The organism is Pseudomonas vancouverensis (assembly GCF_004348895.1).
Lineage (GTDB): Bacteria > Pseudomonadota > Gammaproteobacteria > Pseudomonadales > Pseudomonadaceae > Aquipseudomonas > Aquipseudomonas vancouverensis.
Genome location: NZ_RRZK01000032.1, coordinates 344,916 through 458,922, shown reverse-complemented (window position 1 = coordinate 458,922; position 114,007 = coordinate 344,916). Strand labels below are relative to the sequence as shown.

Genomic DNA, 114,007 nt, shown 5'->3' with positions numbered 1-114,007 from the left:
GAACAACCCGCGTGCGGGTGGCATCTCGCGTCGTATCGAAGGCGAAGAGCGCAACGAACTGCGTGAAGCCCTGAACGGCCTGGTAGCCCCAGCCGACATGGGCCTGATCGTGCGCACTGCCGGCCTGGGCCGCAGCAGCGAAGAAATGCAGTGGGACCTCGACTACCTGCTGCAACTGTGGACCGCCATCAAGGAAGCCTCGCTGGATCGCGCCGCGCCATTCCTGATCTACCAGGAAAGCAACGTGATCATCCGCGCTATCCGCGATTACCTGCGCCAGGACATCGGCGAAGTGCTGATCGACAGCGTTGAAGCCCAGGACGAAGCCCTGACCTTCATCCGCCAGGTGATGCCGCAGTACGCCAGCAAGATCAAGCTGTACGAAGACAGCGTTCCGCTGTTCAACCGTTTCCAGATCGAAAGCCAGATCGAAACCGCTTTCCAGCGCGTCGTCGAACTGCCTTCCGGCGGCTCCATCGTGATCGACCCGACCGAAGCCCTGGTGTCCATCGACATCAACTCGGCGCGTGCGACCAAAGGCAGCGACATCGAAGAAACCGCGCTGCAGACCAACCTTGAAGCGGCCGAAGAGATCGCCCGTCAGTTGCGCCTGCGCGACATCGGCGGCCTGATCGTCATCGACTTCATCGACATGACCCCTGCCAAGAACCAGCGCGCCGTGGAAGAAAAAGTCCGCGAATGCCTGGAAGCCGACCGCGCCCGTGTGCAAGTCGGTCGCATCTCGCGCTTCGGCCTGCTGGAAATGTCCCGTCAGCGCCTGCGCCCGTCCCTGGGCGAAAGCAGCGGCATCGTCTGCCCGCGTTGCAACGGCACCGGCATCATCCGTGACGTTGAATCGCTGTCCCTGGCGATCCTGCGCCTGATCGAAGAAGAAGCCCTGAAAGACCGCACCGCCGAAGTTCGTGCACAAGTGCCGATCCCGGTCGCTGCGTTCCTGCTCAACGAAAAACGCAACTCGATCACCAAGATCGAACTGCGCACCCGCGCCCGCATCGTCATCCTGCCGAACGATCACCTCGAAACCCCACACTTCGAAGTGCAGCGTCTGCGTGACGACAGCCCGGAAGCGGCCACCAACCAGTCCAGCTACGAAATCGCCGCTGCCGCTGCCGAAGTGGAAGAAGTCCAGCCAGCCGCTGCGACCCGCACCCTGGTTCGCCAGGAAGCTGCGGTCAAGACTGCACCTGCTCGCGCCAACGCTCCGGTTCCGACCGAAGTCGCCGCTCCGGTTGCCGCACCGGCCGCCGCGCCAGAGCCAAGCCTGTTCAAGGGCCTGGTGAAGTCGCTGGTCAGCCTGTTCGCCAGCAAGGAAGAGCCTGTTGCACCGGTTGTGGTTGAAAAGCCTGCCACCACCGAGCGTCCAGCGCGCAACGAAGAGCGCCGCAACGGTCGTCAGCAGAGCCGCAACCGTAACGGTCGCCGCGATGAAGAGCGCAAGCCACGTGAAGAGCGTGCACCGCGTGAGGAACGCGCACCACGCGAGCCGCGTGAAGAGCGTCAGCCACGTGAAGTCCGCGAGCCTCGCGAGACCCGCGAAGAAACCCCAGCAGTCGCCCGCGAAGAACGTGCACCACGCGCACCGCGTGAAGAACGTGCCCCGCGCGCCCCGCGTGAAGACCGCAAGCCTCGTGGCGAGCGTGAAGAACGCGTGCGTGAACTGCGTGAGCCTCTGGATGCCGCTCCGGTAGCCGCCGCTGCCGCTGCTGCCGCAACCACTGAAGAGCGTCCAGCTCGCCAGCCACGCGAAGAGCGCGCGCCGCGCCCACCGCGTGAAGAGCGTCAGCCACGTGCCGAACAAGCCGCTGCTGCAGCGGCTGAAGAAGAACTGACCAGCAACGAAGAGCAACTGCAGGAAGAAGGTCAGGAAGGCGCCGAAGGCGACCGCCCACGCCGCCGTTCCCGTGGTCAGCGTCGTCGCAGCAACCGTCGTGAGCGTCAGCGTGACGCCAACGGCAACGTGATCGAAGGTTCGGAAGAGTCCGAGTCTGGCGAAAACGCTGAAGCACCGACCACCGCCGAACTGGCTGCTGGCCTGGCTGTGACTGCTGCCGTTGCCAGCACTGTAATCAGCGCACCGGCTGAAGCCCAGGCCAATGAGCAAGCCGAACGTGCCACTGCGGCACTGGAAGCTGCTCCGGTTGAAGCGCCAGTGGTCGAATCGACCACTCCAGTGGAAGTAGTTGCTGCACCGGAAGTCGAAATCGCCCCGGCACCTCAGGCACAAACTGTGGCTGAAGCGGTGGTCGAGCCAGCGCCAGTGGTTGAAGCACCTGCTGCGGCAGAAGCCGTGGTTGAGTCCGTGACTGAAACCGTTCGTGAGGTTCGCGAAGAGCAAACCGCGTTCAACTGGGTTGCCGAGCCAGCCGTTGCTGAAACTCCAGCGCCGGTCGTTGAAGCGCCAGTGGCTGAAGCCATGGTCTCCGAGCCAGTGGTTGCAGCGGCTGAACCTGCTCCGACGCCTGTCGTTGAAGCGCCAGTGGTTGAAGCACCGGTTGCTGCACCGGCACCTGCGCCTGCTGCACCGGTGGTTGAAGCGGCGCCTGTCAGCGCCCTGACGCCAAGCGGTCGCGCCCCTAACGACCCACGTGAAGTGCGTCGTCGCAAGCGTGAAGAAGAGCGCCTGCAGAAGGAAGCCGAACTGGCTGCCGCTGCGGCTTCGGTTGAAACGGTTGTAGCTGCCGAACCTGCTCCTGCAGCTGAAGTGGTTGTTGAATCGGTTATCGAAGAAGCACCACGCTCCGTTCAGGAAGCGGTACAGCAACACGAGCAAGCCCTGGAAAAAGAACACGAGCCTAAACCTCTCGTCTGATTCCATCGGCCACTAAAAAGCCCCGCCTGGTGATCCAGGCGGGGCTTTTTTTATACCTGTGAATCCACGCCGATCCCACAAGAGATCAGACCTGCTCAGAGCAGTCAGACGATACTGAAACTCAATGCCTGCGGCACATCCACATCCCACAACACGCCTGGATCCTCCACGGCGACTTCAACCACCCGCCCCTGCGAAAACAACGGCTTCGCCCCACGATCTCCCGATAAAGCCTTCAACCCTGTTGCAAAGTTGCGGCCAAACCCGACCGGATGACCAAAATCACCGTTCTGCACAGGTACGCTGATGCAATCCTCAGTAATGCCTGCCACCACCTGTTCAATACTGGACGGCGAAATAAACGGCATATCACCCAGCACCATCAGCCAGCCATCAAGCTGCGCACAGGCCGTGACACCGGCGCAGATGCTGTCGCCCATTCCGGTCGATTCAATCAGCACAATCTCGCAACCATACGCTTGGGCCAGACGAATGACCTGCAGACGGTCAGCGGTCGTCACCAGCACGCGCTGGTCCAGGGCGGCCGGCAGATTGGCCAGTGTATGTTCGATGACCGATCGAACGGTCCCATCGCGGCCAGTACAGTCAGCCAGTAACTTGTCCTTGTCGTCGCCCGCAACCTCACGAAAACGACTGCCCCGCCCCGCCGCCAATACAACGACGCCGATGGACTCCTTCATGCCTGCTCCTTCGAGGGTTTCTTCTGCTTCAACTCGACACCATTCTTGATAGCGACGATCTCGGCCATCAACGACAAGGCAATTTCTGCGGGATTATGACTACCGATATGCAATCCGATAGGCCCATGCAAACGATCAATCGCCTGCTGTGACAAACCCAGCAGGGCCAGATTCTCCCGACGCTTGCGGCTGTTGACCCGCGAACCCAGCGCGCCGACGTAAAACGCTCTGGAGTCCAGTGCCGTGAGCAATGCCATGTCGTCCAGGCGCGGGTCATGGGTCAGGGCGACGATGGCCGTACGCTCATCGGTCTGAATGCTCAACACGGCTTCATCGGGCATCCCCGACACAAAACGTCCGTGCTGCTCTTCCCAGCCGTAGACGAACTCAGTTCGCGGATCGCAGATCAGCACTTCAAAATCCAGCAGGCGGGCCATTTCCGCCACATAGCGCGACAGCTGCCCGGCTCCGATCAACAGCAATCGCCAGCGCGGACCGTAAATGGCCCGCAACGTCTGCCCATCGAATGTCAGCACATCGGCCTTTGTGGCGCTGCGCAGAATCACCTCGCCGGTTGCGAGGTTTAACTCACGGGCGATAATTTCATGCGCTTCGCAGCGCGACAGCAGATCAGCGACCCACGCCGCATCGTCTACGCGCTCCTCGGTCAACCGCAGGGTTCCGCCACAAGGCAGGCCGAAACGCGCGGCCTCATCGCGGGTCACGCCATAAGTGATCAACTGCACGGGCGGCCCATCAGGCGGAATGCGGCCATCGTGCAGGCGCGCAATCAAGTCATCCTCCACGCAGCCGCCCGAGACGGAACCAATCACCACGCCGTCTTCGCGCAAGGCCAGCATGGCCCCGGGCGCGCGAGGCGCGGTGCCCCAGGTTTCGACCACGCTGTACAGCATCACCCGCTGCCCCGCGAGACGCCATTGCAGGACGCTGCGCAGGACGTTGAGGTCCGCGCTGTCCATCAGGCGCTCGCCTTCTGCCAGCCGGACAACTGATAACGCACCGGCAGACTGCGGATGCGCTGGCCAGTTGCCGCAAAAATGGCATTGCACAACGCCGGCGCAATCGGCGGCACACCCGGTTCACCGACACCGCCCAAGGGCACATTGCCCGGTGGCGTTACCAGGTGCACGGCGACCTCTTTCGGTGCCAGCGACATGCGCGCCACCTCGTACATGTGGAAGTTGTCCTGCTGGACCTTGCCGTCCTTGAAGCTGATTTCACCCCATACCGCGTTGCCCAGGCCCATGACGCAGGCACCTTCGAACTGTGCGCGAATCCGCTCGGGGTTGATCTGCGGCCCGCAGTCGACGGCTATATCCGCCTTGTGCACGATCAGCGTACCGTCGTCCTTGACCTCCACTTCGATCACCGCCGCCACGTAAGTCACGAAGCTGTAGTGCACCGCCAGGCCTAGGCCGCGGCCCTTGGGCAGCTCGCGCCCCCATCCGGCGGCTTTGGCGGCGGTCTCCAGCACCGTACGCAAGCGTGCCGTATCGATGGGATAGCGCTCGGGGGATTCGCCGTAGTTCCACTCTTCACTCAAGGTGCGCGGATCGATCTGGCGGTCCGGGCCGAGCAGTTTGATCTGATACTTGAGCGGGTCGACTCCAGCCTTGTGGGCCAGCTCATCGACAAAGCTCTGGATCGCGAAACCATGGGGGATGTTCGACACCGAACGATACCAACCGACCCGCGTGTGCACCGTGGCTTCGGGGTTTTCCAGGCGAATGTTGGGTATCGCATAGGCCATGTTGGTGAAGCCCATGCCCAGCTCGAAGGCGGCTTCGTGGTTCATGCCCGGCGCGAACAGTGCGGTGATGCTCGGCGCCACCGTGCGGTGCAACCAGCCGGACGGCAAGCCATCCTTGTTCAGGCCGGCCTTGAGGTATTCCGCCGACACGGTATGGAAGTAGGAACAGTGGATGTCGTCTTCACGGGTCCATTGCACCCGCACCGCTTTGCCGGGGAATTCCTTGGCGAGAATGGCCGACTCGATAATGAAGTCGGGCTTGGACTTGCGGCCGAAACCGCCGCCCAGCAGGGTAACGTTGAAGGTCACGTTGTCGAACGGCAGGCCGAGACGTTCAGCGATCCGTTCACGGGTGACCTGAGGCGCCTGACTCGGTCCCCAGGCTTCACAGACACCATCCTTGAAACGGGCGATGGCGACCATCGGCTCCATCGGCGACTGGGACAAGTGCGGCAAGTAATAGGACGCCTCCAGTGTGCTGTCGGCGCTGCCCATGGCTTCGTCAATGTTGCCGGTGTTGCGCACGACCTTGCCGGGTTTGAGCGAGGCGGCTTCCAGTTCCTTGCGATAGGCAATCGAATCGTAACTGGCGTTGGGACCGTCATCCCATTCGATTTTCAGGGCCTCGCGCCCCTTGATCGCCGCCCAGGTATTGCTCGCCACCACGGCAATCCCGCCCAAAGGCTGAAACTCCGAAGGCAACGGACGGCTTTCGATCTGCACGACCTTGACCACCCCCGGGACTTTCATGGCCGCACTGGCATCAAAGCTTTTCACCGTGCCACCGTACACGGTCGGCCGCGCGATGGTGGCGTACAGCATGCCATCCAGATGCACATCAGCACCGTACACGGCGCGGCCGTTGACGATGTCGTCACCGTCGATGGCCCGGGTACCTTCCTTGCCGATGTAACGGAATTCCGACGGTTGCTTAAGCCTGAGGCTGTCCCGTGCCGGTACCGCCAGCGCGCTGGCAGCCGCGGCAAGCGCTCCGTAGCCCAGTTCCCTGCCCGAGGGTTTGTGCACGACTTTATGCAGTTGCGCATGGCACTCGCCTACCGAGACTTTCCACTGGTCAGCCGCGGCCTGTTCCAGCATGGCCCGCGCTGCCGCTCCACAGCGGCGCATCGGTTCGTACCATTGGCGCATGCTGCGCGATCCGTCGGTGTCCTGATTGCCAAAGCGCACTTCGTCGCCCGGCGCCTGGCGCACTTTGACCATCGCCCAGTCGGCTTCCAGTTCATCAGCCACCACCATGGTCAGACTGGTACGCACGCCCTGGCCCATTTCCGAGCGGTTGCAGATCACCGTCACCGTGCCATCGGCAGCAATGCTGACGTACACCTTGGGATCATCGACCCAGCCATTGGGCATGCCATCGGCGCCGAATTTTTTCTCCTTTTCTTCGGCAAATGCATCTTGCCAGCCCCAACTCGCCGCCAGCACCAAGGCACCCGTGGCGCCAACACCCTTCAGGAAACCTCTACGACTGAGGTTGCTCAGGGCGAAATCATTCGGTAACGAGCTCATGCCTTGGCCTCCTTCAGGTGAGTGGAGGCTTGATGGATGGCGTTCTTGATGCGGTTGTAAGTGCCGCAACGGCAGATATTGCCAACCATGGCTTCTTCGATCTGCTCGTCACTCGGTTCGGGATGGATCTTGAGCAGCGCGGTCGCCGACATGATCTGCCCGCCCTGACAGAAGCCGCACTGGGCCACCGCCGTGTCGAGCCAGGCCTGTTGCACGACCTTGCCGACGGGGTCTGCCTGCAGGTTATCGATGGTGCTGACGTTCTGGCCGATGACCGAACCTATGGGCGTAATGCAACTGCGCGCCGGAGCGCCTTCGATATGAATGGTGCACGCCCCGCACAGGCCCATGCCGCAGCCGAATTTGGTGCCGTTGTAACCGGCCACGTCGCGAATTGCCCAGAGCAGCGGCATGTCCTCGCTGACGTCGAGTTGATGGTCTTGACCATTGAGTTTCAGGGTAATCATGGGCACGCCCGCACAGTGGATCGTTATCGGGTCGAGCAATCTGGCAGCGGATCACGGTGGGTCACGTGCAGATCGACTCAGGCTAGTGGGCTCTCTTGTACAGACGCAGAGGTCTGCACCGGGCCTTTGATGATGTAAGTGTATGCATCGTTAGCTGGCTAAGTTAACCGGGTATTAACAAAAAAGCCCTGCACAATTGATCTTGTGCAGGGCTTTTTGATCAGTCCTGAAAGCTTAGCTCAATACCGATTGGGCTCCATTTCCAGATCGACATTGAATCGCGCTGAAATGTCTTTCTGGATGCGTTGTGCAAGATCAAATAATTGCAGGCCCGTGGCGCTACCGTAATTGACCAGCACCAGCGCCTGCAGCTTGTGCACACCGGCATCGGCCTCGCGGAAACCTTTCCAGCCAGCGCGCTCGATCAACCAACCCGCCGCCAGCTTCACCTGGCCATCCGCTTGTGCATAGGCCACCAGATCCGGGTACTCGCCCTTGAGCCGTGCGGCCAGCGCAGCCGACACCAGCGGGTTCTTGAAGAAGCTGCCGGCATTGCCGAGGACCGCGGGGTCGGGCAGCTTTTCGCTGCGGATGCTGCAAATCGCCTGGCTCACATCGGTCGCCGTCGGATGATCGATGCCCTGCTCGGTCAGACGCTGGCGCACCGGGCCATACTCCAGATGCAAATGCTCGATTCGATCGAGGACAAAACGCACCCGCAGGATCACCCAGCGTCCCGGCTCCTGCTTGAACAGGCTGTCCCGGTAAGCGAAGTTGCACTCTTGCAGGTTGAAGTCGCGTGTCTCACCGCTGTACCGATCAAGCGCAGTCAGGCCGGCGAACACATCCTTGATCTCGACCCCGTACGCGCCGATGTTCTGCATCGGTGCCGCACCGACAGTACCGGGAATCAGGCTGAGATTTTCCAGACCCGACAAGCCCTGAGCCAGGGTGTGCTGCACGAACGGATGCCACGGCTCCCCCGCCTCGGCCTCGACCACCACTTTGCTGCCATCATCGCTGAGCACACGAATGCCGCGAGTGGCCATGCGCAGCACCAGCGAATCGATATCTGCCGTCAGCAACAGGTTGCTGCCGCCGCCGATGACCAGCACCGGCACCTGCTGCGCTGCGCCATAGGCCAGCGCTTCGCGCACGTCGGAGTCGCTGTGGGCCTCGGCAAACAGTCGGGCCTGGACATCCACGCCAAAGCTGTTGAATGGCTTGAGCGAAACCTGTGACTGCACCTGCAAACTCATAAGCGTCCTTTCAATTCGATCAGCAGCCTGTCGCTGGCCTGTTCGATCAGGTCCAGCACCTGCTCGAAACCTTGTTCACCGTCGTAGTACGGGTCCGGCACTTCATCGACCGGCGACTGGTAACGGCGCAGGAACAGGTCCAGCTCGGCCTTGCCCTTGGCCGGTTGCAGGGCCTTGAGATTGCGCAGGTTGCTGTTGTCCATCGCCAGGATCAGGTCGTAGGTGGCGAAATCGGCGCGGCTGACTTGCTGCGCACGCTGGGCCGACAAATCGTAACCGCGCGACCTGGCCGCCGCCTGGCTGCGTTTGTCTGGCGCTTTGCCGACGTGCCAGTCACCGGTACCGGCGGAGGCGACTTCGACCTGATCGGCCAGCCCCGCTTCTCGCAATTTGTGCCGCAGCACACCTTCGGCCGTTGGCGAACGGCAGATGTTGCCCAGGCACACGAACAGAACCCGCATCACGCCTCCAGCAGGCGACGAACGCGCTCAAGGTCTTCTGCGGTATCGACGCCGGTTGGCGGCGCGATCAGCGCATCGGCTACGTGGATGCGCACGCCGTGCCACAGGGCACGCAACTGCTCCAGGCTCTCGGTGTTTTCCAGCCAGCACGGCCCCCAACTGACGAAGTCCTGAAGGAAACCGGCTCGGTAGGCGTAGATGCCGATGTGGCGACGGTACGGCACGCCTTCGGGCAACTGGTCGCGGCTCTTGGCGAATGCATCCCGTGCCCACGGCAAGGTGGCACGACTGAAGGTCAGCGCCAGGCCATTGAGGTCGCTGACGACCTTGACCACGTTCGGGTTGAACAGGGTGTCCACGTCTTCGATCGGCTCGGCCAAGGTGGCCATGCGCGCTTCAGTATGGGCAGCCAGGTTGGCGGCCACCTGATCGATCACGCTCGGCGGGATCAACGGCTCGTCACCCTGGACGTTGACCACGATGGCGTCGGGAGCCAGGCCCAGCTTGGTCGCGACCTCGGCCAGGCGATCGGTGCCGGAATTGTGATCTTCACGAGTCATGACCACTTCAGCGCCAAAGCCTTTGCAGGCTTCGACGATGCGCGCGTCATCGGTGGCAACCACCACCCGCTCGGCGCTGCTTTTACTCGCCTGTTCCCAGACATGCTGGATCATCGGCTTGCCGGCAATCAGCAGCAGCGGTTTGCCCGGCAGGCGCGTCGAGGCGTAACGCGAGGGAATGACAACGGTAAAGGCTGCGGTCATTTATCCAGACGCTCGTCGGTGGTCAGGGTGCGCGCTTCGGACTCGAGCATGACCGGGATGCCATCGCGAATCGGGTAGGCCAGGCCGGCACCCTTGCTGATCAGCTCGGTCTTGTCGGCGCTGAGCTTGAGCGGGCCTTTGCAGACCGGGCAAGCGAGGATGTCGAGCAATTTGGTGTCCATGAGTATTCCCTGGATAAAAACGGATTTATGGCAACAGTCGAGCGGGTAACAGGCGCATCAATTGCGTATCGAACCAGGCCACGAAGGCCGGCGACGGCGCAGCATCGACCGCCAGGTACCACCAGTCGGCGGCGGCGAAGGCACGGCACTTCACCGCATCTTTTTCGGTCATCACCAACGGCAATGACGGCGTGAAACTCAAGGCCTCCACGCTGTATTCGGCATGGTCGGCAAATGCATGCGGAACCGGCTGCCAGTGTAGCGTTTCGAGGGTCTTGAAGAAACGCTGCGGATTGCCGATGCCGGCAACCGCATGCATGGCCTGTCCATGCGGGAAGTGGTCGAGCGGGCGGCGTTCGCCGCTGCGCAGATTGACCAGTTCCGTGGGTTGCAACCGGAAGGCAAAGCCACCGTCGCGATCATCCTCGGCGCCGTTGTACAGCACCGCATCGACGCTTTGCAGACGCTCGACCGGTTCACGCAATGGCCCGGCCGGCAGGCAGCGCCGGTTGCCCAGACCACGGGCGGCGTCGATCAGCACCAGCTCCAGATCCCGGGCCAGACGGTAATGCTGCATGCCGTCGTCGGACAGAATCAGGTCCAGCGGTTCACTGGCCAGCAGGGCTTTGACGGCATTGCTGCGATTGGGATCGATCATCAAGGGGACGCCAGTGCGCTGGACGATCAGCAGGGGTTCATCACCGGCGATAGCGGCGCTCTGCCCCACTTCCACGCGCCAGGGCAGTTGTGGCGGTTTGGCACCGTAACCGCGGCTGACTACGCCAACTCGCAGGCCGGCACGCCGGCAATGCTCGATCATCCAAAGGATCAGTGGTGTCTTGCCGGTGCCACCGACGGTGATGTTGCCGACCACGATCAGCGGCACGGGCGGCTGGTAGATATCACCCTCGCCCGCCAGAAAGCGCTTGCGCTTGTTCATGACCACGCGCCGGTACAACCATTCCAGCGGCTGCAACAGCTTCAGGGCCGGATGACCGGCATACCACGCGGCGAGCAATCGATCAGACATGGCCATCAGGGTGCGGGCGGCGCCGCTTCGATGGTGGTCATGCGCAAGTGACTGAAGCCCAGCTTGCCCGCTGCGTCCATGGCGGTTACCACGGACTGGTGCTGCGTCTTGCCGTCGGCGCTGATGGACAGCGGCCGGTTGGTGTCACCGTTGGATGCCTTTTGCAGGGCATCCATCAGTGACGCCAGATCGCTTTTCGGCAGGATCTGGTTGTTCACCGAAAACACGCCATCAGCGCTGATGGCGATGTCCAGTGCCTTGGTTTGATCTTCGGCAGGCGAGCCGCTGACCGCTTCCGGCAGATCGACACGCAACTGAGTCTCACGGGTGAAGGTGGTGGTCACGACGAAAAACAGCAGCAGGATGAACACCACGTCGATCAGCGACGCGAGGTTGATGTCGACTGTTTCCCGCGGTTTGCGGCGGAATTTCACGCTTTGCTCCCGGCCAGGTCAACGTCACGGTCACCTTGTACCACTTCAACCAATTTGATCGCTTCCTGCTCCATGCCCACCACCAGCTCATCGATACGACGTTGCAGGAAGCGGTGGAAGAACACCGAAGGAATACCGACCATCAAGCCGGCAGCGGTGGTGATCAGTGCCTTGGAAATACCCCCGGCCAATACCGAGGCATTGGTGGTCATGCCCGAGCCGGTAAACGCACTGAAAATGTCGATCATGCCCAATACGGTACCGAGCAGGCCGAGCAACGGTGCCATGGCAGCGATGGTGCCGAGTGCGTTGACGTAGCGTTCCAACTCGTGGATGACCCGTGCAGCGGCCTCTTCGATGCATTCCTTCATGATCTCGCGACCATGTTTGGAATTGGCCAGGCCCGCGGCGAGGATTTCACCCAACGGCGAGTTGGCGCGCAATTCCTTGAGCTTGTCCTTGTTGAGTTGCTTGTCCTTGATCCATACCCAGACCTGTCCAAGCAAGTGCTCCGGGGTCACGCGGCTGGCGCGCAAGGTCCACAGGCGTTCGGCGACAATCGCCATGGCGGCGATGGAACTCAGAATGATCGGCAGCATCATCCAGCCGCCGGATTTGACCAATTCCCACACAGTGACAGTCCCCTCGAAAAAGTGCGCCACTCTAACATAGGGGGTGGGCGCACCGAAGACCGTGATGTCGCATCCGGTCGGGCTTTAATAACCATGGGTTATGGATTTGGCGGCGGCGGATCGCGCCAGAAACGCCGTTCCTGACGCATCGTCCAAGGCGGCTCGAAGCGTCCCAGATGCAGACGAATGGCACCCTGTTCAGCGCTATCGTAAATTGCCATCCCCTGTTTTCGATAGCGGGCCAGCACCGTTGGATGCGGATGGCCGAACGAGTTGCCCAGGCCACGGGAAATCAGCACGCCTTTTGGCTGCAAGCCGTTGAGCAAGGCCATGGACGATGAACTGCGACTGCCGTGATGCGGCGCCGCCAGCCAATCGGTCGGCACCGCCAGGGAACTGTCGAGCAGCGCGCGCTCGGCCTTGGCGTCGATGTCGCCGGTCAACAGAATGCGTTCACCTTGAGCCTCGATCTGCAACACGCAGGAGCGCTGGTTGAGGTCGCCGGCGAAAGACCACTGCCACAAGCGAAACTGCACACCATCCCAAGTCCATTGCCGACCGCTTTCACAGGCCTGGGCATCAAGCTGCGGCGGCATCTCCAGAGGATGCCCGCTGATCACCTGTTTGACCGCAAATGCCCTGGCCACAGCGCCAGCCCCACCGGCATGATCCGCATGGGCATGACTGATCAGCATCAGGTCCAGTCCATCGATGTTCAACTTGCGTAACGTCGGTACGACCACCCGTTCACCGAGATCCAGTTCTCGCAGGCGTGGGCCCGCGTCATACAACAAGGTGTGATGGCGAGTACGGACCACTATGGCCAGCCCTTGTCCGACGTCCAGTTGCCAAATTTCGGCAATACCTTCGGGCAACTTCGACTGAGGTGGGAATGCCAGCAACAACAACATCGGCCACCCCAGTGGCCGAATTGGCATCCCCTTGGGCAACAACAGCACAAACGCACCCAATGCACCGATGCCCCACAGCCAGAGTGGAATCGCCGCCGGCACCCAGGCAGGCACCTTGCCAGCCAGCATCGCCAGCGCGCGGAACAGCCCGTCAATCAAACCGCCGGCCAACCACAACAAGCCTTCCCCCACATAGGGCAGCGGCAGCAGGAAAGTCCCCAGCAAGGCCGGCGGCAAGACCACCAGACTGATCCATGGCACCGCCAGCAGATTGGCCAGCGGGCCGCTGAGACTGATGGGCAAGCCGAGGACCAGCAATATCGGACACAGGCCGATTGCAATCAGCCATTGCGCGCGCGTCCAGGTCTGCCACCAGCGCCAGGCGCCCAGGCGTGCGCCAAAGGTGAAAAGCAACACGGCCACCGCGGCAAAAGACAGCCAGAAGCCCGGTCGCAAGCTCGCCAGCGGATCGAGCAGCAAGACCCCATTGAGCGCCAGCAACAGCGGCCACCATGCGCCGAGATGACGAAAGCGCAGACGCCATAACAGCACCAGGCCGATCATCAGGCAGGCCCGTCGTACCGGCACCTCGAACCCGGCCAGCATCCCGTAGCCGAGTGCGGCACTGAATGCCAGACCGCAGGCCCAAGGCAGCCACGGCAAGCGACTGGGCCAACACCCGTAGCGCGCCAGCCCGGCAATCAGCAGATACACAACCCCCGCGAGCAAACCGACGTGCTGCCCGGAAATCACCAGCAGGTGTACGGTGCCGGTGTTCTGCAGCACCTGCCAGTCATCACGACTCAGGCCCGAACCATCACCCAGCACCAGCGCAGTCAGTGCACCGCTCCTGCTTTGGGCATCCACCGCCTGCAAACGCTGACGAATAGCATCGCGCCAGGCGCCGCGAGCCGGTGCGAGCCGCTCCCCCGCCGTCACTGTCCCCGTTGCGCCAATGCGTTGCGCCAGCAGCCAGGCCTGGTAATCGAAGGCGTGAGGGTTGAGCAGCCCGACCGGACGCTTCAACTTGACCGCCAGCCGCCAGCGTTCGCCGCTCTTGACCGGAGGCCCGTTGTACCAGGCCAGTCGCATATGTTCGGGCAACCGGGCGCGCCGGGACTGACCGTCGCTCAATTGAAAACGCACCACGCCTTCGCCCTGATGCGGCAAACCGGTCACTCGCCCCTCGATCCAGCGCGTTTCACCATCCAGCTCCGGCGCCAGCCGATCATCCAGCGCCCACTGGGCGTTGGCGCCTGCCCAGCTCAAGCCAAACAGGTAAAACGCCACCGGGTAGCTACGAAACGGCAGGCACATCAAACCCAGTACCGGCAGCAACAACCACAACCAGACCGGTGGTAGCACCGGCAGAAAACGCAGGGTCAACAGACCCAACGCCAGCGCCATCATCCCTGTGCGCATAGTCCCGTCCTTGAGAGTCCCCCTCAAGGCTTAGTCCGCTCGTCGCAGGGCCGTCGTTAATAATTGTCACAAAGTCTGAATGGGCAGCTCATAGAATCCAGACATACTTGCCGCCTTAACCGACCGAGAAGCCTTATGCCCCGGCGCTTATTCAAACGTTACATGCCAGACCCGGCGAGCATCAGGGAACACAAGTCCTTACGCTTCCTCGGCACCCTGCTGCATGACCCGAACCTCTGGCACCTCAATCGCCACTCCGTTGCTCGCGCCATGGCCGTGGGTTTGTTCGCGGCGTTCCTGCCCATTCCCTTTCAGATGCTGCTGGCTGCCGCACTCGCCATCATCGTGCGCGGCAACATGCCGATCGCTGTCAGCCTGGTCTGGTTGACCAATCCCATTACCATGCCGGCGGTGTTCTTCTGCACTTATCAGGCCGGCGCCTGGCTGATGAACGTTCCCGCCCGGCAATTGCCGGACGAACTGACCTGGGAATGGATCAGTGGTGAAATATCCACGTTGTGGCAGCCGTTCCTGTTGGGATCGGTGGTCACCGGGGTCGTACTCGGGGCGTTGGCGTATTGCCTGGTGATGATGTACTGGCGCTGGTGGGTCGCCCGGCAATGGAAGCGCCGCAAGCAAAGCCGGATGTAAGAATGCAAAACGGCCTCCACTGTGGGAGGCCGTTTTTTTATGCTTTGCCTATCTCAGGTTCGCATCCCGCGCCCGCTCACCAGCAGCCGCGCACAACCGAAGTACAACACCACGGTGGCCACCAGCATGAAGGTAATCGCAATGCTGATGCGGATGTCCGACACACCGAGAATGCCATAACGGAAGGCGTTGACCATGTGCAGCACCGGGTTGGCCAGGGACACGGTCTGCCAGAACGGTGGCAGCAAGGTGATCGAGTAGAACACCCCACCCAGGTAGGTCAACGGCGTCAGTACGAAGGTCGGGATGATCGAGATGTCGTCGAAGTTGCGCGCAAACACGGCGTTGATGAAGCCCAGCAGCGAGAAGATCGTTGCCGTCAGCACCACCACCAGCAGGGTCACACCCAGGTGATGCACCTGCAAATGGGTGAAGAACAGCGACAGCAAGGTCACGATGATCCCCACCATCAGGCCACGCAGCACGCCGCCCAGGGTGTAGCCGATCAGAATGGTGTGCGGCGACAGCGGCGACACCATCAGTTCCTCGATGGAGCGCTGGAACTTGCTGCCGAAGAAGCTCGACACCACGTTGCCGTAGGAGTTGGTGATCACCGACATCATGATCAGTCCCGGCACGATGTACTCCATGTAGGTGAAGCCACCCATGTCGCCGATCTGCCGGCCGATCAGGTTACCGAAGATCACGAAGTACAGGACCATGGTGATTGCCGGCGGCAGCAGGGTCTGCGGCCAGATCCGGGTGAAGCGCCGGACCTCACGGTAAACGATGGTGTTCAGGGCGACGAGATTGGGGCGCAGCTCGGAACTCATACCGCCACCTTCGACAGATTTTTCTCCACCAGGGACACGAACAACTCCTCGAGGCGATTGGTTTTGTTACGCAGGCTCAGCACTTCAATGTTTTGCTGCGCCAGCTGGGTGAACAGCGCGGTGATGCCCATGGACTTGTCCACCTGCACTTCCAGCGTATGACCATCGAGCAGGCGCGACGGATAACCGAGCAATTGCGGCGCCACGGCCAAATCACCCTTCAGGTCCAGCAGGAACGTTTCAACGTGCAGTTGGCTGAGCAACTGACGCATGCTGGTGTTCTCGACGATGGTGCCGTGATCGATGATGCCGATGTTGCGGCACAACTGCTCGGCCTCTTCCAGATAGTGCGTCGTGAGGATGATGGTGATGCCCTTTTGGTTCAGCTCGGTGAGAAAGCTCCACATCGAACGGCGCAGCTCGATGTCCACCCCGGCCGTTGGCTCGTCGAGGATCAACAGGCGCGGTTGATGGACCAGGGCGCGGGCGATCATCAGGCGACGCTTCATGCCCCCGGACAGCGAACGCGACGGCACGTCTTTCTTGTCCCACAGGCCGAGCTGCGTCAGGTACTGCTCGGCGCGCTCCTTGGCGATTTTCGGCGGAATGCCGTAATAACCGGCCTGAGTCACAACGATATCGAAGGTCTTCTCGAACTGGTTGAAGTTGAACTCCTGCGGCACCACGCCAATGGAGCGCTTGAGCTGGGCAGGATTTTTATCCAGATCGTGACCGAAGATATTCACCGTGCCACTGGTCTTGTTCACCAGGGTCGAGAGAATGCCGATCGTTGTGGATTTGCCGGCACCGTTGGGGCCAAGCAAGGCGAAAAAGTCACCTTCGGCGACATCCAGATCGATACCACTCAGGGCCTGGAAACCGTTGCCGTAGGTTTTGGTTAGCTGCCGGATGGACAGAGCGGAACTCATATCGGATTTACGCACCAAGAAGGAAGGAAAGGGCTAAGTAAGGGCTTGCGGCGACCATTGCAACCACCTCGCATGGACGCAATGGTGCTTGTCGCCGCCGCACAAGTACAGTCAAGTGTGTCGATAGTGAGTATTAAGTCAACGCGGTCATGACTGCTTTCTGATAGGCCGGGCGCTGCTTCAAGCGCGCGTACCAGGCCTGCAGATGAGGTTGCGATTGCCGTTCGATCGGCATCTCGAACCAGGCATAAATAAAACTGCCCAACGGAATGTCGCCCATGCCGATCTGGTCGCCGGACAGGTACGGTTTAGTGGCCAATGCCTGGTCAGCCATGGCCAGCAGCGTTTCGCATTCCTTGATCGCCGCCTTGATGGCAGGCCAGTCCTGTTGCTCGGCCGGCGTGCGCAATACACCCCAGAACACCGTGCGGAATGGCCCGGCAAAGCTCGAGGTGGTCCAGTCCATCCACTTGTCTGCAGTGGCGCGATCCTGGAGATCGGCTGGATACCAGGCCGTGTCGTTGGCGTGTTTGGCCATCAGATAACGCACGATGGCGTTGGATTCCCACAACACGAAGCCGTCGTCTTCAATCACCGGCACGCGACCATTCGGGTTCATGGCGCGGTACTTCGGTGTATCGACGACGCCAAAGGCGCCACCGGCATCGATGGCTTCATAGGCCAGCCCCAACTCTTCGGCGGCCCACAACGGCTTTCTGACATTCGACGAGTTTTTCCGACCCCAGATCTTCAGCATGACCGCCTCTTTTTCGCTAAGTGGGCAGGCAGCATACGCCGGATCAGGCGCGACTCAAATCGCTCTGCATGTCGCCCAGCAGCGGTTGGAGTTGCTCACCAAACAGATGCGGGTAGCACTTTTGCAGGTGTTCGAAAAAGAATGCCTCAGGGACATCGGTGAACTGCCCGTGATCGGCGACGTACTCCATCAATTTCGCGCCGTCGCGATTGTAGGGGTGAAAAACGCTGTCGTTGACCCCGTCGAACTCCAGCGGCGCCACGTTGAACAGTTCGCACAGTTGCTGATTGAACGCCGGGGTCGCCTTGACCCAACGATCCTGCAAATAAAGCTCGGTGTAGCCATGCATGGCAAATACGTCACTGCGCAGGATCTCCAGCAACCGCGGGGTCGACAGGTGATTGCGCACATCCGCCAGGCCAATTCGCGCCGGAATGCCGCAATGCCGCGCGCACCCTGCCAGCAAAGTCGCCTTGGGCACGCAATAACTTTCCCCGGTGGCCAGTGCATGACTGCCGCGCAAGGTTTGCGGGTCGAGGCTGAAGGTGTAGGGGTTGTAGCGCACGGCTTCACGCACGGCGTAATAGAGGCTGATGGCCTGCTCGCGCGGGTCACGACTGGCGCCACGGTGTTTTTCGGCGAACTCCACCACGGACGGGTGGTCACTATCGATGAAGCGGCCGGGGCTCAGATACTCGTGCATGAGGACAATCTCCTGGGTAAGTCCCGAGTCTAGCGAGAGGTTCAGCACAGAGATAACGACGTTTCGGCCAAACATGGGCGCTTTGCCGCTCCCTCAACGAACGATTTCCCACGCTTATGGCCAATCGGGCCTGCAAAAACATCCTGGGTTTCCCACGATTTCTGTCGCAGTCCGCGACCGCCCGACTTTTCGGATGCCGTCTAAGCTCTGTGGGTTGGTTCGCCCTGGTTTCACGGAGGATTAAATATGCTGCTGTTGTGGATACTGGTTCTGGTTGTCGGGATCGCTTATCTGGCGCACCGTCGAGTCGCCCCGCTGCCTGCCTTGGGCATCGTCGCTGTCTATGTCGTGGCCATGGGGGCATTCAGCCGCGCCCCAGGGTGGCTGTTGCTGATTTTCTGGGTGCTGATCTTTGCGGTCGCCCTGCCCTTGCTGTTACCTGACCTGCGCCGCAAATTCTTCAGTGCGCCACTGTTCAACTGGTTCCAGAAAACCCTGCCGCCGATGTCGCAAACCGAACGCGACGCCATCGAAGCCGGCACGGTGTGGTGGGACGGCGAGCTGTTCAGCGGCCGCCCGGACTGGAACAAATTGCTGTCCTATCCCAAGGTGCAATTGAGCGAAGAGGAACAAGCCTTCATTGATGGGCCGACGGAAGTACTCTGCGGCATGGTCGATGAGTGGGAACTCGGTCAGGCCATGGACCTGACACCTGAAGTCTGGACCTATATCAAGGACAACGGCTTTTTTGCCCTGATCATTCCCAAGGAATTCGGCGGCAAGGGCTTCTCCGCCTACGCCCACTCGCAAGTGGCGATGAAACTGGCCAGCCACAGCGGCGACCTCGCGTCCACCGTCATGGTCCCCAACTCCCTCGGTCCCGCCGAACTGCTGCTGCACTACGGCACCGACGAACAACGCAACCACTATTTGCCACGCCTGGCCCGCGGCGACGAGATTCCCTGCTTTGCCCTGACCGGCCCGCTGGCCGGTTCCGACGCCGGCGGCATGCCGGATTCCGGGGTGATCTGCAAAGGTGAATGGGAAGGCCAGGAAGTCCTTGGCCTGCGCCTGAACTGGGAAAAGCGCTACATCACCCTGGGTCCGGTGGCCACCCTGCTCGGACTGGCATTCAAGGCCTACGATCCGGACCATCTGCTGGGTGACAAGGAAGATCTGGGCATCAGCCTGGCGCTGATCCCCACCGATACCGCCGGCGTCGAGATCGGCCGTCGGCATCTGCCCTTGGGCGCGGCATTCATGAACGGCCCCAACTCGGGCAAGGATGTCTTCGTGCCGCTGGAATTCCTCATAGGTGGCCAGGAAATGCTCGGCAAAGGCTGGATGATGCTGATGAACTGCCTGTCAGTCGGGCGTTCGATTTCCTTGCCGGCGGTGGGTACCGGCATGGCCAAGTTCTCCAGCCTGGTGACGGGGCAATACGCGCAGATTCGCGAACAGTTCAACGTACCGATCGCGGCGTTCGAAGGTATTCAGGAGGCCATGGCGCGTATCGGTGGCAACGCCTGGATGATGGACGCAGCACGCATGTTGACCGCCAATGCGGTGGACCTTGGGGAAAAACCGTCGGTGCTCTCGGCGATTCTCAAGTACCACCTTACGGAGCGCGCGCGCGATTGCATCAGCGACGCTATGGATGTCCACGGCGGCAAGGCGATCATCGAGGGCCCGAACAACTACCTCGCGCGCAAATGGAAAGGCGCGCCGATCTTCATCACCGTGGAAGGCGCCAACATTCTTTCGCGCAACCTGATGATCTTCGGCCAGGGTGCGATTCGTTGCCATCCCTTCGTACTCAAGGAAATGGCTCTCGCCGGCCGCGAAGACAAGGATCAGGCGCTCAACGAGTTCGATGGCCTGTTGCTCAAGCACATCGGTTTTGCCGTGAGCAACGCCGCCAGCACCCTGGTCCTGAACCTCGGTTTCGGCCATCTGGAACCGGCACCGGGCAACAAGCTGAGCCAAGGCTATTTCCGTGCACTGAACCGTCAGGCCGCAGCGTTTGCGATGCTCGCCGACCTCAGCATGATGCTGCTCGGTGGCGAACTGAAACGACGCGAACGCCTGTCCGCGCGCCTCGGCGATATCCTCAGCAATCTGTATCTGGCGTCCGCCGCGCTCAAGCGCTACCACGATCTGGATTCAGCGGAACACATGACAACGCTGGTGACCTGGGCTCTGGAAGAAAGCCTGGGTCAGGCTGAGCGGGCCATGGATGAATTGCTGCACAACTTCCCCAACAGAATTGTCGGTTGCCTGTTGCGCGTCATCGTCTTCCCGCTCGGCCGTCGTCACAAAGGTCCGTCGGACAGGCTCGGCGCTGAAGTCGCCGCACTGATTGGTCGTGCCAAGGGTGATCCGGCGCTGGAAGAACTGCTGCAGGGTTGCTATCGCCCGCAATCGGCCGACGATCAGGTCGGAGTCCTGCAACACACCTGCGATATGTTGAGTGCGGCGCAACCCTTGCAGAAAAAACTGCATGTGGCGCTCAAAAGCGGTCAGGTCAAACCCGTTGCGGGCGAACATGTGATCGATGCAGCATTGGAGGCCGGCGTGCTGCAAGCCGCCGAGGCGCAAACCCTGCGTGAAGCCGAAGCGGCCCGGCGCAAGGTGATCGATGTCAATGACTTCGACAAAGAGGAGCTGGCCCTGGCCAGCGGAAAGGTTCGCTGATCCGGTTTGACCTGATCAGCCGTGAAAAAACGGCGCGGGGGCTTTATACTCCCGCGCCCGTTTTGCTCTTGAGGACTTATCTCGTGTCCAACATCGTTGCCGATCATCTTGTGTTACTCGACCACCTGCGCAGCATCCTGGTCGCCGTAGGTGAGGCCGAGCAGGTTCCCGACGAAAGTCACGCCTTGTTCCTGGAGCGTTTCGACGAACTGCTTGCGCTGCTGCCGGTCGACCCGATCGAAAGCCAATACCTGGGTCAGGACATTCTGTGCCAGGTCATTACCCGCTACCCGCAAATCGCCCATCTGGTCCCGCGCGACCTGCTCTGGTACTTCGCCGGTGACTGCCTGCACTACATGCCCGATGACGAAATCGACATGTACCAGGCATTGGAAGAGCGTCGCTTCGAGGCCGAACAGAACGACGAACCGTTCGACTGGAACCAGGAAAAACAGCTGATGGCCCTGTCGAACCAGGACAGCAAACACTGATCCACGCTTCGCAATGCAAAAGGCCCCCATGGTTGACCATGGGGGCCTTTTTTATCGTCAGAACAAGCCGTCACTTTCGGGTAATTCGTACTCCGAAACGGCCGTGATCGGGCCATCGGACTGACTCGGCTTGTTCAGGGTCGGCTCCTTCGCAAGGCACTCCACCAGGTAGTCAATCAGCACCCGCAGCTTCGGCGGCAAGTAGCGTGTCGGCGAATGCAGCAACCAGGCGCCACCGTGGTAGGAGGCGAGAAAGGTCCAGTCCGGCAGCACCTGCACCATCAAGCCCTTCTCCAGGGCACGGCGCGCCGTGAAGTACGGCAGGCTGCCAATGCCGATATGCTGCAACACCGCGCCAAAACGTACGCCCGTGTGGTTGGCGGCATATCGCCCACGCACGCCGACGGTCACGGTTTTGCTGCCCTTCCTGAATTTCCAGCGCGCATCGCTCGGGGTTTCGCCCAGGTAAATGCAACTGTGGTTGAGCAGGTCATGGGGATGAGTCGGTGTGCCATGTTCCGCCAGATATTGCGGTGTCGCGCAAAGCATATGGTCGATGCTCAGCAACTGGCGCCCGACCAATCCTGCGGGCGGCCGATCGGTGATGCGGATGGCCAGGTCGACGTGATCATCAATCAGGTCGACTTGACGGTCTTCCAGCAGCAATTCCACATCCACTTTCGGATAGCGCCGCAGAAACTCCGGCATGTGCGGATGAATCACGATCCGACCCACCGCTTTCGGCACGCTCAGACGCACCAGCCCCTCGGGCTCGTCGGTAAACTGCCCGCTGATTTCCATTACTGAGCGGGCGGCGTTGACCATTTCCTGGCAGCGCTTGAATACTTCTTCGCCGCCGTCGCTCAGGCGCAACTTGCGCGTGGTGCGTTGCAGCAGACGCGTGGCGAGCGCCTTCTCCAGCCGGGAAATACTGCGACTGACCGCAGAGGGCGACGTACCCAGTTGGCGTGCCGCTTCGGAGAAGCTGCCGGTCTCGACAACCTTGACGAAAATCGCCATTTCACCGAGCAGCGGCAGTGGAAGATTTATGCTCACAGCGCAACAGTCCTTTGATGTTTGACCGGATTATCACGCATTTGCGAGCTTTCTATAATGAAAAATAGAAAGTTGAATACGAGTTTGGGTAATGACGCTTCGCCTGTTTTTCCATAGTGATGATCTGAAGGCCAATGTTGAGGCGCTGGAATGCACGCCCCAGGAAAATGAATTTGCCGTGGTGCTGCGCGCGACCCTGTTTCACCCTCAGGGCGGCGGGCAGCCTTTCGATACTGGCTGGATTGGCGAAAGCCAGGTACTGCGCGTGGTGCAGGAGCCCGAGCGGATTGTTCACTTCGTCGATCACCCGGTCAGGCTCGGCATGACCCAGATCCGCATCGACGAGCCTCGTCGCCAGTTCAACACCCGCATGCATTCGGCCGGACACCTGATCGGCCATTTCGTCCAGGCCAAAGGCTGGATGCCAGTCAAGGCACATCACTGGCCAGGTGAAGGTCGAGTACAGTTCAAGCCGCTGACTTCGGCTGAGGACATTGATGACCAGATGATTCAGAACGGCATCGAGCAGTGGATCACCAACGACCTGCCACGCCTGACTTCGTTACGCGAAGGTGCGCGGGAAATCGGTTTCGGTGATCTGCCCGCTTATGGATGCGGCGGCACCCACGTACGCAGCCTGAAGGATATAGGCGCCGTCGTCATCAGTAGCGTTTCGCAGAAAAAGGGCACACTGTCCGTTCACTACCATGTGAACTGAACCCAGGGCGATGCCGCCGCTGTCATCGCCGCGCTGCCCCGAACAAGCAAAAGGCCCGCCCAGTCTGACTGGCGGGCCTTTTTTATGGGCGCCTGCGACAAATCGCACGCAAACAAAAACGCCGCTCAATGAGCGGCGTTTTTGTGAAATTGGAGCGGGAAACGAGACTCGAACTCGCGACCCCGACCTTGGCAAGGTCGTGCTCTACCAACTGAGCTATTCCCGCAAATGGCGTCCCCTAGGGGACTCGAACCCCTGTTACCGCCGTGAAAGGGCGGTGTCCTAGGCCACTAGACGAAGGGGACACGCTGCCCGGAACACATGGTGTGTGTTTCGGTGCCCAGATCCGCATCCGAAGACTTGGTTCTGGTTTCACTCAGCCCTGCCCGAAAGCAACGCTGTTTAAAATTGGAGCGGGAAACGAGACTCGAACTCGCGACCCCGACCTTGGCAAGGTCGTGCTCTACCAACTGAGCTATTCCCGCATTGGCGTCCCCTAGGGGACTCGAACCCCTGTTACCGCCGTGAAAGGGCGGTGTCCTAGGCCACTAGACGAAGGGGACACACTACAACATTCACTCCCTGCCGCGTTTCGCTGTGTGCTTTACGCTGCAAGTGGCGCGCATTCTATGGATGGATTGAGAGGTCGTCAACCCCCTGTATTAAATTTTTTTAAATCAATGACTTGGACCTGCTTTTGACCGCCATGGCAGTTATTCGACCGTCCGTTGATTGGCGCCTATATTCTGACACCCGCCAAGGCGCTATAGTCCACCCAGTGATGGCATTCCCTGAGTGGAGTGCCATCATTTATAGAAGAAGGCCTACGGCCGATACAGCCACAAGCATGTCCGATTCATCCCGTCGTGCCAGTCTAGGCGCTCATATGCCCAGCCACTAAACTCGCACGCGAACCCTATAAAGAGGTCTTACCGGTGACACCACTCATGATCACCCTGCTCGTCGTAGCCGGGATCGCTTTGTTGATCGCCATTGGCTACATGAACCATGTGGTGGAAAACAATAAGCTGGAAAAGGCCCGCACCAAGGTTGAGCTCAACGATCGCCTGCGTCGCTGTGGCGAGATCACCGAGACCTTTCCCGGCCAATTGATGACGCCGGCACTCAAGCTGCTGTTGGCACGCCTGGAACTGAACGTCTGCCAGCGCTTGCTCAACCTGGAAAAATCCAGTGCCAACCTCAAGGCCCGGATTACCGAGCTGGAAGCCCTGATTGCTCAGGGTGAATCGATCCCGGTCAATAATCCGCCGGCACCGATCCAGACCGAAGCCAAGGCCAAGGACGTTCGTTTCCTGCTCGAAGCCCTGCACGGCCAGATCACCCGTGCCGCACACGACGGCTTTCTGCAAGCCAACGAAGCCAAGCGCTGGGTGCGCGAGGTCCGCCATATCCTGGTGCTGCTGCACATCGAGTTCTTCAATAACCTCGGTCAGCATTCCCTGCAACAGAACCAGCCGGGGCAAGCGCGCCTGGCCTTCGAACGCGGCGTGCAGTATTTGCGCAAGCAACAGGAACCGCAGATCTACGCCGAGCAACTGGAGTACCTGGAAAAACTTCTGGCCCGCGCCAACGATCAGGTCATGGATCGGATTGCCCCGGTAGAAGGCGAAGTCAACCAGTTGACCGAAGGCCTCAAGGATGTCGAGGCCGATGCGGACTGGAAGAAGAAAGTCATCTACGACTGATCGGCAAAAACACAAAAGCCACCGCGAGGTGGCTTTTTTTTGCGTTGAAGGTATCGCTCTTCAGAGCCTGAAGTGCCCGACCATCCCCTTCAACTCAACGCCCAGCTGCGCCAGCTGAATACTTGAAGCCGCATTGCCCTGCATGGCCAACGAGGACTGATCGGCACTGGCGCGAATACTGGTGACGCTACGATTGATCTCCTCCGCCACCGAGCTTTGCTCTTCGGCCGCTGCGGCAATCTGCTGATTCATCTGCTGGATCAACGACACCGCCGTCGCAATACTCCCCAGGGCACTCTCGGTTTGCAATGCATCGCTGACCGCCAGTTTCACCAATTCGCCACTGTTCTGTATCTGCTGCACCGACGATTGGGCCGCCGAGCGTAATGCACTGACCAGACGCTCGATTTCTTCGGTCGATTGCTGGGTGCGTTTGGCCAGCGCCCGGACTTCATCGGCCACAACGGCAAAGCCCCTGCCCTGCTCGCCTGCCCGTGCCGCTTCAATCGCTGCGTTCAACGCCAGCAGGTTGGTCTGTTCGGCAACACTTTTGATCACACTCAACACGGTGCCAATGTTCTGGATTTCCGCACTCAGGCTTTCGATGCTCGAGCTGGCGCTCGTCGCCGAATCAGCCAATTGCTCGATCCGCGCCATGCTCTGGCGCACCACCTGCTGACCATTTTCGACCTTGCCGTCGGCGGTTTGCGCGGCCTGGGCGGCCTCTTCGGCGTTTCGAGCGACATCATGCACAGTGGCCGTCATCTGGTTCATCGCCGTGGCGACCTGCTCGGTTTCTTCCTTCTGGCTGCTGACTTCGAGATTGGTTTGCTCGGTCACCGCTGAAAGCGATTGTGCGGAACTCGCCAGTTGTTCGATGCCCGACTGCAAGCCGCTGACAATTTGGCTCAGTCCCGCGCCCATTTGCTGCATGGCCTGCATCAGTTGACCGATTTCGTCGCGGCGAGTGACCTCGACAGTCGCACTCAAATCCCCCGAAGCGATCCGTTGCGCCACATGGATCACGCTACGCAGGGGTGCCACGATCAACCGGGTAATCAGCCACGCGGCGATCAGTCCGACCACCAATGCCAGCGCGGAAGACGCGATGATCAGCAGCGAATTCTTATCCAGTTCGGCCTGCATCGACTGGTCTTCGGCGGCATAAGCCTGATCCACCCGTTCAACCACTTGCGCAGCACGCTGATGCAATTGCTGATAGACGGTTTTTTCCTGTGCCAGCAGACCGGTGTACTCGGTCAGTTTGTCGCTGAAACTGGCAATGTGACCCGTCACCTCGTTGAGTACGGTCTGGTAGCCCTCGTCCTTCACCGTGGTTTTCAGCTGTTCGGCCTGGGTCAGCGCCTGGCTGGCCTGCTCGATCCTGCCCTGGCTCGCACTGTCGTCACCCTTGCGGCTCTGATCCAGGCGCACACGCGCTTCGTTCATCGCTTGCAGCATCAACCGCGACACCTGGTTGACCTGACTGGCTTGCTCGATGAACTGAGCGCCGTCCTTGCCTTCGGAAGTCTTCAACGTGTAAGCGCCATCATCGGCCAACCCGGCCTGCAGCACATCGAGATTGTTGGCCACGCTGGACACTGACCAACTGGCCATTTCCAGCGCCAGATCCTTGGCCTGACTGAGGGAGACGAACTCATCAAAGGCTTTGCGATAAGCACCCAGGGACTGCTCGACGTCGGTCATCACCGGTACGTTGGCTGCGGACGCTGCCTTGAGCTCGTTGGCCAGTTTGATAAGGCCGTCAACGCCTTCATGCAATGCATCAACCGTTTTCGGATTGCCGTGCAGCGCGTACTCCTGCTCCAGCAAACGCACTTTGAGCAAACCGCTGTTCAACGATGACATCTGCTTGAGCCCATCAAAGCGCTGGCTGATGGTTTGCAGAGACCAGACGCCGATGGCCGCCACCAACGCCGTCAACAACAGCACCAGGACAAACCCGATACCCAGTTTTTTCGCCATACCGAGGTTGGCAAAACGTCCTTGCATGGCCGAAATCATTGCACTTAGTCCCCTGCCAAAGTCTGTCAACGCAGATTCGCAACGGGCCTTTGGCAACACAAGACGTTGGCGCCGGAATAATGGCAAAAAGCTACGCAGGCGTCGTTTTCAGAACGTTCAAGGTCGATTCGGAGCTGAAATGCTCTGGCGCAAAAAAAGCCCGCACAAGTGCGGGCTTTCTGAACAACAAAGCACATCAGAACGCGGTAACGCCCCCATCCACGGCCAGCGAGTGCCCGGTGGTGAATGCTGCGCCATCGCTGCACAGGTACAGCACGGCGCTGGCAATTTCCTCGACCTTGCCGATGCGACCAACCGGGTGCATGGCGTTGGCGAACTCGCCTTTTTTCGGGTCGGCCTCGTAAGCACGACGGAACATATCGGTGTCGATCACGGCCGGGCACACCGCGTTGACGCGGATTTTCTTCTTCGCATATTCAATGGCGGCGGATTTGGTCAGCCCGATCACCGCGTGCTTGGAGGCCGCGTAGATGCTCATTTTCGGCGCCGCGCCGAGGCCGGCCACCGATGCGGTGTTGACGATCGCACCACCGCCTTGGGCCAGCAGCAATGGCAACTGATACTTCATGCACAGCCAGACGCCCTTGACGTTGACGCCCATGATCGCGTCGAACTCATCGGCCGTGCCCTCGGCCAGCCTGCCCTTCTCGATTTCAATGCCGGCGTTGTTGAAGGCATAGTCGAGGCGACCGTAGGTATTGATCACTTCGTCCATCAGGTTTTTTACGTCGCTTTCCTCGGTCACGTTGCAACGTACGAAGGTCGCTTCGCCACCGGCCGTACGAATCAGCGCCACCGTACCCTCACCGCCCGCCGCGTCCATGTCGGCCACCACCACTTTCAGACCTTCGGCAGCGAACGCCTGGGCGGTCGCGCGACCGATACCGGCCGCTGCGCCTGTCACCACTGCCACTTGGCCGGAAAACGTCATGCTCATTGTTATGTCCTCGAAGAGATGTATGCGGGGGATTGCGTACGTCCAGTCTAGCCACAGCCACCTTGAGCACGGCAGCACTATCAGAAGGCCGGTTGAGTGCCCATGAGTGTCAGTGATGAAACCACCCGGATGATCATCATTACACTGGATCAGTGTGCATTCGCCACATCAGCCGGGCTTGCGCCATCGACGCCGAGGGGCTATCAACAAAGCTCCATCCATTCTGAGTGCCAGCCATGACCAACCAGACCAACCGCCAATTCCTGCTCGCCAAACGTCCGGTAGGCCCGGCGACCCGTGAGACCTTCACTTATCAGGAAGTACCGGTCGGCGAGCCGGCGGCGAATCAGATTCTGGTCAAGAACGAATACCTGTCCCTGGACCCGGCCATGCGTGGCTGGATGAACGAGGGCAAGTCCTACATTCCTCCGGTAGGTCTGGGCGAAGTCATGCGTGCATTGGGTGTAGGCAAAGTCATCGCCTCGAACCATCCGGGCTTTGCCGTCGGCGATTACGTCAATGGTGCCTTGGGCGTACAGGACTACTTCCTCGGCGAGCCTCGGGGTTTCTACAAGGTCGACCCGAAACTGGCCCCCCTGCCGGTTTACTTGTCCGCGTTGGGCATGACCGGTATGACCGCGTACTTCGCCCTGCTCGACGTGGGCGCGCCGAAGGCCGGTGAAACCGTGGTGTTGTCGGGTGCGGCGGGGGCCGTGGGCAGCATCGCCGGGCAAATTGCCAAGCTCAAGGGCTGCCGGGTCGTCGGTATCGCCGGCGGTGCCGACAAATGCAAGTTTCTGATCGACGAGCTGGGTTTCGATGGTGCCATCGACTACAAGAACGAAGACGTCATCGCCGGTCTCAAACGCGAGTGCCCGAAAGGCGTCGACGTGTATTTCGATAACGTCGGCGGCGACATTCTCGACGCCGTGTTGAGCCGTCTGAACATGAAGGCACGCGTGGTCATCTGCGGGGCCATCAGCCAGTACAACAACAAGGAAGCGGTCAAGGGCCCGGCCAATTACCTGGCGCTGCTGGTCAACCGCGCACGCATGGAAGGTTTTGTGGTGATGGACTACGCCGCGCAGTTCGCCGCGGCCGGGCAGGAAATGGCCGGCTGGATGATGAAAGGCCAACTCAAGAGCAAGGAAGACATCGTCGAAGGACTGGAAACCTTCCCGGAGACGCTGATGAAATTGTTCAGCGGGGAGAACTTCGGGAAATTGGTGTTGAAGGTTTAACCCGATACTTGAGTAAAACAACCATTCTCTGTGGGAGCGAGCTTGCTCGCTCCCACAGGTTCCGTGGTGTTTAGGCCAGTTCTGCAACCACCGCCGCCAACGCTTTTGCCGGCTCAGCCGCCTGGCTGATCGGTCGGCCGATCACCAGGTAATCGGAACCGGCATCCAGCGCCTGGCGCGGCGTCAGGATGCGGCGCTGATCGTCCTGGGCGCTACCGGCCGGGCGAATCCCCGGGGTCACCAGTTGCAGCGACGGGTGCGCAGACTTCAGGGCCTGGGCTTCCAGCGCGGAGCACACCAAACCATCCATCCCGGCTTTTTCTGCCAGAGCCGCCAGACGCAATACCTGCTCCTGTGGCTCGATGTCCAGACCGATACCGGCGAGGTCTTCGCGCTCCATGCTGGTCAGCACGGTCACACCAATCAGCAGCGGCTTCGGCCCGGAGCGCTGATCAAGCACTTCACGGCACGCGGCCATCATGCGCAGGCCACCGGAGCAATGCACGTTGACCATCCACACGCCCATTTCCGCAGCGGCCTTGACGGCCATGGCGGTGGTGTTGGGGATGTCGTGGAACTTGAGATCCAGGAACACTTCGAAACCCTTGTCGCGCAGGGTGCCGACGATTTCCGAAGCGCAGCTGGTGAACAGTTCTTTCCCGACTTTGACCCGGCACAGTTTCGGGTCCAGTTGATCGGCCAGCTTCAGTGCGGCGTCACGGGTAGGGAAATCCAGGGCGACGATGATAGGAGTCTGGCAGGCGGACATGAGTGGGCTCTCAGGCAAGTCGAAATCGGCGCGCATTGTAGCGGAACCAGCGCCGCTGCGGGACCCGATGATCGGTAAATCGTCGAGTTGGCTCAGGCAATACTAGCCTTCTGGGCTATTGTGTCGAGTTCGATACATACCCGACACGCCCACAACACCCTCGACCGCTACCCTCGAAAGCCGCAACACGTCCTTACACAGCACTTCCCGCCTCAGGGCCGGACGCCTATGCTGGAACCACAACCTCGCAGCCCATCTTTGTGGTTGGCAGCCTACCTGGCAGATGAATGCACGTATGCAGAACAATCAAACTCCCGTGAACGACGATCAAAAAGTGCCTGGCGACGACAAGCGCTGGAGCATCCGCGCGCTGATCGTTGACGATGACGTGCCGATTCGCGAGTTGATGATCGATTACCTGGCCCGGTTCAACATTCACGCCAGCGGTGTCACCGATGGCGCCGCCATGCGCCAGGCCATGCAAGCGGAACATTTCGACGTGGTGGTGCTCGACCTGATGCTGCCCGGCGAAGACGGTCTGTCGTTATGCCGTTGGCTGCGCGCCGAGTCGGACATTCCGATCCTGATGCTCACCGCCCGTTGCGAACCCACCGACCGCATCATCGGTCTGGAGCTGGGTGCTGATGACTACATGGCCAAGCCGTTCGAACCACGAGAGCTGGTCGCCCGGATTCAGACAATCCTGCGCCGGGTCCGCGATGACCGCACCGAACAACGGGCGAACATTCGTTTCGACAACTGGCGCCTGAACAGCGTGTTGCGCCAATTGATCGCCGACGATGGCCTGGTGGTGCCGCTGTCCAACGCCGAGTTCCGCCTGCTCTGGGTATTCATCGAACGCCCGCGCCGAGTGCTCAGCCGTGAACAACTGCTGGACGCCGCTCGAGGCCGTTCGATCGAGGCCTTTGATCGCAGCATCGACCTGCTGGTGTCGCGTTTGCGCCAGAAGCTCGGCGACGATCCCAAGGCTCCCCAGTTGATCAAGACCGTGCGCGGTGAAGGTTACCTGTTTGATGCCCGAGACATCGGCTGATGCGCGGGCGCTTCGATACGCTGTTCGGCCGCCTGTTTGGCGTGTTGTTACTGGCGATTGTCCTGGCGCATCTGCTGGCCTTTGCCTGGTTTCACCATTACGGCCCACCTCCTCCGCCACCACCGCCGGCCTTTTCCGAAGACATGAACGGCGTCCGCCCGCCGATGGAGCCGCGCTTCGAAAAGCGGCCACGGCCATGGTTTGGCGGCCCGCTGGTGCCGCTGACCTTTCAATTGATCTCATTGATCATTGCCGCCTGGTACGGCGCAAAACTGCTCAGTCGGCCGATTCAGCGCCTGAGTGACGCCGCCGAGCGCCTGAGCGAAAACCTCGACAGTCCTCCCCTGGAAGAAACCGGACCTCGGGAAGCGCGGCAAGCGGCGCACACCTTCAACAAGATGCAGCAGCGCATTGTCGAGCAGGTGAAGCAGCGTTCGCGCATGCTCGGTGCGGTGTCCCATGACCTGCGCACACCACTGTCGCGGCTCAAACTGCGCCTGGAAAAAATCGACGACGAGAAACTGCAGGGCCAGATGCGCCAGGATCTGGATGACATGATCAGTATGCTCGATGCCACCCTTACCTACCTGCACGAACAACGCACCAGTGAAGCCCTGCAGTTGATGGATGTGCAGGCCCTGGTCGAGTCCCTGATCGAGAACGCCCAGGATCAGGGCGCCAACGTAGAGGCCAGCGGTCACTGCGCGCCGCTGCCGGTACAGCCAATGGCCTTGCGTTCCTGCCTCAACAACCTGATGGACAATGCCCTGCGTTATGCCGGACAGGCGCTGATTACCCTCGAGGACCATCGTGAACGCCTGATCATCCGGGTGATCGATCGCGGGCCAGGTATCGCCGCGGATCAGCGCGAAGCGGTGTTCGAACCCTTCTTTCGCCTTGAAGGCTCACGCAACCGCAACTCCGGCGGCGTCGGCCTGGGCATGACCATCGCCCGAGAAGCCGCGCAACGCATGGGCGGGCAACTGACCCTGGAAGAAACCCCTGGAGGCGGACTGACGGCGGTTATCTGCTTCCCCCGTTCCTGAAAAGACATCAAGGACGCCAACAGCGGGGAGACTTGCGCTTCCCCGCCCTCTCATTCACGGCCGTCGTTCTTCGACCCGCGCCTGAGTCTTGCTCCAGTCGGTCAGCAAGCTGTAAGCCACCGCCAGCAAGGTCGGACCGATGAACAGGCCGATGAAGCCGAAAGCGATCAAGCCACCGAACACCCCGAGCAACACGATCACCAACGGCAGGTTGCCGCCGCGACTGATGAGGTAAGGTTTGAGCACGTTATCGACGCCGCTGATGATGAACGTGCCCCAGACGCCGAGGAAAATCGCCATGCCATAATCGCCTTTCCACGCCAGCCAGGCCGTGGCGGGAATCCATACCAAGGGTGGGCCCATGGGAATCAGGCTGAGCAGGAAGGTCACGATACCGAGCACCAGCGCCCCGGGGATTCCGGCGATCAGGAAGCCGATCAGCGCCAGGATTGCCTGAGCCGCTGCGGTACCGATCACGCCGTTCACCACCCGCTGTACCGTACCCGCCACCAGCTCGATGTAATAACCGGCGCGGTGACCGATCAGGCGTTCGAGCAAGGCATGGACGAAGGCCGCCAGGCGTGGCCCGTCACGATAGAAAAAGAACACGAAGACGATACTCAGCGTCAGCTCGAGAATGCCACCGCCGATCTGCGCGCTGCGCGCCAGCAGCCAGTTGCCGACCTGCCCGAAATAGGGTTTGGCCGCCAGCATCAAGGCCGCGCCTTGTTGGTCGATGCTGTTCCAGATCCCGACCAGGCGTTCGCCGACCAGGGGAATGGTGCCCAGCCAGGCCGGCGCTTCCGGCAAGCCGTCGACCTGCACATCCTTGATGAAGGCCGTGGCGTCGCGTACATGATCGGCCAGGTTCAACCCCAGCCACACCAATGGCGCGGCAACCAGCACCATCCAGCCCATGGTCAGCAAGGCTGCCGCCAGGGATTCACGACCGTTGAGCCAGCGTGTCAGCAGGCGCATCAGCGGCCAACTGGCGAAAGCCAGTACCGCTCCCCAGAACAATGCCGACCAGAACGGCGCCATCACCCAAAGGCTCGCGCCGAACAGCACCACGAGCAGAATCTGCACCAATAGGCGATCGTTGTTGATCATCTGCAATCTCGAAAAGGTTCTTCAGCAAAAGAGTAGGCGAACGTGTCAGGCACGTTCACCCGGTACAGCCTACCGCAATAGCTCGATGTGCAGGCCAGAGCCTTCCACGCTGCCGGTTTCCATCCGCGCGGCACGTACGCCCTGATCGATCAAGGCCTGGCGCCAGGCCTCGGCATGGGTCCCGGAAACACTGACCCGCAGGGTCGCGTCCAGGTTCAGCCCACGGGAAATCAGGCGCAACCAGGTTTCATCCGGTGCGCTGGTCAATGCGGGGAAGTTGAGTTCGCCGGTGCTTTTCAGTTCACGCAGCAAGGTGGCGGAGGTCGGCTGCAGATCACCCAGGGGGGCTGCGGCGTTGAACTGTTCGACATGCAGGTAGGCTTTGCGGTTGCCGCGGGTGATGCTGTACAGCGCCACCAGCGTGTTGTCTTGCGGAGGGGCCAGGCGCAACAGCAGGTAGGCTTGTTGATCGTCGGCGCCATACAGCTTGGCGTTGCCGAAGACCTCATTGGCCCAGAGGCTGCTCTCGCCGCAATCGCGGGCCTGACACCAGAACAGCAGGCCGGCGCCCTGCTTTTGCAGAGCCTCGCGGGCAGCGGTAAAGGCTTCGGTGGAGGAATGTTCCGGTGGCAACTCATAGGTCACCGACGTCACGTTACCGCGTGCGCTGACCTGACCGTCGAAGCGCAGCTGCCCGCTGATCTTGCGGATGGAGCCCATTGGATAGATTCGTTCCAGCTCGACCGAAGGGCGATAGTCGACGATCTGGGCGTCGGTCATGCGCGGCACGATGGGCAGGTCCTGACTGCCGGGAAGATCGGCAGCGAACACCAAGGGACTGAAACTGCACAGTGCCAGCAGACGGATTGAATGTTTGGGCAGGCTCATCGGATACACAGAGCCTGAATGATCTTGGTGAAGCCAACCGGCTTCGATTCCTTTTGTTGCAAACCCAAGGCAGGCAGGCCGGGTTCTTCGAGCTCGATAGAGACCTTGTGGCCATTCGGGGTCGCGGCAGTGTTCAGATCCATCATGGTTGTCTCCCATTTCAACCCGCCCAGCCTCGACAGTTGACCGGCGCAAGTCAAGGAATGGCGAAGAACCGATTGAAACAGTCTGCGACAAGATCCGCACCGGACTCGTCATTCAGGTGCAAATGATGACCGCCTGGCAGCTGTTCATGGCTGAAGGGTAGACGCTCCAGCAGCTCCGGGTGTTTGGCGAGCATGCCTTCGGCAGCGACCACCAGCTTTGCCGGACACTTGAGTCGCAGGGCGAACGCCATGGCTTGCTCGGTGGTCAGGCGCAGGGGCGATGGCAGCGTGAGGCGATTGTCGGTGCGCCAGGTGTAGCCGCCCGGCACCGGCATCAGACCGCGCTGGGCCAGCAGTTGCGCAGCTTCGCGACTGACCGCCACCAGGCCTTTCATGCGCGCCTCGACGGCGCGCTCGAGGGTCTCGTAAACCGGTTTGCGCTTCTCACGCAGGTCCAGTTGCGCCTGCAGGGCCATGCCCATGCGCTCGGCGGCGTTTTCGCCTTTGTCGGTCGGCGGTATGACGCCATCGATCAAGGCCAGGTGGGTCACGCGCTCAGGCATGGAGCCGGCAATGATCATCGACGCAATCGCGCCCATCGAGTGGCCCAGCAGGGCAAATCGCTTCAGCCCGAGCTGCTCGGCCACTTGCAGCACGTCGTGGGCGTAGTCCCACATGGCATAGCCGGCACCCGCCGGGCGGTGGCCGGAATGACCGTGCCCGGCCATGTCCAGGGCAATGATGCGCAAGCCTTTGAGCTTCGGCGCCAGCCGCGCGAAGCTGTTGGCGTTGTCCAGCCAACCGTGCAAGGCAATCACCGGCAGACCGTCTTCAGGCCCGAACAGATGGGCCGCCAGTTCGATGTGCGGCAGGCTCAGGCGAACTTCTTCGACGACATGATTCATGCACAATCCTGTTGCTGTTGACCGCTCCAGCGACTGAACACGGCCTTGAGCAAGGTGGCGGTATCCAGCGGCCGCTCGAGAGGGAACATATGACCGCCGGGCATGCTCAGCGCTTCGCCGAATGGCAGGCGATCGACCGAACTGGCGTGGTGACGCATGACCACCCGACTCTTTTGCCCGCGCACCACCGCCAACGGCACTTTCAACTGCCGTGTGCTGGCCGGGCTGGTGTGGGGCACGCCACGGTAGATGCTGATTTCCGTGGCCGGATCGAAGCGCAGACGCAACTTGTCGCCGACCTGCTGCAAGCCATGTTGCAGGTAAGCGTCGAAACATTCCGGGTCAAAGCCGCGGAACAGCGTCTTGCCAGCGAAATAGCGGCGGGCACTGTCGAGGTCGGCAAACTCTTCGCGACGCCCGAGGGTACGGCCTGCCGGGGTCAGGCGGTCGATGAAACCGAAACGCTTGGCCGCGCGGATCACCCATTGATCGGCCCGGGTCAGCACCGGCGAGTCAAGCATCACCACGCCGCGATACAACTCAGGGCAACGCAAGGCGGCGTGCAAGTGCAGCACGCCACCGAAGGAATGCCCGACACCCCACACCGGTTCCGCTTGTTGCTGCAGGTGATGGATCAGTTCATCGACCAGGTTGTACCAGTTGTCGTCCGCCGGGAAGCGCGGGTCATGGGCGTGCTGCTCCAGATGCGTCACCTGATATTCAGGTGCCAGCGCCGTAAACAACTTGCCATAGGTGCCCGAAGGAAACCCGTTGGCGTGGGCGAAGAAGATCTGTTGCGACATAACCTGCAAGTCCATGAGCGAGAAACAGGTGTTGATTGTCCTGTAAGACAATGTTTCTCAGCAATGACCGTAACTGACAGGAATGATGACAGTCCGGTCAAAACCATGATGGGTCATCAACGGGCCGGAGGATTTTCACCCAGAGGCACCACGGCCATGGTCAGGCGCGACACACAACTGGCTTTGCCTTCATCGCTGGTCAGGCGAATGTCCCACACATGGGTGGTGCGGCCAATGTGGATCGGCTTGGCCACGGCTGTCACTCGACCGCTGCGTAAGCCGCGCAGGTGGTTGGCGTTGATCTCCAGGCCCACGCAATAGAACTTGCTGGCGTCGATGCACAGGTAACTGGCCATGGAACCGACCGACTCGGCCAGCACTACAGACGCGCCGCCATGCAGCAAGCCATAGGGCTGATGGGTGCGATGATCGATGACCATACTCGCGGTCAGCGATTCTTCGTCGAAGGACTCGAAGCGGATATCCAGTACTTCGCCGATGGTATTTTTCTGGATCGCGTTCAACTGCTCGATGTTCGGGGTCGTGCGCCACAGGCTCATCGCAGGTTTCCTTGTTGGAGTTGTTCGTTCTTCAATCCTGCCACAGCACGGCTTCGCTGCGCTCGCTCCATTCTTCAAAGCGCGTGCCGTAGGCCGCTTCGATCACGTTGCGCTTGATCTTCAGGGTTGGCGTGAGGAAGCCGTTTTCCACCGCCCAGTTGTCCTTGACCACCACCAGGCGTCGCAGGCGCTCATGCTTGTCGAGGGCGCCGTTGACCTCCTCCAGGAGTTTTTCCAGGCTCGAATGCAGACCGGCCCGTGCCGTGCCTTGCGCATCCTGTTGGCCGGCCACGGACAACACGCACAGGCCAAGCGGCGCACTCAATCCATCACCAACGACACAGACCTGCTCAATCCGCGAATGCACCGCCAGACGGTTTTCAATCGGTGCCGGCGCGACGTATTTGCCTTTGCTGGTCTTGAAGATCTCCTTCAGGCGCCCGGTCAGGCGCAGGTTACCTTCGGCATCTTCTTCGCCCTTGTCGCCGGTGCGCAGGAAACCGTCCTCGGTAATGGTCTCGGCGGTTTTTTCCGGTTCCTTGAAATAGCCGAGCATGGTCGCGCCGCTGCGTACCAGGACTTCCCCTGTCTCGGCGATGCGCACTTCGACTTCCGGACACGGCTTGCCAATCCAGCCCTGCTTGTTCTGGCCTGGCATACAGATGTGCGAATAACCGCAGCTTTCGGTCATGCCGTAGACCTCCAGCACATCCAGCCCGAGCTTGCGGTACCACAGCAGCAAGGTCTGCGGCACAGGCGCGGCGCCCGACAGCGCAATGCGCAAGGCATCCAGGCCGAGGCCGACCAACACCTTGTGTCCGACCCGCTTGCCGATGATCGGCAGCCCGAGGAGGAAATCCAGGCGTTTTGCCGGAATCTTGCTGTACACGCCCATCTGGAACTTGGTCCAGATGCGCGGCACGCCAAACATCGCGGTCGGACGGGCGCGCTGCAGATCGGTCAGGAAGGTATCGAGGCTCTCTGCAAAAAACACCGTCTGGCCGGTATAGATCGACGCCAGTTCGACGAACATCCGCTCAGCAACGTGACACAGGGGCAAGTAGGACAACAAGCGATCCGACTCGTTGAGGCCGAACAACGACGTACCGCGGGTGGTGGCGAAACCCAGATTGCCGAAGCTGTGCATCACGCCTTTGGGCATGCCGGTGGTGCCGGAGGTATAGATGATGGTGGCCAACTGATCGGCGGCGGGTTTCGGATCATCCTGGATGGGCGAGCTGCGTTGCAGATCGGCCCAGCTGAAAGCAAAGTCACCCGGTGGATGCAGCGGCAGGCTGATGGTCGGTAAATCGCGACTGACGCCACGGGACATGCCTGGCCAATCGTCGAGTTTGCCAATGAACGCCAGGGCCGCCTCGGAATGTTCGAGCACCTGGGCAACCGACTCGGCGGTGAGATTGGGGTATAGCGGCACCGAAACATGCCCGGCCATCCAAATCGCCAGGTCGGCAATGATCCAGTGCGCGCAGTTTTTCGAGATCAGGGCGATGTGGCTGCCTGACGGCAGTTCCCGCGCGCGCAACCAATGGGCGGCACAACGGGCTTGATGACCGACGTCTGCCCAGGTCAGGGTTTCGACCTGGCCACCTCCGACCGGCTGGACCATGAAGCGCTGGCGGGGATGACGGGCCTCACGCTCGTAGAAAACGTCCAGCGGCAAACGAAAAGCAGCAGACATGCGACTCGCTCCTGTGTTTTTGGTCTGGAGCAAGCGTAGCCAACCAAGCAAGTGCTTGGTTGAATTTTTCTTACAGAATTTTTCTACATCGGTGGGATGTGAGTCAGCTCGCGATGTGGGCTGACATTCAAATTGGATGTCGCCTGGAAAATCGCTATCGCGAGCAAGCTCGCTCCCACAAGGATCGATGCAGAACGTCAGGGATGCTTGATGCTGTCGAGGGTCATCGAGCCGACCATCAGTTCATCACCCTTGATCTCGGCCAGGCCCGCGGTGCTGACCTTTTCCGGCGGGTAGCCGGCACCGTGTTGCAGATAGCTCAGCAGATTGCCCACCAGCGGGTTATGGCTGACCAGCAGCACATCGCTCACCGACACCAGTTGCTCGGCGACCTTGTCCGGATCGGTATCCGGCTTCAGCCAATCAACGGTACGGATCTCCGGCTCGAAACCCAGCGCTTCACGCACCACTTGTGCGGTTTGCTGCGCCCGCAGGTAGGGACTTGCGTAGATCGCCGTCAATGGCTGGCCCATCAGGCGCGCGGCGCTACTGAGCACTTCCTTGCGACCGTGGTCAGTCAAGGCCCGCTCGGAGTCCGGGCGCGAGCCATAGGGCTCGGCCTCGCCATGTCGCAATACCCAGAGTTTCATAGCTTGGGTTCCTCATCTCGAGCCGGATGGGGTGCCGGCGCCACGGCATGCGGCGCTTCACCTTCCGGTGTGCGGGGCGTCGGCCAGTCAGCGAACGGCCAGGGTTTCTGGTCGCTGTGAAAGGTGCCGAACCGGCCGATCTGAGCCAGGAACTGACTCAGGCTGTCGCCAAAGTTCATCAGGCTGGCGCTCGGCGCGCCATAGATCAAACGATAGATCAACTGCACCAGCACGACAGCGCCGAGGATGAACTGCGCCACCTGCCAGACCACGACAAAGATCAGCATCCACAACACGCGCAGCAGGATGGATTCGTATTTGGCTTCCACTTTCGGTTCGTTCATGTGCAACTCCCTGCCCTTGCAAGTGTGGTCAGTTGAAACCACTGGTAGAAATAAAGTCGACGTCGGTTTTCGGCTCACCACGCATTAACAGACCGATGACCTGCTCCAAGGTGCGCCCTTCGAACAGGATCGCGTGCAGCCCGGCGACCAGCGGCATGTACACACCCACTTCCTGCGCCTTGGCCTTGAGCACCTTCAGGGTATTGACCCCTTCAGCGACTTCGCCCAGGCGCGTGACCGCGTCCTCCAGGCTCAAGCCCTGGCCGAGGGCGAACCCCACCTGATAGTTGCGGCTTTTGGGCGAGGAGCAGGTCACGATCAGGTCACCGACACCGGCCAGGCCGAGGAATGTCATCGGGTTGGCGCCCTGGTTCACCGCAAAGCGGGTCATTTCCGCCAACGCCCGGGTGATCAGCATGCTTTTGGTGTTTTCGCCCATGCCCAGCGCCACCGCCATGCCGGCGATGATCGCGTAGACGTTTTTCAGCGCGCCACCCAGCTCCACACCGAAACGGTCGGCACTGGCGTAGACACGGAAAGTCCGGCCGTGCAGCGCTGCCTGGACGTGCTGGCACAGCGCTTCGTCTTCGCTGGCCACCACCGTGGCAGTCAAGGCGTGTTCCGCGATTTCACGGGCCAGGTTCGGCCCGGATATAACGCCGATTCGTGCTTGCGGAGCGATTTCCTCGAGGATTTCGCTCATCAGCTTGAAGGTCTGCGCCTCGATGCCTTTGGTCAGGCTCACCAGCATCTTGCCGCTCAGCCGTTCGGCATGGGGCATCAGCACCGAACGCAGGGCGCTGGACGGCAGCGCAACGAAGCACAGGTCGCAGGCATCCAGCGTCGCTTGCAGATCGGTCACGGCGGTCACGGCGGGCAGGATCTTGATGCCCTTGAGGTAGCGCGGGTTTTCGCGATTAACCCGAATAGCCTCGGCCTGCTCCGGGTCGCGCATCCACTGCAACACCTGATGCCCGTTTTCTGCCAATAAGTTAGCCACGGCGGTACCAAAACTTCCGCCTCCCAGGACCGCAATTGGGCGCTGTTCAGTCATATGCAATCCGTTAATCCATACCAGTGGCGATGTTGGCATTATACGGGGCAGTCCATTGACGACCAGCCCCGGCATCAATTAGCGACACCTGTCGCAAGTAGCCGCATAAAGACCGGGAAAATGCTGGCATCGTGACTGGAAAAGTCATCCGCCTCGGTTAACATGCGCGACATCGAACGTTGACAAGGACGCGTTGTGTCTCCGGGCTCTGCTTCTCCACGCTCGCCACTGGTATTGGCGCTGATGATCAGTTCGCCGCTGTTGGCCGACGACCTGTTCCTCGACACTGAGCCCTTGCCCCAGGTGCTGACGGCCACGCGCCTGAAACAATCACCCGCCGCCGTACCGGGCAGCATGACCGTGCTCGACAACACCTTGATCAACGCCACAGGCGCACGGGACATCAGCGAGCTGCTACGACTGGTGCCCGGCATGATGGTCGGCCACATCAACGGCAATCAGGCGGCGGTCAACTATCACGGCACCAACGCGACCGGAGCGCGGCGCATGCAAGTGCTGATCGACGGCCGCTCGGTGTATCGCGCGGGCCTGGCCACGGTGGACTGGAGTGATATTCCGGTGGCCATCGAAGACATCGAGCGCATTGAAGTGTTTCGTGGCCCAAACACCGTCAGTTACGGCGCGAATGCGTTGATGGCGGTCATCAATATCATCACCCGGCGCCCGGCCGACAGCCAGGGCACCCGCTTGAAGGTCACCCACGGCGAGCGTGGCATCAATGATTTCTATGCCAGTCAGGGCGTAGGCTGGGACAACGGTGAACTGCGCCTGTCCCTGTCCGGTCAGCAGGACGATGGCTTTGATATCGATCGCAACGGTGCAGACTACCGTGACAGCCGCCGCCTGAACCGCTTCAACCTCGCCGTCAGCCACAGCCTCGATGAGCGGCAAAGCCTCGACTGGCAACTGGACGCCAAGGACGGCACCAATCAGCGCCCCTACACCTACCAACCGGTGTTCTCCGGGATCACCGGCGCAGGCAACAACTCCGACGTCACCGCCAAGGATTACGCCGGCTCTTTGCGCTGGACCCTGGACATCGATCCCGACCACAGCTTCTATGTCCAGGGCTCGGCGCAGCACTGGGATCGCCAGCAAACCTGGCGCGCCTGCGATGCCGAGCTGTCGTTCAGCCCTCAACTGACCGAACTCTGGCAACTGAACCCCAACTACACCGAGCGACTGGCCCGCAACATCACCCGTTTCACCGGCACCGGTGCCCCACCGGGGACTGCCGCCGAACAGGCACTGGCCAATCAGGCGCTGACGCAATGGCGCAGCGGCGCCAGCCGGACTGTCTGCGGCGACATCGACCAGAGCGCCCGCGAATCACGCTACGACCTCGAACTGCAGGACACCCTGAGCCTGTCCGACAGCCTGCGCCTGGTCAGCGGCATGAACTACCGTTACGACCGGGCAGACTCCCAGACCTACTTCAATGGCACCCTCGACGACACCACGTGGCGGGCGTTCGGACAATTGGAATGGCGCGCCAGCGAACACTGGTTGCTGCAGGGCGGCGCCAGTTTCGAAGACACGCAACTGATTGGCAGCTCACTGACGCCGCGGGTGGCGGTCAATTACCTGATCAATCCGCGCCACGGATTGCGTGCGGTGTACTCCGAGGCGATCCGTTCGCCGGACATGTTCGAAAACAACGTCAACTGGAGCTACCAGGTGAGCAATCTCAAGCCTGGAGCTTTCGGTCAGAGCCGCGCCCGATACTTCGTCAGGACCCGCGGACCGGGTGATCTTGATCAGGAGCACATGCGCTCCCGGGAACTCGGCTACAACGGTTACTTTGCCGGCCAGGGACTGGCGCTCGACGTCAAGCTGTTCCATGACGACATCAGCGACATGATCAGTGAGCCGCTGCGCAACAATCAGTACATCGCCAGCAATTCGAATTCGGCACGGTTCTCCGGGGCCGAAACTCAACTCGACTGGCGGGTTAGCAGCCTCGATCGACTGCGCCTCACCTACGCCTACGTCGACGCCGAGGCGAGTAATCCACTGGACGCCAGGCAGACTGCCCGCAACAGCGGCTCCGCGGGATGGTTGCGAGACTGGGGCCAGGACTTGAACAGTGCCCTCTTCTACTATGGGGACGACGCGCTCAACGGCTACCGCTTTGAAAGGGTCGATGCCCGTCTGGCCAAACGCATCCGCCTGGGCAAGGCCAGTGTCGAACTGGCCGGTGTGCTCCAACAACGCCTGGACAATCAACCGAGCACCTTTGCCGACAACCATTACGACAGCCGCCAACTGATGTACTTCAGCGCGGAGTTCGAGCTTTAACATGTGCCACCGCCTGCCTTGGCGCACGCCAGCCTTTGCCCGGCTGCTGGCCGTCCTGTGCCTGGTGTCCGCCAGCGCGCTGTATTGTTCGATGGGGTTCGCGGCCCATATCCTGCTGACTGCCAGCGATGACAGCCCCGGCGTGCAGGCCTTCACCCAGGCGCTCAAGGCATTGAGGCCGAACGACAGTGTAAGTTTCCAGCCGCTGTCCAGCCTGCCACGGCCAGCCAAACTGCCCGAAGACACCCGCTTGATTCTGCTCGACCTGCCCAGCCTCGACTGGCGCCTGCAAGACAGCCAAGGCCCGGCAACCCTGGTCCTGCGCATCAGTCGCCTGCAAGCCCGGCAGCACTTGAACAAAAGTCAGCCCTCGCACCTGAGCCTGCTATGGAGCGATCCCCCACCGGACCGGCAGTTGCGCCTGACCCGAATCCTGCTGCCGCAGGCCAAACGTGTCGGCGTGCTCTATGACAACCACAGCGAATTCCTCCTCGACGAGTTGCGCCAGGCCGCACGCCCTCTAGGCCTGGAAGTCATCGCTCAACGCTGGGACAACACCCGCGACAGTCGACCGCTACAGACGCTGCTGAAAAACTGTGATGTGCTGCTGGGCCTCGACGACCCCGACCTGTACAACTCGCAAACCGCGAAAAACCTGTTGCTGAGCAGCTACACGCGGCAAGTGGCGCTGATCGGCCCGAACATCGGCTTCGTCAAGGCCGGCAGCCTGGCCACGACTTACAGTGATCAAAACGATTGGCTGGCCGTGCTCGACGACCTGCTCGACCGGCCACCCGCTGCCTGGCCACGCGCGTACTACCCGCATCGCTTCAAAGTCTCGAGCAATCCGCAGGTCGCTCGCTCGCTGGGCATTGAGCGAGTCAACGAAGCAACGGTCGCGACACTGTTGGCCGAAGGAGAACGCCGCCCATGAATTTGCGCCGCCGATGGGACATCAACACGCGCACACAGCTCATCAGCCTCGGCCCCGCGCTGCTGCTGACCCTGTTGTTGATCAGCTTCTTCACCTTCGTGCGCATTCAGGATCTGCGCCAGGAAATCACCCACACCGGCCAGTTGATCGCCAACCAACTGGCACCGGCCACCGAATACGGCGTGATTTCAGGCAATAGCGAAGTGCTCGAAACCCTGCTCAAGGCGACCCTGGCCACGCCCAACGTGCGTTTCCTGGAGATCCAGGACAGCGCCAACCGGGTTCTGGTGTATGTCGAACAGCCGACCGAGAATCATGACCATCCACAACAGGTCGAAGTCTTCCAGGCGCCGGTGCGGATGCAGCGGATAGCGCTGCACAATGACTTTTTCCAGAACAACAAAACGGCATCCGCGCCGACCGAGGATTACCTGGGGCGGGTGATTGTCGGGTTGTCGAATGACGCCTTCAGTCGGCGGCAACAGGAAATCGTCCTCAAGGCGGCCATTCTGGCGCTGTTTGCCCTGCTGTTTACCTTCCTGCTGGCCAGACGCCTGGCCGGCAGCCTGTCGCAGCCGATCCGCGACATCGGCAATGCGGTCAAGGCGATTCAGGAAGGTGACTACAAAACGCCGCTGCCCATCGTCGACGACACCGAACTGGGCGCACTGTCGCAGCACATCAACAACCTCGCCAGCGGTCTCGAGCAAGCCAGCCGCGAACAGCACCAGGCCATGGCGCAGTTGATCCAGACACGCGAAGAGGCGGAAAAGGCCAACAACGCCAAGTCCGACTTCCTCGCCATGATGAGCCACGAGTTGCGCACGCCGATGAATGGCGTGCTGGGCATGCTGCAACTGCTGGAAACCACCGAGATGACCGACGAGCAAGTCGAGTACGCCGCGTTGGCCTCGGAGTCGACCGAGCACCTGCTCAAGGTCATCAACGACATCCTGGATTTCTCGCGTATCGAACGCTCGGAACTGGAGCTGGAACACATTCCGTTCAATCTCGCCGACCTGATCGGCAGTTGCGCGCAGTCGTTCCAGCACAGTGCCGCGCAACGCAAGCTCGAACTGCAAGTGAAGATCCCCGAAGACATGCGGGCGCTGCAGGTCAAGGGTGACCCGACGCGCATCCGGCAGATTCTGGTCAACCTGCTGGGCAACGCATTGAAATTCACCGAACAGGGCCGCGTGACCATCGAGGCGCAATGGCAATCGCTGGATCACGAACTGTTGTGGTTCACCTGCAGCGTTCGCGACAGCGGCATCGGCATTCCGGCGCCGAGCCTGGAACTGATGTTCAACGCGTTCCAGCAGGCCGACAGCTCCATTTCACGACGTTACGGCGGCACCGGGCTGGGCTTGCCGATTGCCCGCACCCTGGCCGAACGCATGGGCGGGACGCTGCGCGCGCAAAGTGAAGAAGGACGCGGCTCGGTCTTCACCCTGGAAATCCCCTTGGCGGTCGAACAACAGGTGGTACCGGTGGCGCCTGCACGTGCGCCATCCAGCCAGAGTGGCGGAGAAGGTCGCAATGTCTTGCTGGTCGAGGACAACCCGGTCAATCAGACCGTGATCGAGGCCATGCTGCGCAGCCTCGGCTTCAAGGTCAGCGTTGCCGCCGACGGCGCGCAAGCGGTACGCAGTGCCGAGAGCCTGATTTTCGAAGCGATCCTGATGGATTGCCGCCTCCCCGTTCTCGATGGCTATGAAGCCACCCGGCAGATCCGCCAACTGCCTGGTTGCTCGGACTTGCCGATCATCGCGCTGACCGCCAATGCCTTGCAGGGCGACCGCGAGGCCTGTCTGTCGGCGGGCATGAACGATTACCTGGCCAAGCCTTTCAAACGTCATGATCTGCAGCAAATCCTGCAACGATGGGTGCAGTAGTGCAGGCCTTTCGAGCATCTGCGACTGGCGTCAAAGACGAAAGTGCGGCAGTCTTAGGCACCTCGACAGGCCCGAAAAGGGGCTTGAATAATAATTTCAGTGCACAAGTGTACATTCATGTCCTTGGTGCTGTGACTTTCACCACAACGCAATAGTCTATGAGTAGGCTGCCGGTTCGAGGCATGAACGCTTCGATCGGCCGGGAAGATTTGCCCCACCTGCCGCATGGGACTATTGAGGAGCTCGCATGACCAAACAAAACGCCTTTACTCGGGAAGATCTGCTGCGCTGCAGTCGCGGTGAGCTGTTCGGCCCAGGTAACGCGCAACTGCCCGCCCCGAACATGCTGATGGTTGATCGCATCACCCTGATCAGCGAAGAAGGCGGCAAGTACGGCAAAGGTGAATTGGTCGCCGAGCTGGATATCAATCCGGACCTGTGGTTCTTCGCCTGCCATTTCGAAGGCGACCCGGTGATGCCAGGCTGCCTGGGCCTCGACGCCATGTGGCAACTGGTCGGCTTCTTCCTCGGCTGGCAAGGCCTGCCGGGCCGTGGCCGTGCGCTGGGTTCGGGCGAAGTGAAGTTCTTCGGCCAGGTCCTGCCGACCGCCAAGAAAGTCACCTACAACATCCATATCAAACGCGTCCTCAAGGGCAAGCTGAACCTGGCCATTGCCGACGGTTCGGTGACTGTCGACGGTCGCGAAATCTACACCGCCGAAGGCCTCCGGGTCGGCGTGTTCACCTCCACTGACAACTTCTAAGGGTTATTCGCATGCGCCGCGTCGTTATCACTGGTCTGGGCATTGTTTCGTGCCTGGGCAATGACAAAGAGACCGTCTCCGCTAACCTGCGTGCAAGCCGCCCTGGCATCCGGTTCAACCCGGAATATGCTGAAATGGGTCTGCGTAGCCAGGTTTCCGGCTCCATTGACCTCAACCTTGAAGAACTGATCGATCGCAAGATCTATCGCTTCGTCGGCCACGCGGCAGCTTATGCCTACCTGGCCATGAAAGACGCCATCGCTGACTCCGGCCTGACCGAAGAGCAAGTGTCGAACCCGCGTACCGGCCTGATCGCCGGCTCCGGTGGCGCGTCCACGCTGAACCAGATGGAAGCGCTGGACATCCTGCGCGAGAAAGGCGTCAAGCGCGTCGGCCCATACCGTGTTACGCGGACCATGAGCAGCACCGTTTCGGCTTGCCTGGCGACACCGTTCAAGATCAAGGGCCTGAACTACTCCATCGCGTCTGCCTGCGCCACCAGTGCTCACTGCATCGGTACGGCCATGGAACAGATCCAGATGGGCAAGCAGGACATCGTCTTCGCCGGTGGCGGTGAAGAAGAGCACTGGAGCCAATCGTTCCTGTTCGACGCCATGGGCGCTCTGTCCAGCAAGCGTAACGACACCCCGGAACAAGCTTCCCGCGCCTACGACGCCGACCGTGACGGTTTCGTCATCGCTGGCGGTGGCGGCATGGTCGTGGTTGAAGAGCTGGAACACGCTCTGGCCCGCGGCGCGAAGATCTACGCCGAAATCGTTGGCTACGGCGCAACGTCCGACGGCTACGACATGGTTGCCCCGAGTGGCGAAGGCGCGATCCGCTGCATGCAGCAGGCGCTGTCGACCGTCGACACCCCGATCGACTACCTGAACACCCACGGCACTTCGACCCCGGTCGGCGACGTCGCGGAAATGAAAGGTGTGCGTGAAGTGTTCGGCGACAAGGCCCCGGCCATCAGCTCCACCAAGAGCCTGTCGGGTCACTCCCTGGGCGCCGCCGGCGTTCACGAAGCGATCTACTGCATGCTGATGATGGAAGGCAACTTCATCGCCGGTTCCGCCAACATCGACGAGCTGGACCCTGAAGTGGCCGATCTGCCGGTGCTGACCAAGACCCGCGAAAACGCCACCATCAACACCGTGATGAGCAACAGCTTCGGTTTCGGCGGCACCAACGCCACGCTGGTACTGAAGCGCTGGGAAGGCAAGTAATTCCCCGCTGCTGAGCCACACATGAAAACGCCCCGACTGGTTCGGGGCGTTTTTTTTGCGCCCGACAATCACCGCCAGCGCTCACAGGGTTCTCGGTTGACCGGGAAGATGAAACGTTTGTCATGAAACTTACCGCCCTGCGACCGAATGTCGCGTGCCAGGCGGGCTGCAGGACTTTATTCAATTTTGCAAAAGACTGTTGCCAAATCGAGGAGTTTACTTAGCAAGCTAACAAATTCTATAACAGAGTCCTGCACACGCCTTGCTGCAGACAACAGAGATTTGGAGCTAGCAGATGACTGTAAAAGTAACTGAACGCGACGATTCACATAAATCCCACGAAGGCGTAGCCGCCGGCATCCGGATCTGGGACGTGCACCAACAAGACCTGCTGGTCGGGATGTTCCACAACGAAACCGACGCTCACAACTACAAGGCCGAACTGGAACTGCTTGAACGGCAACGTGAAACGCAGACAGCCTGAATCAACCACAGCATTGAAAACGACAAACCCCGCCATGAGCGGGGTTTGTCGTTCTGGGTGTTTCAGGACCGTTTCGCGGCCCGGAGGCAACTCAGTCCATCGCTTACCACATCAGATCATCCGGGATCACGTAGGCCGCGTACGGATCGTCCTCGGCAGTGACCTCTTCGACCTTCTCGTTGAGCTGCACGATGCGCTGCGGGTCGCGCTCCTGGATCTTCAGCGCCGCTTCACGGGGGATCACTTCGTAGCCGCCGGCATGGTGCACGATGGCCAGCGAACCGCTGCTGAGCTTGTTGCGCATCAGCGTGTTGACGGAGATGCGTTTGACCTTCTTGTCGTCGACGAAGTTGTAGTAGTCCTCGGTCGTCAATTTCGGCAGGCGCGAGACTTCGATCAGTTGCTTGACCTGCGCAGCACGAGCCTTGGCCTCGGCCTTCTCCTGCTGCTGGCGGTTGAGCTCCTGGTCACGCTTGACCTTCTCGGCCATGGCTTCCTGGGCCGCACGCTGCTGCGAGTCATCCAGCTCGATCTGGCCTTTGTGGGCCAGGCGTTGCTGCTTCTGTTTGTCTTTGCTGACCTGCTTGGCCTGCTTCTGGTTGACCAGCCCTGCTTTGAGCAACTGGTCGCGAAGGGAAATGCTCATGGTGCTTATTACTCACTTAGGCAACTGCTCAACCGCAGCTGGGCACATTCTTTTCCTGACGTTTGGCTTCACCCCACAGGGCGTCCAACTCTTCGAGGGTGCAATCTTCCATGGGACGACGGGTGTCGCGCAATGCCTGTTCGATAAAACGGAAGCGTCTTTCGAACTTGCCATTGGCGCCACGCAACGCGGTTTCCGGGTCGACCTTGAGGTGGCGCGCCAGATTGACCACGGTAAACAGCAGATCGCCGATTTCGTCAGCCACGGCTTCCGAGTCATTTTCGGACATGGCTTCGAGCACTTCATCAAGCTCCTCACGGACCTTGTCGAATACCGGCAAGGCGTCCGGCCAGTCGAAACCGACCTGCCCTGCCCGCTTCTGCAATTTTGCCGAGCGAGACAGTGCGGGCAAGGCTGCCGGTACATCATCGAGCAGTGACAGTTGCTGCGGCTCGGCGGACTTTTCGGCACGCTCCTCGGCCTTGATTTCTTCCCAACGCTGCTTGACCTGCTCTTCGCTCAGGCGCGGGACATCCAGCGGCGCGTACAGGTCACCGGTAGGAAACACGTGGGGATGCCGGCGAATCAATTTGCGGGTGATGCTGTCGACCACGCCGTCGAACTCGAAGCGCCCCTCCTCCCGGGCCAGCTGGCTGTAATACACCACCTGGAACAGCAGATCGCCCAACTCACCCTGCAAGTGGTCGAAGTCGCCGCGTTCGATGGCGTCGGCCACTTCGTAGGCTTCTTCAAGGGTGTGCGGGACGATGGTGGCGTAGGTTTGCTTGAGGTCCCACGGGCAACCGTATTGCGGGTCGCGCAGGCGGCTCATGAGGTGCAGCAGGTCTTCAAGTGAATACATTTATCGAACTCTGCAAGAACCTGTGGGAGCGAGCTTGCTCGCGATTGCGGGCTGACAGGCAACGTAGATGTTGAATGTTAGATCGTCATCGCGAGCAAGCTCGCTCCCACATTAATTACCATCAAGGCGTACGGTTTCGCCGGGTTTCGATGATGTTCGGCAACTGGGAAATCCGTCCCAGCAACCGCCCCAGTGCATCCAGCCCCGGAATCTCGATAGTCAGGGACATCAGCGCAGTGTTGTCCTCCTTGTTCGAGCGGGTGTTCACCGCCAGCACGTTGATCCGCTCGTTGAGCAGCACCTGCGAAACGTCACGCAGCAGGCCGGAACGGTCGTAGGCGCGAATGACGATGTCCACCGGGTAGGTGAGCACCGGCACCGGTCCCCAGCTGACCTGGATGATCCGCTCCGGCTCACGACCGGACAATTGCAGCACCGAGGCACAGTCCTGGCGGTGAATACTCACGCCACGGCCCTGGGTGATGTAACCGACAATCGCATCCCCCGGCAGCGGCTGGCAGCAGCCGGCCATCTGGGTCATCAGGTTGCCGACGCCCTGGATCTGGATGTCGCCACGCTTGCCCGGTTTGTAACCGGTGGCTTTGCGCGGAATCAGTTCAAGTTGTTCGTTGCCACGCTCCGGCTCGACCAGTTGCTGCGCCAGGTTGACCAGTTGCGCCAGGCGCAGATCGCCAGCACCGAGGGCGGCGAACATGTCCTCGGCGGTTTTCATGTTGGCCTTGTCGGCCAGCTTGTCGAAATCCACCGCCGGCAGACCGAGGCGAATGAGCTCGCGCTCAAGCAGAGTCTTGCCGGCCGCGACGTTCTGGTCACGCGCCTGCAACTTGAACCAGTGGACAATCTTCGCCCGCGCCCGGGACGTGGTGACGTAGCCCAGGTTCGGGTTCAGCCAGTCGCGGCTCGGGGTGCCGTGCTTGCTGGTAATGATCTCGACCTGCTCACCGGTCTGCAGGCTGTAGTTCAGCGGTACGATGCGCCCGTTGATCTTGGCGCCGCGGCAGTTGTGACCGATTTCGGTGTGCACGCGATAGGCGAAGTCCAGCGGCGTCGCCCCCTTGGGCAAGTCGATGGCGTGCCCGTCCGGGGTGAAGATGTAGACCCGGTCAGGCTCGATATCGACCCGCAGCTGTTCGGCCAGGCCACCGATGTCGCCCAGCTCTTCGTGCCACTCCAGCACCTGACGCAGCCAGGAAATTTTCTCTTCGTAGTGGTTGGAGCCAGACTTGACGTCGGTGCCCTTGTAGCGCCAGTGCGCGCAAACCCCCAGCTCGGCTTCTTCGTGCATCGAGTGGGTACGGATCTGCACTTCCAGCACCTTGCCCTCAGGCCCGATCACCGCCGTGTGCAACGAGCGGTAGCCGTTCTCTTTCGGGTTGGCGATGTAGTCGTCGAACTCTTTGGGGATGTGCCGCCACAGGGTGTGGACGATACCGAGCGCGGTGTAGCAATCGCGCATTTCCGGCACCAGCACGCGAACGGCGCGCACGTCATAGATCTGGCTGAACGCCAGACCCTTGCGCTGCATTTTGCGCCAGATCGAATAGATGTGTTTGGCCCGACCGCTGATGTCGGCATCAACGCCCGTGGCTTGCAGTTCGTTTTTCAGCTGGCTCATCACGTCACTGATGAAGCGCTCGCGATCCAGCCGTCGCTCATGCAACAGCTTGGCGATCTGCTTGTACTGGTCCGGCTCCAGGTAACGGAAGGACAGGTCCTCCAGCTCCCACTTGATATGACCGATCCCCAGGCGATGGGCCAGCGGCGCGTAGATGTCGAAGACTTCCCGGGCGACGCGGTTGCGTTTTTCATCGTCGGCGGTTTTCACCGCGCGGATCGCGCAGGTGCGCTCGGCCAGCTTGATCAGGGCGACGCGAACGTCGTCGACCATGGCCACCAGCATCTTGCGCAGGTTTTCCACCTGGCCCTGGGTGCCCAGCACCATCGACTTGCGCGGGCTGAGGCTGTCGCTGATCGCGGCCATGCGCTGCACGCCGTCGATGAGTTTGGCGACGACCGAGCCAAAGCGCTGGCTGACCGCGGGTAACGGGATCTGGCCTTCACGCACGCCGCGATAGAGGATGGCGGCGACCAGTGAGTCCTGATCGAGTTTGAGGTCGGCGAGAATCTCGGCGATCTCCAGGCCGTAGCGAAAACTGGAGTTTCCTTCCGACCACAGATTCTTGGCCGCATTGGCCTGTTGTTCCGACTCGCGAGCGAACTCGCAAGCCTCTTTCAAGGCTTCGCGATCCAGTGCCAGATCGACACTGACCGCATGATCGAGCCAAGCCTCGAGATTGATACTGCCGTCGGTGTTGATCGGCTGGTGTGCTCTCACCTGTACCATCTTGCTTACCTTCCCTACGACGCAGATTCAATGCGTCAAATCGCTGACCTTCGTTGCCCGTGAGCTTGCGCGGGGCTGATGCGCGGCTGCACGGACGGGCCAGTCGGACCAGACGAGCATCCTAGCTCGCTTCAAATAACGCCATGGCCTCGACATGTGCCGTTTGAGGAAACATATCGAGAATCCCGGCACGTTTTAACCGGTAGCCCTGCTTGATCAATTCAACCGTATCGCGCGCCAGCGTTGCCGGGTTGCACGACACATATACCAACCGTTCGGCGCCCAGTGCCTTGAGCTTGCGCACCACCTCGAAAGCACCGTCACGCGGTGGGTCCAAGAGTACCGCACAAAAGCCTTCGGCGGCCCATTCGGCGCCCGTCAAAGGCTGGGATAAATCGGCCTGAAAAAACCTGGTGTTATGCAAATTGTTGCTAGCGGCGTTGGCAGCGGCCCGATCGACCATCACCTGCACCCCTTCGACCGCCACGACTTCGCGCGCTGCCTGTGCCAGCGGCAAGGCAAAGTTACCCAGGCCGCAGAACAGGTCAAGAACGCGCTCGTCCGCCGTCGGCTGCAACCACGCCAGCGCCTGGGCAACCATGGCTTCGTTGACCCCGGCGTTGACCTGGATGAAATCGCCGGGACGATAGGCCAGGTCCAGACCCCATTGTTCCAGGCGATAACCCAACGTCTGATCGGCCTCGACCGGGTAGGGCTCGCCGTCACCATGCAGCCACAACTGGGCTTCATGGAACGCGCAGAAATCCTTGAGGATGGTCAGGTCAGCCTCGGACAGCGGCGCCATGTGCCGCAGCAGCACCGCCAGCGATGACCCGCTGAACAATTCCACATGCCCCAGTGCCTGAGGTTTGCTCAGGCGACGGAGCATCTCTGGCAAGCGGGTCATGATCGGCTGCAAGGGCTGTACCAGCACCTGGCATTCGTTGATGGCGACGATGTCCTGGCTGCCGGCGGCGCGGAAACCCACTTCGAGTTTCTTCGCTTTCATATCCCAGCGCACCGCCACGCGGGCGCGGCGCCGGTAAGCGAATTCAGGACCACTCAAGGGCGCGGCCCACTCCTCGGGTTCAACGCCCGCGACTTTGGACAGTTGCTCGGCGAGCATGCGCTGTTTCAGGGCGAGCTGTTCGTTATGAGGCAGATGCTGCACGCTGCAACCGCCGCAGCGACCGGCATGGGCGCAGGGTGCCGGACGGCGCAGTTCACTGGCCTTGAACACGCGCTCGGTGCGCGCTTCGACCACTTTGCCATGGGCACCGAGCACCCGCGCCTCGATCTCCTCACCGGCCAATGCGCCGATGACGAACCAGGTGCGGCCTTCGAAAAACGCGATACCGCGACCGTCGTTGGCCAGGCGCTCGATGTTCAGGCGCTGCTTCTTGCCGGTCGGGACTTGCGGGGCCTTGCTGCCGCCGGTGGGCTGGAAGCGCAGGCCTCTCTCATGCTTGGCCATCAGTTGGGCGCGTCGAAAATGCCGGTCGACAGGTAACGGTCGCCACGGTCGCAGATGATCGCGACGATCACTGCGTTTTCAACTTCCTTGGACAGGCGCAACATCGCCGCCACGGCGCCGCCGGAAGACACGCCGCAGAAGATGCCTTCTTCGCGGGCCAGACGACGGGTCACGTCTTCGGCTTCGCTCTGCGCCATGTCGACGATGCGATCGACGCGATCCGCTTGATAGATCTTCGGCAGGTATTCCTGGGGCCAACGACGAATGCCCGGGATGGCCGAGCCTTCCATCGGTTGCAGGCCGATGATCTGCACGCTGTCGCTCTGTTCTTTCAGGTAGCGCGAAACACCCATGATGGTGCCGGTAGTGCCCATCGAACTGACGAAATGGGTGATGCTGCCCTGGGTCTGGCGCCAGATTTCCGGGCCGGTGGTGGTGTAGTGCGCCTCGGGGTTGTCACCGTTGGCGAACTGGTCCAGCACCTTGCCACGGCCTTCGGCTTCCATACGCTGGGCGAGGTCGCGAGCGCCTTCCATGCCTTCTTCCTGGCTGACCAGAATCAGCTCGGCACCATAAGCGGTCATGGCCGCCTTGCGTTCAGCGCTGGAATTGTCAGGCATGATCAGGATCATCTTGTAACCCTTGATCGCGGCCGCCATGGCCAGGGCGATCCCGGTATTGCCCGAGGTCGCTTCGATCAAGGTGTCGCCTGCGTGGATCTGCCCGCGCAACTCGGCGCGGGTAATCATCGACAGCGCCGGACGGTCCTTGACCGAACCCGCCGGGTTGTTCCCTTCGAGCTTGAGCAAAAGGGTATTGCTGGTGGCGCCGGGCAGGCGCTGCAAACGGACCAGCGGAGTGTTGCCGACGCAATCGGCGATGGTTGGGTACTGCAAGGTCATGGCGTATTCGCAATCCAGACTGCGGGGGCGCCTATCATACCGGCAAACCCGCGCAGGCCATATCACGCAAAGTGTGGTGCTTATGGTTTATGGGAATAAGGCTGAGAGATGCATTGACGCTGCGGGCTTCATCGCGAGCAAGCTCGCTCCCACAAGGATCCTGGGTGTTCATGCGTTCTGTGATTGGAAAGCGGTCAATGTGGGAGCGAGCTTGCTCGCGATGGCGTTTTCATCGACCCCGCTGTCATCCGCCAACAAGCGCATATTCAGACGCAACCCGCTCCCGGTGTTCTGCGCCCACAGCTGTCCGCCCTGACGCTGCACCGCGTTGCGCGCAATGCTCAGGCCGAGGCCGAAGCCACCGTCTCCTGGCCGGGAGCCATCAAGCCTGGTGAACGGCAGGAAGATCCGCTCCAGCTCCGCCTCGGCCACACCGCCACCCTGATCTTCCAGCCACAGAAGCCAGTACCGACCCTCGCGCCGCCCACCGAGTTGGACTACGCCTCCTTCGGGCGAATGGCGGATGGCATTGCGCAGGATGTTCTCCAGCGCCTGGGCAAGGGTATTAAGGTGTCCGCGCACCCAGCAGGAGGCATCCACCGAGCACTGTAACTGCGATGTCGGCCAGTCGCTTTCATAACAGGCGTTCTCCGCGAGCATTTCCCACAGAGCCTGAACCTGAATGGCTTCGTCAGGCAAGCGCGTACGCTCGGTGTCCAGCCAGGCCAGTTGCAGGGTGTCTTCGACCAGACGCTGCATGCCATCGACCTCGCGGCCGATACGCTCGCGCAATGGCTCCAGGCCCTGCTCGCTCTCGCTGGCCACGCGCAGGCGGCTCAGCGGTGTACGCAGTTCGTGGGACAGGTCGCGCAACAATTGTTGCTGCATGGCCACGGTGCTCTGCAGGCGTTCGGACATGTGATCGAACGCCCTGCCCAGCTCGCCCAGCTCATCCGGGCGATCAGTGGTTCGCGTCGACAAGCGCACATGCAACTGATCGGCACGCCAGGCGTTCGCCTGTTCGCGCAAATGATTGAGCGGTACCACCAACAGGCGATAAAGGCCAACGCACAGCAGCAAGGTGAACAGGCCAGGAATCACGCCATTGGTGATCACCCGCCAGAACACCCGGTATTGACCGGGCACGAAACGTTTCGGCAATTCGATGACCAGGCTGCCGGCGGAAGGGTCTTCGGGAAAGGGGATGCGCATCCACGGGCGGCCTTTCTTGTGGATCGGCCAGTCCAGCCCACGCAGGAAGGTCAGGTGTTCGATTTCCGCGTCGGTCAGAACCTGACTGCTCAAGGATTGCAGGTCGCCACCAATGACTCCGACCCAGCTCTTTTCGACCTGTTGCAGCTCCTGCAGCCAGTCGTCCACACCCGCACGATGACCTTGCTCCCACGCTCGCTCGGCAGCAGCGGCATAACGGGTCAGGGTGCCTCGCGCTTCATCCGAGAGGAATTGGTTGCGTTCCTCCATGTAGCGGCCCCAGGACCAACTGAGCCAGATCATCAGCAGGCAGAACGCCACCAACAGGCAGGCCAGCTTCCAGAACAGCGAATGCCGGCCGGGCAGATTACACCTCATCCGTCGCACTCAGGATGTAGCCTTTGCCCCAGACCGTGCGCACTTCACGCTCGGTATAGCCGATGGCCTTGAGCTTGCGGCGAATCTGACTGATGTGCATGTCCAGGCTGCGATCGTGCGCCGCGTAGCCGCGTTGCAGTACGTGCTGATAAAGAAAGGCTTTGCTCGACACTTCGTCGCTGTTGCGATTCAGGGTTTCCAGCAGCCGATATTCGCTGCGGGTCAACCCCGCGGCCTGCTCACCAAAAAACACATCGAAGCGTTCATCGTCGAACCGCAGGCTGTCCGCGGAGGGCGCAGGCACGGTCGGTAGCGGTCGGCGGTCGAGTGCCACCCGCCGCAGGATCGCTTCGATGCGCACGCGCAACTCCGCCATGCTGAAGGGCTTGGGCAGGTAATCGTCGGCGCCCAGGCGAAAGCCACTGATGCGATCGGCCTCGGCGCCCAGCGCCGACATCAGCACCACCGGGGTGGATTGGCTCTGGCGTAACTCGGTCAATACCGCCAACCCATCCATGCCCGGCAACAGGATATCCATCAGTACCACATCGAATGGCTGGCGACGGGCAATGTCCAGGCCCTCCTGGCCATTCTGGCACCAGGTCACCTGGAACCCGCTACGGTCGAGGTGCTCATGAACATAGGCGCCCAACACGAGGTCGTCTTCAATGGCGAGGATTCTGGGATGCGCGGATGCAATGGGAGTCATGACTATCTGCAAATAATTCTCAGTTGATCAATTATTCAAGATTGCCTCGCCGAGGGCAACTCAAGGTTTATTCGATGGATCATTAGGCTGCACACAACGATCCACGACAGCAGCCATTTTTACGAAGATTGCCCGCAAGCAAATCGCTACACTGCGCAAAGCGTGCATGCCAGACGCATGTACAGCTCGATCAACTGCCGGACGCCGGAGAGATGCGTGCTCAAGAAACTGGGAATTAAAGGCCGCGTGCTGTTGCTGACCCTGTTGCCGACCAGCCTGATGGCCCTGGTCCTGGGTGGCTATTTCACCTGGATGCAGCAATCGGACCTGCAAACCCAGCTCATGCAGCGCGGCGAGATGATTGCCGAGCAACTGGCGCCACTGGTGGCCCCGGCGATGGGCCATCGAGACAACGAGTTGCTGGAGCGTATCGCCACCCAGGCGCTGGAGCTGACCGACGTGCGCGCGGTCACTTTTCTGGCCCCTGACCGCACGCCCATGGCCCATGCCGGCCCGACCATGCTCAATCAGGCGCCCCAGGGTGACAGCTCGCAGCTGTTGCGCCGCAGCGGCAATGACGCAACACGTTATCTGCTGCCGGTGTTCGGCAAACATCGCAACCTAGCCGGTGATGTGATCCCCGAAGAAGCCGAGCGCCTGCTGGGCTGGGTCGAGCTCGAACTGTCCCACAACAGCATGTTGTTACGCGGTTACCGCAGCCTGTTCGCCAGCTTGCTGTTGATCGGCGCGGGCTTGATGGGCGCCGCGCTGCTGGCATTGCGCATGGGCCGCACCATCAACCGGCCGCTGAGCCAGATCAAACAGGCCGTCGCCCAACTCAAGGACGGCCATCTGGAAACGCGTTTGCCGCCACTGGGCAGCCAGGAGCTGGACGAACTGGCCTCGGGCATCAACCGCATGGCCGGCACCCTGCAAAACGCCCAGGAAGAATTGCAACACAGCATCGACCAGGCCACCGAAGACGTGCGCCAGAACCTGGAAACCATCGAGATCCAGAACATCGAGCTGGACCTGGCGCGCAAGGAGGCCTTGGAAGCGAGCCGGATCAAATCCGAGTTCCTCGCCAACATGAGCCATGAAATCCGTACCCCGCTCAACGGCATTCTCGGCTTCACCCACCTGCTGCAGAAAAGCGAGCTGACCCCGCGCCAGCTCGACTACCTGGGCACCATCGAAAAGTCCGCCGACAGCCTGCTCGGGATCATCAACGAAATTCTCGACTTCTCGAAGATCGAGGCCGGCAAACTGGTGCTCGACCATATTCCGTTCAACCTGCGCGACCTGCTGCAGGACACCCTGACCATCCTCGCCCCTGCCGCCCATGCCAAGCAGCTCGAACTGGTCAGCCTGGTGTACCGCGACACGCCGCTGTCTCTGGTCGGCGATCCGCTGCGGCTCAAGCAGATCCTTACCAACCTGGTCAGCAACGCGATCAAGTTCACCCGCGAAGGCACCATCGTCGCCCGCGCCATGCTTGAAGACGAACACGACGATACCGTGCAATTGCGCATCAGCATTCAAGACACCGGCATCGGCCTGTCGAGCCAGGATGTACGCGCGTTGTTCCAGGCCTTCAGCCAGGCCGACAACTCGTTGTCGCGGCAACCGGGGGGCACCGGTCTGGGCCTGGTGATCTCCAAGCGTCTGATCGAGCAGATGGGCGGCGAGATTGGCGTCGACAGCACGCCGGGGGAAGGTTCGGAGTTCTGGATCAGCCTCAGCCTGCCGAAAACCCGCGACGATGCCGAAGACTTGCCCTCTGCACCGCTGCTCGGCCGTCGCGTGGCCGTGCTGGAAAATCACGAACTGGCGCGCCAGGCGCTGCAGCATCAACTGGAAGATTGCGGCCTCAGCGTCACGCCGTTCAATACCCTGGAAAGCCTGACCAATGGCGTCACTGCCGCGCACCAGACTGAACAGGGCATCGACCTCGCGGTGTTGGGCATCACCAGCAACGACATGCCGCCGGAACGCCTCAACCAGCACATCTGGGACCTTGAACACCTGGGCTGCAAGGTGCTGGTGCTGTGTCCGACCACGGAGCAGACGCTGTTCCATCTGTCCGTGCCCAACCCGCACAGTCAGTTGCAGGCCAAACCGGCCTGCACCCGCAAGCTGCGTCGCTCATTGTCCGACCTGGTCAACCCGCGCCCGCTGCGCAACGAACCCGGTGAGCCGGTGTCGAGTCGCGCGCCGAAAGTGCTGTGCGTCGATGACAACCCGGCCAACTTGCTGCTGGTGCAAACCCTGCTCGAGGACATGGGCGCCAAGGTGCTCGCGGTGGATAGCGGTTATGCCGCGATCAAGGCCGTGCAGAACGAGACCTTCGACCTGGTGCTGATGGACGTGCAGATGCCCGGCATGGACGGGCGCCAGAGCACTGAGGCGATTCGCCAATGGGAAAGCGAGCGCCATTGCACCCCACTGCCCATCGTCGCCCTCACCGCCCATGCCATGGCCAACGAAAAACGCGCCTTGCTGCAAAGCGGCATGGATGACTACCTGACCAAACCGATCAGCGAGCGACAACTGGCGCAGGTGGTCCTGAAATGGAGTGGCCTGGCGCTGCGCAACCAGAGCCCGGATCGACTGAACGACAGTCATGCCGGTGGCCATGAACTGTTGGTGCTCGATCACGAGGAAGGTCTGCGTCTGGCCGCCGGCAAAGCCGATCTGGCCGCCGACATGCTGGCAATGCTGCTCGCCTCCCTGGAAGACGATCGCGAAGCCATCCACCTCGCACAGCAAAGCAACGACCATAACGCCCTGATCGAACGGGTCCATCGCCTGCATGGCGCGACCCGTTATTGTGGTGTCCCGCAGCTACGTGCCGCCTGCCAGCGCAGCGAAACCCTGCTCAAGCAACAGGACCCAAAGGCCCGCGGCGCACTGGAAGAACTCGACCGGGCCATCAATCGTCTGGCCGCCCAGGCGCGCATGAATGCCTGATGCAACGCAATGGCGCGCCATGAACATCAGTGCACACTCGGTGGCAGCCGGTTTGCCAGCGATGACGGTCTGAAGGGCGATGCAGGTTTTACTACCCTCATCGTCAGCAAGCCGGCGCCTACAGGATGGGGACAAAGGGGACATCATGCGTACGATTCTTTTCAGCAGCCAGAACTACGACCGCGAGAGCTTTCTCGCGGCTGGGCAACCGGCCGGCATCGAGCTGCACTTCCAGTCAGCGCGACTGAGCCCGGACACCGCGGCACTGGCCCAGGGCCACGAAGTGGTTTGTGCCTTTATCAATGATGACCTCGGCCCTGCGGTGCTCGAATGCCTCGCGGCCGGCGGTACTCGCCTGATTGCCCTGCGCTCGGCCGGCTTCAACCATGTCGACCTGCCGACGGCGAAGCGCCTGGGGCTGGACATCGTGCGCGTACCAGCCTACTCACCCCACGCGGTGGCCGAGCACGCCGTGGCACTGGTGCTGGCGCTCAACCGACGCTTGCACCGGGCCTACAACCGCACCCGCGAAGGGGATTTCCGTCTGCAGGGGCTGACGGGTTTCGACCTGGTGGGTAAAACCGTCGGCGTGGTCGGCACCGGGCAGATTGGCGCGACCTTCGCCCGGATCATGCAGGGTTTTGGTTGCACCTTGCTGGCCTACGATCCCTACCCGAACCCGCAAGTCGAGGCCCTCGGAGCTCGCTACCTGAGCCTCCCGGAGTTGCTGGCACAGGCACAGATCATCAGCCTGCACTGCCCGCTCAACGAGCAAAGCCGGCACTTGATCAACCAGCAATCGCTGACGCACATGCAACCGGGCGCCATGCTGATCAACACCGGACGCGGCGGACTTGTGGACACACCGTCGCTGATCGATGCCTTGAAGGACGGTCGTCTGGGTTACCTGGGCCTGGATGTCTATGAAGAGGAGGCGCAACTGTTCTTCGAAGACCGTTCCGACCTGCCTTTGCAGGGCGATGTGCTGGCACGCCTGCTGACCTTCCCCAACGTGATCATCACCGCGCATCAGGCGTTCCTGACCCACGAAGCCCTGGCCGCCATTGCCGAGACGACTTTGCAAAACATTGCCGCCTGGGCCACGGGCACTCCGGAAAATCTTGTCCTGACCGATTGAAACGGATCGAAGGTCATCCACCTGCGCGATACCGCCTGCGAGCCCGTGCTAGCATATCGCGCATATTTGGAGGACCCATGGTCGAACACGATTTCCGCTACAGCCTGATGAACCCGCAACACACCCTCACCGAATGCCGCGCCCTGGTGCCGGGGCGTTATCAAGTCACCGGCAACGGCGGCTCGATTCGCAACAACGATGTGCTGGTCGTGACCCTCAAAGGTGCCAAGGACCTGTCCATGCGCCTGACCGTCGAAACGGTGCGCCACCTGATCAACCCGCCCGGTCAATGGGTGGCGGTTGCCAGTGGCCCGGTGTTCGGCGAACTGGCGATCCACACCTGGCAAGTGAACTGTGACAGCTGCGCCAAGGAGCTGAGCTTCGAATTCGCGGTCGACGCCAAACTGGGCAACAAGGCTGAAAAACCGGCGGCCACTGCGCGGATTGCCGAGTTGGGCTGGACCACCGTCGGCGAGAAGCACCTGTGCCCGAAATGCCAGGAGCCTGCGTGATGAAACGCCTCGCCCTGAGCGCCATGGTCGGCGCCAGCCTGCTGGGCTGCGCCGCCGAGCCGGTGCAACTGCAGCAAAACCGCAGCTATATCCTGGAGTGGATCGGCGAACGACCATTGATGGATTACAGCCACCTGACCATCACCCTGGGTGATGATGGCCGGGCGTATGGCAACGGCGGCTGCAACCACTGGTTCGCGCCGTACACCCTGGAAGGTGACAAACTGACCTTCGGCAAGATCGGCAGCACCCGCAAAGTGTGCCCGCCGGCGCTGATGGAGCAGGAAAAACGCTTCCTCCAGGCACTGGAAGGCGTGCAACGCTGGGACGTTTCCCCGATCGACCAGATGCGTTTCTGGCCGGCCGAGGGCAAACCGTTGCGCCTGTGGCTTGAAGAGGGTTGATCACCCTTTCAAATGAAGGTTGAGCCTGTGGTGAGAGGATTTTTCCCCTCACCACAATAGTCCTCTCCACAGATCAGTTTTTCGCCTGCAACGCCTCCAGCTTGGCAATCACTCCCGCCGCCGTCTGCTCGCCCATCAGCTGTTCCCGCACCTTGCCCTTGTTATCGATGATGTAGGTCACCGGCAACGCCTCGCTGCGCGGTAACTCGAACAGCTCGGAAGGGTCTTGCGCCAGCACGGTGAACTTGATGCCCAGTTTCTCGCTGGCGCTTTTCAGATCTTCGCCTTGTACGTTGTCAAAGTTGACCCCAAACACCCCGATCTTCTTGTCCTTGAGCTGCTCAGCCAATGCGTTCAGCTGAGGAATCTCGGTACGGCACGGCCCGCACCACTCAGCCCAGTAATTGACCACCAGCCATTTGCCGTCCAGACGGTCAGCGGCAACCTTCTGGCCGTTCTGGTCGATCCCATAGTCATTGCCGCAGCCCCCCAGCATCAACGCCCCGATGATTGCCAATGCCGCTGCCAGTCGCCTTGTCATGTCCTGTTCCTTGTCAAAAATTGAATACGCCTGCGACCCATCGCCTCTGACGGTTCTGGATTGCGCGCTGCACAGTTAGAATAGCCGCCACCTTACGCTGGATGCGACCCGCTCATGACCGATATGACGCTTTATCACAACCCGCGCTGCTCGAAATCCCGCGGTGCACTCGAACTGCTGGAAGCCCGTGGCCTGACGCCAACCGTGGTCCGTTACCTGGAAACCCCGCTGGACGCCGCGCACATCACGGCACTGTTGGGCAAGCTGGGGATCAGCGCCCGCCAACTGCTGCGCACCGGCGAAGACGAATATAAAACCCTCAACCTGGCGGACAAGGATCTGAGCGAAGCGCAACTGATCGCCGCCATCGCCGCTCACCCGAAACTGATGGAGCGACCGATTCTCGAAGTCGGCAAAAAAGCCATCATCGGTCGTCCGCCGGAGCAGATCCTGGAACTGCTGCCATGAGTGCGCCGTACATTCTGGTTCTCTACTACAGCCGCAGCGGTTCGACCAACGAAATGGCCCGGCAGATTGCCCGTGGCGTTGAACAGGCCGGCCTTGAGGCGCGCTTGCGTACCGTGCCGGCGATTTCCACCGAATGCGAAGCAGTGTCGCCGGATATTCCGGACGAGGGCGCGCTGTATGCCAGCCTCGACGACCTGAAGAACTGCGCCGGTCTGGCCTTGGGCAGCCCGACCCGCTTCGGCAACATGGCCGCGCCACTCAAATACTTCCTCGATGGCACCAGCAATCTATGGCTGACTGGTGCACTGGTGGGCAAACCGGCCGGTGTGTTCACCTCTACCGCGAGCCTGCACGGCGGCCAGGAAACCACCTTGCTGTCGATGATGTTGCCGTTGCTGCACCACGGCATGTTGATCACCGGCCTGCCCTACAGCGAGTCGGCCCTGCTGGAAACCCAGGGCGGTGGGACGCCTTACGGTGCCAGTCATCACGCTGGCGCCGATGGCAAGAACGGCCTGGATGCACACGAAGTGGCTCTGTGCCGCGCGCTGGGCATGCGCCTGGCCAAGACTGCACAGAAACTGGAGGGCTGAGGGTGGCCAGGAAGCCGAAGATACTACCCGCCATCGACTGGCTCGAACCGCGTGTCAAGGCGATGCGGGTGATCAGCCTGTTGTGCTTTTTCGGCCTGGTGGGCCTGTTGTGCGTGTATTACCTGGCGATCGCCGATCTACATGGCGCGCGACCCTGGGTCATTCTGCTGATCGAACTTGTGCCTTTGTTGATCCTGGCGCCCGGCATGATCGTCGGCAGCCCTCGCGGGCATTCGTGGATGTGCTTTGTGGTGAACCTGTATTTCATCAAGGGCGCACTGGCCGCGTATGACCCGAATCGACAAGTCTTCGGCTTGCTGGAAATGGGCGCAAGCCTGGCGGTATTCTGCTCGGCCCTGCTGTTTGTGCGCTGGCGCTATCAGCTGAACCGCAAACTGGCGGGTGAAGGCGAGCCCTCCGTCGCCTGACAGGCCGCCATCGCTGGCAAGCCTGCGATGGCGCTACTGCCTCAGTGGTTGACGGTGTACGCCAGCATCATCGAGATCTGGCTCATCGGCCGTCCGCCACTGTCCTCGTGCCACTGATTGAACACCTCCTGCACCAGTGCCAGGTCGCGCAGGCTGGTGGGCACCTTGTCGATGATGTCCTGGGCATTCAATGCCGCTACCACGTCGTAGCTCGGCACAAAGGTGTCCTTGCCGATCATGCGCAGAAAGCGTGGCGCCGACAGGCCGCCCAACTGATGGCCGCGCTTTTTCAGGAAAGTCCACAGACCGACGATATCGGTCACCGGCCAATCGGCGATCAACGCACCGAAGCTGCCCTGCTCATGGGCCACGTCCAGCACGAACTGCGCGTTGCGCGGCACACTCTTGAGCTTGCCCAAGTGGCGAATGATCCGCGCATCCTGCATCAGCCGCTCAAGGTGCTCGGCACTCATCAGCACGACTTTTTCCGGGTCGAAGCCGAAGAACACCTCTTCGAAGGCCGGCCACTTGGCGTCCACCAGGCTGTGTTTGAGCCCGGCACGAAATACCCGCAAGGCCATCATCGAGAGGTAGCGATCGTCGCTGATCTTGCGCAATTGTGCCGGGGTCTTGGGCACGGGCAGATGGGCTTCCAGCTCTGCCGCTGAACCGAAGCGGTTCAGGCAGTATTCGTTCAGCCACTTGTAGTCGCGCATGCCCTCTCCTGAAAAATAAAAATGACCTGTAGGAGCGAGCTTGCTCGCGATAGCGGTTGTTCAGTCAACATAGGTGTTGAATGTACCAACGCCATCGCGAGCAAGCTCGCTCCTACAGTAATGGTGTTTAAAGGTTTACGACGTTGACGAAGCGCGAAGCCGCCGACTCGTCGATCTTCAGGCTGGTGAAATCGAACAGGTTACGATCCGCCAGCTGCGACGGGATCACGTTCTGCAGGCTGCGGAAGATGCTCTCGGTGCGGCCCGGGGTCTTGCGCTCCCAGTCCTGCAGCATTTCCTTGACCACCTGGCGTTGCAGGTTTTCCTGGGAACCGCAGAGGTTGCACGGAATGATCGGGAACTGCTTGAAGTCCGAGTAGGCCTGAATGTCTTTCTCGTTGCAGTACGCCAGCGGGCGGATCACCACGTTGCGGCCGTCGTCGGCACGCAGCTTCGGTGGCATGGCCTTGAGCGAACCGTTGAAGAACATGTTCAGGAAGAAGGTCTCGACGATGTCGTCGCGGTGATGCCCCAAAGCCATCTTGGTCGCACCGATTTCATCGGCGAAGGTGTACAGCGTGCCGCGACGCAGGCGCGAGCACAGCGAGCAGGTGGTCTTGCCTTCCGGAATCAGCTCCTTGACCACCGAGTAGGTGTCTTTCTCGACGATGTGGTACTCGACGCCCAGCTCTTTGAGGTACGCCGGCAGCACGTGCTCGGGGAAGCCCGGCTGCTTCTGGTCCATGTTCACGGCGACGATCTCGAACTTGATCGGTGCGACCTTCTGCAAGTGCATCAGCACATCGAGCATGGTGTAGCTGTCCTTGCCGCCGGACAGGCAGACCATGACCTTGTCGCCGTCTTCAATCATGTTGAAGTCGGCAACCGCCTCACCGGCCTGTCGGCGAAGGCGCTTTTGCAGTTTGTTCTGGTTGACCGTAAGAGTGCCCATGACGCGAAATCCGTGAGGTGTGACGAAAGGCGGGCATTTTACGCAAAAAACAGCGCAAGGGCGAAGTGCCTCAGGTCCCGTCAATCGATTCACCGGCTACAGACCCTGCGGCGATTACCAACGCTGTTTACAGCGCGATTTGCTCTAAAGCCCCTACTTACGCTAAGGAAACTCCTTCCTATACTGCGACATATGGTCGCATTTTCCAGACCTATGACTTGCTGGGCCGCATTGGCCCGTAAGCGCTCCACTGGGGGGCGACGGTAAAAACAAGAGGAGTGACTGGCATGATCCATCACGTAGTGGGGCTCTTCACCCACCCTGACCAAGAATGGAAAGAAATCCGTGGCGACCAGGAGGAAAGCATCAGCCACATGTACCTGACCCACACCCTGATCCTGGCGGCGATCCCTGCCGTGTCCGCGTTTATCGGCACGACCAAGGTCGGCTGGGTCATCGGCAGTCGGGCGCCGGTGATGCTGACCGTGGAAAGCGCGGTCTGGATGACGATCATGTCCTACCTGGCGATGCTCGGCGGCGTGGCTGTAATGGGGGCTTTCATCCACTGGATGGCGCGCACCTATGACGCCAACCCCAGCCTTGCCCGCTGCGTCGCGTTTGCAACCTACACCGCAACACCGCTGTTCATTGGTGGCCTCGCCGCTCTCTATCCACACTTGTGGCTGGGGATGATCGTCGGCACTGCGGCCATCTGCTACACGGTCTACCTGCTGTACGTCGGCCTGCCGACCTTCATGAACATTCCCAATGACGAGGGCTTCCTGTTTTCAAGTTCCGTGCTTGCCGTCGGCCTGGTGGTGCTGGTCGCCATCATGGCATTCACCGTGATCGTCTGGGGACTCGGCGTGGGGCCGGTCTATACCAACTGATATTCGACATTCGAATCAACACTGCCGACACAGGCCGCCGCAAGGCGGCCTTTTACTGCATGGGTAGAAAATGCTGGATGACCGCTCAGCGCATCAACGATTCGCAAGGCCCGGAGGTTGCGGCATACTCGACTGCTCTGGAGATCCATCAAGCATGCCCGAGCAACTCAATACCCGCGTCGAAGACTGTTTCCAACTCGCCGAATCCTTTTTCAAACGACCTTTCAAACGCCCCGTGGTGAGCCTCAAGCTGCGCGGGCAAAAAGCCGGTGTCGCGCACTTGCACGAGAACCTGCTGCGCTTCAATCCGCAGCTCTATCGGGAAAACACCGAAGACTTCCTCAAGCAAACCGTGGCCCATGAGGTCGCGCATCTGATCGCCCATCAATTGTTTGGCGACCGTATCCAGCCCCACGGCGAGGAGTGGCAACTGATCATGCGCGGCGTGTACGAACTGCCGCCCAACCGCTGCCACACCTATGACGTCAAGCGCCGCAGCGTGACCCGGTACATCTATAAGTGCCCGTGCGCCGACAGCGATTTCCCTTTTTCGGCGCAGCGCCACAGCCTGGTGCGGCAGGGTCGGCGGTATCTGTGCCGGCGTTGTCGGCATACCTTGGTGTTTAGTGGGGAAATGCGGGTCGAATAGTGATTTTTGTAGTGGCTGGAACGGACGCTAGAGAATCACCTTGTTACGCCGCAACGCCTCCACCCGCTCAAGACTGAAACCCAACTCCCCCAGTACCTGATCCGTATGCTGCCCCAGCGCCGCGCCAATATGCTTCGGCTCAGGCAAGCCCTCGGAAAACTTCAACGGACAGGCCATCTGCACCTGCATCGATCCATCACCACGCGGTACCTGTGTTACCAGCTCGCGTGCCTTCAACTGCGGATGACGCAGCGCTTCGCCGAGTTTCAATACCGGCTCGACACAGGCATCCAGCTCGGCAAATAGCGCGCACAACTCGGCAAAGTCGTGTCGTTCAAACTCGACCTTCAGCGCCTCCTTGAGCTGCTTCTGCTGTGCCGGCAACGGCGACAATCCAAGCCCGGCCAGTTCTTCCAGGCCCAGCGCCGTGCACAATTGCTTCATGAACGCCGGCTCCAGGCTGCCGACCGACAACCAGCGGCCGTCACGGGAGCGGTAGTAGTCATAAAAGCTGCCACCATTGAGTACCTGGTTTTCCGGCCCCGGTTCGACTCCACAGGCGAGGTAGCCCGCGCCAGCCATGGCGTTCAGGCTGAATGCACAGTCGGTCATGCTCACATCCAGGTGCTGGCCCTGCCCCGTCTGCTGGCGGGCAATGACCGCCGCGAGCAAGCCGATCACGCCGTGCAGCGAGCCGCCGGCAACGTCCGCGACCTGCATGCCCAACGGCAGCGGCCCGCTGTCGGCGCGTCCGGTATAGCTCGATAAACCCGCCAATGCCAGGTAGTTGATGTCATGCCCGGCGCGATCCTTGTAGGGTCCGGTCTGCCCATAGCCGGTGATCGACACATAGATCAGTCGCGGATTGATCGCCTTCAAGGCTTCATAGCCCAGGCCCAATCGCTCCATGACGCCGGGACGGAATTGCTCCAGCACGATGTCGTGATCCTGCAGCAGCCGCTTGATTACCTCCAGCGCCTCGGGTTGCTTCAGGTCCAGGGCCAGGCTGCGTTTATTGCGGTTGAGGTAAGCATGGCTGGCCGACACGCCATGGTCATGGGGTGGCAAGACCCGCAGCAGATCCATGCGGCTCGGTGACTCGATGCGCAGCACTTGCGCGCCCATGTCCGCCAGCAACAGCGAGGCGAACGGCCCCGGCAACAATGTCGAGAAATCCAGAATCTTCAGTGATGCCAGTGGACCGAGCATGAGCGTTCTCCCTAGACGATGCCCTCAGCCTAGGCAGCCGATGGCCACACGGCAATCACCTTATACGTCACGTGCAGTGACCGTTACGCTCAAACGCCGGGCATGAAAAAACCCGCCGAAGCGGGTTTTTCAGTACAGCCTGAGTTACTTGACGTTGCTTGGAGTCGCGCCTTCAGCCACGCCCAGATCGTCCTGTGGACGCTCTTCGGCGATGCCGCGACCACCGGAAGCCAGTTCGGCCTGCAGCACGTCGGTATCCAGCTCCTTGGTCCACTTGGCGACCACGATGGTTGCCACGGCGTTGCCCACCAGGTTGGTCAGGGCACGAGCCTCGGACATGAAGCGGTCGATACCGAGGATCAGCGCCAGGCCGGCCACTGGCAGGTGGCCAACGGCGGACAAGGTAGCAGCCAGTACGATGAAGCCCGAACCGGTAACACCGGCCGCGCCTTTGGAGGACAGCAGCAACACCACCAGCAGGGTGATCTGGTGCGTGATGTCCATGTGCGTATCAGTGGCCTGGGCAATGAACACCGCCGCCATGGTCAGGTAGATCGCGGTGCCGTCGAGGTTGAACGAGTAACCGGTCGGGATCACCAGGCCCACTACCGATTTCTTCGCGCCCAGGCGCTCCATCTTGATCAGCATGCGTGGCAGTACGGATTCCGAAGAGGAGGTACCCAGTACGATCAGCAGCTCTTCACGGATGTAGCGGATCATTTTCAGCACACTGAAGCCGTGCATGCGGGCGATGCCACCAAGAACGACCAGGATGAACAGCACGCAGGTGATGTAGAAGCAGGCCATCAACTGACCCAGCTGCACCAGCGAGCCAACGCCGTAGGCACCGATGGTGAACGCCATCGCACCGAAGGCACCGATAGGGGCAAGCTTCATGATCATGTTGATGATGTTGAACATCACGTGGGCGAAGCGATCGATGAACTCCAGCAGCGGGCGGCCGTAGTCACCCAGGCGATGCAGGGCGAAACCGAAGATCACCGAGAACATCAGCACTTGCAGGATGTCACCGGTGGCGAAGGCGCCGACGATGGTGGTCGGGATCACGTTCAGCAGGAAGCCGACGACGCTCTGGTCGGCACCGGCAGCCACATACTGGGCCACTTTGGAGGCGTCCAGGGTCGACACGTCGATGTGCATGCCATTGCCTGGCTGCACGATGTTGACCACGACCAGACCGACCAGCAGGGCGATGGTCGAAACGATTTCGAAATAGAGCAGTGCGTAGCCACCGGTCTTGCCGACCGACTTCATGCTCTGCATGCCGGCGATACCGCTCACGACCGTACAGAAGATGATAGGGGCGATGATCATCTTGATCAGTTTGATGAAACCGTCACCCAGTGGTTTGACCGCCACACCGAGCTGAGGGTAGTAGTGACCGAGGGCGATACCGATGACAATTGCAACGATCACCTGGAAATACAGGGATTTGTACAGTGGCTGACGAGTCGTCATTGCAAAGTTCCTCAAGAGTGCCCGGAGACAACATCCATCTGTTGTCCGCACACCGCAATTGCGAACCCTCCTGCACTGGAGGGATTTGTTTTTTCGAGCTGCTCGACGGCAGACTTCTGCCCGTTACATCGCAAGCCCCGTGCCACCTTGTACAAATTCCCTGCAAGCCTTTGTCATCAAGGCTTACAACTTTTCCCCTGTCACAATTTGCATTCATTACAGTGGCGGATTTCCGCCCTCCCGACAAAACCCGCCCTCAGATTTGGCGGATATCCGCCTTGTTCATCGTTGCGCAGCGCAGCTACCATCCGTCGTTCAATGGACGGACCTGCCCGCTATGCGTGAAAGAACCATCGCCAGTCATTTCGCCCGCGCCGTCCTCAAGGGCGCACATCGCCGTGGCTACGACACCGAGAGCCTGTTGCAACAACTGGGGATCAGCCCCGAGTTGATCGAAGAGCCACGGGCGCGCATTGCTCCGGAGCTGTTCACCCAACTGATTCAAGGGATTTGGCTGGCACTGGACGACGAGTACCTGGGTTTCGGGCAAGCCCCGAGCAAACCGGGCAGCTTCGCGATGATGTGTCATGCCGTGATCCACTGCCGCAATCTCGAACGGGCACTTAATCGCGGCTTATTGTTTTATAGCCTATTCCCCGGGGCTCCGCGCCTGACCCTGACGCATGAGGACGAATGGGTCCGTTTGAGCCTCGATGATGCGCAACTTTGGGACCCGGATCACTTTCTGTCGGAATGCCTGCTGGTGATCTGGCACCGTTTCGGCAGTTGGCTGATTGGCCAGCGTATTCGCCTGGAGCAGGCAACATTCAGCTACCCGCGTCCGGAGCATGGTGCCGAGTACGACTTGTTGTTTTCCTGTCCGCTGACGTTTGCCGCCGGGCAGAGCAGTCTGCTGTTTCACAGTCGCTACCTGCACATGCCCTTGCTGCAGGACGAGCGCACGCTCAAGCACTTTCTCGAACACTCGCCCGCCAACCTGCTGTCACGTCCGGACGACGGCGACAGCCTGAGCAGCCGGCTGCGACGCCTGCTCAGCCGCGACAGCACACGCTGGCCGGACCTGGAAGCCGTGGCGGCGCATCTGCACATCAGCCCGCAGACCTTGCGCCGACACCTGCGAGAGGAGGGTTCCAGTTTTCAGGAACTGAAGGATCAATTGCGTCGGGACATTGCGATTTATCACCTCGGACGTGCCGACCTGTCGTTGCAACAGATCGCCGAGCAATTGGGGTTTTCCGAGCCTTCGGCGTTTCATCGGGCGTTCAAGAAATGGACGGGGCTGACCCCGGGCGCGTATCGCGCCCAGGAAAACTGAGGTTCGCAAGCAGATTTATCAGGTGTGCTCTCGTTAGCAATCCCGCGAATGGGTCGGCGAGAGCACAACCTGTTATACCGCCGGAAAATGAATCCGGAACGCCGCCCCACCCATCGGCGAATCACCCAAGGTCAGCTTGGCGCTGTAGCTTTCAATGATGTCCTTGACCACCGCCAGGCCAATGCCCTGCCCCGGATGCTGACGATCCAGGCGTTCACCGCGCTCGAGAATCCGTGCACGCTGATCCTGGGGAACACCCGGGCCGTCATCCTCGACGCACAATTCGACGCCGCTGATGGTCTCTCGCACGCTGATGCGGATTTCCCCAAGGCACAGGCGATAGGCGTTCTCCAACAGGTTGCCCATCATTTCCAGCAAGGCACCCTGCTCGATCGGTACATAACAGGGGTCCGGCAGATCGAAGGCTACGCGCACCGACTTGTCGCGGTACACCTTGTCCAGCGTGTCACACAGACTCTTGAGCACCGGGCGCAGGCGCACCTGGTGACGCACCAGGCCACTTTTACGCAGACTCGCGCGTTGCAGCTGGTAACTTATTTGCTGGCTCATGCGCTCGATCTGGGATTGCAGTACCCAGGCCTGCTCGCGGTCTTCCGGGCGCTGCGCCATGTCCTCACTGACGCCCTGCAACACGGCCAGTGGCGTTTTCAGACTGTGGGCCAGATCATCGAGAGAATCGCGATAACGACTGCGCTGCTCGCGCTCGCTGTGCAGCAAGCGGTTCAGCGAACCGGTCAGGCGCAGCAGTTCACGCGGATGTTCTTCACTCAGGCTCTCACGGGTGCCGCCCTCGATCTGGTCCAGCTCCTGACTCAAGCGGCGCAGCGCCTGCAAGCCCCAGGTCAGGCCGATCCACAGCAGCGACAGCAGCACCAGCAATGCGGCACCGAAGCCCAGGTAGAGGTTTTCCCGCAGGCCTTCGAGCGTGGTTTCGTACTCGCGAACCGGTTGCAGTGCGACGATGCTGAACGCTGCATTTTTTCCGCCCAGCAGTTTGACTTCGACGTCGTAGACAAAAAAATCCTGACCATTGGCTTCGCTAATCCGCGCGAACTCGTTACCACGACCGTCATAACGCGGCTTGTAGTTGATATGTTCTTCCCGGGTGCCCTTCGATCGCCAGACCAGATGGCCTTCGCGATCGTAGATATAGCCAAGCAAACGGCTGTCCGTGAGATTGAAGCGTTCGTCGGGCAACTGCTCCGGCATCTGCAAGCGGTTGTTTTCCACCCGGGCGGCGGAGATCAGAGTGGTGACATCGGATGCCAGGCGCTGCTCGATGGAATCCTGCAAGGCCAGGCTGAATGCCCCCTGCATGGCGGGCAACAACGCCAGCATGAACAACACCGCCAACAGCGTGGCGGCGAGCATCAAGCGCACACGAAGCGAGCGAATCAAGTGCAACGCTCGTTGAACAGGTAACCCAGGCCACGCACCGTATCGATCGGTTTGAACCCGGCCGGCCCTTCGAGTTTGCGCCGCAGACGACCGACCAGCACTTCGATCACATTCGGATCGCGCTCGTCGTCATCCGGATACAACTGTTCCATCAAACGATCCTTGGGCACCACTTGCTGATGATGGCGCATCAGGTATTCAAGGATGCGGTACTCGTAGGCCGTCAGCGCCAACGGTTGTTCATCCAGCGACGCCTGCTTGCGGTTGAGGTCCAGGAGCAAGGGACCGGCGACTATGGTCGATTGGGTGAAGCCACTGGAGCGACGCAACAACGCGTTCAATCGCGCCTCCAGCTCCTCGAACTGGAACGGCTTGACCACGTAGTCGTCGGCACCGGCGGCCAGGCCTTCGACCTTGTCCTGCCAGTTGCCCCGAGCCGTGAGGATCAGGATCGGAAATGTCTTGCCGCTCGAACGCAGCTGGCGAATCAGGTCAAGCCCGCCCATGCCCGGCAAGCCCAGATCAATCACTGCCAGGTCAAAGTTGAACTGCCCAGTCTGATACAGCGCCTCCTCGGCATTGGCCACGGCCTCGACCACATGGCCGCTCTCCGTCAGGCGGGTGTACAGGTGATGGCGCAACAGCGCTTCATCTTCGACGACCAGCAGTTTCATAACGCTCTCCCGGGTAGATCAACAACTGCAGTGGTACACCTTCATGTACCTCGATGGCTAACACGGCAACGCCGGATCAGTCACTCGGGCTGATCCGGCGCAGGCCACTCACGAAACGCTTGTCAGAAAGCGTAGTTGGCGGCCAGGTAAGTCTGGGCGCTGCTGGTCAGGCTCAGCGAGCCTTGCTTGCTGCCACCTCGCTCACTCATCTCGGTGCTGGCGTTGCTGCGCAGGTAACGGTAACCCAGTTCAACCGACGTTTTCTGCGTAACCTGTTGCAGCACGCCCGCCTGTCCACCGATGGCATAGCCGATATTGCTGTCACGGCTGAAACCTGGCGACTCCTGAGTCATTTTCGCCAAACCGGCGGTGGCACCACCGAACAACCGGGTGCTGCCGCCCACCGGGTAAAACAGATCGTAGCTGCCCAGGAGGTTTTCCTGACGCAGTTTAATGCCGTTGTGCGAGCCCGACACATTGTCGTAAGTCGCGTAGTAGCGGCCCTTGTCATTTTGCTGGCCCAGACGAACACCCCAGGTAGTGTCCTTGCCGATCACGCCATCGGCGTTCGGGCGATTGAGGTTGTCATTCAGGGCGTGGGATTTTTTGATCTTGTCGCTGGTCTGTCCAAGAGTAAGACTGGCGAAGTTGTCGTCGGACGCGAAGGCTGCGGTGCTTGCGCCCAGAACAGTGATTGCCAGAAGCAGTTTTTTGAATCCAGTCATCGGGAATGTCCTTATTTGCCGTTTGATTTTGGGGTACGAGGCAAGGTTACGCACCGCGCCCTGAACTCCCCCTGAACGCACTCTGAACCTGGGCTGAACGGCCCCCCCGGCGACCGTTTCGACATTTATCAACAGGAGTTTCGATCATGCGCATGTTCCTCGCCGTCCTCCTGCTGGCCTTCTGCGGGCTCAGCCAGGCCGCCATCCAGACCCGGGAAATCCCCTACCAGAGTGCCGATGGCACGAAAATGATTGGCTACTACGCCTACGACGACGCGCTCAAAGGGCCGCGTCCCGGAGTCGTGGTCGTGCATGAGTTCTGGGGCCTGAACGACTACGCCAAGCGTCGCGCCCGGGATCTCGCCGGCCTGGGCTACAGTGCGTTGGCCATCGACATGTACGGTGACGGCAAAAACACCGAGCATCCCAAAGACGCGATGGCTTTCATGCAAGCGGTGAACAAGGACAGCGCAGTGGGTAGCGCACGGTTCCAGGCCGGGCTGGACTTGCTGAAGAAACAACCGCAAACCGATCCGCACAAGATTGCCGCCATCGGCTACTGCTTTGGCGGTGGTGTCGTTCTCAATGCGGCGCGCCAGGGCGTACCGCTGGCAGGCGTGGTGAGCTTCCACGGCGCACTGGCGACCACCACACCGGCAACACCGGGCAGCGTCAAGGCCAAGGTACTGGTTGAGCACGGCGCAATGGACAGCATGATCACGCCGGACAACGTCGCGGCGTTCAAGAGCGAGATGGACAAGGCCGGGGCCGACTACACCTTCGTCAGCCTTGACGGCGCCAAGCACGGTTTCACCAACCCGGACGCCGACCGTTTGAGCCATGGCGATCATGGTGGGCCGGACATTGGCTACAACAAGGTCGCCGATGAAAAATCCTGGGCGGATATGCAGGCGTTCTTCAAGAAGATCTTTGGTTAAGCAGACAGCCTCTTCAAGTGCCTTCGCGAGCAGGGGCAACCTGCTCGCGATGAATCCGCGGCCCTGCACTACCCAGCGTCAGAGCAACCCGGCAGAATGCCGGTCATGAACCTTGCCCCTGCCCTGCCCATCTGCTGCACGCCTCTCGACGACCATTGGCCGCTGCCGTTCGCGCTGCCCGACACGGTGCTGCTGAGCACCCATTTCGACAGTTCACAACTGGCCACGGACGACTTCCAGCGCAGCGCCATCGACGCCCCCCCGAGCATCCAGCGCTCGGTCGCCAAACGCCAGGCGGAATTTCTCGCCGGGCGAGTCTGCGCCAGGGCCGCGTTGCAGCGTTTGCAAGGTCTGAACTACGTTCCAGCGATAGGGGAAGACCGGGCACCGGTCTGGCCGGATCATATCGTCGGTTCGATCACCCACAGCACCGGCCGTGCGGCGGCGATTGTCGCGCACAACAGCCACTGGCGCGGGCTGGGCATGGACCTGGAAAACCTGCTCAACCCCGAGCGCGCGGAACGGCTGGCCGGGGAGATCCTCAATCCGCCGGAACTGCAACGCATGATGGCGGGCTCCCGGGATCAACGGGCGTTGCTGGTAACGCTGACGTTCTCGGTCAAGGAAAGCCTGTTCAAGGCGCTCTATCCGATCGTGCAAAAGCGCTTCTATTTTGAGCATGCCGAAGTGCTGGAGTGGCACGAGAGCGGCCATGTGCGGCTGCGCTTGCTGACCGATCTGTCTGCGCAGTGGAGCAACGGCACCGAAATGGATGCGCAGTTCGGCATCAAGGATGGGCAGTTGTTGAGCCTGGTCAGCATCAAGGCCTGAAGCTTTGTAGCGACCTCACCGTCCTCATCGCGAGCAAGCTCGCTCACACACGGGCCCCTTGCTGCACCACAAATCCCAGTGGGCGCTTGCCAACTGGCGATGAGGCCCGATCACACGGCATAAAAATCAGCGCTTTTCCTGATTGCGCGGCCAGCTCAAGCTGAAGCATGCCCCGCCCAGGCTCTTGCTCTTGCCGATCAACGCGCGTCCGTCATGCCAATGGATGATCCGCCGCACAATCGACAGCCCCAGCCCATGACCTCCCGACGCACGGGTACGACTGTCATCGAGCCGCAGGAACGGCGTAAAGATCTTCTCCCACGCCGGCTCCGGTACACCCGGGCCGTCATCCTCGATATCCACCCGGCATCGTTGCTGCCCCACCTGATAGCTGATGGTCACCCGTGAGTGCGCATGGCGCATGGCATTGCTTACCAGGTTCTGGATCGCCCGGTGCAGATAACGCGGTTCAGCCTCGACCCAGGCATCGTCGTTATCGGCCGCCGACAGGCACAGACCGCGCTGCACGGTGACGTCGGCGCGCAATGGCGCCAACTCCTCGATCACTTGATTGACCAGGGCATCCAGATCAATGCGCTGGAAATTCAACGCCGGCGAACCCTGCTCGAGGCGGGCGTAGGTCAACATCTCGTCAACCAGCCGATCCAGGTCTTCGATATCGTGATCCATGCCCTGACAGTATTTTTCCAAGGCTTGTGGCGTGGTGGCCGAGCCGATCATTTCCAGGCCAAAACGCAGGCGTGCCACTGGCGTGCGTAATTCGTGGGACACCGCGCGCACCAGTTCACGCTGGATCGCCAGCAACTGCTGCAAGTGCTCGGCCATGCCGTTGAACGCCGAAGCCAGCCGCCCCACGGAATCCGCGCCACGCGCCGGCACGCGGGTTTCCAGGCTGCCCTTGGCGATGCGCGTGGCCGCCGCCTCCAGGCCACGCAAGCGGCGCTCGAGCTGACGCACCAACAGATAAACGATCAGGCCGATCAACGTCAGGCCCAGCGCCGCGATCAGCACCAACCACTCCGGCGGATAGGGATTCATCTGGTACAACGGACCGATTTCCAGGACCCATGGCGTGCCGACCATGCCGGCGAACACCCGGATCGAATCGCCCTCCTTGCCCAGCGCCATCACGGTATCGCCCTCGGACACGCGACGACTCTGATCCTCGTCCATGTCCGCCTCGTCCACCGTGACCAGACGCAAGTCGAAGCCAAAACCCTTGTCCTGCTTCAGCTGTGCGAGGCGCTTGGGTTGATCGGCGACCGGGACACGAACCAGCTCGTCCGTCAGCAGATAGATGGTCGCACGGGCCAGTTGCTCGCTGATTTGCTGCACCTCGCCAGTGAGAACCAGCTGTTCCTGATCACTGACCAGCCGATAGACCATCGCCGCATGCGGCCCGGTTTGCTCCACCAGTGCCTGGCCACGCAGGACGCGGGTGCGCTGGGTGAGATCAAGGTCGGTTTGATTGAAGGTTTTCAGGGCCAGGGGAATACCGAGCAAGCGCTCCCACACCAGCAACGCGCGGTGGCGTTCGGTCTGGTTCATCGGCTGCAGGTTGTCGGCCATCAGCGAGAACGTGCCGTGGGCCAGGCGCTCGCGGTACTGCTCGCTGCGCACCTGATTGAGCATGTGCAGGGCCAGCACACCGAGCACTGCCACCAGGATCAGCGCGGCACACATGCCGCCATAGATACGCAGGAAGATCGAGTTCACAGGGCCGGATCTACGCAGGCCTCGGGGACGAACAGATAACCCTTGCTGCGCACGGTCTTGATCAGGCGCGGATGATCCGGGTCATCGCCGATTTTCGGCCGGATGCGCGAGATGCGTACATCGATGGAGCGGTCCTGACCGTCATAACCGATGCCGCGCAACGCGGTGAAGATTTCTTCCCGGGACAGAATGCGTCCGGCATTGGCCACCAGCAGCCAGAGCAGGTCGAATTCGGCGCTGGTCAACTCGATACCGCTGCCCTGCAACCAGGCTTCGCGCAGGGCATTGTCCACCACCAGAGGGCCGAATTGCAGACGCCGCTGTTTTTCCGGCGCGACTTCCGGCGCTTCGCTACGGCGCAACAAGGCCTGGATGCGCGCCAGCAGCAGGCGCGGACGCACGGGCTTGCACACATAGTCATCGGCGCCCAGGTCCAGCCCAAGGATCTGGTCGGTGTCGTCGGTACGGGCCGTCAGCATCAGGATCGGACCGTCATAGCGGGAGCGGACCTTGCGGCAGATGCTCAGGCCGTCTTCACCGGGCAGCATCAGGTCGAGAATCACCAGGTCCGGTTGCTCTTTGATGATGCGTGCCGCGGCCAGCGCACCATTGCCTTCGATCGATACACGCAGGCCATTGGCTTCCAGGTAGTCGCGGGTCAGTTCGGCCAGTCGCTGGTCGTCCTCCACAATCAATACCTGCCACGCTTCTTGCTCCACGGATGACCTCTGCTTGCCAAAACACTAATAAGGAAGGATCCGCCCGTCTTTTTGTAATGATTCGGGGGGATAAATATGTATACACGCTGGGCCGAATGTATAAACGCCGCCCGTCGATAACACAAGCTGCCAAATGAGGTCGGACAACGGCTTTTTTTGTGATAGGGTTCGCGCCCTTAAAAATCCGACCGGGCGTTTTTGCCCTGTAAAAAACGAGGAAAAAAAGCCCGGTCCAGCAGCGTCGCGGCCTACACGCCAGTTCGCCCTTTCACACACAATTTACGCACAGGTTTATCCACAGGCAGTACGTTGCATTCGCCCCCCAAAACGCATTATCTTGTACCCCGGCGCTAAAAAACCCCTAGATATAGGGTTTTGCGCAAAAAACCAAACACAAACCAGACAGCAATTTCAAGCGCTTTTATTGCCGCTGTCCGGTTGAACCAAACGCATTTTTGAAAGCCCAAACCGCGCGTGCGGATGGCTACTGTATTTCGGCCCCAAGTGGTGAAAACGGTACGGGTGTTGCAGTCCCAACTGTCACCTGCAAAGGACCCCGGTCTCAGGCCCCAGGCGTGAGACCAAAGACTTCGGCATGGAAGCGGCGCTCAATAGCCCCCTTCCTACTGTCCCGAAGTTGTTATGCCCGGCGCTCGCCGGTTGTAGTGCTTCAGGACGGAACGGTGGGCACCGTGATGGTGCCCAAACAAACATAGAGAATGTGGAGACACCCCCCCATGCAAACCGACACAACTCGCGAGAACCCGCAGGGCACCTTGCCGCAGGCCGCTGATTCGAATTCGGATCTGTCCGCCACCGCGCCGGGCCAACTGCGAGTGATCAAGCGTAACGGCACTGTCGTTCCTTACACCGATGACAAGATCACCGTCGCCATCACCAAAGCGTTCCTCGCAGTTGAAGGCGGCACCGCTGCTGCCTCGTCGCGAATCCATGACACCGTGGCCCGCCTGACCGAGCAGGTCACCGCGACCTTCAAGCGCCGCATGCCATCGGGCGGCACCATCCACATCGAAGAAATCCAGGACCAGGTTGAACTGGCCCTGATGCGTGCCGGCGAGCAGAAAGTCGCCCGCGACTACGTGATCTACCGTGACGCGCGCTCCAAGGAACGTGCCGTGCGTGCGCCAGCCGAAGAAGCGGTCAACGCCCACCCTTCGATCCGCATCACCCGTGCCGACGGCAGCCTGGCGCCGCTGGACATGGGCCGCCTGAACACCATCGTCAGCGAAGCGTGCGAAGGCCTGGAAGAAGTCGACGGCGACCTGATCCAGCGCGAAACCCTGAAGAACCTGTACGACGGCGTGGCCCTGAGCGACGTCAACACCGCCCTGGTGATGACCGCCCGTACCCTGGTTGAACGCGAGCCGAACTACTCGTTCGTGACCGCACGCCTGCTGATGGACACCCTGCGTGCCGAAGGCCTGGGCTTCCTCGGTGTGGCCGAAAGCGCCACTCACCACGAGATGGCCGACCTGTACGCCAAGGCCCTGCCGGCCTACATCGCCAAAGGTATCGAGTTCGAACTACTGAACCCTGTGCTGGCCACCTTTGACCTGGAAAAACTGGGCAAGGCGATCAACCACGAGCGCGACCAGCAATTCACCTACCTGGGCCTGCAAACCCTGTACGACCGCTACTTCATCCACAAGGACGGCGTACGCTTCGAACTGCCGCAGATCTTCTTCATGCGCGTGGCCATGGGCCTGGCGATCGAAGAGAAGCAGAAAGAAGACCGCGCGATCGAGTTCTACAACCTGCTGTCCTCGTTCGACTACATGGCTTCGACCCCGACCCTGTTCAACGCCGGCACCCTGCGTCCACAGCTGTCGAGCTGCTACCTGACCACCGTACCGGATGACCTGTCGGGCATCTACCACGCGATCCACGACAACGCCATGCTGTCGAAATTCGCTGGCGGCCTGGGCAACGACTGGACCCCGGTTCGTGCATTGGGTTCGTACATCAAGGGCACCAACGGCAAGTCGCAAGGCGTTGTGCCGTTCCTGAAAGTGGTGAACGACACCGCCGTAGCCGTCAACCAGGGTGGCAAGCGCAAAGGCGCTGTGTGTGCCTACCTGGAAACCTGGCACATGGACATCGAGGAGTTCATCGAACTCCGTAAGAACACCGGTGATGACCGTCGTCGTACCCACGACATGAACACCGCCAACTGGATCCCTGACCTGTTCATGAAGCGTGTCTTCGATGACGGCAAGTGGACCCTGTTCTCGCCATCCGAAGTACCGGACCTGCACGACCTGACCGGCAAGGCCTTCGAAGAGCGTTACGAGTACTACGAAGCCCTGACCGAGTACCCGGGCAAGGTCAAGTTGTTCAAGACCATCCAGGCCAAAGACCTGTGGCGCAAGATGCTGTCCATGCTGTTTGAAACCGGCCACCCATGGCTGACCTTCAAGGACCCGTGCAACCTGCGCAGCCCGCAGCAGCACGTTGGCGTGGTCCACAGCTCGAACCTGTGCACCGAGATCACCTTGAACACCAACAAGGACGAGATCGCCGTTTGCAACCTGGGCTCGATCAACCTGCCGAACCACATCGTCGACGGCAAGCTGGATACCGCCAAGCTGCAACGCACCGTGAACACTGCCGTGCGCATGCTCGACAACGTGATCGACATCAACTACTACTCGGTGCCGCAAGCGAAGAACTCCAACTTCAAGCACCGTCCGGTTGGTCTGGGCATCATGGGCTTCCAGGACGCGCTGTACCTGCAGCACATCCCTTACGGCTCCGACGCTGCCGTCGAGTTCGCCGACAAGTCGATGGAAGCGGTCAGCTACTACGCGATCCAGGCATCCTGCGACCTGGCCGATGAGCGTGGCGCCTACGACACCTTCCAGGGTTCGCTATGGTCCAAAGGCATCCTGCCGCTGGATTCGCAACAGATCCTGATCGAAGCCCGTGGCCAGAAGTACATCGACGTTGACCTGAACGAAACCCTGGACTGGGCACCGGTTCGCGCCCGTGTGCAGAAAGGCATTCGTAACTCCAACATCATGGCCATCGCACCGACCGCAACCATCGCCAACATCACCGGCGTATCGCAGTCGATCGAACCGACCTACCAGAACCTGTATGTGAAATCGAACCTGTCGGGCGAATTCACCGTGATCAACCCGTACCTGGTTCGCGACCTGAAAGCTCGCGGCCTGTGGGACTCGGTCATGATCAACGACCTGAAGTACTACGACGGTTCCGTGCAGCAGATCGAGCGCATCCCGCAAGAACTCAAAGAGCTCTACGCGACTGCGTTCGAAGTGGACACCAAGTGGATCGTCGACGCCGCCAGCCGTCGTCAGAAGTGGATCGACCAGGCTCAATCGCTGAACCTGTACATCGCCGGCGCATCGGGCAAGAAACTCGACGTGACCTACCGCATGGCCTGGTACCGTGGTCTGAAAACCACCTACTACCTCCGTGCCCTGGCCGCGACCAGCACCGAGAAGTCGACCATCAACACCGGCAAGCTGAACGCTGTTTCCAGCGGCGGCAACCACGGTGACGATTCGGTCCTGGCAGCTCCAGCCGGTCCTGCTCCAGTGCCGAAGGCTTGCGCCATCGACGAGCCGGATTGCGAAGCTTGCCAATAAGCTGAACCGGTAACACAAGAACCCCCGACAGGCCCTCAGCCTGCCGGGGGTTTTCTTTTGCCTGTCTGTAGGCGCTAGCTCGCTGGCGATGGTCTTCAACGATAACGCTGGATGCCTGATACCCCGCAGTGATTTCAGGTTCTTCGCGAGCAGGCTCGCCCCTACAGGTCGCCGCCGGCCCAAAAAAAAGCCCCTCTCTCGAGGGGCTTTTTATGCAGCGCGGTCCAGCATCAAGTCATCTGAATGATGGTCTGCATGATGGTGCTCTGGGTAGAAATGGTCTTGGCGTTCGCCTGATAGTTGCTCTGCGCCTTGATCAGGTCGACCAGTTCGTTGGTCAGATTGACGTTGGACTCTTCCAGGGAGTTGGAAGCGATCGAACCCAGGGTGCCGGTTTGCGGCGCATCGTAGCCCGGGATGCCCGACGCGTAGGTTTCTTTCCAGCTGGTGCCACCGACTGGCTGCAAGCCTTGTTCGTTGGTGAAGCTGGCCAGCGAGATCTGACCGATCGGCTTGGTCTGGTTGTTGCTGAAGTTGGCCAGCAGGACACCGGTACCATCAATGGTCAGGTTGGTGATCTGGCCAGTGGCGTAGCCGTTCTGCGAAGGAATCGAACGCGCAGTATCAGCGTTGAACTGAGTGGTGTTGGCCATGGCAATGGTCACACCGGACGGATCGGCGGAGGCACCGTTAGGCGTCCACACACCATTGCTGACCGAGCCAGGTGTCCAGTTGGTGATCTTCAGGTCACTGCTGATGACCGGTGCAGGCGTCGGCACGGTAGGCGGTACGGTCGGCGGCACAGGTGTGCTCACCTGCAGCAGCTTGCCGGAAGAATCGAACGTCATGGTCGACGGGACCGGATCCACTGCACCCGTACCACTGACTGGAGTACCGTCAGGGTTGCGACCATCGATCAAGGTGTAGGTATCCCAGGTGTTGGGACCGGTCTTGACCATGTACTGGTCCATGGTGTGCTGGTTGCCCTGAGTATCGTAGATCGGGGTACTGAACTGCTTGGTGAAGGTCGCCGATTTGGTCGGATCGAACTTGTTGGCCGCCACGGTCTGGTCAATCACATCAGCGGTCGAGTTCAGGTTGATGGTCGACGAGACATTGGTGGTCGACTTCGGTGCCAGGTTCGAGGTGTCGATGCGCAGGTCGGTCAATACACCGTTGACGATCTTGCCGCTGGCATCCACGCCGTAGCCTTGCAGGCGCGAGGTGCCGTCGGTGTTGGTGACGTAGCCATCCTTGTCGACCTTGAACGTACCGGCACGGGTGTAAGACAGCGAGCCGTTGTTGTTCAGGACGAAGAAGCCCGAACCGTTGATGCCCATGTCCAGCACGTTGCCGGTGTTGCTGATGTCACCCTGGGTGAACTGTTGGGAAACGTTGGCCAGACGCACGCCGTTACCGACGGTCTTGCTGCCAGTGCCCAGGCGAGTCGCCGAGTACACGTCTTCGAATTCTGCACGAGACGATTTGAAACCAGTGGTGCCGACGTTGGCGATGTTGTTGCCAGTTACGTCCAGTTGTTTGTTGGCTGCATAGAGACCGCTAAGGCCGATATTGAAAGACATCATCCACTCCTTTATGCCGTGTTAGTCGGCTCTACATACCAATGGTTTGTACTTTGGACAGGGCAACACTGCCCAGCCCGGCGAGATTGAGCATCAACTCACCGCCGGTCTGGCTGATGGTCACGCTGTTGACGGTGGCCGGCAGGTTGGTGATCAGTGCCACCGACTGACTGTCGATGGTGCTGGTCGCGCCGAAGGTGTAAGTGCCCGCAGGCGCCACTTCACCCGCATCGTTCTTGCCGTCCCAGATGAAGCTGGCGTTGCCCGCCGACTGCGAACCCAGGTCGATGGTGCGCACGGCCTTGCCGTCCGCATCGGTGATTTTCAAGGTGACACCGGCCACCGAAGAAGGAACCACCACACTACCGCTGAGACTCTTGCTGGTATCGACCACAGCCTTGCTGCCCGGCGCGATGACCGAGCGGCCCACCAACGACGACGCTTGCAAGGCCTGGGACGAGTTGTAGTTGCTGGCCAGGCCGCTAACGGTGTCGTTAAGCGTGGTAATGCCTTCCAGGCTACTGAACTGTGCCAGCTGTGCGACGAAGGCGCCGTTGTCCTGAGGCTCCAGCGGGTTCTGGTTTTTCAGCTGGGTGACCAGCAACTGCAGGAACGCATCCTTGCCCAGGGCCTGGTTGCCGGTGGACTTGCCGGCAGCCGAAGCCAGACCGTCAGTGGTCGTGGTGGTCTTGACCGAGGAGTTGGCCAGGATGTCGTTGAGGCTCAAACCGCCTGTGGAATCGGTAACACTCATCTGAGTCGCCCCTTATCACTGACCGAGGGTCAGGACTTTCTGCATCATGGTTTTGGCGGTATTCATCATTTCGGCGTTGGTCTGGAACGAACGGCTCGCGGAAATCATGTCGGCCATTTCTTCCACCACGTTGACGTTCGGGTAGTAGACATAACCCTTGGCATCGGCCGCTGGATGGTTTGGCTCGTAGCGCGCTTCCAGGTTGCTCTGGTCTTCGACCACGCCCAGTACCTGCACGCCTTGACCGGCTGCATCCTGGTTCTGGAACAGCGAATCGCTGCCGCCGCTCTGCCCGCCCTGGAACATGGTGGCGAACACCGGGTGGCGCGCGCGGTAGGTCTGGTCGATGCTCGACGAAACGGTCTCGGCGTTGGCGATGTTCGAAGCCACGGTGTTCAGGCGAGTGGTCTGGGCACTCATGCCGCTACCGGCAATGTTGAAAACACTGGACAGGGACATGACTTACTCTCCACGCAGGGCCGATACCAGCCCTTTGAATTTGCTGTTGAGCAGGGTGAAGCTGGCCTGGAAGCCGACCGCGTTTTCCGCGTAGTTCGACTGTTCCAGCTGAGCGTCCACGGTGTTCTGGTCGATCGACGGTTGCATCGGCGTGCGATACAGCAGCGACTCGTCACCACTGCTCATGCCTTCAGCCTCGATGTGCCGGCTGTTGGTCATGTTCAGGGCGATGGTGCCGTTGTTGTTTTTCTGGCTCTGCGCTTCGAGCACTTTGGAAAAGTCCAGATCCCGAGCCTTGTAGTTCGGGGTATCGGCGTTGGCGATGTTGTTGGCCAGGACTTCGGCACGCTGGGCGCGGAAGCCCAGGGCTTTTTCGTGAATACCGAGCGCTTTATCGAAGCTGATGCTCATGTCGGGAAACCTTCGGGTGACCTGATTTTTCGTAGCAGGACCATAGCAAGCCCCATGCCAATTCAAATAAGCCCGTAAACCGGGGCTTTGCCGGCCATGGCAAGGCGGCAATGCCAGAAAAGCGGCAACGGTTTTCCGCCGCCTGCCGCTTTTCTGCCGCTTGCCACCACGCTTGAGATCATCACCGTAACGGTTGGAGGGAGCAGTGCCGGCAAGAAAATACCCAGGCACAAAAAAAAACGGGAACCCCTGAGGACTCCCGTTTTCGATGACAGCGGCAACATCACTTCGCCTGGTAAATGATCCCCGGGCTGCATTGAACCATCTGGTAATGGTCCGGCAATCCGTTCAGCGCTTCGGAAGCACCGAGGAACAAATAACCTCCCGGCTTCAGGGTGCTGTGGATGCGCAACAGGATGTCTTTCTTCACCTCGGCGGAAAAGTAGATCAAAACGTTGCGGCAGAACACGATGTCGAACTTGCCGAGGCTGGCATAGCTGTCCAGCAGGTTGAACGAGCGAAACTCCACGCGATTCTTGATCGGCGCCTTGATCGCCCAGCGTCCCGGCCCCTTCGGATCGAAGTAACGCTGCAGGCGCTCGGGCGACAGGCCACGACCGATGGCCAGGCTGTCGTACTCGCCGGACTTGCAGTTGGTCAGCATGGTGCTCGACAGGTCGGTGGCGACAATCTGCGCGCCCATCTTCAATTGGCCCATATTGACCCGCTCGAATTCGTCGATGGACATCGACAGCGAATACGGTTCCTGACCCGACGAACAGGCCGCCGACCAGATGCGCAAACGCTGGCCAGGACTGGCCTTGATCGCCTCAGGCAGCACCTTGTTCTTCAGCACTTCAAACGGGTAGGTGTCACGAAACCACAGGGTTTCGTTGGTCGTCATGGCATCGACCACCTGTTCGCGCAGCCCGCTGCGTGGCTGGGTCTGCATGCGCTGGACCAACTCGCCCAACGACTTGATCCCTTGCTGTTCCATCAGCTTGTTGAGACGGCTGGAGACCAGGTACTGCTTGTTTTCACCGAGCAAAATGCCACAGGCTTTTTCCAGGAAGACCCGGAACTGTTCGAAATCCAAATTACCCGTAGACAATGATGCTGCCTCTTAAATCGTGTGAACCGCCAGGGGCAACGCGCCCCTAGCTGATGTCTGCTGCTTTGATCCGGTCGACTACCCGGGATGCCAGGTCATCAGGACGGAATTTGGCCAGGAAGTCATCGGCACCGACTTTCTTGACCATCGCCTGATTGAAAACCCCCGACAACGAAGTGTGCAGGATGATATGCAGTTTTTGCATGCGCGGGTCATTGCGGATCTCGGCCGTCAGAGTGTATCCGTCCATTTCCGGCATCTCGATGTCGGAAATCATCATCAGGAACTCTTCTTCCGGCTTCTTGCCCTCATCGACCAGTTTGCGCAGGTAATCCAGCGCTTGCCGGCCATCGTTCAACGCCACCACTTCGACGCCGACCGTTTGCAGGCAACGCGTGACCTGCTTGCGCGCCACCGATGAGTCGTCGACGGTCAGTACGCGCAGCGACAACGCCTTGTGCTGGGTTTCCACGTCCACCACACCCACGGAGATCGCATCCGATGTCGGCGCCACCTCAGCCAGCACTTTTTCGACGTCGATGATTTCGACCAACTGGTTATCGACCCGCGTCACCGCCGTCAGGTAGTGATCGCGCCCGGTGCCCTTGGGTGGCGGGTGGATCTCTTCCCAGTTCATGTTGACGATGCGCTCCACCGAGCGGACCAGGAAGCCCTGGGTCTTGGTGTTGTACTCCGTAATGATTACGAACGGGTTGCTTTGATCTTTCAACGCCCCGGAACCGGTCGCCATTGCCAGATCAAGGATCGGAATGGTCGCCCCCCGAATATTCGCCACACCGCACACCACAGGACTGGATTTGGGCATCAGCGTCAGTTGGGGGCATTGCAGCACCTCCCGCACCTTGAACACGTTGATCCCATACAGCTGCTGGCCGTCGAGACGGAACAACAACAGCTCAAGGCGATTTTGCCCCACCAGTTGCGTGCGCTGGTTCACCGAATCCATTACACCAGCCATGCCCAGACTCCTACACCAACGCCAAGTGTTGTTGCGACGCGCCTTTAACGCTAAACGGCACGGCGCTTGCTTTTTTATCTGTTATGAACACAGAACCGACATTTTTCCGACGCCTGACCGCACCCTGCCGCAAACTCCTCGGCGTGATGGCGGCTGTTTGCCTGTTCAACACTGGCAGCCCTGCCCTTGCTGACGCGGTTACCTTGCCTGACATGCTTATCGGCGTCACTCAGGGCTTTCTTGAATTCACCGTAGAGGACTATCTGGCCACCAGTCAAACGGAAGGTCGTTATGAAATCCAGGTCAACCAGCTCGATCCACGCATGCACATGCCCATGTGCGACAAGGAATTGACAGCCACACTGGAAAGTCCGAAGCCGATCGGACGGGTCAGCGTGAAGGTTCGCTGCGAGGGTTCGTCGCCCTGGACCGTCTTCGTACCCGCTCAAGTCCGCCTGTTTCGCGACGTCGTGACCACCGTCCGGCCACTGCGTCGGGCGGCCATTGTCGATCCGGGGGATGTCACCTTGCGTGAACGCGACATCAGCCTGCTCACCCAGGGCTACCTGACCTCACTTGACCAGGCGATTGGCCAGCGACTTACCCGACCAATGGTCACCGACCAGGTGATTTCCCTGGTGCATATCGAACAGGCGGAAGTCATCCGCAAGGGTGATCAGGTGGTGATTACCGCGCGCAGTGGTACGCTCAGTGTCAGGATGCCGGGCGAAGCCCTGTCCAATGGCAGCCTGAGCGAACAAATACGGGTCAAGAACCTCAATTCACAACGCGTCATCAAGGCCCAGGTCACCGCACCGGGCCAAGTGGAAGTGTCCATGTAGAACACTGGCGCAGAGCCTGGCTGTTCCCTAGACTGTGCCCATGCGGGGCAAGCGTCGGCGCGCGCAAGCTCATTGATAAATGGGCCTAAAGTTTTTCAGGGAATGGCCGAAAACAGGGCAAGCGTCCAAATTCCCAGAGGTTTTATCATGGTCATCGATTTCAGCCGTTTGAACAGCTCCTCGTCCCTTACGGGCAGTACACGTACCAGTGCCAGCAAGGACAGCGCCGACGCCGGCAAATCCGCGCCGCTGGAAACCGCGGCCGAACAGGCCGGTACCGTCAAAAGCGGGGAATCGGTACATCTCAGCAATGAGGCTCAGCAGTTGCAGAAGGTCACTGACAAGCTGCGCGATCAACCTGCCGTCGACAGCGCCCGCGTGGCCCAGTTGAAAGCAGCGATTGCCGATGGCAGCTATAAAGTCGACAGCAACCGCGTAGCCAGCAAACTGCTCAACTTCGAAGCCCAGCGCTAGGCCACGGCCGGCGCGAGGCTTTTGGACGCTTAAAAACCAAGGCCCGTCATGCACGACACTAATTTGCTGCAACTGATCACCGACGACTTTGCTCCAGCGCAGCAACTGCTGGAATTGTTGAAGACCGAATCCCTCGCCCTGCATGGTCGCGACATGCCACTGCTGGAGGACATTCTGGCGCAGAAACAGGCATTGATCGTCCTGCTCGAACAGCATGGCCGCAAGCGCAGTGAAATTCTCGTCAGCCTCAACCTGCCGGCCAACCGCGCAGGCCTTGAGCAATTGGCCGGTCAATCGAGCATTGGCCCGCAGTTGCTGGCTGACAGCGACACCCTGACCGACCTCCTGGCCCAATGCCAGGCCATCAACGCCAACAACGGCCAGTCGATCCTGACGCAGCAAGCCGCCACGGCGACCCAGCTGAAAATCCTCACCGGTGGTGAAACGCCTGCGCTTTACGACGCCAGCGGAACCTTCTCCAAGCTTGCTAAGCCGCGCCCGCTCAGTCAGGCTTAGGCGCTGTCGATGAGCCTGCCCTATCAAGATGCGAAACATGCTGGCAAAATGCTGGCTACTCGTAGTCAACTTTTGTCTGGAGATTGATTAACCGTGTCCAATGCCTTACAAGCGGAAGATGCTCCGCAGCCACCAAAGGTGCTCAGCACACCTCTGGAGATCTCCGGCAACCTGCGCCAGCTGCAAGACAGCCATGACCCGTTGATCATCACGTTCCATGAACGCAGCCAGCGTTTCCAGAGCTATCTGGTAGACCTTGATCGTGAAAAGAACATGATCGCCCTGGACGAAATGATTCCCCGCGATGGCGAGCGCTATCTGTTGGCGGGCGAACCGTTCAAGGTCGAAGGCTTTCACGAAGGCGTGCGCATCGCCTGGGAAAGCAACGGCCCGCTGACCATCGACGAGTCCAACGGCAGCCGCTGCTACCGTGGCACCCTGCCCGACGAAGTGGTTTACCACCAGCGTCGCAATGCCTTCCGCGCAGCGTTGAAGCTGGCGCAGCTGGTCAATGTCAATCTGGACGGCGAAAAGCTCAAGGCACCGATCAGCGGTAAGTTGCTGGACATTTCCGCGACCGGCTGCAAATTGCGCTTTGACGGCGACATCACCGGCAGCCTGCAACTCGGCCAGGTGTATGACCGCTTCAGCGCCGACCTGCCATTCGGCAAGATGACGGCTCCGGTCGAACTGCGCTACCTGCACTTCGAAGAAAAGATCTCCACCACTTTCGCCGGCGTTCGTTTCCACAACATGAGCGGACTGGTGCAGCGTCAGGTCGAGCGTTTTGTCTACCAGCTACAGCGTGAAGCGCGTCGGTTCGACAAAGACGACTTCTGATACGGCACATAAAAAACGGGCAGTCCCTTGCGGTGACTGCCCGTTTTTTTATGCGCCAGATTTAAGGCCTGGCTTCGGTAAAGCTTTTTTCGCGCTCGGCGTCGGGATCCTCTGGCGGCTGATCACTCTCGGCCGACGACTCACTTTCGACATCAGTTTCCGGGCCTTCAGGGACATCCGGCATCGGCGGACTGCACATCTGCTCCTGCACCACGTGTTCATCGACCCGCGGATCGAGTGCCGCCACCAATGGCGAACTGGACATGCTGTCTGGCATCGCGACGTGGTGCAGCGGCGCATCCTCGACCTGATGCAGGTTGGTGACCGCTTTCGGGCGAATTCGCCACACCAGCACCAAGGCAAAAAAACTGAAAAACGCGTAGAGCATCTGGCTGCCGAACAGCTTCATCAGCACCCCGGCCACCAGTGGCCCGATACTCGCCCCGACGCCATAGGTCACCAGCAACATCGCCGTCAGGGAAACCCGGCGATCCGCCTCGACATGGTCATTGGAAAATGCCACTGCCAACGGATACAGGCAGAACTGCACCAGCGAACAGAGGAAGCCGGCGATGAACAGCACTTCCAGCGGTACCTGCGGCAGAATCGCCAGCGGCAATGCCGCCAGTGCCAGGCAGAAGGCAAAACTGCGAATCAACAGAGCCCGGTCATAACGATCGGATAACCAGCCCAGCGGCCACTGCACCAGCAAGCCGGCAAAAATGCAGCAACCCATGAACAGACCGACCTCTTCGGTCGACAAGCCTTGCTGAGAGGCATACAAGGGCGCCAGACCGTAGAACGAACCGACGATCAGCCCCGCCCCCAGCACCGTACTTAACGACTGCGGCACGCGCTTGATGAAGAACCGCGGTTCCATCGGCGCCGGGCGCAAGGGCGCCGGGTGAATGCGCCGGGTCAGGGCCACCGGCACCAGGCACAGGGCAAAACACAGCGCCACCAGCATCAGCAGCTCCAGGCCCAGGCTCGGATGCATGACCAGAATCAGCTGGCCCATCACCAGGCCCAGGTAGGAGGCGATCATGTAGCCGCTAAAGACCATGCCGCGTTGCTTGGCATCGGCCTGCTCGTTCAGCCAGCTTTCGATGACCATGTACTGGCACATCATGCCCAGGCCGACGATCGTCCGCAGGACAAGCCAAGCGGGCAACCAATTGATCAAGCCATGTCCCAGCACCGCTGCACCGACGATCCCGGCACAGGCCGAATAGGCGCGAATATGCCCGACCCGCGCAATCAGCCGGTGGCCGATTTTGCCGCCCAGCACCAGGCCGAAATAGTTGGCGGCCATCAAGGCACCGACCCACAGGCTGTCGACATGATCGGCCGCCAGGCGCAAGCCCAGGTAAGTGCTCAACAGGCCCGAGCCGATCAACATCATCAGCGAGGCGAAATACAGCGCTCGAAAGGATTTCCAGATTTGGCGCATCGGCGTTCCGAGCGGCTCCTTGCAGTGAAAGATCAGGCTACCGCTGAACGATAGCCGGATGTCGACGGGACGTCAGGCCTGGGCTGCCAAAACACGCCGTTCCCAGGGAGTAATTTCATCATAGAAGCTGGTCAGTTCGAGTGTCTTCGAAGCAATGTAGCCTTCGATGAATTCGGCACCAAACAGTTCCTTGGCCAACTGACTACGTTTCAGACGCTCGAGAGCGGCATGCAAGGTACAGGGCAACGAAAGATTGTCCGGCACTTCGAACTCACCCTGGATCGGTGCGCTCGGTTCCAGCGCATTCTCAATACCATGCAAACCCGCCGCCAGGCTCGCGGCAATCGCCAGGTACGGGTTGGCATCGGCACCCGGCAGGCGGTTTTCAACACGACGCGCTGCCGGCAAACTGGCCGGAATACGCAGACCGGCCGCGCGGTTGTCATGGGACCAGCAGGCATTGTTTGGCGAGGCGTACGGGTGACACAGGCGCTGGTAGGAGTTCACGTTCGGCGCGAACAGCGCAGTGAAGTCCGCCATGCACGCTTGCTGACCGGCAATAAAGTGCCGGAAGGTGGCCGTCTCCTGCCCCGCCGCATCGCTGAACACGTTACGCCCCGAGTCGATTTCAACGACGCTCTGATGTATATGCATCGAACTGCCCGGCGTATGCGCCAGCGGCTTGGCCATGCACACCACGCTCAAACCATGTTTGAGCGCGACTTCCTTGAGCAGGTGCTTGAACAGGAAGGTCTGATCGGCCAGCAACAGCGGATCGCCGTGCAGCAGGTTTATCTCGAACTGGCTGACGCCCATTTCGTGCATGAAGGTATCGCGCGGCAAGCCCAGGGCTGCCATGCATGTATAGACCTCATTGAAAAAAGGTCGCAGACCGTTATTGGAACTGACGCTAAACGCCGATTGGCCATCTTCGCGGCGCCCGTCCTGCCCTACCGGCGGCTGGAACGCCTGAGTCGGATCGGTGTTGGGCGCGAAAACAAAAAACTCCAGCTCGGTCGCCACTACCGGCGCCAAACCACGCTCGGCAAAACGGGCAATCACAGCTTTCAACTGGCCCCGAGTCGAAAGGTTGGAACTGGTGGTCGTGCCCAGTTCATCGGCGTCGCAAATGGCGAAGGCGCGTGCTGGATTACTCCAGGGCAACCGGTGGATTTGCGCAGGGTCCGGGATCAGCGCCAGGTCGCCGTCGTCGCTGCCGTAGAAACGTGCCGGCGGGTAGCCGCCCATGATGCATTGCAGCAACACCCCCCGCGCCAGCTGCAACCGACGACCATCGAGGAATCCCTCGGCGGTCATCACTTTGCCCCGAGGAACGCCGTTCAAATCCGGCGTGACACATTCAACTTCATCAATGCCCGTCAATCGCTGTGCGAGTGAACTCAGGCCAACGGTCGTCATGACGCTATCCTTGTTATTGTGCGAGCCGCGAACGGCGACCGTACAAAATAGGCTCCGCGTGTTCGGAATTTCAAGCAGCGCAGATAAATATGCGTCGTTTCAGGGCAGATAAAGGCTGAAGACACCACCGCCCAACGAGCCACCGTTGCTGATTTGCGTGTGCCCACCGACACCGTTGCGTTGGTGCAGGGCGGCAATCCGCCCGGCAAAGTACAAACCGAGGCCGGTGCTGCCACTGCTTTGATTGATACCTTGCACATAATCGGCCTGACGCTCGATCATCGACGCCGGGTACCCTTCGCCATCGTCGTTAACCGTGATCACCAATTGCCCGGCTTCATCGCTGACACTGATCAACACCGCATGCCGGGCAAAACGGATGGCGTTGTTGATGCAGTTGGCCAGCACCGAGGCGATCAGCTCACGGTCGAAGAAACCCAGAGGGATCAAGGGATCCACTTCATAGGTGGCCATGATGCCGCGACTGGCGAACACCTCTTGATGGCACGCCAGTTGTGCTTCGATGAAGTCGTCCAGTTCATGGTAGGCCGGTTGTAGCGGCATCTGGTTGACACCGAGTTTGTACAATCCCAGCAACTGCACCAGCATGCCGTTGAGGTGAGCGAACTCGAAGTCGATCACGCCCTGCTCCGGCGTCTCCCGAGCGTCGTCCGGCAATCGTGTCAGCCATTGGCTGTGGGCTTGCATCAGCATCGCCAGCGAGTTCTTCATGTCGTGCACGGTGGAGGCAATCACCGTGGAGAAATCCAGTGCCTGTTGGTCGTCGTTCATTCGCCAAACGCCTTGCTTTTCAGCTTCTGATAACGCGGATACCGCGCGTCCGTGTCGGGCATCAAACCCACCATTTTCAGGCAGGTCCGGCACTCTTCCAGCTCAGCGGAGGGTACGCTGGTGTCGGTGCCGTGCAGCAGCGACTGCGCCATGTTCAGCGCAATGCTGATGTTTTTCGGTTGCATCGCCAGCGCCTTGCGGAATACCCCCCGCGCTTCCACCAGATTGCCGGTCTTGTACACGCGCACACCCTGGCGGTTGAGTTCGGCAGCGGCGTTGCCGGAATTGAGAATCGCCGGGTCGTCGGTCTGCTTGGCAATGTCCTTCATCACCACCGGATCGTCGCCGTAGATTTCCACGCAGTTCTTCAGCATGGCGGTGCCGGCCTCGGTCTGGCCGAGCATCTTTAGCTGTTTGGCCACCAACAGCGCAGCTTCGGCGCTCATGAACTGCTCCATGCCATCGAGACGCAACAAGGCTTGTTCGGTGAGCTTGTCGGCGGTCTCGGCATCATTGAGCAGCAGGCTGGTGGCCTTCATCAGACGCGCACGAATCTGCAGACCAGGATCGGAGGGGTTTTCCTTGGCAACAGCGCTGAGCGTGGTGTTGATCTCCAGACGCGTGCGCGTGTCCAGGCCGCGTTCGCTGCCCTTGCTGATCAGCGCGTGAGCCAGGCCAAGGTTACTTTCGGCATCCTTGAACCGCGACTGCGCTCCCTGCGCCACCGCCTGCCGATAGGCTTTGGAAGCGGTGTCAAAATCTTCGTTGGCCATCGCCAGCTTGCCCAGCGCCGCTTGCCGGCGCACCGCCAGCGGCGACAGGCGGATGGCCTCTTCCAGCACCCGCTGGGCGCCCTTGGTGTCACCTTCGGAGACCAGCACGTCAGCCATGCCGTCGTACAACGCCGGCATCATTGGAAATACTTTCAGGGCTTTTTCGTAGATGCCTTTGGCCTGGGACACCTGACCGCGCTTGAACAGCAACTTGCCCAAGCCGGCAAATGCCCACGGCAATGGCCGATCGGCAATGATGCTGTCGTACAGACGTTCCAGCGCTTCGTTCTGGTTCAGATCGCGCAACGCATCGGCGCGATAACGCAGGCACAACGGCGAATAACGGATGTCCTGCTTGCACAGGGCAATGCAGGCATTGAGCACTTCCATCGGCTTGCCGCGGTCGAGTGCCTGCAAGATCGGTTTGAGCAGGGTCTTGCGCTGCTCCAGACGCTCCAGGCGCTGCGCCAGGCTGGAACGATTGAACGGCTTGGTCAGATACGCGTCCGGCTCATGCTCCAGTGCACTGAGCACCATGGCCTGGCTGGTTTCGGCCGTGACCATCACGAACACCGCTTCGTGGCTGATCAGCTTCTCTTCCATCAGGTCTTCGAGCACCTGCTGGCCGTTCTTCTTGCCATCACCCAGGTGAAAATCCTGGAGGATGAAGTCGTAGGCCTTCTGCGAACACATTTTCAGTGCCTGTTCGCCGGTATCGGCGGTGTCCACTTCCTTGACGCCCAGCTCGCGCAACATCGACCTGACCGAACTGCGAAAGTCCGAGAAATCATCGACGATCAGAAAACGCTTTTGGTGATACGACAGCATCGAAGATTTCCAGGCAATTTAAGAAGAAAAACCCAACGACAGATACACAGACAGACACAGCTTCGCGGCCCCGATCGAGGCGTGCCGATGATAGCTGGTGGCAATGAGCTATCAAATAGCGTCATTGCAATGAAACAAAGAAGCTCAAGGCTGTCCCTGTTATCGGCCAGCCATGGCATTCCCTTGAGAACTCCCAACGGGCCCGGGGTTGAAATGTGACGATGTATTCGAAATACGCGACGGCGAGCACAAAAAAGCCCCGCCGGGAGTCATTTCCGGGCGGGGCTTTTAGTTAAGCGCTGAAGAATGATGGTGTCCCAGGGCAGGTTCGAACTGCCAACCTTCCCCTTAGGAGGGGGATGCTCTATCCAATTGAGCTACTGAGACACAAGTCGCCCGCTTTTCGCGGCGCGATGGACGGCGTGCATGTTAACGGCCGGGCCTGCTTTTGTCATGTCGTCCGTAGGGCTTTTTAAGTGTAGGCAGCCGCCCCACACGAGTTTGCCCAGGGTTACCGTGCAAATTGCACTGCCGCAAAAATGCCATCATTGCAAATTGCATCATCAGCCTTTCTGGAAATTATCTTAATTCATTGTTTTTAAACGATTTAATTGCCGATAAACTCTGGCATGCGAGCTGCTTCAGTTGTCCATAAACAACCGTTGAGGCCAGTGTCATGAATCGCGCTCTGATGCTCTCGAATGCACTCGCTCTGGCAGTTTTGCTGGGCTTTCATTTTGCCCCCGAGCGCGGCCCCATGCCGGTGGCGCAACGCATGCCACACTACCTCCAATTGCAGAAGGCACCGCAGTTGGCTGTTTTGAGCGATCAACACAGTTTTATGAGTCAGGAAGTGAGCCAGGAAAACCTGCCGTTGCCGGCCGCTTCTTCTGAACGCCTGGTATTTTGAATTCCCTCTGGAGCGCAGCATGTCCAAATCAGCCGCTGTTTTTTTCCTTCTTGCGTTAGTGAGCGGCATCACTCACCTGTTGATGGCCCAGGAACTGGTCACCACCCTCCCCCTGATTGCCTGTGGCATTTTCGCGGCGTGCTTCGTGCTTGCATTGATTGTCGGACGCAAATTCAAGTTTGATCCGGTATTGCGTTGATCCCACTGCGCCGCTGGGGTCGCCATCCATCCTGAATTCACCAGTTCTATACGACTTTCTCTAGTAAATCGGCCATTTGCCACTATTCTGTATCCATAGGGAACAGCGATGGAATCGGCACGGATCGTCGTAGAAATACCACTTGTCGGACTGGGAACACCCTCAGCGATACGCACTGGTCGAACTTTTCAAACCAGTCCGCATTTCTGATAATTGGTGCTGGCAGAACGCCTTTATTCAGTTCAATATTTGTCACAGAATTGACGCCAATGATCTGGCTGCATTGAGGCATGATGCTCGCCTCACTCAATTCAGGTTGAACATTTGGCCATAGTGCTTGTCCTACCAGACATCCTGCGGCCAATCCCGAAAACCGCTCCCCTGAACTAAACCGGTTAAATATATGCGCCCATTGAAACAGGCAATTTATTCCAGCCGTACGGCTGACAAGTTCGTCGTACGTCTGCCAGACGGAATGCGTGAACGCATTGCCGAGGTGGCTCGCAATCATCACCGCAGCATGAACTCCGAAATCATTGCGCGCCTCGAGCAGAGCCTGATTCAGGAAGGTGCACTGGGAGAAGAGTTGAGCATGCGCCTGGACAGCCCTGAGCTGTCACTGCACGAGCGCGAGTTGTTGCAGCGCTTCCGACAGCTCTCCCACCGTCAACAGAACGCCCTCGTTTCGTTGATCGCTCACGACGCCGAAATGGCCGCCGACGCTTCCTGATCCAAATCCGAACGCTCAAGCCAGCCTGATCGCTGGCTTTTTTTTGCCTGAAATCCGGGCACAAAAAAACCCGCCATCTGGCGGGTTTTTTAGTGAACAGCAGGTCAGAGCAGGAAGATGGTCGCCAGCCCCAGGAAGATGAAGAAGCCACCGCTGTCGGTCATGGCAGTGATCATCACGCTGGCACCCATCGCTGGGTCGCGCCCCATCTTCGCCAGGGTCATCGGAATCAAGACACCCATCAGCGCCGCCAGCAGCAAGTTCAGCGTCATCGCTGCCGTCATCACTACACCAAGCGACCAACTGCCATACAGCATGTAGGCGACCACACCGATCACACCACCCCAGACCAGGCCGTTGATCAAGGCGACTGCCAGCTCCTTGCGCATCAGGCGCGACGTATTGCCGGTGCTCACCTGATCGAGAGCCATGGCGCGGACAATCATGGTGATGGTCTGGTTACCCGAGTTGCCACCGATACCGGCCACGATCGGCATCAATGCCGCGAGCGCCACCAGCTTCTCGATCGAACCTTCAAACAAACCAATCACCCGTGATGCCACGAAGGCAGTGATCAGGTTGATTGCCAGCCAGGCCCAACGGTTGCGCAGGGATTTCCACACGGAGGCAAAAATGTCTTCCTCTTCACGCAGACCCGCCATGTTGAGGACTTCGCTTTCGCTCTCTTCACGAATCAGGTCGACCATTTCATCGATGGTCAGTCGGCCGATCAGCTTGCCGTTCTTGTCGACCACCGGGGCCGAGATCAAGTCATAACGCTCGAACGCCTGGGCCGCATCGTAGGCGTCCTCATCCGGATGAAAACTCACCGGATCGCTGGCCATGACTTCGGCAACCTGTTTGTCCGGATCGTTGACCAACAAACGCTTGATCGGCAACACGCCCTTGAGGACGCCGTCGTAATCGACCACGAACAGCTTGTCGGTATGACCGGGCAGCTCCTTGAGACGACGCAGGTAACGCAAGACCACTTCGAGGCTGACATCCTCGCGGATCGTCACCATCTCGAAGTCCATCAGCGCACCGACCTGCTCCTCGTCATAGGACAGTGCCGAGCGTACGCGTTCGCGTTGCTGCTGGTCGAGGGACTCCATCAGTTCATGGACGACGTCTCGCGGCAGCTCGGAGGCCAGGTCAGCAAGTTCGTCGGCGTCCATGTCCTTGGCCGCAGCCAGGAGCTCGTGATCGTCCATGTCGGCGATCAGCGATTCACGAACGGAGTCGGATACTTCGAGGAGAATGTCGCCGTCGCGATCAGCCTTGACCAGTTGCCAGAGCGTCAGACGATCGTCCAGCGGCAAGGCTTCAAGGATGTAGGCAACGTCGGCGGAGTGCAGGTCATCGAGCTTGCGTTGCAACTCGACGAGGTTCTGCCGGTGGACCAGGTTCTCGACCCGGTCGGAATTGGCGCCTTCCTGGCGGTGGGTCAGATCTTCTACAACACGCTGGCGCTGCAACAACTCAACCACCTGAGCCAGGCGATCCTGCAAGCTTTCCTGCGTTTTCTTTACTTCAACTTCAGACATAGGCGAACTCCACTCCCAGCAGCGGGGCACGCCGGAAGGATCAATCAGTCAATTCATGATTGGAAAAACGGGGTATTAAGTAACTACTGGGTAAGTCCATGGAGGTATTCCACAAGCCCCGGCGGGGCTGACGGGCGCAATGATACACCGCCTGACGCTTAAAAATGTTAAAAAATCTAGGCTGAAACAAGCGCTTGCACAACAAACCTGAGCGTTGTTCTGATCCTTGAATCTGCGACGACGCAATTCGAAAAGAAAACACACCCTGCTGAAAATTGTAGTCGCTGCCCGTGGGCGTAGAGGCATGAAGGCCGGGCAAATGCGTGATGGTGAGCAGCACACAAGCGCGCCGAGAAGCGCTCGTCGAATGCGAGGGTCGTCGCCAACATTCGTTGAGAGGGGATGCACGAAAGGAAAAGCCAAATCCCAGACGGCAGAAAGCCCGCATTAAATGCGGGCTTTCTGTTGTATGGTGCACTCGACAGGATTCGAACCTGTGACCGCTCGGTTCGTAGCCGAGTACTCTATCCAGCTGAGCTACGAGTGCAATTTGTGTTTTTAGACCAGACCACAACTGGCTGAAGCCAAGTTACTTACATTACTATAAATAACTCTTAAATGGTGCACTCGACAGGATTCGAACCTGTGACCGCTCGGTTCGTAGCCGAGTACTCTATCCAGCTGAGCTACGAGTGCATTTGTTGCCGCGCATTATAGGCCGTTAAATCTTTTTGTAAAGCACTTTTTCTAGTAATTTCAACAACTTACCGAAGAAGCCAGATTACAACGTACTACGAAAATAATGGCGGAGAACGGGGGATTCGAACCCCCGACACCCTTTTGAGGTGTACTCCCTTAGCAGGGGAGCGCCTTCGGCCACTCGGCCAGCTCTCCGCAACACGGGGCGTATATTAACCAGCTTCTTCCCCGTTTGCAAACATAAAAAACGATAAAAATTAATGGCTTGGTTCTTCGTCCTTCTCTTTCTTGATACGCAGGTAGATTTCCTCGCGATGAACCGCCACCTCTTTGGGGGCATTCACACCGATGCGCACTTGATTTCCTTTGACGCCGAGCACGGTCACGGTGATTTCGCCATCACCAATAATCAGGCTTTCTGCGCACCGACGAGTCAGAATCAACATACCTTTCTCCTCACGCCTTACATTTCAGGGACAACAGTCTGCAAAAAAAAGGCACTCGACCTACAACCAGAATCGGTCTTGGCCTACATGCCTGAGTATTGACCAGCGCGAGCAAAAGAACAGCCTAGGGTTCGCGCCTTGCAAAAAAACAAAGGGCGCGGTCAGACCGCGCCCTTTGGCAAACGCATCACTCGCCCTGACGGGCCGGTGCGTCCAGTTCGAAAGCCGTGTGCAGTGCGCGCACAGCCAGCTCCAGGTACTTCTCTTCGATCACTACGGAGACCTTGATTTCCGAAGTCGAGATCATCTGGATGTTGATGCTTTCCTTGGCCAGGGACTCGAACATGCGGCTGGCGACACCTGCGTGTGAGCGCATGCCGACGCCGACGATCGATACCTTGGCGATCTTGGCATCGCCCACCACTTCACGGGCACCGATCTCGCGAGCGGTGTTTTCCAGTACGGTCTGCGCGGACTGGTAGTCGTTGCGGTGTACGGTGAAGGTGAAGTCGGTGGTGTTATCGTGCGCGACGTTCTGCACGATCATGTCGACTTCGATGTTCGCGGCACTGATCGGGCCCAGAATCTTGAATGCAACGCCCGGGGTGTCTGGCACGCCACGGATGGTCAGCTTGGCTTCATCGCGGTTGAAAGCGATGCCGGAAATGATCGGCTGTTCCATGGTTTCCTCTTCATCAATAGTAATGAGGGTACCCGGACCCTCCTTGAAGCTGTGCAATACGCGCAGCGGAACGTTGTACTTGCCGGCGAATTCGACCGCACGGATCTGCAACACCTTGGAACCGAGGCTGGCCATTTCCAGCATCTCTTCGAAGGTGATCTTGTCCAGGCGCTGGGCCACGGACACCACACGCGGGTCGGTGGTGTAGACGCCGTCGACGTCGGTGTAGATCTGGCACTCGTCAGCCTTCAGGGCCGCCGCCAGCGCGACGCCAGTGGTGTCGGAGCCGCCACGACCGAGGGTGGTGATGTTGCCGTGCTCGTCGACGCCCTGGAAACCGGCGACAACCACCACGCGACCCGCCTTCAGGTCGCCGCGAATCTTCTGGTCATCAATCTGCAGGATACGTGCTTTATTGTGCGCGCTATCCGTCAGAATCCGCACCTGGTTGCCGGTGTACGACACCGCCGGCACGCCGCGCTTGATCAGCGCCATGGCCAGCAATGCAATCGTCACCTGCTCACCAGTGGACACGATCACATCCAGCTCGCGCGGAACCGGTTGGCCATCGCCACTGATTTGCTTGGCCAGATCGATCAGACGGTTGGTTTCGCCGCTCATTGCAGACAGCACAACCACCAGGTCATCGCCGGCATCGCGGAATTTCTTAACCTTGTCGGCGACCTGCTCGATTCTCTCGACAGTGCCGACCGAGGTGCCTCCAAATTTCTGTACGATCAAAGCCATTTCAAAGCCGCCTCTGCCCATGAAGGGCGCCCAAATAATCACTCAAACAGCGTGGCGGCCCGCCACTAGACTGCGGGCCGCCAGCACTGCCTTATAAACCCTGCTCTACAAACGGAACGGTCAGCGCCAGTGCCGCGTCCAGTGCGCTGGCGTCGGTACCGCCGCCTTGCGCCATGTCCGGACGACCACCGCCCTTCCCGCCCACTGCCGCAGCGGCTTGCTTCATCAAATCACCGGCTTTGAGTTGGCCAGTCAGGTCCTTGGTTACGCCTGCAACCAGAACGACCTTATCCTCATGGACACTGCCGAGCAGGATCACTGCGCGGCCGAGTTTGTTTTTCAGCTGATCGACCAGCGCCAGCAGCGCCTTGCCGTCCTGACCGTCCAGACGCACGGCCAGCACTTTCACGTCCTTGACGTCCACGGCCTGGGACGACAGATCGTCGCCCGCGGCACTGGCAGCCTTGGCTTGCAACTGCTCGAGTTGCTTCTCCAGCAGACGGTTGCGCTCCAGCACAGCCGACAGCTTGTCGATCAGGTTGTCGCGGCTGCCCTTGACCAGGCTGGCCGCTTCCTTGAGTTGTTCTTCCGCAGCGTTCAGGTAGGCCAGAGCCGCAGCGCCGGTTACCGCTTCAATACGACGCACGCCCGAAGCCACACCGCCTTCGCTGATGATTTTCAGCAGGCCGATGTCGCCGGTACGGTTGGCGTGGATACCGCCGCACAGCTCGACGGAAAAATCGCCGCCCATGCTCAGTACGCGCACGTTGTCGCCGTACTTCTCGCCGAACAGCGCCATGGCGCCCTTCTTCTTGGCGGTTTCGATGTCGGTTTCTTCGGTTTCAACGGCGGAGTTCTTGCGAATCTCGGCGTTGACGATGTCTTCCAACGCTTTCAGCTGCTCAGGCTTGATGGCCTCGAAGTGGCTGAAGTCGAAGCGCAGGCGCTGACTGTCGACCAGCGAGCCTTTCTGCTGAACGTGATCGCCCAGCACCTGGCGCAGAGCCGCGTGCAGCAAGTGCGTTGCCGAGTGGTTCAGCGACGTGGCGTGGCGCACGTCAGCCTCGACGTGGGTTTCCACCGGTGCGCCAACGATCAGGCTACCCGAGGCCAGCACGCCGTGGTGCAGGAACGCGCCGCCGGTCTTGGTGGTGTCGCGCACGTCGAAACGGCTGTTGCCGGCCTGCAGGTAACCGCAGTCACCGACCTGACCGCCGGACTCGGCATAGAACGGCGTCTGGTTCAGCACCACCACGCCCTCTTCGCCTTCGCTCAGCACGTCGACCGATTGCCCGTCTTTATAGAGGGCAACGACTTTCGCCGAACCACTGGTGGCGTGGTAGCCGGTGAACTCGGTGGCCACGTCAACCTTGACCAGGCTGTTGTAGTCCATGCCGAAGGAACTGGCCGAACGGGCACGGACGCGCTGGGCTTCCATTTCGCGCTCGAAGCCTGCTTCGTCGATGGTCAGGCTGCGCTCGCGAGCGATGTCGCCGGTCAGGTCCATCGGGAAACCGTAGGTGTCGTAGAGCTTGAACACCACGTCGCCAGGCACTACGTCGCCCTTGAGCTCGGCCAGATCCTGCTCGAGGATCTTCAGGCCCTGCTCCAGGGTCTTGGCGAATTGCTCTTCTTCGGCTTTCAGCACGCGCTCGATGTGCGCCTGCTGGGATTTCAGTTCCGGGAAAGCTTCGCCCATCTCGGCCACGAGAGCGGCAACGATCTGGTAGAAGAAGCTGCCCTTGGCGCCCAGCTTGTTGCCGTGACGGCAAGCGCGACGAATGATGCGGCGCAGCACGTAGCCGCGACCTTCGTTGGACGGCAGCACGCCGTCGGCGATCAGGAAGCCGCAGGAACGGATGTGGTCAGCCACGACTTTCAGGGAGGCCTGAGCGTCGTTGCTGCAGCCGATGGCCTTGGCCGATGCGCTCAGCAGGCTCTGGAACAGGTCGATTTCATAGTTCGAGTGAACGTGCTGCAGCACGGCACTGATCCGCTCCAGGCCCATGCCGGTGTCGACCGACGGTGCTGGCAGCGGGTGCAACACGCCATCGGCGGTGCGGTTGAACTGCATGAACACGTTGTTCCAGATTTCGATGTAACGGTCGCCGTCTTCTTCCGGCGAGCCCGGTGGGCCACCCCAGATGTCGGCGCCGTGATCGTAGAAAATCTCGGTGCAAGGACCACACGGGCCGGTATCGCCCATGGTCCAGAAGTTGTCGGAGGCGTACGGCGCACCTTTGTTGTCGCCGATACGGACCATGCGCTCGGCCGGAACCCCGATTTCCTTGGTCCAGATGTCGTACGCCTCGTCATCGCTGGCATAGACGGTGACCCAGAGCTTTTCCTTCGGCAGGTTCAGCCACTTGTCGGAGGTCAGGAAGTTCCAGGCGTAGGTGATCGCGTCACGCTTGAAGTAATCGCCGAAGCTGAAGTTACCCAGCATTTCGAAGAAGGTGTGGTGACGGGCGGTATAACCGACGTTTTCCAGGTCGTTGTGCTTGCCGCCGGCGCGCACGCATTTCTGGCTGCTGACCGCGCGGGTGTACGCGCGCTTTTCCTGGCCCAGGAAGCAGTCCTTGAACTGGTTCATCCCCGCGTTGGTGAACAGCAGGGTTGGGTCGTTGCCCGGAATCAAAGAGCTGGAGGCTACACGGGTGTGGCCTTGCTCTTCGAAGAAGCGAAGGAAGGCTTCACGGATTTCTGCGCTTTTCATTAGGTTCTTCCACGGAGGCTGCGGCCAAAGGCCTGTTCGAAACGTCAACAGACGAAGCGACGGCAAAGGGCCGCATTATATCGGCCCTGCGCGCGGGGTACAGCGTGTTTATACGATAGAAACAGTCAATTGGAGCGCTAACGCTATCACTTGCGTGAAAAGTCGACGAATGTCGCGACGACTTGCTCGATTTGCCCACGGCTGACGTCCATGTGCGTGACCATGCGCAGACGGGCGGCAGCGCTGAGCTTGATCCCGCGCTCGGCGGCGAATGCCTTCAAGGCCTCGGCCTTATCGCCCATGTCCACATAAACCATGTTGGTTTGCACCGGCTCGACCGTGAAACCTGCGCCACGCAGGCCTTCGGCCAGGTATTGCGCGTTGGCGTGGTCGTCGGCCAGACGCTGCACGTTGTGATCCAGTGCATACAGGCCTGCCGCCGCCAGAATCCCGGCCTGACGCATGCCGCCGCCGACCATTTTGCGCAGGCGCCGTGCCTTGCCGATCAATTCAGTTGAACCGCACAGGACCGAGCCGACCGGCGCACCCAGGCCTTTGGACAGGCACACCGAGACAGAATCGAAATACTGAGTGATTTCCCGGGCATCAACACCCAGCTTCACTGCTGCGTTGTACAGGCGCGCGCCATCCAGGTGCAGTTGCAAGCCGTGCTCGCGGGTAAAGTCGCGTGCGCGTTGCAGATACTCCAGCGGCAGGACTTTGCCCTGCATGGTGTTTTCCAGCGCCAGCAAACGGGTACGGGCGAAATGGAAGTCATCCGGCTTGATTGCCGCAGCGACCTGGGACAGGTCCAGCGAACCATCAGCCTGCACTTCCAGCGGCTGCGGCTGGATCGAACCCAGCACCGCAGCACCACCACCTTCGTATTTATAGGTGTGCGCCTGCTGGCCAACGATGTATTCGTCGCCGCGCTCGCAATGGGCCATCAAGCCCAACAGGTTGCTCATGGTGCCGGTCGGCACGAACAACGCCACGGCAAAGCCGAGGCGTTTGGCCAGTTCGGCTTCGAGGTGATCGACCGTCGGATCTTCGCCATACACATCGTCGCCAGTGGCCGCCTTGGCCATCGCCTCGAGCATGCCGGCGGAGGGTTGAGTGACGGTGTCGCTGCGAAGATCGATAACGCTCATGAATCTGGCCTCGTTAAGCAGGGGAAATCCCTTTCAGACTGGAATTACTGCGGGCATACCGACAAATAATCAACCCTTGCTCGGCAAAAGGCCGATTAAATCAACGGAAAAACCGATGACAATCATCCAAAAGGAGCCATGCGCACGCAGGAAATATGTGATAAAAACGCTGCGCCGCCACACTTTCGGGCGGCAAAAACGTTCTCAGGGCGGGGTGCAACTCCCCACCGGCGGTAATTGCGCGCAATGCGCATAGCCCGCGAGCGCTTGGTGGCAGATACGGCTCATGGTCGTAGTCGTCGGCAAGGTCAGCAGACCCGGTGTGATCCCGGGGCCGACGGTCATAGTCCGGATGAAGAGAGAACGGGATTAACGCCAAAGGGCCGTGCGCTGGCATACAAGCCGACGTGCCTACCCTTAAATCCCATTCGATTCATAACGCCCTGTTTTTCACACAAACAGGAGTCAGAACATGCAACCCACCGCAATCGACAGCAAAAGCAAAAACCACCACGGCGAACGCGTTGCGTTCATCCAGGCCTGCTGGCACAAGGATATTGTCGACCAGAGCCGTAAAGGCTTCGTCGCCGAAATGATTGCCCAGGGTTATCAGGAATCCGACATCGATTTCTTCGAAGTCGGCGGCGCCTTTGAAATGCCTCTGCACGCCAAGCTGCTGGCCAAGACCGGTCGCTACGCCGGTATTGTCGCAGCCGCCCTGGTGGTCGATGGCGGCATCTACCGCCACGAGTTCGTCGCCCAATCCGTGGTCAGCGGCCTGATGCAAGTTCAGCTGGAAACCGAAGTACCGGTGTTCTCGGTGTCCCTGACCCCGCATCACTTCCACGCCGGTGAAGAACTGCATCACACGTTCTTCTTCGAGCATTTCGTGCACAAAGGCCAGGAAGCGGCGAAGACTTGTGCCGATACGCTGCACAAGATTCGCGCTTTGCGTCGTACCGAGCCGCGCGCGGTAGCCGTGTAACCACCACAAAAACCTGTGGGAGCGAGCTCGCTCCCACATGGGGTTCGTATTGGGCTCAGGCCAGGTTTTCGTCCGTGGTCGGCACCACCAGAATGCCGGCGCGCAAGCCATTCTTCACCTTGGGGTTCGGGAAGATGATCCGGGCGCCCTCCTCCTCGATGATCCAGCGGGTGTTGGCGATGTCTTCCGCCAGCAGGTAACCCACTTCCAGTTCCGAGAAGTTCTCGATGTCCGCCGGCAGGTTCAGGCGGAAGCTGTCGCTGTGCTTGATGATTTCCCGCGCCACGCTGTAGAGCTGCAAACCGTCGAGCGCTGCATCGGTCAGTTCCGGTTCGGTGCCTTCGATGATCTGCTTGAGACGGGTCTCCAGCAACGAAACGTTGACCCCGGCGTTCTGCCCGAACGGCCGTGCCTTGCCCAGTTCGAGGGTAAAAGCCTCGGCGCCGAGCTTGTCGTAGGTGTAGGAACTGAACACGATGGATGGCTTGTTCTGCAGCAACACCGCTTCCATACCGGCGGCACGCAGGCGAGCCAGCTCCTGACGCGAATGCTGGCGATCTTCCTTCCACGGGTACAGGGCGAACTGCTCGATCTTCGAACCGCGAATCGCCGTGTGCAGGTCGTAGTGCAGGCGCTGACGATTCGGCAGGCTGAAGAAACTCGCCGCCAGACGTTCCAGCTCGCAGGCACGTAGCGCTTCGGAACCGCTGCTTTGTTCGTGCCGGCCGTTGAACAGCCGATTGACGTCCTGCTCGACAAAGCGCTCGCCCTTGCGGATCGCTTCGGGGTTGCCGAACAGGAACAGAATACGTGCACGCGGCTTGAGGTCGCCGCGGGCGATGTCGTGCAACAGGCGATCGAGCAACTCGATCGGCGCTGTTTCGTTGCCGTGGATGCCCGCCGACAACAGCAGGTCCAGGCCGTTGTCGCGCGCTTCAGGAGGCCGGACTTCCAGCGCCCCTTCGCTCAACCAGCGCATGCGCACGCCTTCGACAGTCAGTTGAGTCTTCTCCGCCGGTTCACGGCCGGCGAGGGTCAGTTCAAGCAGTTTGCCGAGGGCGAGCATAGAGCGTATTCCTTAGTGATCGTGGTTGCAGTCCGGACCGTGAACGTGTTCTTCGTCACTGAGGTCGGCAGGTTCCATTTCCAGTTGCAGACTTACCAGATTAGTCGCCAATGGACGAAGCAGCAGGTTGGCGTACTCGGCGTCGCCCTCCTCCACGTCCACACCGATCAGCAACTGGCCGCGGCCGTCCTGCTGAATCCACAGCTCCTTGCCTTGCCACAGGACCGCGACGCGGGTGCAGGAAGTCTCCAGTTGCGTGCCGTCGGTGTCTTCAAGGATCAGCTGCAGGGAATCGCTCATGTCTTTACGCTCTCGTTTGAGATGAAGCGGCGCGCTGCCTTGCAAGACAACGCGCCGTCGATCAATTGATCTGGAATGGATAAACCGCGCCCAGTTTAAGGATTTGCGTCAGTTCATCCAGTGCCGTCCGGCACTCAAGCAGCAACTGCGGGTCCGCCAGGTCGCTTTCGGTCATGCGGTCGCGGTAGTGCTTCTCGACCCATTCGGTCAGTGTGCCGTACAACGGTGCCGTCATGATAACCCCTGGGTTGACGGCCGCCAGTTCGGTTTCGTTGAGGGCGACGCGCAGTCGCAGGCAAGCCGGGCCACCGCCGTTCTGCATACTTTGCTTGAGATCGAAGACTTTCACTTCGCGGATCAGCCCGCCAGAGCCGGTCAAACCCTGCAGATACTGCCACACGCGCTCATTGCCACGGCACTCTTCCGGCACGATCAACAGCATCGAACCGTCAGGACGTGACAGCAGTTGGCTATTGAACAGGTAGGAACGAACCGCGTCTTCAACGGTTACCGCGGAACGCGGAACACAGATCGACTGGAATTTCCCACCGACCTTGGCGAGTTTGCTCTGCAACTCGGCGAGCATCTTCTCGGTCTCGAGGAACGCGTCCTCGTGATAGAACAGCACTTCACCGTTACCGACCGCGATCACGTCGTTGTGGAATACGCCCTGATCGATCACCGACGGGTTCTGCTGGGCATAGACCACGCCGTCGTCGCTCAAGCCGTGCAGACGCGCCACAGCCTGGGAAGCTTCGAGGGTCTGCCGCGCTGGATACTTTTGCGGCGCCGGGTAGCGGGTGTCGAATGCACTGCGGCCGAACACGAAGAACTCGACGCCGGCTTCGCCGTATTCACGGCAGAAACGCGTGTGGTTGGCCGCGCCTTCGTCACCGAACTGCGCCACGGCCGGCAAGGCGGCATGGTGGGCGAAATGCTTCTGGTCGGCGAACATCGCCCCCAGCACGCGGCTGGTGGTCGGGTGTTCGATGCTGCGGTGGTACTTGCAATTGAGGTTGGCGGCGGTGAAGTGCACACGACCGTCAGCGGTGTCGGCGCTCGGGCTGACCGTGGCGGCGTTGGCCACCCACATGCTCGACGCCGAGCAACTGGCTACCAGCAAAGGCATCGCTTCTTTGGCGGCGCGCTCGATCACCTGGGCGTCAGTGCCGGCAAAACCCAGGCGACGCAGTGCAGCCACATCCGGGCGCTCTTGCGGGGCCAGTACGCCTTGCTGGAAACCCATTTCCATCAGCGCTTTCATTTTCGCCAGGCCCTGCAACGCCGCTTCCTTCGGATTGGAAGACTGCTGGCTGTTGCTCTGGGACGCGACGTTGCCGTAGGACAGGCCGCCGTAGTTATGGGTCGGCCCCACTAGACCGTCAAAATTGACTTCATAGGATTTCATCGGCGAGGCTCCACGAGAATCTGTTGTTATAGGCTTCAGTAACTGTTCTTCAAGACCGAGGCGCGGCCATCGCGAACAAGCTCGCTCCCACAGGGATTTCATCGCCCTTGTGGGAGCGAGCTTGCTCGTGATTGGGCATCACGCCATCTTCACGCCCGGCGTCAGGGCGGCCGGCAAGGTCAGGCTTGGGGTTTCCAGCGAGGCCACCGGGTACGCGCAGTAATCCGCCGCGTAGTAAGCACTGGCGCGATGGTTGCCCGAGGCACCGACACCGCCGAATGGCGCGCTGCTCGCGGCACCGGTCAATTGCTTGTTCCAGTTGACGATACCGGCGCGGCTTTCCAGCCAGAACTGCTGGTAACGCGCTTCGGAGTCCGACAGCAACCCAGCCGCCAGGCCGTAAGCGGTGTCGTTGGCTTCAGCAATCGCCGCAGCAAAATCAGCGTAGCGGATCACTTGCAACAGCGGGCCGAACAGTTCTTCGTCAGGGCGATCCGCCACGGCGGTCACATCGAGAATACCCGGGGTCAGCAAGGCCGATTGCGCCTCTGGCTGTGTCATGTCCAGCAGTGCAACAGCGCCGTTGGCCAACAGATGTTCCTGCGCATCCATCAGCGCCTTGGCAGCCGCCAGGGAAACCACCGAGCCCATGAACGGCGCCGGTTGCTGATCGAAGGCGCCGACAGCAATCGTCGAGCTGACGGCAACCAGGCGTGCCAGCAGCGAATCACCCCAGGCGCCTTCTGGCACCAGCAAGCGACGGGCGCAGGTGCAACGCTGGCCGGCGGAAATGAACGCCGACTGAATGATGGTGTAGACGGCGGCATCGAGGTCGGCGACCTGATCGACCACCAGCGGGTTGTTGCCACCCATTTCCAGCGCGAGGATCTTGTCCGGGCGACCGGCGAACTGCTGGTGCAGATGATTGCCGGTACGGCTGGAGCCGGTGAAAAACAGGCCGTCGATGCCCGGGTTCGCCGCCAGGGCGATACCGGTTTCGCGAGCGCCTTGCAGCAGGTTCAACACGCCTTCCGGCAAACCGGCTTCGATCCAGCACTTGACCGTCAGCTCGGCGACTTTCGGGGTCAGTTCGCTCGGTTTGAACAGCACGCTGTTACCAGCCAGCAGCGCCGGCACGATGTGGCCGTTCGGCAGGTGCCCGGGGAAGTTGTAAGGGCCGAATACTGCGACCACACCATGTGGCTTGTGGCGCAGTACGGCGGTGGCGTCGCCCAGAGGGCCGCTCTTCTCGCCGGTGCGTTCGCGGTAGCTCTGCACCGAAATCGCGATCTTGTTGACCATGCTGGTCACTTCGGTCGCGGCTTCCCACAGCGGTTTACCGGTTTCCTCACCGATAGTGTGCGCAAGCTCATCGGCGTGTTTTTTCAGCGCGGCAGCAAAAGCTTCCAGCACGGCAATACGTTCTTCCAGGGTACGACGCGCCCAACCCGGAAAGGCCTGACGCGCTGCCTGTACGGCAGATTCGACCTGCTCGGAAGTGGCGCCAGCGCCGGTCCACAGCACTTGCTGGGTCACCGGGTTCAGCGATTCAAAGACTTCGCCCTGACCGGCCAGCCATTGCCCTGCGATGTAAAGCGACTTCATTATTTCGACTCCCGTGCTGCGGACAACGCCACGGCGCGCACTTGATCGCCAGCGTTGAGTTGAAGACGTTTGGCAGTCTGCGGATCGACCACCAGCGTACCGGCGGCCAGACGTGCAGGAGCAGCCGTGATCCGGCAGTCTTCGCGCTTGCGGTTGTGAATGATGAACGGTGTGGCGTCGTCACCCGGCGTACCCACGGCCAGCACCAGCGCCTGGCTGTCGCGCACCGCGCGGATCTTGCCGGTTTCGCACTCGATGGCCGGGCCGGCGTCGAAGATGTCGACGTAGCCTTGATAGCTGAAACCTTCGCTCTTGAGCATGGCCAGCGCCGGCTCGGTGTCCGGGTGCACCTGGCCGATGACGTTGCGCGCATCCGGTGACAGGAAGCAGGTGTACAGCGGGAATTTCGGCATCAGTTCGGCAATGAACGCCTTGTTGCCCACGCCCGTCAGGTAATCGGCCTGGCTGAATTCCATCTTGAAGAAGTGCCGGCCCAGGCTTTCCCAGAATGGCGAGCGCCCGGCTTCGTCGGACACTCCGCGCATCTCGGCGATGATCTTGTTGCCGAACAGTTGCGAGAACTCGGCGATGAACAGCATCCGCGCCTTCGACAACATGCGGCCATTGAGGCCGGTGCGGTAATCGGCGTGCAGGAACAACGAACACAGCTCGGAGTTGCCGGTCAGGTCGTTGGCCAGGAACAGCGTCGGGATTTCGCGGTAGATCTTCAACTCCTGGGAGGCGCTGACCGTCAGGCCCACGCGGAAGTTGTACCAGGGCTCGCGCAGGCCGACCGCACCGGCAATCGCACTGATACCGACCACGCGACCGTTGTCGTCTTCGAGCACGAACAGGTAGTCCGCATCGCCCCGCGCGGCTTCGCCTCGGAAGGTTTTCTCGGCCCAGCCGACCCGATGGGCCAGACGCTCTTCGTTGGCCGGCAAGGTGGTCAGGCCGGTGCCGGTGCTACGGGCCAGGTCGATCAGAGCGGGTAAGTCGCTGCTGCGTACGGGACGAACGATCATGCTATCTCCTCAAACGGGCGGCTTGCGTCACCCGTGAAACTCGCTGCTTTCAGGCAAACTTTTGCAGGCATTGCAGCGGGTTTAAACCGCCACCAGACGCACGCTGGCGCCCTCGCCGACGCCCAGGGCTTCGGCCGCTTCCAGGTCCAGGGTCACAGGTTTGCCCGGTGCGTAATCCAGTTCGAGCATGACCGCGCGGTAATCCTGCAACTGCGCGTTGGCCACCAGGTACTGACGGCCGACACCTTTGACCGGCTCGCCGATCTTCACCGGCACGACGCGACTCTGGGCAATCGAACGAATGCCCGAGACGCGCGCATGCAGGGTCGGGCCGCCGTCGAAAATGTCGATGTAATGATCGGTCTCGAAACCTTCGCGCATCAGGATGTCGAAGGTAATCTGCGCCCGCGGATGCACCTGCCCCATCGCTTCCTGCGCCGAATCCGGCAGCAAGGGCACGTAGATCGGGTAATGCGGCATCAGTTCGGCGAGGAAGGTCCGGCTCTTCAGGCCGCACAAGCGCTCGGCTTCGGCGTAGTTCAGGTCGAAGAAGTTGCGACCAATGGCATCCCAGAATGGCGAATCACCGTTTTCATCGCTGTAGCCGACGATCTCGGTCACCACCGAATCGGCAAAGCGCTCCGGGTGACTGGCGACGAACAACAGGCGGCCACGGGAATTCAACTCCGACCAGGGCGACCCCACCAGATCGCGCTGCACGTAGAAGCTGGTCAGCAAGCTGTTGCCGGTCAGGTCGTGGCACTGGGAAAGCACGTGGATCTTGTTGTGAATCTTCAGCTCGCGGGAGGCGTGTACGAAAGTTTCGTTGCGAAAGCTGTAGAACGGTTCGGAGTAACCGGCCGAAGCGACGATTGCCGAGCAACCGGCCAGCTTGCCGGTGGCGGTGTCTTCCAGGACGAAGAAGTAACTCTCTTCACCGTTGAAGCTCACTTCGGCGGCGAACGAGGCTTCGCTCGCGGCGATCTTGTCGCTCAGGCGTTCAACGTCATCCGGCAACGAAGTGACACCAATCGGGCTGTCCGCAGCCAGACGCTGTACCTCGCCCAGATCAGCCATTTGCGCGGGGCGCATCACCAGCATGGTGTCACTCCTTATTTCAAAAATCACAGAGAAAAAACAGCCGGCCCAAACACTGAGGTACCTGTGGGAGCGAGCTTGCTCGCGATTGCGTCCGATCAGACAACAAAGATGTTGGCTGTCTGGCCCTCATCGCGAGCAAGCTCGCTCCCACATTGCATCAGGCGCGGCATAAATTGGGATCGACGCCTGACGTGCAGGCGCCGAAGGGTCTATCAGGCTTGCGCCAGTTTTGCGGCAGCGCGTTCGAAGCGGTCCAGACCGGCATCGATATCAGCGTCTTCCACCACCAGGCTCGGGGCAAAACGGATCACGTCCGGGCCGGCTTGCAGAATCATCAGGCCTTCTTTTTCAGCGGCGTTGAAGATGTCCTTGGCCTTGCCTTTCCAGGCATCGCTCAGCACGCAACCGATCAACAGGCCCAGGCCACGCACTTGAGTGAACAAACCGTACTGCTCGCCGATCTGCTCAAGGCGCGCCTTGAACTTGTCGTGCTTGGCGTTGACACCGGCCAGCACCTCAGGCGTGTTGATCACGTCGATCACCGCTTCGGCAACTGCACAGGCCAGCGGGTTGCCGCCGTAGGTGGTGCCGTGGGTGCCGACGACCAGGTGTTTGGCCAGCTCTTCGGTGGTCAGCATGGCTGCGATCGGGAAACCGCCGCCCAGGCTCTTGGCGCTGGTCAGGATGTCCGGGGTCACGCCGTAATGCTGGTAGGCAAACAGCTTGCCGGTGCGGCCCATGCCGGTTTGCACTTCGTCGAACACCAGCAGCGCGTTGTGCTCGTTGCACAGTTCACGGGCGCCTTGCAGGTAGGCCAGTTCAGCCGGCAGCACGCCGCCCTCACCCTGGATCGGCTCGAGAACGACCGCACAAGTCTTGTCCGACACAGCGGCTTTCAGCGCAGCCAGGTCGTTGTAAGGGACGTGGGTGATGCCAGTGATCTTCGGACCAAAGCCATCGGAATACTTCGATTGGCCACCGACGTTCACGGTGAACAGGGTGCGGCCGTGGAAGCTGTTGAGCGCGGCGATGATTTCGTACTTATCGCTGCCATAACGATCGAACGCGACACGACGGGCCAGCTTGAACGCGGCCTCGTTGGCTTCGGCGCCGGAGTTACAGAAGAAAGCACGCTCGGCAAACGTGGCGTCGATCAGCTTGTGGGCCAGGCGCAGGGCCGGCTCGTTGGTGAACACGTTGGACACGTGCCACAGCTTGTTCGCCTGCTCGGTCAAGGCACCGACCAGTGCAGGATGTGCGTGACCCAGTACGTTAACGGCAATCCCGCCGGCGAAGTCGATCAGCTCGCGACCGGACTGGTCCCAGACGCGGGAACCGGCGCCACGCACAGGAATGAAGGCGGCTGGCGCGTAGTTTGGAACCATAACCTGATCGAAATCGGCGCGTTGTACCGCAGCGTGCTCAACGGACATCGGAGTCTCCTGAAGAGAAAACACTCGCCTGGAACTGGCGAGCGATGGGGGGATTGTAAGGACAGTTTTCAGCCCGGCCTTGTCGCCAAGCGACAACTTCTTATAGCGCAAACCCCGGATTTTCCCGGGTTTACAGCGTTGCGACATATAGGGTCGCAAAGGCGCAGTTTAACTGGCTGGCAAGGTTAGCGGCAGGGTGGCGCGGATTTGATTTGCCGACAGGGCAACGCATAACTATGTACCGCATCCATCGCAAGGCATCCTGTTTTGCTTCCGCCTCTTCCAAATCTCAAGGATGGGCACGATGCAAGCCACCCCTCACAACCCGACAGAACCGCAACACCCCAACAGTCACTATCAGCCGCTGGTCGATGCGATCCCGCAATGGCTGGGCAAGGCCGCGCCAACCAGGCGCCAGGCCTTGAAAAACACAGCCCCTCGCCTGACTGAACCGCTCAAGGCCGCATCGACTGCCCAGCATCAAATGCTCAAGCTGCTCAACGAGGCGCACCTGAACCTGCAGAACGACGTCGACCTCCGACTGGCCCACCTGCGCGATGCCGATGCCTTTGCCGAACCCTTGCTCAAACAGGCATTGATAGATCGCTTCGACCTGGACCTGGACGTGCGCGCAACCTTCCTGCGCCTGTACATCCCCGTGACGGTTGTCGGCTGGATCAACACCGGCGACCGTTCCTGGACAGTCT

General features: G+C 60.4%; 105 protein-coding genes, 8 tRNA genes, 2 pseudogenes and 1 riboswitch (2 of these 116 only partly in view). Of the genes and pseudogenes, 37 read left to right on the top strand and 78 right to left on the bottom strand.

Going from position 1 to position 114,007, the window contains the following annotated elements:
- Positions 1-2,830: the 3' portion of a ribonuclease E gene (gene rne / locus EIY72_RS26345; protein ID WP_093215642.1), read on the top strand. The gene continues 386 nt to the left of window position 1, outside the view; 2,830 of the gene's 3,216 nt are visible here — the last part of the coding sequence; the start codon falls outside the window, past its left edge; the stop codon is at positions 2,828-2,830.
- Positions 2,831-2,934: 104 nt separating this feature from the next.
- Here rne and EIY72_RS26340 read toward each other — a convergent pair whose 3' ends face one another.
- From EIY72_RS26340 to EIY72_RS26285, 12 genes are all read right to left on the bottom strand, one after another.
- Positions 2,935-3,531 (bottom strand): nucleotidyltransferase family protein, encoded by a 597-nt coding sequence (locus tag EIY72_RS26340; RefSeq protein WP_093215629.1) that lies wholly within the window; start codon positions 3,529-3,531, stop codon positions 2,935-2,937.
- Positions 3,528-4,511: an XdhC family protein gene (locus tag EIY72_RS26335; protein ID WP_093215624.1), complete on the bottom strand. Its 984-nt coding sequence runs from the start codon at positions 4,509-4,511 to the stop codon at positions 3,528-3,530. Before EIY72_RS26335 ends, EIY72_RS26340 begins: the two co-directional genes overlap by 4 nt.
- Positions 4,511-6,832, bottom strand: a complete 2,322-nt coding sequence (locus tag EIY72_RS26330) for a xanthine dehydrogenase family protein molybdopterin-binding subunit (RefSeq protein ID WP_093215620.1) — start codon at positions 6,830-6,832, stop codon at positions 4,511-4,513. Before EIY72_RS26330 ends, EIY72_RS26335 begins: the two co-directional genes overlap by 1 nt.
- A complete protein-coding gene (locus EIY72_RS26325; RefSeq protein ID WP_093215616.1) occupies positions 6,829-7,299 on the bottom strand; it encodes a (2Fe-2S)-binding protein in 471 nt (156 codons plus the stop codon). The genes EIY72_RS26330 and EIY72_RS26325 overlap by 4 nt, the downstream gene beginning before the upstream one ends.
- 239 nt (positions 7,300-7,538) lie before the next feature.
- A complete protein-coding gene (gene murB, locus EIY72_RS26320; RefSeq protein WP_093215611.1) occupies positions 7,539-8,558 on the bottom strand; it encodes a UDP-N-acetylmuramate dehydrogenase in 1,020 nt (339 codons plus the stop codon).
- A complete protein-coding gene (locus tag EIY72_RS26315) occupies positions 8,555-9,019 on the bottom strand; it encodes a low molecular weight protein-tyrosine-phosphatase (RefSeq protein WP_093215607.1) in 465 nt (154 codons plus the stop codon). Before EIY72_RS26315 ends, murB begins: the two co-directional genes overlap by 4 nt.
- A complete protein-coding gene (gene kdsB, locus EIY72_RS26310) occupies positions 9,019-9,783 on the bottom strand; it encodes a 3-deoxy-manno-octulosonate cytidylyltransferase (protein ID WP_093215603.1) in 765 nt (254 codons plus the stop codon). The genes EIY72_RS26315 and kdsB overlap by 1 nt, the downstream gene beginning before the upstream one ends.
- Positions 9,780-9,965: a Trm112 family protein gene (locus EIY72_RS26305; RefSeq protein ID WP_003179363.1), complete on the bottom strand. Its 186-nt coding sequence runs from the start codon at positions 9,963-9,965 to the stop codon at positions 9,780-9,782. The genes kdsB and EIY72_RS26305 overlap by 4 nt, the downstream gene beginning before the upstream one ends.
- A 25-nt stretch (positions 9,966-9,990) precedes the next feature.
- Positions 9,991-11,001: a tetraacyldisaccharide 4'-kinase gene (gene lpxK, locus EIY72_RS26300; RefSeq protein WP_093215598.1), complete on the bottom strand. Its 1,011-nt coding sequence runs from the start codon at positions 10,999-11,001 to the stop codon at positions 9,991-9,993.
- The gene (locus EIY72_RS26295; protein ID WP_093215593.1) at positions 11,001-11,429 is read right to left on the bottom strand and encodes an ExbD/TolR family protein; all 429 of its coding nucleotides are present in this window, start codon (positions 11,427-11,429) and stop codon (positions 11,001-11,003) included. Before EIY72_RS26295 ends, lpxK begins: the two co-directional genes overlap by 1 nt.
- Complete coding sequence (locus EIY72_RS26290) at positions 11,426-12,061, bottom strand: MotA/TolQ/ExbB proton channel family protein (protein WP_093215588.1); 636 nt, start codon at positions 12,059-12,061, stop codon at positions 11,426-11,428. Before EIY72_RS26290 ends, EIY72_RS26295 begins: the two co-directional genes overlap by 4 nt.
- A gap of 98 nt (positions 12,062-12,159) precedes the next feature.
- Entirely contained in the window at positions 12,160-14,394 is a 2,235-nt protein-coding gene (locus EIY72_RS26285; RefSeq protein WP_093215585.1) for a DNA internalization-related competence protein ComEC/Rec2, read from the bottom strand.
- Between the two features lie 135 nt (positions 14,395-14,529).
- Between EIY72_RS26285 and EIY72_RS26280 the strand changes: the two genes are divergently transcribed.
- Positions 14,530-15,045: a DUF2062 domain-containing protein gene (locus EIY72_RS26280; protein ID WP_093215581.1), complete on the top strand. Its 516-nt coding sequence runs from the start codon at positions 14,530-14,532 to the stop codon at positions 15,043-15,045.
- 53 nt (positions 15,046-15,098) lie between these two features.
- Here the strand turns inward: EIY72_RS26280 and EIY72_RS26275 are convergent, their stop codons facing one another.
- From EIY72_RS26275 to EIY72_RS26260, 4 genes are all read right to left on the bottom strand, one after another.
- Positions 15,099-15,878, bottom strand: a complete 780-nt coding sequence (locus tag EIY72_RS26275; protein ID WP_093215577.1) for an ABC transporter permease — start codon at positions 15,876-15,878, stop codon at positions 15,099-15,101.
- Positions 15,875-16,807, bottom strand: coding sequence for an ABC transporter ATP-binding protein (locus EIY72_RS26270; protein WP_093215572.1), 933 nt, complete (start codon positions 16,805-16,807; stop codon positions 15,875-15,877). The genes EIY72_RS26275 and EIY72_RS26270 overlap by 4 nt, the downstream gene beginning before the upstream one ends.
- 133 nt (positions 16,808-16,940) lie before the next feature.
- A complete protein-coding gene (locus EIY72_RS26265; RefSeq protein ID WP_093215567.1) occupies positions 16,941-17,564 on the bottom strand; it encodes a glutathione S-transferase family protein in 624 nt (207 codons plus the stop codon).
- Between the two features lie 43 nt (positions 17,565-17,607).
- Complete coding sequence (locus tag EIY72_RS26260) at positions 17,608-18,267, bottom strand: transglutaminase-like domain-containing protein (protein ID WP_093215562.1); 660 nt, start codon at positions 18,265-18,267, stop codon at positions 17,608-17,610.
- 246 nt (positions 18,268-18,513) lie between these two features.
- Between EIY72_RS26260 and EIY72_RS26255 the strand changes: the two genes are divergently transcribed.
- Positions 18,514-20,961, top strand: a complete 2,448-nt coding sequence (locus EIY72_RS26255; RefSeq protein ID WP_093215557.1) for an acyl-CoA dehydrogenase — start codon at positions 18,514-18,516, stop codon at positions 20,959-20,961.
- A gap of 83 nt (positions 20,962-21,044) precedes the next feature.
- Positions 21,045-21,452, top strand: coding sequence for a PA2817 family protein (locus EIY72_RS26250; protein ID WP_093215552.1), 408 nt, complete (start codon positions 21,045-21,047; stop codon positions 21,450-21,452).
- Positions 21,453-21,509: 57 nt separating this feature from the next.
- Here the strand turns inward: EIY72_RS26250 and EIY72_RS26245 are convergent, their stop codons facing one another.
- Positions 21,510-22,508, bottom strand: a complete 999-nt coding sequence (locus tag EIY72_RS26245) for a LysR family transcriptional regulator (protein ID WP_093215547.1) — start codon at positions 22,506-22,508, stop codon at positions 21,510-21,512.
- Between the two features lie 91 nt (positions 22,509-22,599).
- Here EIY72_RS26245 and EIY72_RS26240 point away from each other — a divergent pair, with 91 nt between their 5' ends.
- A complete protein-coding gene (locus EIY72_RS26240) occupies positions 22,600-23,226 on the top strand; it encodes an alanyl-tRNA editing protein (RefSeq protein ID WP_093215544.1) in 627 nt (208 codons plus the stop codon).
- A 150-nt stretch (positions 23,227-23,376) separates the two neighbouring features.
- Here EIY72_RS26240 and EIY72_RS26235 read toward each other — a convergent pair.
- The 4 genes from EIY72_RS26235 to EIY72_RS26220 all read right to left on the bottom strand — a co-directional run bounded on the left by EIY72_RS26235 (position 23,377) and on the right by EIY72_RS26220 (position 23,789).
- Positions 23,377-23,452: transfer RNA gene (locus EIY72_RS26235), tRNA-Gly, on the bottom strand.
- A 3-nt stretch (positions 23,453-23,455) separates the two neighbouring features.
- Positions 23,456-23,531 (bottom strand) — tRNA-Glu (locus EIY72_RS26230).
- Between the two features lie 104 nt (positions 23,532-23,635).
- Positions 23,636-23,711 (bottom strand) — tRNA-Gly (locus EIY72_RS26225).
- A 2-nt stretch (positions 23,712-23,713) separates the two neighbouring features.
- Positions 23,714-23,789, bottom strand: a tRNA-Glu gene (locus EIY72_RS26220).
- Between the two features lie 384 nt (positions 23,790-24,173).
- Between EIY72_RS26220 and EIY72_RS26215 the strand changes: the two genes are divergently transcribed.
- Positions 24,174-24,932 carry a hypothetical protein gene (locus EIY72_RS26215; RefSeq protein ID WP_093215539.1) on the top strand — a complete coding sequence of 253 codons (759 nt, stop codon included), beginning with the start codon at positions 24,174-24,176 and terminating at the stop codon, positions 24,930-24,932.
- A gap of 60 nt (positions 24,933-24,992) precedes the next feature.
- Here the strand turns inward: EIY72_RS26215 and EIY72_RS30460 are convergent, their stop codons facing one another.
- The 3 genes and pseudogenes from EIY72_RS30460 to EIY72_RS26205 form a co-directional block, all read right to left on the bottom strand.
- On the bottom strand, positions 24,993-25,856 hold the full coding sequence (locus EIY72_RS30460; protein WP_371315382.1) for a methyl-accepting chemotaxis protein: 864 nt from the start codon (positions 25,854-25,856) through the stop codon (positions 24,993-24,995).
- Positions 25,851-26,078: pseudogene (locus EIY72_RS30455) on the bottom strand (HAMP domain-containing protein); the annotation flags it as partial. The pseudogene EIY72_RS30455 and the gene EIY72_RS30460, both read right to left, overlap by 6 nt.
- Positions 26,079-27,153: 1,075 nt before the next feature.
- Positions 27,154-27,915, bottom strand: a complete 762-nt coding sequence (locus tag EIY72_RS26205; protein WP_093215522.1) for an SDR family oxidoreductase — start codon at positions 27,913-27,915, stop codon at positions 27,154-27,156.
- Between the two features lie 236 nt (positions 27,916-28,151).
- On the opposite strand from EIY72_RS26205, the gene EIY72_RS26200 reads away from it, so the two are divergent.
- Positions 28,152-29,156, top strand: coding sequence for an NADP-dependent oxidoreductase (locus EIY72_RS26200; RefSeq protein WP_093215515.1), 1,005 nt, complete (start codon positions 28,152-28,154; stop codon positions 29,154-29,156).
- Positions 29,157-29,226: 70 nt separating this feature from the next.
- Here the strand turns inward: EIY72_RS26200 and pyrF are convergent, their stop codons facing one another.
- Positions 29,227-29,925, bottom strand: coding sequence for an orotidine-5'-phosphate decarboxylase (gene pyrF, locus EIY72_RS26195; RefSeq protein ID WP_162276435.1), 699 nt, complete (start codon positions 29,923-29,925; stop codon positions 29,227-29,229).
- Between the two features lie 295 nt (positions 29,926-30,220).
- On the opposite strand from pyrF, the gene EIY72_RS26190 reads away from it, so the two are divergent.
- Positions 30,221-30,979, top strand: coding sequence for a response regulator (locus EIY72_RS26190; RefSeq protein WP_231985520.1), 759 nt, complete (start codon positions 30,221-30,223; stop codon positions 30,977-30,979).
- A complete protein-coding gene (locus tag EIY72_RS26185) occupies positions 30,979-32,025 on the top strand; it encodes a sensor histidine kinase (RefSeq protein ID WP_093215501.1) in 1,047 nt (348 codons plus the stop codon). The genes EIY72_RS26190 and EIY72_RS26185 overlap by 1 nt, the downstream gene beginning before the upstream one ends.
- Positions 32,026-32,079: 54 nt before the next feature.
- On the opposite strand, the gene EIY72_RS26180 is transcribed toward EIY72_RS26185, so the two are convergent.
- The 10 genes and pseudogenes from EIY72_RS26180 to EIY72_RS26135 all read right to left on the bottom strand — a co-directional run bounded on the left by EIY72_RS26180 (position 32,080) and on the right by EIY72_RS26135 (position 40,184).
- Positions 32,080-33,135 (bottom strand): AI-2E family transporter, encoded by a 1,056-nt coding sequence (locus tag EIY72_RS26180; RefSeq protein WP_093215496.1) that lies wholly within the window; start codon positions 33,133-33,135, stop codon positions 32,080-32,082.
- A 69-nt stretch (positions 33,136-33,204) separates the two neighbouring features.
- Complete coding sequence (locus EIY72_RS26175) at positions 33,205-34,023, bottom strand: DUF4892 domain-containing protein (RefSeq protein WP_093215491.1); 819 nt, start codon at positions 34,021-34,023, stop codon at positions 33,205-33,207.
- A 20-nt stretch (positions 34,024-34,043) separates the two neighbouring features.
- A pseudogene (locus EIY72_RS30450) lies at positions 34,044-34,169 on the bottom strand (thioredoxin domain-containing protein); the annotation flags it as partial.
- Positions 34,170-34,219: 50 nt separating this feature from the next.
- The gene (locus tag EIY72_RS26165) at positions 34,220-35,074 is read right to left on the bottom strand and encodes an alpha/beta hydrolase (RefSeq protein ID WP_093215486.1); all 855 of its coding nucleotides are present in this window, start codon (positions 35,072-35,074) and stop codon (positions 34,220-34,222) included.
- Entirely contained in the window at positions 35,071-35,877 is an 807-nt protein-coding gene (locus tag EIY72_RS26160; protein WP_093215483.1) for an alpha/beta fold hydrolase, read from the bottom strand. Before EIY72_RS26160 ends, EIY72_RS26165 begins: the two co-directional genes overlap by 4 nt.
- Before the next feature lie 116 nt (positions 35,878-35,993).
- Positions 35,994-36,437 carry a hotdog fold thioesterase gene (locus tag EIY72_RS26155; protein WP_093215479.1) on the bottom strand — a complete coding sequence of 148 codons (444 nt, stop codon included), beginning with the start codon at positions 36,435-36,437 and terminating at the stop codon, positions 35,994-35,996.
- Between the two features lie 31 nt (positions 36,438-36,468).
- The gene (locus EIY72_RS26150; protein ID WP_093215475.1) at positions 36,469-38,136 is read right to left on the bottom strand and encodes an AMP-binding protein; all 1,668 of its coding nucleotides are present in this window, start codon (positions 38,134-38,136) and stop codon (positions 36,469-36,471) included.
- A 197-nt stretch (positions 38,137-38,333) separates the two neighbouring features.
- On the bottom strand, positions 38,334-38,786 hold the full coding sequence (gene sixA, locus EIY72_RS26145; protein WP_093215468.1) for a phosphohistidine phosphatase SixA: 453 nt from the start codon (positions 38,784-38,786) through the stop codon (positions 38,334-38,336).
- The gene (locus EIY72_RS26140) at positions 38,783-39,130 is read right to left on the bottom strand and encodes a DUF4389 domain-containing protein (protein WP_093215463.1); all 348 of its coding nucleotides are present in this window, start codon (positions 39,128-39,130) and stop codon (positions 38,783-38,785) included. Before EIY72_RS26140 ends, sixA begins: the two co-directional genes overlap by 4 nt.
- A 28-nt stretch (positions 39,131-39,158) precedes the next feature.
- Positions 39,159-40,184, bottom strand: a complete 1,026-nt coding sequence (locus EIY72_RS26135; RefSeq protein WP_093215460.1) for an NAD(P)H-dependent glycerol-3-phosphate dehydrogenase — start codon at positions 40,182-40,184, stop codon at positions 39,159-39,161.
- A 195-nt stretch (positions 40,185-40,379) separates the two neighbouring features.
- Here EIY72_RS26135 and EIY72_RS26130 point away from each other — a divergent pair, with 195 nt between their 5' ends.
- The 6 genes from EIY72_RS26130 to EIY72_RS26105 all read left to right on the top strand — a co-directional run bounded on the left by EIY72_RS26130 (position 40,380) and on the right by EIY72_RS26105 (position 47,811).
- Positions 40,380-42,503: a TonB-dependent receptor plug domain-containing protein gene (locus EIY72_RS26130; RefSeq protein ID WP_197678817.1), complete on the top strand. Its 2,124-nt coding sequence runs from the start codon at positions 40,380-40,382 to the stop codon at positions 42,501-42,503.
- A gap of 1 nt (position 42,504) precedes the next feature.
- Positions 42,505-43,437, top strand: a complete 933-nt coding sequence (locus EIY72_RS26125; RefSeq protein ID WP_093215454.1) for an ABC transporter substrate-binding protein — start codon at positions 42,505-42,507, stop codon at positions 43,435-43,437.
- Positions 43,434-45,332, top strand: a complete 1,899-nt coding sequence (locus EIY72_RS26120; RefSeq protein WP_093215451.1) for an ATP-binding protein — start codon at positions 43,434-43,436, stop codon at positions 45,330-45,332. Before EIY72_RS26125 ends, EIY72_RS26120 begins: the two co-directional genes overlap by 4 nt.
- A gap of 247 nt (positions 45,333-45,579) precedes the next feature.
- The gene (gene fabA, locus EIY72_RS26115) at positions 45,580-46,095 is read left to right on the top strand and encodes a 3-hydroxyacyl-[acyl-carrier-protein] dehydratase FabA (RefSeq protein WP_003227150.1); all 516 of its coding nucleotides are present in this window, start codon (positions 45,580-45,582) and stop codon (positions 46,093-46,095) included.
- A gap of 11 nt (positions 46,096-46,106) precedes the next feature.
- Positions 46,107-47,327, top strand: coding sequence for a beta-ketoacyl-ACP synthase I (gene fabB / locus EIY72_RS26110; RefSeq protein ID WP_007957797.1), 1,221 nt, complete (start codon positions 46,107-46,109; stop codon positions 47,325-47,327).
- Positions 47,328-47,622: 295 nt separating this feature from the next.
- The gene (locus EIY72_RS26105) at positions 47,623-47,811 is read left to right on the top strand and encodes a hypothetical protein (RefSeq protein WP_093215448.1); all 189 of its coding nucleotides are present in this window, start codon (positions 47,623-47,625) and stop codon (positions 47,809-47,811) included.
- Between the two features lie 103 nt (positions 47,812-47,914).
- Here EIY72_RS26105 and EIY72_RS26100 read toward each other — a convergent pair whose 3' ends face one another.
- The 7 genes from EIY72_RS26100 to EIY72_RS26070 all read right to left on the bottom strand — a co-directional run bounded on the left by EIY72_RS26100 (position 47,915) and on the right by EIY72_RS26070 (position 56,359).
- Positions 47,915-48,457, bottom strand: a complete 543-nt coding sequence (locus tag EIY72_RS26100) for a DUF2058 domain-containing protein (protein ID WP_093215443.1) — start codon at positions 48,455-48,457, stop codon at positions 47,915-47,917.
- A gap of 28 nt (positions 48,458-48,485) precedes the next feature.
- Positions 48,486-49,319 carry a nucleoside triphosphate pyrophosphohydrolase gene (gene mazG, locus EIY72_RS26095; RefSeq protein ID WP_093215439.1) on the bottom strand — a complete coding sequence of 278 codons (834 nt, stop codon included), beginning with the start codon at positions 49,317-49,319 and terminating at the stop codon, positions 48,486-48,488.
- Positions 49,320-49,440: 121 nt separating this feature from the next.
- A complete protein-coding gene (gene relA, locus EIY72_RS26090) occupies positions 49,441-51,684 on the bottom strand; it encodes a GTP diphosphokinase (protein ID WP_093215436.1) in 2,244 nt (747 codons plus the stop codon).
- A gap of 121 nt (positions 51,685-51,805) precedes the next feature.
- Complete coding sequence (gene rlmD, locus EIY72_RS26085; protein WP_093215433.1) at positions 51,806-53,158, bottom strand: 23S rRNA (uracil(1939)-C(5))-methyltransferase RlmD; 1,353 nt, start codon at positions 53,156-53,158, stop codon at positions 51,806-51,808.
- On the bottom strand, positions 53,158-54,060 hold the full coding sequence (cysM, locus tag EIY72_RS26080) for a cysteine synthase CysM (protein ID WP_045122014.1): 903 nt from the start codon (positions 54,058-54,060) through the stop codon (positions 53,158-53,160). The genes rlmD and cysM overlap by 1 nt, the downstream gene beginning before the upstream one ends.
- Before the next feature lie 168 nt (positions 54,061-54,228).
- A complete protein-coding gene (locus EIY72_RS26075; protein ID WP_093215430.1) occupies positions 54,229-55,650 on the bottom strand; it encodes a sensor histidine kinase in 1,422 nt (473 codons plus the stop codon).
- A complete protein-coding gene (locus EIY72_RS26070) occupies positions 55,640-56,359 on the bottom strand; it encodes a response regulator transcription factor (RefSeq protein ID WP_093215426.1) in 720 nt (239 codons plus the stop codon). Before EIY72_RS26070 ends, EIY72_RS26075 begins: the two co-directional genes overlap by 11 nt.
- A 216-nt stretch (positions 56,360-56,575) precedes the next feature.
- On the opposite strand from EIY72_RS26070, the gene EIY72_RS26065 reads away from it, so the two are divergent.
- The 4 genes from EIY72_RS26065 (at position 56,576) to EIY72_RS26050 (ending at position 61,383) form a co-directional block, all read left to right on the top strand.
- Positions 56,576-59,329, top strand: coding sequence for a response regulator (locus EIY72_RS26065; protein ID WP_093215423.1), 2,754 nt, complete (start codon positions 56,576-56,578; stop codon positions 59,327-59,329).
- Between the two features lie 145 nt (positions 59,330-59,474).
- The gene (locus tag EIY72_RS26060; RefSeq protein WP_093215418.1) at positions 59,475-60,467 is read left to right on the top strand and encodes a 2-hydroxyacid dehydrogenase; all 993 of its coding nucleotides are present in this window, start codon (positions 59,475-59,477) and stop codon (positions 60,465-60,467) included.
- Between the two features lie 77 nt (positions 60,468-60,544).
- Entirely contained in the window at positions 60,545-60,979 is a 435-nt protein-coding gene (locus EIY72_RS26055; RefSeq protein WP_007988765.1) for a hypothetical protein, read from the top strand.
- A complete protein-coding gene (locus tag EIY72_RS26050) occupies positions 60,979-61,383 on the top strand; it encodes an META domain-containing protein (RefSeq protein WP_093215415.1) in 405 nt (134 codons plus the stop codon). Before EIY72_RS26055 ends, EIY72_RS26050 begins: the two co-directional genes overlap by 1 nt.
- A gap of 73 nt (positions 61,384-61,456) precedes the next feature.
- On the opposite strand, the gene EIY72_RS26045 is transcribed toward EIY72_RS26050, so the two are convergent.
- Positions 61,457-61,924 (bottom strand): TlpA disulfide reductase family protein, encoded by a 468-nt coding sequence (locus tag EIY72_RS26045; protein ID WP_093215411.1) that lies wholly within the window; start codon positions 61,922-61,924, stop codon positions 61,457-61,459.
- A gap of 114 nt (positions 61,925-62,038) precedes the next feature.
- Between EIY72_RS26045 and arsC the strand changes: the two genes are divergently transcribed.
- Genes arsC through EIY72_RS26030 form a run of 3 tightly spaced genes read left to right on the top strand, consistent with a single transcriptional unit; the run spans position 62,039 to position 63,413 of the window.
- Complete coding sequence (gene arsC, locus EIY72_RS26040) at positions 62,039-62,392, top strand: arsenate reductase (glutaredoxin) (RefSeq protein ID WP_093215407.1); 354 nt, start codon at positions 62,039-62,041, stop codon at positions 62,390-62,392.
- Positions 62,389-62,985: an NAD(P)H:quinone oxidoreductase gene (gene wrbA / locus EIY72_RS26035; protein ID WP_093215404.1), complete on the top strand. Its 597-nt coding sequence runs from the start codon at positions 62,389-62,391 to the stop codon at positions 62,983-62,985. Before arsC ends, wrbA begins: the two co-directional genes overlap by 4 nt.
- A gap of 2 nt (positions 62,986-62,987) precedes the next feature.
- On the top strand, positions 62,988-63,413 hold the full coding sequence (locus tag EIY72_RS26030) for a DUF2069 domain-containing protein (RefSeq protein ID WP_093215401.1): 426 nt from the start codon (positions 62,988-62,990) through the stop codon (positions 63,411-63,413).
- 41 nt (positions 63,414-63,454) lie between these two features.
- Here EIY72_RS26030 and EIY72_RS26025 read toward each other — a convergent pair whose 3' ends face one another.
- Positions 63,455-64,129, bottom strand: coding sequence for a DNA-3-methyladenine glycosylase I (locus tag EIY72_RS26025; protein WP_093215397.1), 675 nt, complete (start codon positions 64,127-64,129; stop codon positions 63,455-63,457).
- A 127-nt stretch (positions 64,130-64,256) separates the two neighbouring features.
- A complete protein-coding gene (gene ttcA / locus EIY72_RS26020) occupies positions 64,257-65,081 on the bottom strand; it encodes a tRNA 2-thiocytidine(32) synthetase TtcA (RefSeq protein WP_093215394.1) in 825 nt (274 codons plus the stop codon).
- Positions 65,082-65,368: 287 nt separating this feature from the next.
- On the opposite strand from ttcA, the gene EIY72_RS26015 reads away from it, so the two are divergent.
- Both EIY72_RS26015 and EIY72_RS26010 read left to right on the top strand, forming a co-directional pair.
- Positions 65,369-65,971, top strand: coding sequence for a Yip1 family protein (locus EIY72_RS26015; protein WP_093215390.1), 603 nt, complete (start codon positions 65,369-65,371; stop codon positions 65,969-65,971).
- A gap of 154 nt (positions 65,972-66,125) precedes the next feature.
- Positions 66,126-66,620, top strand: coding sequence for a SprT family zinc-dependent metalloprotease (locus EIY72_RS26010; RefSeq protein WP_093215387.1), 495 nt, complete (start codon positions 66,126-66,128; stop codon positions 66,618-66,620).
- 27 nt (positions 66,621-66,647) lie between these two features.
- Here the strand turns inward: EIY72_RS26010 and EIY72_RS26005 are convergent, their stop codons facing one another.
- Together EIY72_RS26005 and EIY72_RS26000 are read right to left on the bottom strand one after the other, a co-directional pair.
- Complete coding sequence (locus tag EIY72_RS26005) at positions 66,648-67,829, bottom strand: CaiB/BaiF CoA transferase family protein (protein WP_093215384.1); 1,182 nt, start codon at positions 67,827-67,829, stop codon at positions 66,648-66,650.
- A 144-nt stretch (positions 67,830-67,973) separates the two neighbouring features.
- Positions 67,974-69,308, bottom strand: a complete 1,335-nt coding sequence (locus tag EIY72_RS26000; RefSeq protein WP_093215380.1) for a dicarboxylate/amino acid:cation symporter — start codon at positions 69,306-69,308, stop codon at positions 67,974-67,976.
- Positions 69,309-69,645: 337 nt separating this feature from the next.
- On the opposite strand from EIY72_RS26000, the gene EIY72_RS25995 reads away from it, so the two are divergent.
- Positions 69,646-70,644 (top strand): AraC family transcriptional regulator, encoded by a 999-nt coding sequence (locus EIY72_RS25995; RefSeq protein WP_093215377.1) that lies wholly within the window; start codon positions 69,646-69,648, stop codon positions 70,642-70,644.
- 72 nt (positions 70,645-70,716) lie between these two features.
- Here EIY72_RS25995 and EIY72_RS25990 read toward each other — a convergent pair whose 3' ends face one another.
- The 3 genes from EIY72_RS25990 to EIY72_RS25980 form a co-directional block, all read right to left on the bottom strand.
- Positions 70,717-72,063, bottom strand: a complete 1,347-nt coding sequence (locus tag EIY72_RS25990; protein ID WP_093215373.1) for an ATP-binding protein — start codon at positions 72,061-72,063, stop codon at positions 70,717-70,719.
- The gene (locus EIY72_RS25985) at positions 72,060-72,737 is read right to left on the bottom strand and encodes a response regulator (protein WP_093215369.1); all 678 of its coding nucleotides are present in this window, start codon (positions 72,735-72,737) and stop codon (positions 72,060-72,062) included. Before EIY72_RS25985 ends, EIY72_RS25990 begins: the two co-directional genes overlap by 4 nt.
- 122 nt (positions 72,738-72,859) lie before the next feature.
- Positions 72,860-73,462 (bottom strand): hypothetical protein, encoded by a 603-nt coding sequence (locus EIY72_RS25980; protein ID WP_093215366.1) that lies wholly within the window; start codon positions 73,460-73,462, stop codon positions 72,860-72,862.
- Between the two features lie 146 nt (positions 73,463-73,608).
- Here EIY72_RS25980 and EIY72_RS25975 point away from each other — a divergent pair, with 146 nt between their 5' ends.
- The gene (locus EIY72_RS25975; RefSeq protein WP_093215363.1) at positions 73,609-74,400 is read left to right on the top strand and encodes a dienelactone hydrolase family protein; all 792 of its coding nucleotides are present in this window, start codon (positions 73,609-73,611) and stop codon (positions 74,398-74,400) included.
- Between the two features lie 105 nt (positions 74,401-74,505).
- Positions 74,506-75,231: a 4'-phosphopantetheinyl transferase family protein gene (locus EIY72_RS25970; RefSeq protein ID WP_197678816.1), complete on the top strand. Its 726-nt coding sequence runs from the start codon at positions 74,506-74,508 to the stop codon at positions 75,229-75,231.
- 126 nt (positions 75,232-75,357) lie between these two features.
- Here the strand turns inward: EIY72_RS25970 and EIY72_RS25965 are convergent, their stop codons facing one another.
- Together EIY72_RS25965 and EIY72_RS25960 are read right to left on the bottom strand one after the other, a co-directional pair.
- Positions 75,358-76,968 carry an ATP-binding protein gene (locus EIY72_RS25965; protein WP_093215357.1) on the bottom strand — a complete coding sequence of 537 codons (1,611 nt, stop codon included), beginning with the start codon at positions 76,966-76,968 and terminating at the stop codon, positions 75,358-75,360.
- Positions 76,965-77,687, bottom strand: coding sequence for a response regulator (locus EIY72_RS25960; protein WP_093215354.1), 723 nt, complete (start codon positions 77,685-77,687; stop codon positions 76,965-76,967). The genes EIY72_RS25965 and EIY72_RS25960 overlap by 4 nt, the downstream gene beginning before the upstream one ends.
- Positions 77,688-78,424: 737 nt before the next feature.
- Between EIY72_RS25960 and EIY72_RS25955 the strand changes: the two genes are divergently transcribed.
- Entirely contained in the window at positions 78,425-81,319 is a 2,895-nt protein-coding gene (locus EIY72_RS25955) for a ribonucleoside-diphosphate reductase subunit alpha (protein ID WP_093215351.1), read from the top strand.
- Between the two features lie 230 nt (positions 81,320-81,549).
- Here EIY72_RS25955 and flgE read toward each other — a convergent pair whose 3' ends face one another.
- From flgE to EIY72_RS25925, 6 genes are all read right to left on the bottom strand, one after another.
- Positions 81,550-82,902, bottom strand: a complete 1,353-nt coding sequence (gene flgE, locus EIY72_RS25950) for a flagellar hook protein FlgE (protein WP_093215348.1) — start codon at positions 82,900-82,902, stop codon at positions 81,550-81,552.
- A gap of 31 nt (positions 82,903-82,933) precedes the next feature.
- A complete protein-coding gene (gene flgD, locus EIY72_RS25945) occupies positions 82,934-83,656 on the bottom strand; it encodes a flagellar hook assembly protein FlgD (protein ID WP_093215345.1) in 723 nt (240 codons plus the stop codon).
- Between the two features lie 15 nt (positions 83,657-83,671).
- Positions 83,672-84,115 (bottom strand): flagellar basal body rod protein FlgC, encoded by a 444-nt coding sequence (flgC, locus tag EIY72_RS25940; protein WP_007937507.1) that lies wholly within the window; start codon positions 84,113-84,115, stop codon positions 83,672-83,674.
- A gap of 3 nt (positions 84,116-84,118) precedes the next feature.
- Positions 84,119-84,526 (bottom strand): flagellar basal body rod protein FlgB, encoded by a 408-nt coding sequence (flgB, locus tag EIY72_RS25935; protein ID WP_093215342.1) that lies wholly within the window; start codon positions 84,524-84,526, stop codon positions 84,119-84,121.
- Positions 84,527-84,809: 283 nt separating this feature from the next.
- Entirely contained in the window at positions 84,810-85,637 is an 828-nt protein-coding gene (gene cheR / locus EIY72_RS25930; protein ID WP_093215339.1) for a protein-glutamate O-methyltransferase CheR, read from the bottom strand.
- 46 nt (positions 85,638-85,683) lie between these two features.
- Entirely contained in the window at positions 85,684-86,616 is a 933-nt protein-coding gene (locus EIY72_RS25925; RefSeq protein ID WP_093215336.1) for a chemotaxis protein CheV, read from the bottom strand.
- Between the two features lie 83 nt (positions 86,617-86,699).
- On the opposite strand from EIY72_RS25925, the gene flgA reads away from it, so the two are divergent.
- The 4 genes from flgA (at position 86,700) to EIY72_RS25905 (ending at position 89,288) form a co-directional block, all read left to right on the top strand.
- The gene (flgA, locus tag EIY72_RS25920) at positions 86,700-87,458 is read left to right on the top strand and encodes a flagellar basal body P-ring formation chaperone FlgA (protein WP_093215333.1); all 759 of its coding nucleotides are present in this window, start codon (positions 86,700-86,702) and stop codon (positions 87,456-87,458) included.
- Between the two features lie 147 nt (positions 87,459-87,605).
- Complete coding sequence (flgM, locus tag EIY72_RS25915; protein WP_093215328.1) at positions 87,606-87,932, top strand: flagellar biosynthesis anti-sigma factor FlgM; 327 nt, start codon at positions 87,606-87,608, stop codon at positions 87,930-87,932.
- A 48-nt stretch (positions 87,933-87,980) separates the two neighbouring features.
- A complete protein-coding gene (locus EIY72_RS25910; protein WP_093215326.1) occupies positions 87,981-88,448 on the top strand; it encodes a flagella synthesis protein FlgN in 468 nt (155 codons plus the stop codon).
- A 93-nt stretch (positions 88,449-88,541) separates the two neighbouring features.
- On the top strand, positions 88,542-89,288 hold the full coding sequence (locus EIY72_RS25905) for a flagellar brake protein (protein WP_093215323.1): 747 nt from the start codon (positions 88,542-88,544) through the stop codon (positions 89,286-89,288).
- Positions 89,289-89,349: 61 nt separating this feature from the next.
- On the opposite strand, the gene EIY72_RS25900 is transcribed toward EIY72_RS25905, so the two are convergent.
- From EIY72_RS25900 to EIY72_RS25880, 5 genes are all read right to left on the bottom strand, one after another.
- Positions 89,350-90,738 (bottom strand): MFS transporter, encoded by a 1,389-nt coding sequence (locus EIY72_RS25900; RefSeq protein ID WP_093215320.1) that lies wholly within the window; start codon positions 90,736-90,738, stop codon positions 89,350-89,352.
- A gap of 72 nt (positions 90,739-90,810) precedes the next feature.
- The gene (locus tag EIY72_RS25895) at positions 90,811-92,055 is read right to left on the bottom strand and encodes a glutamine synthetase family protein (RefSeq protein WP_165939619.1); all 1,245 of its coding nucleotides are present in this window, start codon (positions 92,053-92,055) and stop codon (positions 90,811-90,813) included.
- Between the two features lie 201 nt (positions 92,056-92,256).
- A complete protein-coding gene (locus tag EIY72_RS25890; RefSeq protein ID WP_093215313.1) occupies positions 92,257-92,949 on the bottom strand; it encodes a sensor histidine kinase in 693 nt (230 codons plus the stop codon).
- On the bottom strand, positions 92,946-94,550 hold the full coding sequence (locus EIY72_RS25885; protein ID WP_093215310.1) for a tetratricopeptide repeat-containing response regulator: 1,605 nt from the start codon (positions 94,548-94,550) through the stop codon (positions 92,946-92,948). Before EIY72_RS25885 ends, EIY72_RS25890 begins: the two co-directional genes overlap by 4 nt.
- Before the next feature lie 310 nt (positions 94,551-94,860).
- Positions 94,861-94,937: transfer RNA gene (locus EIY72_RS25880), tRNA-Arg, on the bottom strand.
- A 289-nt stretch (positions 94,938-95,226) separates the two neighbouring features.
- Here EIY72_RS25880 and EIY72_RS25875 point away from each other — a divergent pair.
- The 3 genes from EIY72_RS25875 to EIY72_RS25860 all read left to right on the top strand — a co-directional run bounded on the left by EIY72_RS25875 (position 95,227) and on the right by EIY72_RS25860 (position 96,389).
- Positions 95,227-95,460, top strand: a complete 234-nt coding sequence (locus tag EIY72_RS25875) for a hypothetical protein (RefSeq protein ID WP_093215305.1) — start codon at positions 95,227-95,229, stop codon at positions 95,458-95,460.
- A gap of 19 nt (positions 95,461-95,479) precedes the next feature.
- Positions 95,480-95,659, top strand: coding sequence for a PA3371 family protein (locus tag EIY72_RS25870; RefSeq protein ID WP_093215302.1), 180 nt, complete (start codon positions 95,480-95,482; stop codon positions 95,657-95,659).
- Between the two features lie 403 nt (positions 95,660-96,062).
- On the top strand, positions 96,063-96,389 hold the full coding sequence (locus EIY72_RS25860) for an Arc family DNA-binding protein (RefSeq protein WP_003178899.1): 327 nt from the start codon (positions 96,063-96,065) through the stop codon (positions 96,387-96,389).
- Positions 96,390-96,493: 104 nt separating this feature from the next.
- Here EIY72_RS25860 and mgtE read toward each other — a convergent pair whose 3' ends face one another.
- From mgtE to ltaE, 8 genes are all read right to left on the bottom strand, one after another.
- Positions 96,494-97,936 carry a magnesium transporter gene (mgtE, locus tag EIY72_RS25855; protein ID WP_093215291.1) on the bottom strand — a complete coding sequence of 481 codons (1,443 nt, stop codon included), beginning with the start codon at positions 97,934-97,936 and terminating at the stop codon, positions 96,494-96,496.
- 470 nt (positions 97,937-98,406) lie between these two features.
- Positions 98,407-98,483: transfer RNA gene (locus tag EIY72_RS25845), tRNA-Arg, on the bottom strand.
- 72 nt (positions 98,484-98,555) lie between these two features.
- Positions 98,556-98,632 (bottom strand) — tRNA-Arg (locus EIY72_RS25840).
- Between the two features lie 107 nt (positions 98,633-98,739).
- Positions 98,740-98,830: transfer RNA gene (locus tag EIY72_RS25835), tRNA-Ser, on the bottom strand.
- A 62-nt stretch (positions 98,831-98,892) separates the two neighbouring features.
- Positions 98,893-99,081: a carbon storage regulator CsrA gene (gene csrA / locus EIY72_RS25830; protein WP_002554426.1), complete on the bottom strand. Its 189-nt coding sequence runs from the start codon at positions 99,079-99,081 to the stop codon at positions 98,893-98,895.
- A 187-nt stretch (positions 99,082-99,268) separates the two neighbouring features.
- The gene (locus tag EIY72_RS25825) at positions 99,269-100,510 is read right to left on the bottom strand and encodes an aspartate kinase (RefSeq protein ID WP_093215284.1); all 1,242 of its coding nucleotides are present in this window, start codon (positions 100,508-100,510) and stop codon (positions 99,269-99,271) included.
- A gap of 91 nt (positions 100,511-100,601) precedes the next feature.
- Positions 100,602-103,226, bottom strand: coding sequence for an alanine--tRNA ligase (gene alaS / locus EIY72_RS25820; protein ID WP_093215279.1), 2,625 nt, complete (start codon positions 103,224-103,226; stop codon positions 100,602-100,604).
- 146 nt (positions 103,227-103,372) lie between these two features.
- Positions 103,373-104,377, bottom strand: a complete 1,005-nt coding sequence (ltaE, locus tag EIY72_RS25815; protein ID WP_093215275.1) for a low-specificity L-threonine aldolase — start codon at positions 104,375-104,377, stop codon at positions 103,373-103,375.
- Positions 104,378-104,573: 196 nt separating this feature from the next.
- Positions 104,574-104,746: riboswitch (FMN riboswitch) on the top strand.
- Positions 104,747-104,849: 103 nt separating this feature from the next.
- Between ltaE and EIY72_RS25810 the strand changes: the two genes are divergently transcribed.
- Entirely contained in the window at positions 104,850-105,362 is a 513-nt protein-coding gene (locus EIY72_RS25810) for a 6,7-dimethyl-8-ribityllumazine synthase (protein ID WP_093215272.1), read from the top strand.
- A gap of 55 nt (positions 105,363-105,417) precedes the next feature.
- Here EIY72_RS25810 and astE read toward each other — a convergent pair whose 3' ends face one another.
- The 7 genes from astE to EIY72_RS25775 all read right to left on the bottom strand — a co-directional run bounded on the left by astE (position 105,418) and on the right by EIY72_RS25775 (position 113,300).
- Positions 105,418-106,428, bottom strand: a complete 1,011-nt coding sequence (gene astE, locus EIY72_RS25805) for a succinylglutamate desuccinylase (protein ID WP_093215268.1) — start codon at positions 106,426-106,428, stop codon at positions 105,418-105,420.
- A gap of 12 nt (positions 106,429-106,440) precedes the next feature.
- Entirely contained in the window at positions 106,441-106,728 is a 288-nt protein-coding gene (locus tag EIY72_RS25800) for a topoisomerase II (protein WP_093215264.1), read from the bottom strand.
- 61 nt (positions 106,729-106,789) lie between these two features.
- The gene (gene astB / locus EIY72_RS25795) at positions 106,790-108,136 is read right to left on the bottom strand and encodes an N-succinylarginine dihydrolase (RefSeq protein ID WP_093215259.1); all 1,347 of its coding nucleotides are present in this window, start codon (positions 108,134-108,136) and stop codon (positions 106,790-106,792) included.
- 138 nt (positions 108,137-108,274) lie between these two features.
- Positions 108,275-109,744 carry a succinylglutamate-semialdehyde dehydrogenase gene (gene astD, locus EIY72_RS25790; RefSeq protein ID WP_165939618.1) on the bottom strand — a complete coding sequence of 490 codons (1,470 nt, stop codon included), beginning with the start codon at positions 109,742-109,744 and terminating at the stop codon, positions 108,275-108,277.
- Complete coding sequence (astA, locus tag EIY72_RS25785) at positions 109,741-110,766, bottom strand: arginine N-succinyltransferase (RefSeq protein ID WP_093215251.1); 1,026 nt, start codon at positions 110,764-110,766, stop codon at positions 109,741-109,743. Before astA ends, astD begins: the two co-directional genes overlap by 4 nt.
- Before the next feature lie 81 nt (positions 110,767-110,847).
- Positions 110,848-111,867 (bottom strand): arginine/ornithine succinyltransferase subunit alpha, encoded by a 1,020-nt coding sequence (gene aruF, locus EIY72_RS25780; protein ID WP_093215248.1) that lies wholly within the window; start codon positions 111,865-111,867, stop codon positions 110,848-110,850.
- Positions 111,868-112,079: 212 nt separating this feature from the next.
- Positions 112,080-113,300 (bottom strand): aspartate aminotransferase family protein, encoded by a 1,221-nt coding sequence (locus tag EIY72_RS25775; protein WP_093215245.1) that lies wholly within the window; start codon positions 113,298-113,300, stop codon positions 112,080-112,082.
- A gap of 304 nt (positions 113,301-113,604) precedes the next feature.
- Here EIY72_RS25775 and EIY72_RS25770 point away from each other — a divergent pair, with 304 nt between their 5' ends.
- Positions 113,605-114,007 carry the 5' portion of a dermonecrotic toxin domain-containing protein gene (locus EIY72_RS25770; RefSeq protein ID WP_093215240.1) on the top strand. The gene runs 356 nt beyond the window's last position, so the window shows 403 of its 759 coding nt (coding positions 1-403); it begins with the start codon at positions 113,605-113,607; its stop codon lies off the right edge, out of view.

Excerpts from the sequence above, each read along its gene's own strand:
- EIY72_RS25900 (WP_093215320.1), bottom strand. The coding sequence starts at position 90,738 with ATGCGCCAAATCTGGAAATCCTTTCGAGCGCTGTATTTCGCCTCGCTG.
- fabA (WP_003227150.1), top strand. The coding sequence starts at position 45,580 with ATGACCAAACAAAACGCCTTTACTCGGGAAGATCTGCTGCGCTGCAGT.
- kdsB (WP_093215603.1), bottom strand. The coding sequence starts at position 9,783 with ATGACCGCAGCCTTTACCGTTGTCATTCCCTCGCGTTACGCCTCGACG.
- relA (WP_093215436.1), bottom strand. The coding sequence starts at position 51,684 with ATGGTACAGGTGAGAGCACACCAGCCGATCAACACCGACGGCAGTATC.
- EIY72_RS26100 (WP_093215443.1), bottom strand. The coding sequence starts at position 48,457 with ATGAGCATTTCCCTTCGCGACCAGTTGCTCAAAGCAGGGCTGGTCAAC.
- EIY72_RS26060 (WP_093215418.1), top strand. The coding sequence starts at position 59,475 with ATGCGTACGATTCTTTTCAGCAGCCAGAACTACGACCGCGAGAGCTTT.
- EIY72_RS25995 (WP_093215377.1), top strand. The coding sequence starts at position 69,646 with ATGCGTGAAAGAACCATCGCCAGTCATTTCGCCCGCGCCGTCCTCAAG.
- cysM (WP_045122014.1), bottom strand. The coding sequence starts at position 54,060 with ATGACCTTGCAGTACCCAACCATCGCCGATTGCGTCGGCAACACTCCG.
- EIY72_RS26280 (WP_093215581.1), top strand. The coding sequence starts at position 14,530 with ATGCCCCGGCGCTTATTCAAACGTTACATGCCAGACCCGGCGAGCATC.
- EIY72_RS26240 (WP_093215544.1), top strand. The coding sequence starts at position 22,600 with ATGACGCTTCGCCTGTTTTTCCATAGTGATGATCTGAAGGCCAATGTT.
- astB (WP_093215259.1), bottom strand. The coding sequence starts at position 108,136 with ATGAAATCCTATGAAGTCAATTTTGACGGTCTAGTGGGGCCGACCCAT.
- flgB (WP_093215342.1), bottom strand. The coding sequence starts at position 84,526 with ATGAGCATCAGCTTCGATAAAGCGCTCGGTATTCACGAAAAAGCCCTG.
- EIY72_RS26055 (WP_007988765.1), top strand. The coding sequence starts at position 60,545 with ATGGTCGAACACGATTTCCGCTACAGCCTGATGAACCCGCAACACACC.
- EIY72_RS26205 (WP_093215522.1), bottom strand. The coding sequence starts at position 27,915 with ATGAGCATGACGTTTTCCGGCCAAGTGGCAGTGGTGACAGGCGCAGCG.
- wrbA (WP_093215404.1), top strand. The coding sequence starts at position 62,389 with ATGAGTGCGCCGTACATTCTGGTTCTCTACTACAGCCGCAGCGGTTCG.
- arsC (WP_093215407.1), top strand. The coding sequence starts at position 62,039 with ATGACCGATATGACGCTTTATCACAACCCGCGCTGCTCGAAATCCCGC.
- EIY72_RS26050 (WP_093215415.1), top strand. The coding sequence starts at position 60,979 with ATGAAACGCCTCGCCCTGAGCGCCATGGTCGGCGCCAGCCTGCTGGGC.
- csrA (WP_002554426.1), bottom strand. The coding sequence starts at position 99,081 with ATGTTGATTCTGACTCGTCGGTGCGCAGAAAGCCTGATTATTGGTGAT.
- EIY72_RS26010 (WP_093215387.1), top strand. The coding sequence starts at position 66,126 with ATGCCCGAGCAACTCAATACCCGCGTCGAAGACTGTTTCCAACTCGCC.
- EIY72_RS26285 (WP_093215585.1), bottom strand. The coding sequence starts at position 14,394 with ATGCGCACAGGGATGATGGCGCTGGCGTTGGGTCTGTTGACCCTGCGT.
- EIY72_RS26265 (WP_093215567.1), bottom strand. The coding sequence starts at position 17,564 with ATGCTGAAGATCTGGGGTCGGAAAAACTCGTCGAATGTCAGAAAGCCG.
- EIY72_RS26070 (WP_093215426.1), bottom strand. The coding sequence starts at position 56,359 with ATGACTCCCATTGCATCCGCGCATCCCAGAATCCTCGCCATTGAAGAC.
- EIY72_RS25910 (WP_093215326.1), top strand. The coding sequence starts at position 87,981 with ATGCACGACACTAATTTGCTGCAACTGATCACCGACGACTTTGCTCCA.
- EIY72_RS26135 (WP_093215460.1), bottom strand. The coding sequence starts at position 40,184 with ATGACTGAACAGCGCCCAATTGCGGTCCTGGGAGGCGGAAGTTTTGGT.
- EIY72_RS26270 (WP_093215572.1), bottom strand. The coding sequence starts at position 16,807 with ATGAGTTCCGCTCTGTCCATCCGGCAGCTAACCAAAACCTACGGCAAC.
- rlmD (WP_093215433.1), bottom strand. The coding sequence starts at position 53,158 with ATGGCCAAGCATGAGAGAGGCCTGCGCTTCCAGCCCACCGGCGGCAGC.
- mazG (WP_093215439.1), bottom strand. The coding sequence starts at position 49,319 with ATGTATTCACTTGAAGACCTGCTGCACCTCATGAGCCGCCTGCGCGAC.
- EIY72_RS25825 (WP_093215284.1), bottom strand. The coding sequence starts at position 100,510 with ATGGCTTTGATCGTACAGAAATTTGGAGGCACCTCGGTCGGCACTGTC.
- EIY72_RS25925 (WP_093215336.1), bottom strand. The coding sequence starts at position 86,616 with ATGGCTGGTGTAATGGATTCGGTGAACCAGCGCACGCAACTGGTGGGG.
- EIY72_RS25875 (WP_093215305.1), top strand. The coding sequence starts at position 95,227 with ATGAATCGCGCTCTGATGCTCTCGAATGCACTCGCTCTGGCAGTTTTG.
- EIY72_RS26340 (WP_093215629.1), bottom strand. The coding sequence starts at position 3,531 with ATGAAGGAGTCCATCGGCGTCGTTGTATTGGCGGCGGGGCGGGGCAGT.
- EIY72_RS25800 (WP_093215264.1), bottom strand. The coding sequence starts at position 106,728 with ATGAGCGATTCCCTGCAGCTGATCCTTGAAGACACCGACGGCACGCAA.
- EIY72_RS26045 (WP_093215411.1), bottom strand. The coding sequence starts at position 61,924 with ATGACAAGGCGACTGGCAGCGGCATTGGCAATCATCGGGGCGTTGATG.
- EIY72_RS26150 (WP_093215475.1), bottom strand. The coding sequence starts at position 38,136 with ATGTCTGCTGCTTTTCGTTTGCCGCTGGACGTTTTCTACGAGCGTGAG.
- EIY72_RS26075 (WP_093215430.1), bottom strand. The coding sequence starts at position 55,650 with ATGAGGTGTAATCTGCCCGGCCGGCATTCGCTGTTCTGGAAGCTGGCC.
- aruF (WP_093215248.1), bottom strand. The coding sequence starts at position 111,867 with ATGCTGGTGATGCGCCCCGCGCAAATGGCTGATCTGGGCGAGGTACAG.
- EIY72_RS26315 (WP_093215607.1), bottom strand. The coding sequence starts at position 9,019 with ATGCGGGTTCTGTTCGTGTGCCTGGGCAACATCTGCCGTTCGCCAACG.
- EIY72_RS25810 (WP_093215272.1), top strand. The coding sequence starts at position 104,850 with ATGCAACCCACCGCAATCGACAGCAAAAGCAAAAACCACCACGGCGAA.
- EIY72_RS25860 (WP_003178899.1), top strand. The coding sequence starts at position 96,063 with ATGCGCCCATTGAAACAGGCAATTTATTCCAGCCGTACGGCTGACAAG.
- EIY72_RS26185 (WP_093215501.1), top strand. The coding sequence starts at position 30,979 with ATGCGCGGGCGCTTCGATACGCTGTTCGGCCGCCTGTTTGGCGTGTTG.
- EIY72_RS26005 (WP_093215384.1), bottom strand. The coding sequence starts at position 67,829 with ATGCTCGGTCCACTGGCATCACTGAAGATTCTGGATTTCTCGACATTG.
- EIY72_RS26140 (WP_093215463.1), bottom strand. The coding sequence starts at position 39,130 with ATGAACGAACCGAAAGTGGAAGCCAAATACGAATCCATCCTGCTGCGC.
- EIY72_RS30460 (WP_371315382.1), bottom strand. The coding sequence starts at position 25,856 with ATGGGCGCGGGACTGAGCCAAATTGTCAGCGGCTTGCAGTCGGGCATC.
- EIY72_RS26125 (WP_093215454.1), top strand. The coding sequence starts at position 42,505 with ATGTGCCACCGCCTGCCTTGGCGCACGCCAGCCTTTGCCCGGCTGCTG.
- EIY72_RS26015 (WP_093215390.1), top strand. The coding sequence starts at position 65,369 with ATGATCCATCACGTAGTGGGGCTCTTCACCCACCCTGACCAAGAATGG.
- EIY72_RS25885 (WP_093215310.1), bottom strand. The coding sequence starts at position 94,550 with ATGCTGTCGTATCACCAAAAGCGTTTTCTGATCGTCGATGATTTCTCG.
- EIY72_RS26120 (WP_093215451.1), top strand. The coding sequence starts at position 43,434 with ATGAATTTGCGCCGCCGATGGGACATCAACACGCGCACACAGCTCATC.
- EIY72_RS26275 (WP_093215577.1), bottom strand. The coding sequence starts at position 15,878 with ATGAGTTCCGAGCTGCGCCCCAATCTCGTCGCCCTGAACACCATCGTT.
- EIY72_RS25775 (WP_093215245.1), bottom strand. The coding sequence starts at position 113,300 with ATGTCCGTTGAGCACGCTGCGGTACAACGCGCCGATTTCGATCAGGTT.
- EIY72_RS26155 (WP_093215479.1), bottom strand. The coding sequence starts at position 36,437 with ATGAGCCTGTGGCGCACGACCCCGAACATCGAGCAGTTGAACGCGATC.
- EIY72_RS26325 (WP_093215616.1), bottom strand. The coding sequence starts at position 7,299 with ATGATTACCCTGAAACTCAATGGTCAAGACCATCAACTCGACGTCAGC.
- astE (WP_093215268.1), bottom strand. The coding sequence starts at position 106,428 with ATGCTCGCCCTCGGCAAACTGCTTGAACTGACCCTCGCCGGCCGTGAA.
- flgE (WP_093215348.1), bottom strand. The coding sequence starts at position 82,902 with ATGTCTTTCAATATCGGCCTTAGCGGTCTCTATGCAGCCAACAAACAA.
- EIY72_RS26000 (WP_093215380.1), bottom strand. The coding sequence starts at position 69,308 with ATGACGACTCGTCAGCCACTGTACAAATCCCTGTATTTCCAGGTGATC.
- EIY72_RS25895 (WP_165939619.1), bottom strand. The coding sequence starts at position 92,055 with ATGACCGCCGAGGGATTCCTCGATGGTCGTCGGTTGCAGCTGGCGCGG.
- EIY72_RS26165 (WP_093215486.1), bottom strand. The coding sequence starts at position 35,074 with ATGAATCATGTCGTCGAAGAAGTTCGCCTGAGCCTGCCGCACATCGAA.
- fabB (WP_007957797.1), top strand. The coding sequence starts at position 46,107 with ATGCGCCGCGTCGTTATCACTGGTCTGGGCATTGTTTCGTGCCTGGGC.
- EIY72_RS26025 (WP_093215397.1), bottom strand. The coding sequence starts at position 64,129 with ATGCGCGACTACAAGTGGCTGAACGAATACTGCCTGAACCGCTTCGGT.
- EIY72_RS25975 (WP_093215363.1), top strand. The coding sequence starts at position 73,609 with ATGCGCATGTTCCTCGCCGTCCTCCTGCTGGCCTTCTGCGGGCTCAGC.
- lpxK (WP_093215598.1), bottom strand. The coding sequence starts at position 11,001 with ATGGCCATGTCTGATCGATTGCTCGCCGCGTGGTATGCCGGTCATCCG.
- EIY72_RS26330 (WP_093215620.1), bottom strand. The coding sequence starts at position 6,832 with ATGAGCTCGTTACCGAATGATTTCGCCCTGAGCAACCTCAGTCGTAGA.
- alaS (WP_093215279.1), bottom strand. The coding sequence starts at position 103,226 with ATGAAAAGCGCAGAAATCCGTGAAGCCTTCCTTCGCTTCTTCGAAGAG.
- EIY72_RS26305 (WP_003179363.1), bottom strand. The coding sequence starts at position 9,965 with ATGGACACCAAATTGCTCGACATCCTCGCTTGCCCGGTCTGCAAAGGC.
- EIY72_RS25985 (WP_093215369.1), bottom strand. The coding sequence starts at position 72,737 with ATGAAACTGCTGGTCGTCGAAGATGAAGCGCTGTTGCGCCATCACCTG.
- EIY72_RS26180 (WP_093215496.1), bottom strand. The coding sequence starts at position 33,135 with ATGATCAACAACGATCGCCTATTGGTGCAGATTCTGCTCGTGGTGCTG.
- mgtE (WP_093215291.1), bottom strand. The coding sequence starts at position 97,936 with ATGTCTGAAGTTGAAGTAAAGAAAACGCAGGAAAGCTTGCAGGATCGC.
- EIY72_RS26160 (WP_093215483.1), bottom strand. The coding sequence starts at position 35,877 with ATGTCGCAACAGATCTTCTTCGCCCACGCCAACGGGTTTCCTTCGGGC.
- sixA (WP_093215468.1), bottom strand. The coding sequence starts at position 38,786 with ATGAAACTCTGGGTATTGCGACATGGCGAGGCCGAGCCCTATGGCTCG.
- EIY72_RS26335 (WP_093215624.1), bottom strand. The coding sequence starts at position 4,511 with ATGGACAGCGCGGACCTCAACGTCCTGCGCAGCGTCCTGCAATGGCGT.
- murB (WP_093215611.1), bottom strand. The coding sequence starts at position 8,558 with ATGAGTTTGCAGGTGCAGTCACAGGTTTCGCTCAAGCCATTCAACAGC.
- EIY72_RS25970 (WP_197678816.1), top strand. The coding sequence starts at position 74,506 with ATGAACCTTGCCCCTGCCCTGCCCATCTGCTGCACGCCTCTCGACGAC.
- flgD (WP_093215345.1), bottom strand. The coding sequence starts at position 83,656 with ATGAGTGTTACCGATTCCACAGGCGGTTTGAGCCTCAACGACATCCTG.
- pyrF (WP_162276435.1), bottom strand. The coding sequence starts at position 29,925 with ATGTCCGCCTGCCAGACTCCTATCATCGTCGCCCTGGATTTCCCTACC.
- EIY72_RS26175 (WP_093215491.1), bottom strand. The coding sequence starts at position 34,023 with ATGAGCCTGCCCAAACATTCAATCCGTCTGCTGGCACTGTGCAGTTTC.
- EIY72_RS26255 (WP_093215557.1), top strand. The coding sequence starts at position 18,514 with ATGCTGCTGTTGTGGATACTGGTTCTGGTTGTCGGGATCGCTTATCTG.
- ltaE (WP_093215275.1), bottom strand. The coding sequence starts at position 104,377 with ATGAGCGTTATCGATCTTCGCAGCGACACCGTCACTCAACCCTCCGCC.
- EIY72_RS25870 (WP_093215302.1), top strand. The coding sequence starts at position 95,480 with ATGTCCAAATCAGCCGCTGTTTTTTTCCTTCTTGCGTTAGTGAGCGGC.
- ttcA (WP_093215394.1), bottom strand. The coding sequence starts at position 65,081 with ATGGGCACTCTTACGGTCAACCAGAACAAACTGCAAAAGCGCCTTCGC.
- EIY72_RS25955 (WP_093215351.1), top strand. The coding sequence starts at position 78,425 with ATGCAAACCGACACAACTCGCGAGAACCCGCAGGGCACCTTGCCGCAG.
- flgA (WP_093215333.1), top strand. The coding sequence starts at position 86,700 with ATGAACACAGAACCGACATTTTTCCGACGCCTGACCGCACCCTGCCGC.
- flgC (WP_007937507.1), bottom strand. The coding sequence starts at position 84,115 with ATGTCCCTGTCCAGTGTTTTCAACATTGCCGGTAGCGGCATGAGTGCC.
- EIY72_RS26215 (WP_093215539.1), top strand. The coding sequence starts at position 24,174 with ATGATCACCCTGCTCGTCGTAGCCGGGATCGCTTTGTTGATCGCCATT.
- EIY72_RS25890 (WP_093215313.1), bottom strand. The coding sequence starts at position 92,949 with ATGAACGACGACCAACAGGCACTGGATTTCTCCACGGTGATTGCCTCC.
- EIY72_RS26190 (WP_231985520.1), top strand. The coding sequence starts at position 30,221 with ATGCAGAACAATCAAACTCCCGTGAACGACGATCAAAAAGTGCCTGGC.
- EIY72_RS26200 (WP_093215515.1), top strand. The coding sequence starts at position 28,152 with ATGACCAACCAGACCAACCGCCAATTCCTGCTCGCCAAACGTCCGGTA.
- astA (WP_093215251.1), bottom strand. The coding sequence starts at position 110,766 with ATGATCGTTCGTCCCGTACGCAGCAGCGACTTACCCGCTCTGATCGAC.
- EIY72_RS25980 (WP_093215366.1), bottom strand. The coding sequence starts at position 73,462 with ATGACTGGATTCAAAAAACTGCTTCTGGCAATCACTGTTCTGGGCGCA.
- EIY72_RS26260 (WP_093215562.1), bottom strand. The coding sequence starts at position 18,267 with ATGCACGAGTATCTGAGCCCCGGCCGCTTCATCGATAGTGACCACCCG.
- flgM (WP_093215328.1), top strand. The coding sequence starts at position 87,606 with ATGGTCATCGATTTCAGCCGTTTGAACAGCTCCTCGTCCCTTACGGGC.
- EIY72_RS26105 (WP_093215448.1), top strand. The coding sequence starts at position 47,623 with ATGACTGTAAAAGTAACTGAACGCGACGATTCACATAAATCCCACGAA.